The 112,114-nt window shown below is 70.9% G+C and carries 113 protein-coding genes and 1 pseudogene (2 of these 114 running past the window's edge); 98 read left to right on the top strand and 16 right to left on the bottom strand.

Annotated features, from left to right (window positions below):
* The 19 genes from NUH29_RS03525 to NUH29_RS03615 form a co-directional block, all read left to right on the top strand.
* Positions 1-47, top strand: the final stretch of a protein-coding gene (locus tag NUH29_RS03525; protein WP_258797595.1) for a hypothetical protein. The gene continues 760 nt to the left of window position 1, outside the view; 47 of the gene's 807 nt are visible here — the last part of the coding sequence; its start codon lies beyond the left edge, outside the window; its stop codon occupies positions 45-47.
* On the top strand, positions 22-429 hold the full coding sequence (locus tag NUH29_RS03530) for a hypothetical protein (protein WP_258797597.1): 408 nt from the start codon (positions 22-24) through the stop codon (positions 427-429). The genes NUH29_RS03525 and NUH29_RS03530 overlap by 26 nt, the downstream gene beginning before the upstream one ends.
* A gap of 139 nt (positions 430-568) precedes the next feature.
* The gene (locus tag NUH29_RS03535) at positions 569-2,224 is read left to right on the top strand and encodes a GspE/PulE family protein (protein WP_258797599.1); all 1,656 of its coding nucleotides are present in this window, start codon (positions 569-571) and stop codon (positions 2,222-2,224) included.
* A gap of 43 nt (positions 2,225-2,267) precedes the next feature.
* On the top strand, positions 2,268-3,788 hold the full coding sequence (locus NUH29_RS03540) for a type IV pilus twitching motility protein PilT (protein WP_258797602.1): 1,521 nt from the start codon (positions 2,268-2,270) through the stop codon (positions 3,786-3,788).
* Positions 3,788-5,041, top strand: coding sequence for a type II secretion system F family protein (locus NUH29_RS03545; protein WP_258797603.1), 1,254 nt, complete (start codon positions 3,788-3,790; stop codon positions 5,039-5,041). The genes NUH29_RS03540 and NUH29_RS03545 overlap by 1 nt, the downstream gene beginning before the upstream one ends.
* Positions 5,042-5,166: 125 nt before the next feature.
* Positions 5,167-5,580: a type II secretion system protein gene (locus NUH29_RS14555; protein WP_308445742.1), complete on the top strand. Its 414-nt coding sequence runs from the start codon at positions 5,167-5,169 to the stop codon at positions 5,578-5,580.
* A gap of 105 nt (positions 5,581-5,685) precedes the next feature.
* Positions 5,686-7,089 (top strand): type IV pilus modification PilV family protein, encoded by a 1,404-nt coding sequence (locus NUH29_RS03555; protein ID WP_258797605.1) that lies wholly within the window; start codon positions 5,686-5,688, stop codon positions 7,087-7,089.
* Positions 7,086-7,781, top strand: coding sequence for a prepilin-type N-terminal cleavage/methylation domain-containing protein (locus tag NUH29_RS03560; protein ID WP_258797607.1), 696 nt, complete (start codon positions 7,086-7,088; stop codon positions 7,779-7,781). The genes NUH29_RS03555 and NUH29_RS03560 overlap by 4 nt, the downstream gene beginning before the upstream one ends.
* Positions 7,782-7,784: 3 nt before the next feature.
* Positions 7,785-9,632: a hypothetical protein gene (locus tag NUH29_RS03565; protein WP_258797608.1), complete on the top strand. Its 1,848-nt coding sequence runs from the start codon at positions 7,785-7,787 to the stop codon at positions 9,630-9,632.
* Positions 9,632-10,456 (top strand): prepilin peptidase, encoded by an 825-nt coding sequence (locus NUH29_RS03570; protein WP_258797610.1) that lies wholly within the window; start codon positions 9,632-9,634, stop codon positions 10,454-10,456. The genes NUH29_RS03565 and NUH29_RS03570 overlap by 1 nt, the downstream gene beginning before the upstream one ends.
* Before the next feature lie 31 nt (positions 10,457-10,487).
* Positions 10,488-11,537, top strand: coding sequence for a type IV pilus assembly protein PilM (gene pilM, locus NUH29_RS03575; RefSeq protein ID WP_258797611.1), 1,050 nt, complete (start codon positions 10,488-10,490; stop codon positions 11,535-11,537).
* A complete protein-coding gene (locus tag NUH29_RS03580) occupies positions 11,534-12,250 on the top strand; it encodes a PilN domain-containing protein (RefSeq protein ID WP_258797612.1) in 717 nt (238 codons plus the stop codon). The genes pilM and NUH29_RS03580 overlap by 4 nt, the downstream gene beginning before the upstream one ends.
* Complete coding sequence (locus tag NUH29_RS03585; protein ID WP_258797613.1) at positions 12,247-12,909, top strand: type IV pilus inner membrane component PilO; 663 nt, start codon at positions 12,247-12,249, stop codon at positions 12,907-12,909. The genes NUH29_RS03580 and NUH29_RS03585 overlap by 4 nt, the downstream gene beginning before the upstream one ends.
* Before the next feature lie 56 nt (positions 12,910-12,965).
* Complete coding sequence (locus tag NUH29_RS03590) at positions 12,966-14,369, top strand: O-antigen ligase family protein (protein ID WP_258797614.1); 1,404 nt, start codon at positions 12,966-12,968, stop codon at positions 14,367-14,369.
* A gap of 271 nt (positions 14,370-14,640) precedes the next feature.
* The gene (gene rpsL / locus NUH29_RS03595) at positions 14,641-15,009 is read left to right on the top strand and encodes a 30S ribosomal protein S12 (RefSeq protein WP_147900665.1); all 369 of its coding nucleotides are present in this window, start codon (positions 14,641-14,643) and stop codon (positions 15,007-15,009) included.
* A gap of 5 nt (positions 15,010-15,014) precedes the next feature.
* Positions 15,015-15,485 carry a 30S ribosomal protein S7 gene (rpsG, locus tag NUH29_RS03600; protein WP_258797616.1) on the top strand — a complete coding sequence of 157 codons (471 nt, stop codon included), beginning with the start codon at positions 15,015-15,017 and terminating at the stop codon, positions 15,483-15,485.
* A gap of 84 nt (positions 15,486-15,569) precedes the next feature.
* Positions 15,570-17,684: an elongation factor G gene (gene fusA, locus NUH29_RS03605; RefSeq protein WP_258797617.1), complete on the top strand. Its 2,115-nt coding sequence runs from the start codon at positions 15,570-15,572 to the stop codon at positions 17,682-17,684.
* 129 nt (positions 17,685-17,813) lie between these two features.
* Entirely contained in the window at positions 17,814-19,007 is a 1,194-nt protein-coding gene (gene tuf / locus NUH29_RS03610) for an elongation factor Tu (RefSeq protein WP_258797619.1), read from the top strand.
* Between the two features lie 296 nt (positions 19,008-19,303).
* A complete protein-coding gene (locus NUH29_RS03615; RefSeq protein ID WP_258797621.1) occupies positions 19,304-22,633 on the top strand; it encodes an SdrD B-like domain-containing protein in 3,330 nt (1,109 codons plus the stop codon).
* Between the two features lie 18 nt (positions 22,634-22,651).
* Here the strand turns inward: NUH29_RS03615 and NUH29_RS03620 are convergent, their stop codons facing one another.
* From NUH29_RS03620 to NUH29_RS03630, 3 genes are read right to left on the bottom strand one after another with little or no spacing between them, the layout of a single operon-like run.
* Positions 22,652-23,827, bottom strand: coding sequence for a Dyp-type peroxidase (locus NUH29_RS03620; protein WP_258797623.1), 1,176 nt, complete (start codon positions 23,825-23,827; stop codon positions 22,652-22,654).
* The gene (locus tag NUH29_RS03625; protein WP_258797624.1) at positions 23,824-24,564 is read right to left on the bottom strand and encodes a hypothetical protein; all 741 of its coding nucleotides are present in this window, start codon (positions 24,562-24,564) and stop codon (positions 23,824-23,826) included. The genes NUH29_RS03620 and NUH29_RS03625 overlap by 4 nt, the downstream gene beginning before the upstream one ends.
* Positions 24,561-25,859: a right-handed parallel beta-helix repeat-containing protein gene (locus tag NUH29_RS03630; protein WP_258797625.1), complete on the bottom strand. Its 1,299-nt coding sequence runs from the start codon at positions 25,857-25,859 to the stop codon at positions 24,561-24,563. The genes NUH29_RS03625 and NUH29_RS03630 overlap by 4 nt, the downstream gene beginning before the upstream one ends.
* 367 nt (positions 25,860-26,226) lie before the next feature.
* Here NUH29_RS03630 and NUH29_RS03635 point away from each other — a divergent pair, with 367 nt between their 5' ends.
* The 25 genes from NUH29_RS03635 to NUH29_RS03755 all read left to right on the top strand — a co-directional run bounded on the left by NUH29_RS03635 (position 26,227) and on the right by NUH29_RS03755 (position 41,937).
* Positions 26,227-27,825: a SpaH/EbpB family LPXTG-anchored major pilin gene (locus tag NUH29_RS03635; protein WP_258797627.1), complete on the top strand. Its 1,599-nt coding sequence runs from the start codon at positions 26,227-26,229 to the stop codon at positions 27,823-27,825.
* Positions 27,826-27,887: 62 nt separating this feature from the next.
* Positions 27,888-28,841: a class C sortase gene (locus NUH29_RS03640; RefSeq protein WP_258797629.1), complete on the top strand. Its 954-nt coding sequence runs from the start codon at positions 27,888-27,890 to the stop codon at positions 28,839-28,841.
* 66 nt (positions 28,842-28,907) lie between these two features.
* Entirely contained in the window at positions 28,908-29,876 is a 969-nt protein-coding gene (locus NUH29_RS03645; protein ID WP_258797631.1) for a DNA topoisomerase IB, read from the top strand.
* 324 nt (positions 29,877-30,200) lie between these two features.
* Positions 30,201-30,509 carry a 30S ribosomal protein S10 gene (gene rpsJ, locus NUH29_RS03650; RefSeq protein WP_120761912.1) on the top strand — a complete coding sequence of 103 codons (309 nt, stop codon included), beginning with the start codon at positions 30,201-30,203 and terminating at the stop codon, positions 30,507-30,509.
* A 33-nt stretch (positions 30,510-30,542) separates the two neighbouring features.
* Positions 30,543-31,193 carry a 50S ribosomal protein L3 gene (rplC, locus tag NUH29_RS03655; protein ID WP_258797635.1) on the top strand — a complete coding sequence of 217 codons (651 nt, stop codon included), beginning with the start codon at positions 30,543-30,545 and terminating at the stop codon, positions 31,191-31,193.
* 2 nt (positions 31,194-31,195) lie between these two features.
* Entirely contained in the window at positions 31,196-31,849 is a 654-nt protein-coding gene (gene rplD / locus NUH29_RS03660; RefSeq protein WP_258797636.1) for a 50S ribosomal protein L4, read from the top strand.
* Complete coding sequence (gene rplW, locus NUH29_RS03665; RefSeq protein WP_258797637.1) at positions 31,846-32,145, top strand: 50S ribosomal protein L23; 300 nt, start codon at positions 31,846-31,848, stop codon at positions 32,143-32,145. Before rplD ends, rplW begins: the two co-directional genes overlap by 4 nt.
* An 18-nt stretch (positions 32,146-32,163) precedes the next feature.
* Positions 32,164-33,003 (top strand): 50S ribosomal protein L2, encoded by an 840-nt coding sequence (gene rplB / locus NUH29_RS03670; RefSeq protein ID WP_258797638.1) that lies wholly within the window; start codon positions 32,164-32,166, stop codon positions 33,001-33,003.
* A gap of 12 nt (positions 33,004-33,015) precedes the next feature.
* On the top strand, positions 33,016-33,297 hold the full coding sequence (rpsS, locus tag NUH29_RS03675; RefSeq protein WP_258797640.1) for a 30S ribosomal protein S19: 282 nt from the start codon (positions 33,016-33,018) through the stop codon (positions 33,295-33,297).
* Positions 33,298-33,321: 24 nt separating this feature from the next.
* Positions 33,322-33,717 (top strand): 50S ribosomal protein L22, encoded by a 396-nt coding sequence (gene rplV / locus NUH29_RS03680; protein WP_258797642.1) that lies wholly within the window; start codon positions 33,322-33,324, stop codon positions 33,715-33,717.
* Positions 33,717-34,463, top strand: coding sequence for a 30S ribosomal protein S3 (gene rpsC, locus NUH29_RS03685; RefSeq protein ID WP_258797644.1), 747 nt, complete (start codon positions 33,717-33,719; stop codon positions 34,461-34,463). The genes rplV and rpsC overlap by 1 nt, the downstream gene beginning before the upstream one ends.
* A 2-nt stretch (positions 34,464-34,465) precedes the next feature.
* The gene (gene rplP / locus NUH29_RS03690) at positions 34,466-34,885 is read left to right on the top strand and encodes a 50S ribosomal protein L16 (protein WP_187675417.1); all 420 of its coding nucleotides are present in this window, start codon (positions 34,466-34,468) and stop codon (positions 34,883-34,885) included.
* Positions 34,885-35,211, top strand: a complete 327-nt coding sequence (gene rpmC / locus NUH29_RS03695) for a 50S ribosomal protein L29 (protein WP_308445743.1) — start codon at positions 34,885-34,887, stop codon at positions 35,209-35,211. Before rplP ends, rpmC begins: the two co-directional genes overlap by 1 nt.
* Positions 35,211-35,540 carry a 30S ribosomal protein S17 gene (rpsQ, locus tag NUH29_RS03700; protein WP_258797647.1) on the top strand — a complete coding sequence of 110 codons (330 nt, stop codon included), beginning with the start codon at positions 35,211-35,213 and terminating at the stop codon, positions 35,538-35,540. Before rpmC ends, rpsQ begins: the two co-directional genes overlap by 1 nt.
* A 3-nt stretch (positions 35,541-35,543) precedes the next feature.
* A complete protein-coding gene (gene rplN, locus NUH29_RS03705) occupies positions 35,544-35,912 on the top strand; it encodes a 50S ribosomal protein L14 (RefSeq protein ID WP_187675420.1) in 369 nt (122 codons plus the stop codon).
* A gap of 2 nt (positions 35,913-35,914) precedes the next feature.
* Positions 35,915-36,274, top strand: a complete 360-nt coding sequence (gene rplX / locus NUH29_RS03710; protein WP_258797649.1) for a 50S ribosomal protein L24 — start codon at positions 35,915-35,917, stop codon at positions 36,272-36,274.
* Positions 36,274-36,852 carry a 50S ribosomal protein L5 gene (gene rplE / locus NUH29_RS03715; RefSeq protein ID WP_258797651.1) on the top strand — a complete coding sequence of 193 codons (579 nt, stop codon included), beginning with the start codon at positions 36,274-36,276 and terminating at the stop codon, positions 36,850-36,852. Before rplX ends, rplE begins: the two co-directional genes overlap by 1 nt.
* Positions 36,853-36,934: 82 nt before the next feature.
* On the top strand, positions 36,935-37,333 hold the full coding sequence (gene rpsH, locus NUH29_RS03720) for a 30S ribosomal protein S8 (protein ID WP_258797652.1): 399 nt from the start codon (positions 36,935-36,937) through the stop codon (positions 37,331-37,333).
* A gap of 6 nt (positions 37,334-37,339) precedes the next feature.
* Positions 37,340-37,876 carry a 50S ribosomal protein L6 gene (gene rplF / locus NUH29_RS03725; protein WP_258797654.1) on the top strand — a complete coding sequence of 179 codons (537 nt, stop codon included), beginning with the start codon at positions 37,340-37,342 and terminating at the stop codon, positions 37,874-37,876.
* 2 nt (positions 37,877-37,878) lie between these two features.
* The gene (rplR, locus tag NUH29_RS03730; protein ID WP_258797656.1) at positions 37,879-38,238 is read left to right on the top strand and encodes a 50S ribosomal protein L18; all 360 of its coding nucleotides are present in this window, start codon (positions 37,879-37,881) and stop codon (positions 38,236-38,238) included.
* A gap of 47 nt (positions 38,239-38,285) precedes the next feature.
* The gene (gene rpsE, locus NUH29_RS03735) at positions 38,286-38,951 is read left to right on the top strand and encodes a 30S ribosomal protein S5 (RefSeq protein WP_258797880.1); all 666 of its coding nucleotides are present in this window, start codon (positions 38,286-38,288) and stop codon (positions 38,949-38,951) included.
* On the top strand, positions 38,951-39,136 hold the full coding sequence (gene rpmD / locus NUH29_RS03740; protein ID WP_187675426.1) for a 50S ribosomal protein L30: 186 nt from the start codon (positions 38,951-38,953) through the stop codon (positions 39,134-39,136). The genes rpsE and rpmD overlap by 1 nt, the downstream gene beginning before the upstream one ends.
* Positions 39,136-39,924 carry a 50S ribosomal protein L15 gene (gene rplO, locus NUH29_RS03745; protein WP_258797658.1) on the top strand — a complete coding sequence of 263 codons (789 nt, stop codon included), beginning with the start codon at positions 39,136-39,138 and terminating at the stop codon, positions 39,922-39,924. Before rpmD ends, rplO begins: the two co-directional genes overlap by 1 nt.
* 88 nt (positions 39,925-40,012) lie before the next feature.
* Entirely contained in the window at positions 40,013-41,341 is a 1,329-nt protein-coding gene (gene secY, locus NUH29_RS03750) for a preprotein translocase subunit SecY (protein ID WP_258797660.1), read from the top strand.
* The gene (locus NUH29_RS03755; protein WP_258797662.1) at positions 41,338-41,937 is read left to right on the top strand and encodes an adenylate kinase; all 600 of its coding nucleotides are present in this window, start codon (positions 41,338-41,340) and stop codon (positions 41,935-41,937) included. Before secY ends, NUH29_RS03755 begins: the two co-directional genes overlap by 4 nt.
* Before the next feature lie 24 nt (positions 41,938-41,961).
* Here the strand turns inward: NUH29_RS03755 and NUH29_RS03760 are convergent, their stop codons facing one another.
* Positions 41,962-43,860 (bottom strand): BglG family transcription antiterminator, encoded by a 1,899-nt coding sequence (locus tag NUH29_RS03760; protein WP_258797663.1) that lies wholly within the window; start codon positions 43,858-43,860, stop codon positions 41,962-41,964.
* Between the two features lie 244 nt (positions 43,861-44,104).
* On the opposite strand from NUH29_RS03760, the gene NUH29_RS03765 reads away from it, so the two are divergent.
* The 11 genes from NUH29_RS03765 to rplQ all read left to right on the top strand — a co-directional run bounded on the left by NUH29_RS03765 (position 44,105) and on the right by rplQ (position 51,626).
* The gene (locus NUH29_RS03765) at positions 44,105-44,425 is read left to right on the top strand and encodes a PTS sugar transporter subunit IIB (RefSeq protein WP_258797664.1); all 321 of its coding nucleotides are present in this window, start codon (positions 44,105-44,107) and stop codon (positions 44,423-44,425) included.
* The gene (locus tag NUH29_RS03770; protein ID WP_373317431.1) at positions 44,425-44,697 is read left to right on the top strand and encodes an HPr family phosphocarrier protein; all 273 of its coding nucleotides are present in this window, start codon (positions 44,425-44,427) and stop codon (positions 44,695-44,697) included. The genes NUH29_RS03765 and NUH29_RS03770 overlap by 1 nt, the downstream gene beginning before the upstream one ends.
* Complete coding sequence (gene ptsP / locus NUH29_RS03775; RefSeq protein ID WP_258797666.1) at positions 44,694-46,379, top strand: phosphoenolpyruvate--protein phosphotransferase; 1,686 nt, start codon at positions 44,694-44,696, stop codon at positions 46,377-46,379. The genes NUH29_RS03770 and ptsP overlap by 4 nt, the downstream gene beginning before the upstream one ends.
* Positions 46,380-46,409: 30 nt before the next feature.
* Positions 46,410-47,966 (top strand): PTS mannitol transporter subunit IIBC, encoded by a 1,557-nt coding sequence (locus tag NUH29_RS03780; protein WP_258797667.1) that lies wholly within the window; start codon positions 46,410-46,412, stop codon positions 47,964-47,966.
* A 34-nt stretch (positions 47,967-48,000) separates the two neighbouring features.
* Positions 48,001-48,441, top strand: a complete 441-nt coding sequence (locus tag NUH29_RS03785) for a PTS mannitol transporter subunit IIA (RefSeq protein ID WP_258797669.1) — start codon at positions 48,001-48,003, stop codon at positions 48,439-48,441.
* A gap of 139 nt (positions 48,442-48,580) precedes the next feature.
* On the top strand, positions 48,581-48,802 hold the full coding sequence (gene infA, locus NUH29_RS03790; RefSeq protein ID WP_100365313.1) for a translation initiation factor IF-1: 222 nt from the start codon (positions 48,581-48,583) through the stop codon (positions 48,800-48,802).
* A gap of 58 nt (positions 48,803-48,860) precedes the next feature.
* Complete coding sequence (gene rpmJ / locus NUH29_RS03795; protein ID WP_055821300.1) at positions 48,861-48,977, top strand: 50S ribosomal protein L36; 117 nt, start codon at positions 48,861-48,863, stop codon at positions 48,975-48,977.
* Between the two features lie 142 nt (positions 48,978-49,119).
* A complete protein-coding gene (gene rpsM / locus NUH29_RS03800; protein WP_258797670.1) occupies positions 49,120-49,500 on the top strand; it encodes a 30S ribosomal protein S13 in 381 nt (126 codons plus the stop codon).
* Positions 49,500-49,898, top strand: a complete 399-nt coding sequence (gene rpsK / locus NUH29_RS03805) for a 30S ribosomal protein S11 (RefSeq protein WP_149324693.1) — start codon at positions 49,500-49,502, stop codon at positions 49,896-49,898. The genes rpsM and rpsK overlap by 1 nt, the downstream gene beginning before the upstream one ends.
* Before the next feature lie 147 nt (positions 49,899-50,045).
* On the top strand, positions 50,046-51,035 hold the full coding sequence (locus NUH29_RS03810; RefSeq protein ID WP_258797672.1) for a DNA-directed RNA polymerase subunit alpha: 990 nt from the start codon (positions 50,046-50,048) through the stop codon (positions 51,033-51,035).
* Between the two features lie 39 nt (positions 51,036-51,074).
* Entirely contained in the window at positions 51,075-51,626 is a 552-nt protein-coding gene (gene rplQ, locus NUH29_RS03815; protein WP_258797673.1) for a 50S ribosomal protein L17, read from the top strand.
* A gap of 141 nt (positions 51,627-51,767) precedes the next feature.
* On the opposite strand, the gene NUH29_RS03820 is transcribed toward rplQ, so the two are convergent.
* Complete coding sequence (locus NUH29_RS03820; protein WP_258797674.1) at positions 51,768-53,651, bottom strand: acyltransferase family protein; 1,884 nt, start codon at positions 53,649-53,651, stop codon at positions 51,768-51,770.
* Between the two features lie 28 nt (positions 53,652-53,679).
* Between NUH29_RS03820 and NUH29_RS03825 the strand changes: the two genes are divergently transcribed.
* From NUH29_RS03825 to NUH29_RS03845, 5 genes are all read left to right on the top strand, one after another.
* Entirely contained in the window at positions 53,680-54,579 is a 900-nt protein-coding gene (locus tag NUH29_RS03825; RefSeq protein ID WP_258797675.1) for a tRNA pseudouridine synthase A, read from the top strand.
* Between the two features lie 130 nt (positions 54,580-54,709).
* On the top strand, positions 54,710-55,156 hold the full coding sequence (gene rplM / locus NUH29_RS03830) for a 50S ribosomal protein L13 (protein ID WP_258797676.1): 447 nt from the start codon (positions 54,710-54,712) through the stop codon (positions 55,154-55,156).
* A 29-nt stretch (positions 55,157-55,185) separates the two neighbouring features.
* Positions 55,186-55,674 (top strand): 30S ribosomal protein S9, encoded by a 489-nt coding sequence (gene rpsI / locus NUH29_RS03835; RefSeq protein WP_258797677.1) that lies wholly within the window; start codon positions 55,186-55,188, stop codon positions 55,672-55,674.
* 21 nt (positions 55,675-55,695) lie between these two features.
* Positions 55,696-57,063, top strand: a complete 1,368-nt coding sequence (gene glmM, locus NUH29_RS03840) for a phosphoglucosamine mutase (protein WP_258797678.1) — start codon at positions 55,696-55,698, stop codon at positions 57,061-57,063.
* Between the two features lie 23 nt (positions 57,064-57,086).
* Complete coding sequence (locus tag NUH29_RS03845) at positions 57,087-57,524, top strand: nitroreductase family deazaflavin-dependent oxidoreductase (protein ID WP_258797679.1); 438 nt, start codon at positions 57,087-57,089, stop codon at positions 57,522-57,524.
* Between the two features lie 56 nt (positions 57,525-57,580).
* On the opposite strand, the gene coaA is transcribed toward NUH29_RS03845, so the two are convergent.
* Entirely contained in the window at positions 57,581-58,528 is a 948-nt protein-coding gene (gene coaA, locus NUH29_RS03850) for a type I pantothenate kinase (RefSeq protein WP_258797680.1), read from the bottom strand.
* A gap of 60 nt (positions 58,529-58,588) precedes the next feature.
* Here coaA and glmS point away from each other — a divergent pair, with 60 nt between their 5' ends.
* The 9 genes and pseudogenes from glmS (at position 58,589) to NUH29_RS03890 (ending at position 65,566) form a co-directional block, all read left to right on the top strand.
* A complete protein-coding gene (gene glmS, locus NUH29_RS03855) occupies positions 58,589-60,439 on the top strand; it encodes a glutamine--fructose-6-phosphate transaminase (isomerizing) (RefSeq protein WP_258797682.1) in 1,851 nt (616 codons plus the stop codon).
* A gap of 2 nt (positions 60,440-60,441) precedes the next feature.
* Positions 60,442-60,798 (top strand): holo-ACP synthase, encoded by a 357-nt coding sequence (locus tag NUH29_RS03860; RefSeq protein ID WP_258797683.1) that lies wholly within the window; start codon positions 60,442-60,444, stop codon positions 60,796-60,798.
* Complete coding sequence (gene alr / locus NUH29_RS03865) at positions 60,795-61,889, top strand: alanine racemase (protein ID WP_258797684.1); 1,095 nt, start codon at positions 60,795-60,797, stop codon at positions 61,887-61,889. The genes NUH29_RS03860 and alr overlap by 4 nt, the downstream gene beginning before the upstream one ends.
* Complete coding sequence (gene tsaE, locus NUH29_RS03870; RefSeq protein WP_258797686.1) at positions 61,886-62,356, top strand: tRNA (adenosine(37)-N6)-threonylcarbamoyltransferase complex ATPase subunit type 1 TsaE; 471 nt, start codon at positions 61,886-61,888, stop codon at positions 62,354-62,356. The genes alr and tsaE overlap by 4 nt, the downstream gene beginning before the upstream one ends.
* Before the next feature lie 9 nt (positions 62,357-62,365).
* Positions 62,366-62,977 carry a tRNA (adenosine(37)-N6)-threonylcarbamoyltransferase complex dimerization subunit type 1 TsaB gene (gene tsaB, locus NUH29_RS03875; protein WP_258797687.1) on the top strand — a complete coding sequence of 204 codons (612 nt, stop codon included), beginning with the start codon at positions 62,366-62,368 and terminating at the stop codon, positions 62,975-62,977.
* Positions 62,974-63,396 (top strand): annotated as a pseudogene (rimI, locus tag NUH29_RS14560) (ribosomal protein S18-alanine N-acetyltransferase); the annotation flags it as partial. The gene tsaB and the pseudogene rimI, both read left to right, overlap by 4 nt.
* Before the next feature lie 6 nt (positions 63,397-63,402).
* Positions 63,403-64,479 (top strand): tRNA (adenosine(37)-N6)-threonylcarbamoyltransferase complex transferase subunit TsaD, encoded by a 1,077-nt coding sequence (gene tsaD, locus NUH29_RS03880; RefSeq protein WP_308445745.1) that lies wholly within the window; start codon positions 63,403-63,405, stop codon positions 64,477-64,479.
* 67 nt (positions 64,480-64,546) lie between these two features.
* Positions 64,547-64,996: a DUF4190 domain-containing protein gene (locus NUH29_RS03885; RefSeq protein WP_258797689.1), complete on the top strand. Its 450-nt coding sequence runs from the start codon at positions 64,547-64,549 to the stop codon at positions 64,994-64,996.
* Positions 64,997-65,077: 81 nt separating this feature from the next.
* Positions 65,078-65,566 (top strand): DUF6264 family protein, encoded by a 489-nt coding sequence (locus NUH29_RS03890; protein WP_258797690.1) that lies wholly within the window; start codon positions 65,078-65,080, stop codon positions 65,564-65,566.
* On the opposite strand, the gene NUH29_RS03895 is transcribed toward NUH29_RS03890, so the two are convergent.
* Entirely contained in the window at positions 65,557-66,738 is a 1,182-nt protein-coding gene (locus NUH29_RS03895) for a class I SAM-dependent methyltransferase (RefSeq protein WP_258797691.1), read from the bottom strand. The genes NUH29_RS03890 and NUH29_RS03895 overlap by 10 nt on opposite strands.
* 132 nt (positions 66,739-66,870) lie before the next feature.
* On the opposite strand from NUH29_RS03895, the gene groES reads away from it, so the two are divergent.
* The 4 genes from groES (at position 66,871) to NUH29_RS03915 (ending at position 70,929) form a co-directional block, all read left to right on the top strand.
* The gene (groES, locus tag NUH29_RS03900; RefSeq protein WP_258797692.1) at positions 66,871-67,167 is read left to right on the top strand and encodes a co-chaperone GroES; all 297 of its coding nucleotides are present in this window, start codon (positions 66,871-66,873) and stop codon (positions 67,165-67,167) included.
* Positions 67,168-67,256: 89 nt separating this feature from the next.
* Complete coding sequence (rarD, locus tag NUH29_RS03905; RefSeq protein ID WP_258797693.1) at positions 67,257-68,195, top strand: EamA family transporter RarD; 939 nt, start codon at positions 67,257-67,259, stop codon at positions 68,193-68,195.
* Between the two features lie 56 nt (positions 68,196-68,251).
* Positions 68,252-69,520: an ABC transporter substrate-binding protein gene (locus tag NUH29_RS03910; protein ID WP_258797694.1), complete on the top strand. Its 1,269-nt coding sequence runs from the start codon at positions 68,252-68,254 to the stop codon at positions 69,518-69,520.
* Between the two features lie 143 nt (positions 69,521-69,663).
* Positions 69,664-70,929 (top strand): ABC transporter substrate-binding protein, encoded by a 1,266-nt coding sequence (locus NUH29_RS03915; protein WP_258797695.1) that lies wholly within the window; start codon positions 69,664-69,666, stop codon positions 70,927-70,929.
* A 69-nt stretch (positions 70,930-70,998) separates the two neighbouring features.
* Here NUH29_RS03915 and NUH29_RS03920 read toward each other — a convergent pair whose 3' ends face one another.
* The 5 genes from NUH29_RS03920 to NUH29_RS03940 are packed head-to-tail and all read right to left on the bottom strand — an operon-like array spanning position 70,999 to position 75,964.
* A complete protein-coding gene (locus NUH29_RS03920) occupies positions 70,999-71,805 on the bottom strand; it encodes a hypothetical protein (RefSeq protein ID WP_258797696.1) in 807 nt (268 codons plus the stop codon).
* Between the two features lie 29 nt (positions 71,806-71,834).
* Entirely contained in the window at positions 71,835-72,584 is a 750-nt protein-coding gene (locus NUH29_RS03925) for an ABC transporter ATP-binding protein (protein ID WP_258797697.1), read from the bottom strand.
* Positions 72,581-73,597 carry an ABC transporter ATP-binding protein gene (locus tag NUH29_RS03930; protein ID WP_258797698.1) on the bottom strand — a complete coding sequence of 339 codons (1,017 nt, stop codon included), beginning with the start codon at positions 73,595-73,597 and terminating at the stop codon, positions 72,581-72,583. Before NUH29_RS03930 ends, NUH29_RS03925 begins: the two co-directional genes overlap by 4 nt.
* Positions 73,590-74,567 carry a branched-chain amino acid ABC transporter permease gene (locus NUH29_RS03935; RefSeq protein WP_258797699.1) on the bottom strand — a complete coding sequence of 326 codons (978 nt, stop codon included), beginning with the start codon at positions 74,565-74,567 and terminating at the stop codon, positions 73,590-73,592. The genes NUH29_RS03930 and NUH29_RS03935 overlap by 8 nt, the downstream gene beginning before the upstream one ends.
* An 11-nt stretch (positions 74,568-74,578) precedes the next feature.
* On the bottom strand, positions 74,579-75,964 hold the full coding sequence (locus NUH29_RS03940; RefSeq protein ID WP_258797700.1) for a branched-chain amino acid ABC transporter permease: 1,386 nt from the start codon (positions 75,962-75,964) through the stop codon (positions 74,579-74,581).
* 241 nt (positions 75,965-76,205) lie between these two features.
* On the opposite strand from NUH29_RS03940, the gene guaB reads away from it, so the two are divergent.
* From guaB to NUH29_RS03990, 10 genes are all read left to right on the top strand, one after another.
* Complete coding sequence (gene guaB / locus NUH29_RS03945; protein WP_258797701.1) at positions 76,206-77,708, top strand: IMP dehydrogenase; 1,503 nt, start codon at positions 76,206-76,208, stop codon at positions 77,706-77,708.
* A 161-nt stretch (positions 77,709-77,869) separates the two neighbouring features.
* Positions 77,870-78,844: a hypothetical protein gene (locus NUH29_RS03950; RefSeq protein WP_258797702.1), complete on the top strand. Its 975-nt coding sequence runs from the start codon at positions 77,870-77,872 to the stop codon at positions 78,842-78,844.
* Positions 78,845-78,879: 35 nt separating this feature from the next.
* Positions 78,880-80,001: a GuaB3 family IMP dehydrogenase-related protein gene (locus tag NUH29_RS03955; RefSeq protein WP_258797703.1), complete on the top strand. Its 1,122-nt coding sequence runs from the start codon at positions 78,880-78,882 to the stop codon at positions 79,999-80,001.
* Positions 80,002-80,106: 105 nt separating this feature from the next.
* Positions 80,107-81,795 (top strand): glycerol-3-phosphate dehydrogenase/oxidase, encoded by a 1,689-nt coding sequence (locus tag NUH29_RS03960; RefSeq protein ID WP_258797704.1) that lies wholly within the window; start codon positions 80,107-80,109, stop codon positions 81,793-81,795.
* A 57-nt stretch (positions 81,796-81,852) separates the two neighbouring features.
* The gene (locus tag NUH29_RS03965; protein ID WP_258797705.1) at positions 81,853-82,377 is read left to right on the top strand and encodes a cation:proton antiporter regulatory subunit; all 525 of its coding nucleotides are present in this window, start codon (positions 81,853-81,855) and stop codon (positions 82,375-82,377) included.
* Between the two features lie 3 nt (positions 82,378-82,380).
* Positions 82,381-83,811 (top strand): cation:proton antiporter, encoded by a 1,431-nt coding sequence (locus NUH29_RS03970; RefSeq protein WP_258797706.1) that lies wholly within the window; start codon positions 82,381-82,383, stop codon positions 83,809-83,811.
* A 17-nt stretch (positions 83,812-83,828) separates the two neighbouring features.
* Positions 83,829-84,611 (top strand): SURF1 family protein, encoded by a 783-nt coding sequence (locus NUH29_RS03975; RefSeq protein ID WP_258797707.1) that lies wholly within the window; start codon positions 83,829-83,831, stop codon positions 84,609-84,611.
* Between the two features lie 9 nt (positions 84,612-84,620).
* Positions 84,621-85,070 (top strand): DUF3817 domain-containing protein, encoded by a 450-nt coding sequence (locus NUH29_RS03980; RefSeq protein ID WP_258797708.1) that lies wholly within the window; start codon positions 84,621-84,623, stop codon positions 85,068-85,070.
* Positions 85,067-86,647: a glutamine-hydrolyzing GMP synthase gene (gene guaA / locus NUH29_RS03985; RefSeq protein ID WP_258797709.1), complete on the top strand. Its 1,581-nt coding sequence runs from the start codon at positions 85,067-85,069 to the stop codon at positions 86,645-86,647. The genes NUH29_RS03980 and guaA overlap by 4 nt, the downstream gene beginning before the upstream one ends.
* 92 nt (positions 86,648-86,739) lie before the next feature.
* Positions 86,740-87,402 carry a hypothetical protein gene (locus NUH29_RS03990; RefSeq protein ID WP_258797710.1) on the top strand — a complete coding sequence of 221 codons (663 nt, stop codon included), beginning with the start codon at positions 86,740-86,742 and terminating at the stop codon, positions 87,400-87,402.
* 54 nt (positions 87,403-87,456) lie between these two features.
* Here the strand turns inward: NUH29_RS03990 and phoA are convergent, their stop codons facing one another.
* Both phoA and NUH29_RS04000 read right to left on the bottom strand, forming a co-directional pair.
* The gene (gene phoA / locus NUH29_RS03995; RefSeq protein WP_258797711.1) at positions 87,457-88,896 is read right to left on the bottom strand and encodes an alkaline phosphatase; all 1,440 of its coding nucleotides are present in this window, start codon (positions 88,894-88,896) and stop codon (positions 87,457-87,459) included.
* 121 nt (positions 88,897-89,017) lie between these two features.
* Positions 89,018-89,527, bottom strand: coding sequence for a hypothetical protein (locus NUH29_RS04000; RefSeq protein WP_258797712.1), 510 nt, complete (start codon positions 89,525-89,527; stop codon positions 89,018-89,020).
* A 30-nt stretch (positions 89,528-89,557) separates the two neighbouring features.
* Between NUH29_RS04000 and NUH29_RS04005 the strand changes: the two genes are divergently transcribed.
* The 8 genes from NUH29_RS04005 (at position 89,558) to NUH29_RS04040 (ending at position 101,339) form a co-directional block, all read left to right on the top strand.
* Complete coding sequence (locus NUH29_RS04005) at positions 89,558-90,547, top strand: glycerophosphodiester phosphodiesterase family protein (RefSeq protein ID WP_258797713.1); 990 nt, start codon at positions 89,558-89,560, stop codon at positions 90,545-90,547.
* A gap of 81 nt (positions 90,548-90,628) precedes the next feature.
* Complete coding sequence (locus tag NUH29_RS04010; RefSeq protein ID WP_258797714.1) at positions 90,629-92,656, top strand: sensor histidine kinase; 2,028 nt, start codon at positions 90,629-90,631, stop codon at positions 92,654-92,656.
* Positions 92,653-93,888, top strand: coding sequence for a sensor histidine kinase (locus tag NUH29_RS04015; protein ID WP_258797715.1), 1,236 nt, complete (start codon positions 92,653-92,655; stop codon positions 93,886-93,888). The genes NUH29_RS04010 and NUH29_RS04015 overlap by 4 nt, the downstream gene beginning before the upstream one ends.
* On the top strand, positions 93,885-94,547 hold the full coding sequence (locus tag NUH29_RS04020; protein ID WP_258797716.1) for a response regulator: 663 nt from the start codon (positions 93,885-93,887) through the stop codon (positions 94,545-94,547). The genes NUH29_RS04015 and NUH29_RS04020 overlap by 4 nt, the downstream gene beginning before the upstream one ends.
* A 117-nt stretch (positions 94,548-94,664) precedes the next feature.
* Positions 94,665-96,788 carry an Ig-like domain repeat protein gene (locus NUH29_RS04025; RefSeq protein WP_258797717.1) on the top strand — a complete coding sequence of 708 codons (2,124 nt, stop codon included), beginning with the start codon at positions 94,665-94,667 and terminating at the stop codon, positions 96,786-96,788.
* A 195-nt stretch (positions 96,789-96,983) separates the two neighbouring features.
* Positions 96,984-97,184, top strand: a complete 201-nt coding sequence (locus tag NUH29_RS04030) for a hypothetical protein (RefSeq protein ID WP_258797718.1) — start codon at positions 96,984-96,986, stop codon at positions 97,182-97,184.
* A 134-nt stretch (positions 97,185-97,318) separates the two neighbouring features.
* On the top strand, positions 97,319-98,851 hold the full coding sequence (locus NUH29_RS04035) for a S1C family serine protease (protein WP_258797719.1): 1,533 nt from the start codon (positions 97,319-97,321) through the stop codon (positions 98,849-98,851).
* Between the two features lie 100 nt (positions 98,852-98,951).
* The gene (locus NUH29_RS04040) at positions 98,952-101,339 is read left to right on the top strand and encodes an ATP-dependent helicase (RefSeq protein ID WP_258797720.1); all 2,388 of its coding nucleotides are present in this window, start codon (positions 98,952-98,954) and stop codon (positions 101,337-101,339) included.
* A gap of 6 nt (positions 101,340-101,345) precedes the next feature.
* On the opposite strand, the gene NUH29_RS04045 is transcribed toward NUH29_RS04040, so the two are convergent.
* The gene (locus NUH29_RS04045; RefSeq protein WP_258797721.1) at positions 101,346-102,617 is read right to left on the bottom strand and encodes an MFS transporter; all 1,272 of its coding nucleotides are present in this window, start codon (positions 102,615-102,617) and stop codon (positions 101,346-101,348) included.
* A gap of 179 nt (positions 102,618-102,796) precedes the next feature.
* On the opposite strand from NUH29_RS04045, the gene NUH29_RS04050 reads away from it, so the two are divergent.
* Positions 102,797-103,402: a TetR/AcrR family transcriptional regulator gene (locus tag NUH29_RS04050; RefSeq protein ID WP_258797722.1), complete on the top strand. Its 606-nt coding sequence runs from the start codon at positions 102,797-102,799 to the stop codon at positions 103,400-103,402.
* A gap of 52 nt (positions 103,403-103,454) precedes the next feature.
* Here the strand turns inward: NUH29_RS04050 and NUH29_RS04055 are convergent, their stop codons facing one another.
* Positions 103,455-104,180 (bottom strand): oxygenase MpaB family protein, encoded by a 726-nt coding sequence (locus NUH29_RS04055; RefSeq protein WP_258797723.1) that lies wholly within the window; start codon positions 104,178-104,180, stop codon positions 103,455-103,457.
* A gap of 126 nt (positions 104,181-104,306) precedes the next feature.
* Here NUH29_RS04055 and sucC point away from each other — a divergent pair, with 126 nt between their 5' ends.
* From sucC to NUH29_RS04085, 6 genes are all read left to right on the top strand, one after another.
* Positions 104,307-105,473 carry an ADP-forming succinate--CoA ligase subunit beta gene (sucC, locus tag NUH29_RS04060; RefSeq protein WP_258797724.1) on the top strand — a complete coding sequence of 389 codons (1,167 nt, stop codon included), beginning with the start codon at positions 104,307-104,309 and terminating at the stop codon, positions 105,471-105,473.
* An 11-nt stretch (positions 105,474-105,484) separates the two neighbouring features.
* Complete coding sequence (gene sucD, locus NUH29_RS04065) at positions 105,485-106,384, top strand: succinate--CoA ligase subunit alpha (protein WP_258797725.1); 900 nt, start codon at positions 105,485-105,487, stop codon at positions 106,382-106,384.
* A gap of 71 nt (positions 106,385-106,455) precedes the next feature.
* Positions 106,456-107,862 carry a serine hydrolase domain-containing protein gene (locus tag NUH29_RS04070; protein WP_258797726.1) on the top strand — a complete coding sequence of 469 codons (1,407 nt, stop codon included), beginning with the start codon at positions 106,456-106,458 and terminating at the stop codon, positions 107,860-107,862.
* A gap of 87 nt (positions 107,863-107,949) precedes the next feature.
* Complete coding sequence (locus NUH29_RS04075) at positions 107,950-109,344, top strand: hypothetical protein (protein WP_258797727.1); 1,395 nt, start codon at positions 107,950-107,952, stop codon at positions 109,342-109,344.
* A 4-nt stretch (positions 109,345-109,348) separates the two neighbouring features.
* Positions 109,349-110,908 (top strand): alpha/beta hydrolase, encoded by a 1,560-nt coding sequence (locus NUH29_RS04080; RefSeq protein WP_258797728.1) that lies wholly within the window; start codon positions 109,349-109,351, stop codon positions 110,906-110,908.
* Between the two features lie 19 nt (positions 110,909-110,927).
* Positions 110,928-112,114, top strand: partial view of a cell division protein PerM gene (locus tag NUH29_RS04085; RefSeq protein WP_258797729.1) — the 5' portion only. It continues 37 nt past the right edge of the window; 1,187 of the gene's 1,224 nt are visible here — the first part of the coding sequence; the start codon lies at positions 110,928-110,930; its stop codon lies off the right edge, out of view.

The following is a 112,114-nucleotide window of genomic DNA, read 5'->3' on the forward strand; positions in this document are numbered from 1 at the left end:
TGGCCGACCGCCGTGCCGAGTATGAGCGAGCCCACCCCTCCGCCTGAACGGCCCCGCCATCCGGAGCGCGTCGCCGGGATCTTCGTCGCCGTCAGCTGGGCGGCTCTCGTGTTCGCGGTGTTCGGTGCGATCGCCGTGCTGCTCGACCGGGATCCCGTCGAGCAGTCGGTGAGCCCGTACTTCGGCCCCGTCACGATCCTGCTCGGCATGGGGGTGGTCTACCTCGGCATCGTGTTGACGGTCCCCGCGCGGACCCCGTGGCTCGGCGCGCTCGCCACCGCGGCGGGCGTCTACCTGGTCACCCTCGCGGCGGCCGCGGTCGTCGACATCTCGCTCGCCCTCGCCGAGGCCGTCAGCCCGTTCCTGCTCGCGGCGGCGGCGCTCGCCGCGGCCCCGCCGATCGGATGCTGGGCGTACTTCCGTCGCTGAGTACCCCCCGCATGCGGGTATCGCCCGGGCGGCGCACTCCGCATAGCCTGACCATCTCAGGGATGTGGGGTCCCTGATCGAGATGCCCGTTCGGGGGGACGGCATCCCGGATCACCGTGCAGACACCTAGGGGGGTGGCATGGCCTCCCTGTCCGAGATCCTGATCATCCGCGGTCAGCTTCCGATCACGTCGATCGACGCCGCGGCGGGAGACGACGAGACCCAGATCCGCGAGCTCGTCGCGACCGGTCTGCTGAGCGAGAGCCAGGTGGCCTCCGCCCGCGCCGCCCAGCTGAACCTGCCGTTCGTCGATCTCACCGAGTACCCCGTCGACCACTCCGCCGTCGCCCTCGTGCCGATCGGTCTGCTGCGCCGCCACGAGGTGCTTCCGATCGGCCGCGACGGCGATCGGCTGCTCGTCGCGATGGCCGACCCGAACAACGTGGTGGCGCTCGACGACATCCGCGCCGCCGTGCGCTTCTCGGTGCGCGCCGTCGTCGCCGAGCGTCAGGACCTGCTCAACGCGATCGCCCGCTTCGTGCGCGCCGACAACGAGCTGAACGACCTCTCGAGCGAGATCGAGGGCGACACCGAGTCGGCGGGGAGCGAGCTCGAGCGCGCCGAGGTCGAGGACGACGCGCCCATCGTCCGCTTCGTGAACCTGCTGATCAGCCAGGCGATCCAGGACCACGCGTCCGACATCCACATCGAGCCGGCCGAGCACGACCTGCACGTGCGGTATCGCATCGACGGCGTGCTGCACGAGATGCAGCGCGCGCCCAAGACGATCCAGAACGGCGTCATCAGCCGCCTCAAGATCATGAGCGACATCGACATCGCCGAACGGCGCAAGCCGCAGGACGGTCGTCTCTCGGTCATGCACGGCGGCAAGAAGATCGACCTCCGCGTCGCGACCCTGCCGACGGTGTACGGCGAGAAGGTCGTCATGCGTATCCTCGACAACTCGTCGACGCAGCTCGGCATCCAGCAGATGGCGATGCTCGACCACAACCTCGAGCGCTTCAAGAAGTCGTACTCGAAGCCGTACGGCATGATCCTCGTGACCGGTCCGACGGGTTCCGGTAAGTCGACGACGCTGTACACGACCCTCAACGAGGTCGCGAAGCCCGAGATCAACGTGATCACGGTCGAGGACCCGGTCGAGTACCGGCTCCCCGGCATCAACCAGGTGCAGGTGAACGTCAAGGCGGGCCTCACCTTCGCGAGCGCCCTGCGCAGCATCCTGCGATCGGACCCCGACGTCGTGCTGATCGGTGAGATCCGCGACCAGGAGACCGCGCAGATCGCCATCGAGGCCTCGCTCACCGGCCACCTCGTGCTCTCGACGCTGCACACCAACGACGCGCCGAGCGCCGTCACGCGTCTCATCGAGATGGACATCGAGCCGTTCCTGGTGGGGTCCGCGCTCGACTGCGTGGTCGCCCAGCGACTCGCGCGGCGCCTGTGCGACAAGTGCAAGCAGCCGTACCACCACCCGCCCGAGGAGCTGCAGGCGCTCGGGTTCGCCTTCGACCCGCGGATGGGGATCCCGACCCTGTTCCGCCCGATCGGCTGCCAGCACTGCTCGAACACGGGCTACCGCGGCCGGATGGCGCTGCACGAGGTCATGACGGTCACCGAGGACATCGAGCGCCTCGCCGTGTCGCGGTCCTCGAGCGCCGAGATCGGGCGCGTGGCCGTGCAGCAGGGCATGTACACGCTCCGTCAGGACGGCTGGGGCAAGGCTCTGCTCGGCATGACGAGCATCGAGGAGATCCTCCGCGTCGTCGCCTGACGACGCGATCGGGAGGTTCCGCATGGAGGGGGAGGACCAGCGCGTGACCAACAACAACAACATCTACGAGATCCCGTTGACGGATCCGGGGGCTCCGCCGTTCGGCGCGCCCGGCGCGAGCGGCACGCTGCCGCCCCCGCACGGCGTGCTGCCGCCCGACGCGATGCCGTCGGTCGACTTCTCGCAGCTGCCACCGCCCGGGGCGAGCGCCCCGCCCGTGCTCGACACCGCCGCCGCGCCGGTCGCGCCGGTCGCGTCGGCCGAGCCCGCCGCCTTCCCCGCCGCTCCGGCGTCGATGCCCGGGCTCACGCCGCCGCCCGCGGTCGACCTGCAGGTGCCGAGCTTCGATGCCGGCGCGGCCATGGGTCCCGGATTCGGCGCACCCGTCGCCCCGGCCGCCCCGATGGCGACCCCGGAATCGGTGCTCGACGACGACTTCGCCCGCGCCGCGCGCGCGAACGCGGACCCCGACCTGCTGCACTGCCTGCAGGAGGTGCTGCTGGCCGGCGCATCCGACCTCCACATCTCGACCGGCACCTCGCCGCTGCTGCGCATCGACGGCACGCTGACGCCCGTGCACGAGCAGCCCATCTGGGACCGCGAGAAGACCGCCACGGCCCTGTACAGCATCCTGTCGCCGACCCAGCGGGCGAAGTTCGACGAGGTGCTCGAGCTCGACTTCGCGTTCACGCTCTCGGCCAACGCCCGCTTCCGTGTGAACTTCTACCAGCAGCGCGGGGCCATCGGCGGGGCGTTCCGCATCATCCCGACCGAGATCAAGAACCTCGGCCAGCTGGGTGTGCCGGGGCAGGTGGGGGAGTTCGCCAAGCTGCCGCGTGGTCTCGTGCTCGTGACCGGCCCGACCGGTTCCGGAAAGTCGACGACGCTCGCCGCGCTCATCGACCTCGTGAACACGACGCGCCGCGACCACGTCGTGACGGTCGAGGACCCGATCGAGTTCCTGCACCAGAACAAGAAGGCGCTCATCAACCAGCGCGAGGTCGGCGCCGATACGCACTCCTTCGGCAACGCCCTCAAGCACGTCCTCCGCCAGGACCCCGACGTGATCCTCATCGGCGAGCTCCGCGACCTCGAGACGATCTCGGTCGCGCTGACCGCGGCCGAGACCGGTCACCTCGTGTTCGCGACGCTGCACACGCAGAGCGCCGGCTCGACGATCGACCGTGTCATCGACGTGTTCCCGCCGCACCAGCAGGATCAGATCCGGGTGCAGCTGGCGGCGACCCTGCAGGGCGTGGTCTGTCAGACCCTCGTCAAGCGCGCCAACGGCCGCGGGCGCGCCGTGGCCACCGAGATCATGTTCATCACCCCGGCCATCGCCAACCTCATCCGCGAGGGCAAGACCTACCAGGTCACCTCGGCGCTGCAGTCGGGTGCCGCTCAGGGCATGCACACGATGGACCAGCACCTCGCCGAGCTCGTCAACGGCGGCGAGGCCGCCTACGACGCGGCGATGGAGAAGGTCCAGGATCCCGAGACCTTCAACCGGCTCGTGACCCGCCGCGACCTCAACAACAACGGCCAGACTGCGAGGAACATCTGATGGCAGCAGGAGCAGCGGTCGCATCGCCGACCCGGAACTGGGCGTACCAGGGCCGAGACGGCGGCGGCAAGCTCGTCAAGGGCAAGCTCGAGGCGCCGACCGAGAGCGCGGCCGTCGACCGGATGCGCGCGATGGGGCTCAGTCCCGTCAAGGTCAACGAGTCGGCGGCCGGCACCGGCCTCAACCGAGAGATCGAGATCGGCAGCGGATCGCGCGTGGGTCTCAAGGACCTCGCGGTGCTCTCGCGTCAGGCCGCCACGATGGTGAGCGCCGGCCTCTCGCTGCTGAAGGCGCTCGCGATCCTGGCCGAGCAGACCGAGAACAAGAAGCTCAAGTCGACGCTCGCCACCGTCGCGCGCGACGTCGAGGTGGGCTGGTCGTTCTCCGACGCCCTCGGCAAGCATCCGCGGGTCTTCCCGCCGCTCATGGTCAACATGGTGCGCGCGGGTGAGACCGGTGGCTTCCTCGACGGCGCCCTCGACACGATCGCCGTGAACTACGAGAAGGAAGCCAAGCTGCGCGAGCAGATCAAGTCGGCGATGACGTACCCCGTGATGGTCTTCATCATGTCGATCGTCGCCGTCGTGATCATGCTGCTGTTCATCGTGCCGATCTTCAAGGACATGTTCGCCGGGTTCGACGCGGAACTCCCGCTGCCGACGCTCATGCTCGTCTGGCTCAGCCAGGCGATGGTCTACGTGGTGCCCGTGCTGATCGTGGGCGGTATCGCGTTCTCGATCTGGTGGAACGGGAACAAGAACACCGAGCGGGTCCGCAAGACGGTCGACCCGCTGAAGCTCAAACTGCCGATCTTCGGCAAGCTGATGTCGAAGATCGCCATCACCCGGTTCTGCCGCAACCTCGCCGACATGGTCAAGGCGGGTGTGCCGATCCTGCAGGCCCTCAACATCGTGGGCGAGGCGTCGGGCAACTGGGTGATCGAGCAGGCGTCGATCAACATCGCCAACTCGGTGCGCGTCGGCAAGTCGATCTCCGGGCCGCTCTCGGAGGAGAAGGTGTTCCCGCCGATGGCGGCGCAGATGATCGCGGTCGGCGAGGACGCCGGTGCTCTCGACACCATGCTGTCGAAGGTGGCCGACTTCTACGACGACGAGGTCAAGGCCACCACCGAGGCGCTCACCTCGATCATCGAGCCGCTGCTGATCGCCTTCCTGGGCGTCGTGGTCGGCGGCATGGTGATCGCGCTCTACATGCCGATCTTCAGCATGATCAACGTCGTCGGAGGCGCCTGATCCTGTCCCCCCATCGCGGGATACCGCCTGGGGGATGCGCACGAGAGCATCAAGACGTCGAGTCACCACCGTTGGGGGGGACGGCTCGCGAACCCAAATCAAAACAAGAGGAAATGGAATTGCACATGACTCGCATCATCGAGGCCTTCCAGGCCAAGCGTGCGGAGCTCGCCAAGAAGGACGAGGGCTTCACCCTCATCGAGCTCCTCGTCGTCGTCATCATCATCGGCATCCTGGCCGCGATCGCGATCCCGGTGTACATCGGGGTCCAGAACTCGGCCAAGGACTCGGCCACCCAGTCGGACATCCAGAACGCGAAGACCGCCGTCGTGGCGTACTTCACCGCCGAGGGTTCCTACCCGGCTGACCTGACCGGCCTCGACAGCTACGGCTACCCGGGTGTCAGCCAGGACGGCGAGACCATCACCTTCACGCCGGCGACCACCGGTTCGTCCTTCACCATCGACGGAACCAGCCCGACCGGCAAGAAGTTCCAGGCGACCGACTCGTCGGGCGTCGAAGAGGTCACCAGCCCGTAAGGGTTCGGACGTCGGCTCCGGCCGGCGGCCAGGGTGGGGCGTCGCGTTCGCGGCGCCCCACCCTCCTAGTCGGAATCATCGACGACATCGCTCGGGGGGGCGTAGATGAAGTCACGAAGCAGTCGGAGCCTGATCCGTCGGGCCGCCGATGCCGCACGCTCCGACTCGGGCGTCTCGATCATCGAGGTGCTCGCCGCCACCCTCATCTTCCTCGTCATCTCGATCGGCGTCGCCCAGGCCACCGTCACGGCCGTCCGCCTCTCGGGCGACCAGCGCCACCGCGTCACGGCCTTGAGCCTGGCGGCCGGCGAGATCGACCTCGTCCGCTCCATCGGGGATCCCTTCAACGTCTTCGATCGCACGATCACGCAGAACGTGGACGGGATCGACTACAAGATCTACCGTGACACCTCGTGGGTGTCGGGCACCGGTCTCGACATCCCGTGCGGCGCCGGCGGGTCGGGCAACCTGCAGTACAAGCGCGTCAACGTGCGCGTCACCTGGGGCGGGCAGATCGTTCCGATCGCCCCCGTGTCCTCCGACACCATCCTCGCGCCGGACGGCCGGCTCAACGACCCCACCCGCGGCACCATCCTCGTCTCGGTCGTGAAGGCCGACGGCACGGGCGCATCCGGTGTCGCCGTCGCGGTCACCCCGAACGGATCGGGCGCGGCCACGCTCGACACGCCGCCCGACAACACGAACGCCGAGGGCTGCACCTACGCCCTGCAGGTGACCCCGGGCGACTACATCGTGGGGCTGTCCAAGTCGGGCTACATCAGCTCCGGCCAGCTCACCTCGCCGACATCGAGCATCTCGGTCACGGCCGGCGCCACCGTCAACGCGTCGTTCACCTACGACAGCGCCGCCACCTTCGCCCTCACCTACGCGGGCGGTTCGACCGCCGCGCGGGCCACCAACTTCGAGACGAGCTTCGTCAACACCTACGGCGTCTACTACAAGAGCGGATCCGCGGCCACCGCGCAGCTGTTCCCGTGGAGCTCGGGGTACCGGGCGATCGCCGGTCACTACGTCGCGCCGGACGCGACGGGGGCCGGGGGATGCTCGGCCGTCGATCCCGCCGAGTGGCAGGCGGGCACGGTGTCGGGCACCTCGCTCGCCGCCGGCGTCGCGCCGGATCCGGTGGCCGCGGCCCCCGGTGGCGGTGCGGCGATGAACGTCGCGCTGGCGACCCTCCAGCTCAAGAGCATCCCGGTGAAGAACTACATCACCGCGGTGAGCGTCGACACCTCCGCCGTACCGGGGGAGCCGGGGTGCGCGGTCAGCATGACCTACAACTTCGACCGCGTGGGCACGAACAACAGCAACTCGGACCGTACGATCATGCTCCCCTACGGCACCTGGAAGCTCTACTCCTCGACGACGAGCGGCAGCACCTCCAGCAGCGCGGCGATCGGTCAGTCGGCGATCATCCCGCTCAACAACGTCGTCACCTCCGGCATGGTCTCCGGCAACCAGGTGACCCTCGACCCGCGGGTGGCGGGATGATCGCCCTGCAGCGGCGCCTGCGCCGGGAGGAGGCCGGGGTCACGCTCGTCGAGACCCTCGTCGTGATGATCCTGAGCGCCCTGCTCATGTCGATCACGGTCGGCTTCTTCGTCTCGGTCACCAAGCAGACGCTGCAGTCCGAGAGCATCCGCCGCTCGACCTCCGACGCGAGCAACATCATGAACGTCGTCTCGACCGCGATCCGCGCCTCGGTCAACAACGCCGTGCAGAGCTCGACCACCCCCGACCCGGCGGTCGTCGCCGCGTCCGCGACGTCGCTGACCGTGATGACCTACACGGATGCCGGGGTGAGCGGATCCGTGGGGAACGTCTTCGAGACCCCGCTGCGCGTGCGCTACCGGGTGGACGCCCAGGGCCGGATGCTCGAGGACCGCTGGACCGCGACCAAGAACGCCCAGGGGTACGCGGTGTTCCCCAGCATGTCGACCGCACCCAGCTCGACCCGCATCCTCGGGAACGTCGTCGTCAACGCGTCGAGCGACGCGCTGTTCCGGTACTACAACGCGAGCGGCGCCCAGCTCGGAACCTCGGGCGACCTCACGCTCGCCCAGCGCACCGCCGTGACCTCGGTGCGGTTCGTCGTCAAGGTGCAGGCCGACAACTCGACGGATGTCGTCGAGCTCGACAACACCATCGGCATGCCCAACATGGACCTCGCGGCAGGGAGCTGACAGATGCTACGTCGACTGATCCGCCAAGAAGAGGGCTACGTGCTGCCCATGGTCATCGGCCTGGGACTCGTGCTGGTGCTCATCACGGCGGTCGCCCTCACCTCGACCTCGAGCGGCACCGTCAAGGCCGACACCGAGACCGACTGGAACGCCGCGCTGTCCGCCGCCTACGCGGGCATCGAGGACTACTCCAGCCGGGTCGAGAACGACAGCTCGTACGTGAAGTACGGGAATCCCGCCTCCGCCTTCAGCGCGGGGAGCCCGGGGCTCAGCCTGCCGACCGGCACGAACGCCAACAACGCGTTCGCCGTGACCGCAGGCGGAGCATGGGCGACCGTGCCGGGATCCGACGGCAAGGCCCAGTTCCGCTACGAGGTCAACACCGCCAAGTACGCCTCGACGGGCGTCATCCGGGTGCGCGCGACGGGCAAGGTGGGCGACCAGACCCGTTCGCTCATCGCCGACCTGCGCCAGGACGGCTTCAGCGACTTCGTGTACTTCACGGACTTCGAGACGCAGGACCCGCTGATCACCTCGGGCAACGACCCCTACTGCGAGAACTACTGGTGGAACCGTCCGCCGCAGAAGACCTCGGGGGTCACCGGCTACAGCTCGGGGTCGCCGAACTGCGGCGACATCCAGTTCGCCGCGAGCGACACCATCAACGGCAAGGTGCACAGCAACGACCGCATCCTGATGTGCGGCGCGACCTTCAACGGCGCTGTGACGACCGCGAGCACGACGAACCCGCTCTACGGCACCGGGTCGGGGTGCTCGGCGGCGACCTTCAACTCCGGCAACCCGCAGAAGGTCGGCGCCATCACCATGCCCGACACCAATGCGGCCATGAAGACCGAGACCCGCAGCGATCTGCCGAGCCAGGTGCCCGACCCCGGGTGCCTGTACACGGGCCCGACCGTCGTCAAGTTCAACGGCGACGGCAACATGACGATCTGGTCGCCGTTCACCAAGAAGACCCAGACCACGGGGTCCAACACGGGCAGCACGCCGTCGAAGTGCGGCGCGGTCGGCACGAGCGGCAACGCGCTCGGCAGCACCTCGGGGGCCACGATCCCGGTGCTCGACCTGAACCTCATCTACGTGCAGAACGTGCCCACCACCTCGTCGGATCCGAACTACACCTCGACCTCGACCACCTCGTTCGGCAACTACTACTGCAGCGGCAGCGGGTCGAGCCAGGGCTGGCGCATCGCGTCGAGCAGCAGCACGACGACGTACGCCCAGAAGTTCCCGGCCACGATCGGCTCGTACACCGAGAACATCCCCTCCAGCTCCACCTCGACGACCCCCGCGTACGGTTGCCGCAACGGCGACCTCTACATCAGCGGTCAGATCAAGGGGCGGATGACGGCGGCCGCCGAGAACTTCGTCTACATCACGGGCGACCTGACCTACAAGGACAACACGCAGGACCTGCTCGGCCTCGTCGGGCAGAACGCGGTGTGGGTGTGGAACCCGATGCGCACCGAGACCGTCAGCTGCGGCTGGTACTGCACGACGACCACCACGACGGCGATGCTCGGCACCAACCGCAACATCTACGCCTCGCTGCTCTCGGTCGCGCACACCATCCAGGTGCAGAACTACGCGCAGGGCTCCGACCGGGGCATCCTCAAGATCGTGGGGAGCATGGCGCAGAAGTTCCGTGGTCCGGTGGGTACCGGTGGCTCGAGCGGGGTCTCGACCGGTTACGCCAAGAGCTACAACTACGACCCCCGGCTCACCTACTCGGCACCGCCGAAGTACCTCGTGCCGACCTCGACCACCTACCAGGCGACCCAGGTCGCCGGCGCGCCGTCGGCGTTCGCCGCGAACGGAGCAGCGAATTGATGCCGCTGCTCGCGACCGTCGCGGGGGTGACGGGCCTGTCGATCGGCTCGTTCCTCAACGTGGTCGTGTGGCGCGTGCCGCGCGGCGTCTCCATCGTGCGGCCGGCGTCCGCCTGCCCGGGGTGCGGCGCCGAGATCCGTGCCCGCGACAACGTGCCGGTGCTGTCCTGGCTGATGCTCGGCCGCCGCTGCCGCGACTGCCGGACCCCGATCTCGGCGCGCTACCCGATGGTGGAGGCCCTCACGGCGCTCGCCTTCGTGCTCGTGGCGCTGTTCTTCGCTCCGGCGATCGTGCAGGCCGAGACGGCGGCCGGGGTGGTCGGCGCCAGCCTCGAACTCGTGGCGTTCCTCGTGCTCGCCGCCGTCAGCATCGCCCTCTCGGCGATCGACGTCGAGCTGCGGCGGCTGCCCAACTCGATCGTGCTGACCGCGTTCATCGCGGGCGTCGTGCTGCTGGTGCCCGCGGTCATCCTGCTCGGTCGACCCGAACTGCTGATCTCCGCCGTCGTCGGCGGAGCCGGATCCTTCGCCTTCTACCTGCTGCTGGCCCTCATCGGCCGCGGCGGCATGGGGATGGGCGATGTCAAGCTCGCGGGCGTGCTCGGCTTCTACCTCGGTGCGCTCGGGTGGGCGCAACTCGCGGTCGGAGTCGGTGCGGCGTTCGCAGTGGGTGCGATCGCGGGGGCGATCACGCTCATCGTGCGGCGGTCCCTCGCGGACCGATCGCTGCCGTTCGGACCCTGGATGTTCCTCGGGGCCTGGATCGGCATCGTCGGCGGCGAGTCGATCGCCGCCGCATATCTCCGTTTCGTCGGCCTCGGCTGACGACGGGGGCAAACGGGAGAAGGAGAAAGTCATGGCATCGACCATCGTTGGTCTCGACTTCGGTCGGGGGGTGATCAGAGCCGCAGAGGTATCCGGCGCGGCCTCGGCGAGGCCCACCCTGGTGAGGTACCACCAGATCGCGGTTCCGACCACGGCCGTCAATCGCGGCGAGGTGACCGATCAGGAAACCGTCGTGGGGGCGCTCAAGCAGCTCTGGGCACAGGGCGGGTTCAAGACCCGCAAGGTGATCGTCGGCGTCGGCAACGCCCGGGTGCTCGTGCGCGAGCTCTCGGTGCCGCGGATGCCGATGAACCGCATCCGCGAGACCCTGCCCTTCCAGGTGCAGGACGTGCTGCCGGTGCCGGTGGCCGAGGCTCTGCTCGACTTCTATCCGATCGCCGAAGCGGACGAGGACGGCAAGCCCGTCATCCAGGGTCTGCTCGTCGCGGCGGTGAAGGAGAGCGTGCTGGGCATCGTGGAAGCGGTCGAGAAGGCCAAGCTCGTGCCCGTCGACGTCGACCTGATCCCCTTCGCGCTCAGCCGCTCGCTGCTCACCGGGCCGATGGCCCAGGGCTCGGTGGCGCTCGTGCACATCGGGGCGGAGACCACGATGGTCACGGTCGCCGTGAACGGCGTGCCGCACTTCGTGCGCATCGTGCAGAACGGCAGCGACGACATCAACCGCGCGCTCGTCTCGCGCCTCGGCATGGACGAGTACCAGGCGGAGCAGATCAAGCGCCGCTTCGGTCTCGCCACCCAGGGTGCCGGCCCCGAGCTGCGTCCGGCGTTCGAGGTGATCTACGAAGCCACCGGCGACCTCGTCGTGTCGATCCGCAACACGCTGAGCTTCTACCTTTCGAGCCGACCCGGCTCGACGGTGGAGCGCGTCGTGCTGTCGGGCGGCGGCGCAGAGCTGAACGGCTTCGCCACGGCGCTCGCGGATGCGACGCGTCTTCCGGTGCGCGCGCCGGCCCCGGTCGACCGCCTCGCCGTCGCGCGCTCGGTCGACACCGGTCAGATGTCCGCCGGAATCGCCGGGGTGCCCGTCGCCGCCGGCCTGACCCTCGGGAGCAAGGCATGACCGCCACCGTCACGGCGCCTCCGCGCACCGCGGGCGCCGCCGCAGGCCGCAAGGCAGTGCCCCTCGGCGCGGCACCCCGCGTCTCGCTCATGCCGCCGGAGCTCGGCGAGCGCAACCGCCAGCTCGGCGTGCAGCGCGGCCTTCGGCTCCTCATGTTCGCCGTCGTGGTGCTCACCATCGCCGCCGTCGGCGGCGCCTGGTACCTGGCGTTCAGCGCGACGCTCGCCGCGCAGGCCGAGCAGGCGCGGACCACCGATCTGCTCGCCGAGCAGGCGAAGTACGCCGACGTGCAGTACGCGATCACCCAGGTCGAGGTCGGCGACGCCGCCCTCAAGGTGGGTGGATCGACCGAGATCGACTGGCAGGACTACCTCGGCCGGGTGCAGGCGTCGCTCCCCGCGGGCGTCGCGCTCGACAGCTTCACCGTCGACGCGTCCACGGTGACGGAGCAGTACCCGCAGTCGTCGACACCGCTGCAGGGCGCGCGGATCGCGACGCTGCAGTTCTCGGCGATCAGCCCGAGCCTCCCGGAGATCCCGGACTGGCTCAACCGGCTGAAGGAGCTCCCGGGCTACGTCGACGCGACGCCGGGAAGCGTCTCGCGGAGCGACGACGGCAGCTACACGGCGAGCATCGAGATGCACATCGACTCGCAGGCGTACAGCAACCGGCTCACCGCGGAGGACGCCACGACCGAGGGGACGGGACAGTGAAGCTCAGCACCCAGGTCTGGGGACTCATCACCTTCGTGGTCGTCGTCGGCGTGCTCGCGGCCGGCTGGTTCCTCGGCGTGTCGCCCCAGCTCTCCGCGCAGGCCCTGGCCGACGGCCAGCGGAAGGCGGCGATCGCTCAGAACACGTCGATCCAGACCGCCATCGACGACCTGAAGAAGGAGGAGGCCAACCTCCCCGAGTATCAGGCGCGGGCGGCGGAGATCGAGAAGGTCATCCCGAGCGGGCTCGAGAGCGCCGCGTTCATCACGACGCTCAACAACCTCGCCACCGCCACGGCGGTCACCATCGAGCAGATCTCGATCGGCGAGGTCGTGAAGTACGCGCCGCCGACCGGAGACGAGAACCCCGACGGGGCTCCGAAGCCCGTCACGGACAGCCGCATCTCGGGAGACAACTTCCTCCTGGTGCCGGTCACCCTCTCGGTGAGCGGCGGCTGGAACGAGGTGCTCGCCTTCACCCACGGGGTGCAGACCGGCGACCGCCTGATGCTCGTGACCAAGGTGACCACCTCGGGCGACGGCACGACCTTCACCACCACGCTCAACGGCACGATGTACGTGCTGCTCCGGCAGGCGCCCCCGGCGTCCGCGTCCGCCGACTCGACGGACGCGGCGACCGACACGGCCGCCGCCGGATAACCCGACCGCCGGCGGCCGCGCCCCTCCCGTCGCGGCCGCCGGCACCTTCTTCGCAGATGAACGTACGCATCCTGCGCGTCGTCGAGATCGGCGCGCTGCTGCTCGCCCTGCTCGGCGTCGCGCTCGTCGCGCGGAACAGCGCCGGACTCGCCGGCCCCTGGTTGCTCGTCGCCCTGCTCGCGACGGTCCCGCTCTACGTGGCGGGCCGCGGTTGGCGGCTGCCGTGGTGGCTGCATGCCGTCGCCGCCGCCCTGCCCGCCTCGCTCGTGCTGGTCGCGCTCGCGCACGGGCACGGCGACGGGGCCGCGCGGGCGACCCGCTACGGCTACGGCGCCCTGCTGGCGCTCGCGGTCATCGGATGGGCGCGCACTCCGCGTCGAAGGCTGGCGGCCGGCCTCGGCGTCGTGGCGCTGACCGCCGATCAGTACGTCACCGCCTGGTTCCCGTGGTGGGGCGGGCAGGATCCCACCAAGCTCATGTGGGGCTCCTTCTACTGGCACAACCAGTTCGCCATCTACCTGGTGATCGGGGCCGCGGTCGCGGCCGTGCTCGCGGTCGCCGGCAGACGGGTCTTCGCACTGCTCGGCTTCCTCGTGACCTTCCTCGCCGGGGCGGGCGTGGTCGCATCCGGATCCCGTGCCTCCTTCGCGCTGTTCGCGCTCGTGCTGCTGCTGGCGGCGCTCGTCGGCGTCGCCGCGAACCGCTGGGGCGGGCTCCTCCGGGGGCTCGCGCTCCCCGTCGGGGTCGCGCTCACCGCGATGTTCATGACGAGCGCCGTGTTCTTCCCGGATCCCGGTGCCGCCTCCGGCGACGAGTACTCGGGCGTCGACCGTCTCGGGAACGGCGTCTCGGCGGAGAGCTCGATCTCCGATCGGCTCACCTGGTGGGGTGACGCGCTGCGGCTCGGAGCGAGCTCCCCCCTGGTCGGGGTGGGTCTTCAGGCGTTCGGGCGCGCGCTGCAGTGCGAGCGCGACGTCACCCTCGCCTCGCACCCGCACAACGAGTACCTGCTCGCCTGGGCGGAGGGCGGCGCGCTGGCCGCGGTGCCGTTGCTCGCGATGCTCGTCGGGGTGGTCTGGCTCGTGGTCCGGTCGATGCGCCGACCGCGGGGGATCGATGTCGAGCGCCGCGTGCCGTGGGTGCCGAGCGGTGCGGAGCTGCGTGCGGATCCCGTGCGCTGGGGTGCGCTCATCGGACTCGTCGTGGCGGCCGGGCACGCCGCCTTCGACTTCGACTGGGCCTACCCGGCGCTCCTCGCGATGGCCGGGCTCGTCGGCGGCATCGCGGCCGCACCGGTGTTCGCGAGCGGCCCCGCATCGAGCCCGGTCCGCCGCGTCGTCAACCTGGTCCTCGTCGCCCTGCTGCTCGCGGCCGCCGTCACCGGCTACCTCGTCGACCCGCTGCCGAACGAGGTCCTGCGGCCGCTCATCCCCGGCATGTACACCTGCCCCACGGGCTGACGCCCTCACATTGCGGCAGATTACGTGCGCGGGTACACTTGACCGCGTGTGTGCATTCGCGCACGTCTCCCATGCCCTGAGAACCGCTCCCGTGGAGCGGGCCGCAGCATGGAGGCGGGGCGGACGCCCCACTGGGCCAGGCCCCGGCACCCGCCGCGGCTGACCCCCACGGCATACCCGTCCGCAGTCCTGCCGGGGTTCCCCGGAAGGGGACGGGTACCGATGGATCCACCATCAAGCTGTCACCGTGCAGCGCGAGCAAGGAGCACTTTTGCCCACCATTCAGCAGCTGGTCCGCAAGGGCCGCACGCCGAAGGTCACCAAGACCAAGGCACCGGCCCTCAAGGCCAACCCGCAGCAGCGCGGCGTGTGCACCCGTGTGTACACGACCACCCCGAAGAAGCCGAACTCGGCCCTCCGCAAGGTCGCCCGTGTGAAGCTCTCCAACGGCACCGAGGTCACCGCCTACATCCCCGGCGAGGGCCACAACCTGCAGGAGCACTCGATGGTGCTCGTGCGCGGTGGTCGTGTGAAGGACCTCCCCGGCGTGCGCTACAAGATCGTCCGCGGCGCCCTGGACACTCAGGCCGTCAAGAACCGCAAGCAGGCCCGTAGCCGCTACGGCGCGAAGAAGGGTTAAGGAACATGCCTCGCAAGGGACCCGCCCCGAAGCGCCCCGTTGTGGCCGACCCGGTCTACAACGCGCAGATCGTCAGCCAGCTCGTCAACAAGATCCTCCTCGACGGCAAGAAGGACCTCGCCCAGCGCATCGTCTACGGCGCGCTCGACGGCGTGGCCACCAAGTCGGGCCAGGACGCGGTCGTCGTGCTCAAGAAGGCGCTCGACAACGTGCGCCCCACCCTCGAGGTCAAGAGCCGCCGCGTCGGCGGCTCGACCTACCAGGTGCCCGTCGAGGTCAAGCCGCACCGTGCGAACACCCTCGCGCTGCGCTGGCTCGTCAGCTACTCGAAGTCGCGTCGTGAGAAGACCATGACCGAGCGTCTGCAGAACGAGATCCTCGACGCCTCGAACGGCCTGGGTGCCGCGGTCAAGCGCCGCGAGGACACCCACAAGATGGCCGAGTCGAACAAGGCTTTCGCGCACTACCGCTGGTAAACCTCCCGGACATCCGGATGCCGTAGCCTCCCGGCCGCGGCATCCGGATCCCCGGATCACACTCCCCGAAAGAAGGAACACCCCGTGGCACAAGACGTGCTCACCGACCTCACGAAGGTCCGCAACATCGGCATCATGGCCCACATCGACGCCGGCAAGACGACGACGACCGAGCGCATCCTCTTCTACACGGGCGTGAACCACAAGATCGGCGAGACGCACGACGGCGCCTCGACGACCGACTGGATGGAGCAGGAGAAGGAGCGCGGCATCACGATCACGTCGGCCGCCGTCACCTGCTTCTGGAACAAGAACCAGATCAACATCATCGACACCCCCGGTCACGTGGACTTCACCGTCGAGGTGGAGCGCTCGCTGCGCATCCTCGACGGCGCGGTCGCCGTGTTCGACGGCAAGGAGGGCGTGGAGCCCCAGTCCGAGACCGTGTGGCGTCAGGCCGACAAGTACAACGTGCCGCGTATCTGCTTCGTCAACAAGATGGACAAGCTCGGCGCCGACTTCTACTTCACGGTCGACACGATCATCAGCCGCCTGGGTGCCAAGCCGCTCGTGCTGCAGCTCCCGATCGGCGCGGAGTCCGACTTCGTCGGCGTCGTCGACCTGATCGAGATGCGCGCCCTCGTGTGGCCCGGCGACGCCAAGGGCGACGTGACCATGGGCGCCAAGTACGAGGTGCAGGAGATCCCCGCCGACCTCCAGGCCAAGGCCGAGGAGTACCGCGCGATCCTGCTCGAGACCGTCGCCGAGACCGACGACGCGCTGCTCGAGAAGTTCTTCGGCGGCGAGGAGCTCACGGTCGCCGAGATCAAGGGCGCGATCCGCAAGCTCACCATCGCGAGCGAGATCTACCCGGTGCTCTGCGGTTCGGCGTTCAAGAACCGCGGCGTGCAGCCGATGCTCGACGCGGTCATCGACTACCTGCCGTCGCCGCTCGACGTGCCGCCGGTGCAGGGCCACGACGTCAAGGACGCCGAGCTCGTGCTCGAGCGCCACGCCGACGCCACCGAGCCGTTCTCGGCGCTCGTGTCGAAGATCGCGGTGCACCCGTTCTTCGGTCGTCTCACCTACATCCGCGTCTACTCGGGTGCGCTCGAGTCGGGCGCCGCGGTGATCAACTCGACCAAGGGCAAGAAGGAGCGCATCGGGAAGATCTTCCAGATGCACGCCAACAAGGAGATCCCGGTCCCCTCGGTGACCGCCGGCCACATCTACGCGGTCATCGGCCTCAAGGACACCACCACCGGTGACACCCTGAGCGACGCGGCGCACCCGATCATCCTCGAGTCGATGACGTTCCCCGAGCCCGTCATCGAGGTCGCGATCGAGCCGAAGACCAAGGCCGACCAGGAGAAGCTGGGCACCGCGATCCAGAAGCTCGCCGAAGAGGACCCGACGTTCCGCACCGAGCAGAACCAGGAGACCGGTCAGACGGTCATCAAGGGCATGGGCGAGCTGCACCTCGACATCCTCGTGGACCGCATGAAGCGCGAGTTCAACGTCGAGGCGAACGTCGGCAAGCCGCAGGTGGCCTACCGCGAGACCATCCGCAAGACCATCGAGAAGTACGACTACACCCACAAGAAGCAGACCGGTGGTTCCGGTCAGTTCGCGAAGGTGCAGATCTCGCTCGAGCCGCTCGAGGTGACCCCGGAGACCTCGTACGAGTTCGTGAACGCCGTCACCGGCGGTCGCGTGCCCCGCGAGTACATCCCCTCGGTCGACGCGGGCATCCAGGACGCGATGCAGGTCGGCGTGCTCGCCGGCTTCCCGACGGTGGGTGTCAAGGCGACGCTCGTCGACGGCGCCTCGCACGACGTCGACTCCTCGGAGATGGCGTTCAAGATCGCCGGATCGATGGCCTACAAGGAGGCCGCGCGCAAGGCGAGCCCCGTTCTGCTCGAGCCGCTGATGGCGGTCGAGGTGCGTACGCCCGAGGAGTACATGGGCGACGTCATCGGCGACATCAACTCGCGGCGCGGACAGATCCAGGCGATGGAGGACGCGACCGGGGTGAAGGTCATCCGTGCCCTGGTGCCGCTGTCGGAGATGTTCGGCTACGTCGGCGACCTGCGGTCGAAGACCTCGGGCCGTGCGGTCTACTCCATGCAGTTCGACTCCTACGCCGAGGTCCCCAAGGCCGTGGCCGACGAGATCGTCCAGAAGAGCAAGGGCGAGTAGCCTCGCCCGTCGGTCGAGCAGTGCCGTAGGCGCGACGCCTCGACCACCCACTAAAGTAAATCGAAACCCCGCATCCGCATCCGGAAAGCCATCCGGATGCCTGCAACCGAGTCCTGAGGAGGACACCAAGTGGCTAAGGCCAAGTTCGAGCGGACCAAGCCGCACGTCAACATCGGAACGATCGGTCACGTCGACCACGGCAAGACCACGCTCACCGCGGCGATCTCGAAGGTGCTCGCCGACAAGTACCCGTCGTCGGTCAACGTCATCCGTGACTTCGCCTCGATCGACTCGGCTCCGGAGGAGCGTCAGCGCGGCATCACGATCAACATCTCGCACGTCGAGTACGAGACCCCGAAGCGCCACTACGCGCACGTCGACGCCCCCGGTCACGCCGACTACATCAAGAACATGATCACCGGTGCTGCCCAGATGGACGGCGCGATCCTCGTGGTCGCGGCGACCGACGGCCCGATGGCCCAGACCCGCGAGCACGTGCTGCTCGCCAAGCAGGTCGGCGTGCCCTACCTGCTCGTGGCCCTCAACAAGTCGGACATGGTCGACGACGAGGAGATCCTGGAGCTCGTCGAGCTCGAGGTGCGCGAGCTGCTCTCCTCGCAGGACTTCGACGGCGACAACGCCCCCGTCGTGCGCGTCTCGGGCCTCAAGGCCCTCGAGGGCGACCCGACGTGGACCCAGTCGGTGCTCGACCTCATGGAGGCCGTCGACGAGAACATCCCCGACCCGGTGCGTGACAAGGACAAGCCGTTCCTCATGCCCATCGAGGACGTCTTCACCATCACCGGTCGCGGCACCGTCGTGACGGGTCGCGCCGAGCGCGGCACCCTCGCGATCAACTCCGAGGTCGAGATCGTCGGCATCCGCCCGACGCAGAAGACCACGGTCACCGGTATCGAGATGTTCCACAAGCAGCTCGACGAGGCCTGGGCCGGCGAGAACTGCGGTCTGCTCCTCCGCGGCACCAAGCGCGAGGACGTCGAGCGCGGTCAGGTCGTCGTCAAGCCGGGTTCGGTCACGCCGCACACCCAGTTCGAGGGCACCGCGTACATCCTCTCCAAGGACGAGGGTGGCCGTCACAACCCGTTCTACGCGAACTACCGTCCGCAGTTCTACTTCCGCACCACCGACGTCACCGGCGTCATCACGCTGCCCGAGGGCACCGAGATGGTCATGCCCGGCGACACCACCGACATGACGGTCGAGCTCATCCAGCCGATCGCCATGGAGGAGGGCCTCGGCTTCGCCATCCGTGAGGGTGGCCGCACCGTGGGCGCCGGCAAGGTCACCAAGATCATCAAGTAAGTCTCCGACTTACCGATCGGGAAGGGCCCGGATCCGAGAGGATCCGGGCCCTTTCGTATGCCCGTACCCCGGTAGACAGGGGTGTCTACGGTCCTTTCGGGGGCTCTGTACCCTCCCCGCCGGATCCCTAGGCTGGGGGAGTCCGCCCGGATCGGCTCTACCCAAGCCTCGCTCTTACCCGGCGAATCCGTGCGGCATCCCGAACCCGAAACCCGTGGAGACGCATGCCTCGCGCGCGCGCAAACACGCCTGCGAACCCGAACCGCAGGCTGCTTCGGCGCGCCACCGCACTGGCGGTGGCCGCCGTGGCGGCGAGCGCGCTGCTTACCGTGGGCGGCACCGCCGAGTCGGCGTCGGCGCTCAGCGGGCACGTGCAGGGAACCGTCTTCCGCGACTACAACCAGAACGGCGTGTACGACTCGACCGTCGGCAGCGACGGGCTCACCGACGCTCCGCTCAAGGGTGTGACGGCCACGGTGTACAACACGGCGGGCACCGCGGTCGGCACCGCCGTCACGAACGCGGCGGGCGCGTACGACATCACGGTCAGCCCCGCGCTGCCCGACAGCACGCGGCTGCGCATCCAGTTCTCGGGGTATCCGGCGACCTTCACCGACTCCTTCGCCGGCACCGGCAACGGCACGAGCGTGCAGTTCACGACCGTGGGGGCGACCGGGGTGAACTTCGCGCTGCACAAGACCACGGACTACTCGCGCGGCACCACCGGCACGCCGCTCATCACCGCGATCCAGGGCAACGGCTCACCCGCGCTGAACTACACGACGACGGGCCTCAATACGGCGGTGCGGAACGTGACGGCGCTCACGGCGATCATGCCGTCCGCCGCCGTGCACACGGCGGCCCCCACGGCAGCCACCTCGCTCGCGACCTTCCAGGAGATCGGCGCCACCTGGGGCGTCGCGATGCAATCCCTCGGTCACACGACCGCCGGCGACCGCTACTACATCTACGCCTCCGCGGTGACCAAACGGCACTCCGACTGGGGACCGCGGGGGATCGACGGCCTCTACCGCATCGAGGTGACCGTCGCGAGCAACGGCACCATCACCCGGAACGGGCTCACGTCCTACGACCTCACCGCGACGGGCGTGAACTACGGCGTCGTGAACATCAACGGGACGACGACCACCGCCGCCCAGGGCGCTCGAGATCTGGCGGACCGGAACACCGGACTCTCCGGCGTGCAGTCGCTCGACACGGGCGCGTACGCGGCTGCCGGCAAGGTGGGCATCGGCGGGATCGCCTATGACGACGGCTACCTCTACGTCGTCAACCTCAACGACAAGCAGGTCTGGCGCTACAACGTCGCGAACTTCGGCCAGGCTCCAACGCTCGTGAGCAACGCACCCGCGCTGACCGCCGCCGAGCGCCCGTGGGCGATCACGGTCAACGGCGGCTCCCTCTACCTCGGCGTCACGAACTCGACCAACCTGGCCACGGGCGCCAAGGTCGTGCAGATCCCGCTGTCCGGTGCCGCGGCCAGCACCGCGCTCACCGTGCCCCTGAACTACACCCGCGGTATCGGCTGGGTCGACGATGATCCGGTCTCCACGACCGTGCTCACCCAGGAAGCAGCCCAGTGGCACACCTGGACCGACAACTACAACACGATCTGGAACGACTCGGACTCGGTCGTCACCTACTTCCGTGCCTGGGCGCAGCCGTTGCTGTCCGGGCTCTCCTTCGACGACGGAGGCAACCTCTCCCTCGGGTTCATCGACCGCTTCAGCTATCAGACCGGCGTCGACGCCCTCTGGCCGACCAGCTACACCGGGTACCAGAGCGGCACCATCAACGCCCTGCCCATCGGCGACGTGCTCTACGCCGGCCGCAACTCCGCCGGCACCCTGTCGATCGAGAACCTCGGCAGCTCGGGCACCAGCACCATCACGACGACGAGCGCCGGCCTCGACACCGTGACCCGCTCGCCGGGCTACGGCGCGGAGGGCGCCGTCTGGGGACAGCCCGTCCGGCAGAACTACCAGCACGGGGGCCGCGAGTTCTTCGAGGACAGCGTCGCCTACAACGGCGCCGGTCGGATCGTGAACTACGAGGGTGTCGTGCACGACGAGACCGCCCTCGGCGCCGTGGCGACCCTCGCCGGCAGCACGCAGCTGACGACGACATCGTTCGACCCGGCCGTCACCTACAACGGCGCCGGGAGCCGCTTCCTGAGCCTCACCGACGGCCACAGCATCGAGGGGTTCAACCAGTACCTGCCCGGAACCGGGTACTTCGGCAAGAACGGCGGCATCGGCGGGGTCGCGTACCTGCTGGCCGACGCCCCCGTCGAGATCGGCAACCGGGTCTGGTACGACGCGGATGCGGACGGCATCCAGGACGCCGACGAACCCGCCATCAACGGCGCCCCCGTGCAGCTGTGGACCGCGGATACGAGCGGCAACCCGGTGACGCAGCTCGCGGCCACCACCACCTCGACCGTCAGCGGCCAGGCGGGCACCTACTACTTCCGCACCGAGGACGCCTCGAGCGGCGGTACCACCGGGTTCGTGAAGAACGCGGACTACGTGGTGGTGTTCCCGAGCGGCACCGCGGCGAGCACCGTCAATCTCCAATGGCCGACCGGCACCTCCGCGACCGTCCAGAGCGCCTTCACGGGTCTCACCTGGGCGCAGATGGTCCGCACGACGGCGACGGCCGGATCCGACACGCTCATCGACTCCAACCCGAACGTCACGACCGGGCGGGCGCCGGTCACGGTCGGCGGCATGGGGGAGAACGATCACTCGATCGACGCCGGCTGGGTGGGCTACAGCACGTTCCGCATCGCGAAGGTCGTGAACGGCACCGGGCCGCCGGGCGCGAGCTACACCTTCACCATCGGGTCGGCGGTGAACTTCCGCGGCGACGACCGGCTCGCGACCTCGGGGCCCGCGACCGCGCCGTACGTCGACACCGTGAGCTACACGGTGGGCGCCGGGCAGACGGTGACGACCACCGAGTCGATCCCCTACGGCTACACGCTCACCGTGACCGAGAACGGGATGCCGGGTGCCGCGATCTCGTTCTCTCCGAACACCGGCGGGGCGGACGACGACACGGGCCGGATCGTGATCTCGCCCACCGGCACCGCCGGCGGCCAACTGCTGACGGCGACCAACAGCTACGCCTCGTTCGCGGTGACCAAGACGCTCTCGCCCACCGCGACGTTGCCGGCCGGCACGAGCTTCCCGATCGAGTACACGATCGGCGGCGGCGCCGTGCAGACCGCGACGGTCGCGGTGGGCACCCCGCTCACGATCACGGGCGCCCCCTACGGGTCGACGGTCCGCATCCGCGAACCCCTCACCGGTCCCTTCACCTGGGGCGGGCTCGTGTGGACCAGCGGCACCTGGACCCAGGGCGCCGCCACGCTGTCGCGGGATGCGGACGGCTGGATCACGCTGACCGCACCGTCGAGCGCGACGCCTCTCGCGCTGACCCTCACCAACCACCCGTACACGCCCCCCGCGCTGCCGTTCACCGGCGGTCTGGGCTCCGACCTGTTCACGATCGGGGGCGCGCTCGTGATCCTCGTCGCCGGCGGTCTCGCGGTGTGGCAGTTCGCGGTGCGTCGCCGGCGTCCCGGAGCCACCCGGGCCTGAGCGGGGCGGGTAGCCGCCTCAGAACAGCGAGGCGCCGAGGTCCGCGTCGCCGCTGATCCCCGGGAGGATCGCGAACGCCGCGGTCGCCGTGGGCGTCGAGAAGCGCATGAGCGCGTCGACCTCGTCGAGGCGCAGCTGGGTGCGGGCGAAGGTCTGCACGTCGTTCTGGTACGAGATGAACACGTGACCGTGGTCGGCCTCGTCGACGCGGTAGCTGTAGCTGCGCCGCAGCATGAGCGGGCTGCCGGTGAACGACGGATGCGCCGCGCGCGCGTGCGCGTGCGGGGGGATCAGCAGCGTACCGTCGGCCGCCTTGGCGCCGAGGTTCACCTGGTCGTCGCGCGCGCCGCCCGAGAGCGGGGCCCCGGTCGACTGGACGCGCCCGATCGTCGCGTCGCGGTCGGCGGGAGCCAGCGCGCGGAAGCCGTCGACGTCGAGCCGGAAGCGGCGCATCACGCAGACGGTGCCCCCGGCGAGTGGACCGTCGGCGATCCAGACGTCGTCCCGGAGCTCCTGCTCGGTGCGCGGCCCGATGATGCCGTCGAGATAGCCGAACGGGTTGCGGGCGACGCCGTCGACCGGGGCGCCGCGGTATCCGAACTCGGACCAGCGGATGCGGGCGCCCTGCACGTGCTCGAGCAGCCACGACGACACCGGTTCGAGCACCGAGGGGTCGGATGCGTTGACGCTCACCAGCAGGTCGCCGCCGCGTCGCGTCGCGGGCAGCTGCGCGTCTCCCGCGAAGTCGGGCAGGGTCACGAGGTCCGCGAGCTCGGGGTGCGCCGTCGCGGCCAGCGCGGTGGCGCCGAGGCCGACGGTGACGGTGAGGTCGCCCGGGCCGTCGGGGGTGAGGTCGGCGAGTCCGGCGGGGTGCGATGTCACCTCGGCGACGCGCGCGCCGAGCGAGGCGAGCGAGGCGCGCAGGGCCCCGGTGTCGACGTCGGCGATCACGAGCAGGCAGTGCTGCTGGGGGAGCGCGGGGCGATCGATGCCGGCCTGATGCGGGCCGGCGGCGGCGACGGCCGACCCCGTCGCGTCCGCGCCGGTGCCCGCGCGGCTCGCCGCGAGCACCCCGGCGGTGCCGAGCGCGACGATCCCCGTCGCACCGGCGCCGGACAGCAGTGCCCGCCGGGTGATCCCCGGTGCGGCAGGCTCGTCCGTCTCCGCGATCTCGTCGTCGGCGCCCCGGGTCATCCGCCCGCTCCCGGGAGTGCGAGCGAGGGAGCTTCGGCGTCGGGGAAGTCGACACCCACCCATCCGTCGTCGAGGTGGAACTCGGCGCGCAGCATCAGGCCGTCGGCCGCCACCCAGATCCGCAGCGGGGAGTCCGAGGTGGCGACGTCGCTGGAACCGGTCTCGAGCGGGGCGTCGCTGGGGGGCGCCGCGAACACCGTCACCGGGGTGCCGTCGACCTCGTCGTCGCGCAGCCAGAGCGCCCCCGACTGCTGCAGCAGCAGCGGGTTGTCGGGTCGGTCCTGCCCGAGCGCGCTGATCGCCGCCAGCAGCGCGTGGAAGGCCGACACGGTCGGGTCGAGCTCCTGGATCTGCCAGCCGGGGTCGTCGGCGGCGGGGATGGGGAGGGCGGGGTAGCCGTCGGCCTCCGGGTCGCGCGGGATCGCCCCGACCGCGGCGTCCGTCCAGAGCAGGGCCTCCGCGCCGAACGAGCCGGTGACGGAGGCGTACCCGACCGCGGAGTCGTAGTCGACCCAGCCGACTACCCGGGTGTCGACGCCCGAGACCGCGAGCTCGGTCGAGAACGGGCGGGTCCCGCGGTCGTAGTTGGTGAAGCGCGCGATGGCCAGCAGCTGCGCCTCATCGCTCGACACGGCGCGCGCGGTGGGCGTCGGATCGGCCTCCGGCACCGCCGTGCAGCCGACCAGCAGCACGGCGAGCAGGCCGAGGCCGAGCAGGCCGGGAGCGCGCCCCGTCATCGCGTTCCCGAGTTGTCGGCGAGCAGACCGGCATCGGGCACGGTCACGGCGTCGAGGTCCGGCATCCGCACCTCGGCGGGCAGCGGTCCGTCGTCGTCTCCTCGCTCCAGCTGCGGCTGATCCCGCGGCGGCGGGACCTTGCGGAAGCTCATCCCCGGCGGCACGTCCGGCCCCGCGAGCTGCGAGGTCGTCGCCTGGTCGCCGTCGTCGCCGTCGCACGCGGCGGTCAGCTGGGCCGCCAGCTCAGCGGGCGCGGTGGTCGCCGTTCCGCTCCAGCAGTTCCCGGATGCGGGGGTGCGCGCCGCCGAGAGGTTGGCGATCGCGACCGGGCCGTCGACGACGTTGCCGGAGAAGCGGTTGCCGGTCGCCGGGATGTCCTCGGTGTTCGTCAGGATGACGTCGGCGCGCGGATTGCCGACCAGCAGGTTCCGTTCGACCACGTTGTCCTGCCCGCCCGAGATGCCGATCCCGGTGGCGAAGCCGCCGTCCGCCTGCTTGGGCGAATCGGAGGAGACGTTGTCGGAGATCACGTTGCCGACGACGGTGTTGCCGCGCTGCGGGGTGAAGGCCTCCTGGTAGCTCGACAGCAGGGTCATGCCCACCCGGTTCCCGGAGAAGCGGTTGCCGGTGATGACGACGGAGTCGCTCGCGTTGGCGTTCTCGAACCCGACGGCGTTCCGCTCGGCGACGTTGCCGGTCACGAGGATGTCGCACTGCTCGCACTGGCCCACGTAGAAGCCGCTGTCGGCCGAGCCGGAGGCGTAGGAGTCGCGGATGACGCCGTGCTGCGAGTTGAACGCGTAGATGCCGTAGAGGCCGTTGTTGTAGGCCGTGACGTGGTCGACGAGGAAGCGCTGCAGCGGGGGGAACTTCTCGGGATCCCAGCCCGTGTAGCCGTCCTCTCCCGGCGTCGCGGGGCCGTCGCCGTCGTGCAGCCCCGAGACGAGCACCCCGTAGAAGGTGGCCCCGGTGACGGTGAGGTTCTCGATCCGCACGCCGTCGGCGATCGCGACGATGCCGTAGGGCCGGATGCCGCCCCCGTCGACCACGGTCGCGTTGCGGTCCTCGCCGCGGATCGTCACATCCGCCTTGTCGATCACGAGCTGCTCGTCGTAGCTGCCCGCGGCGACGAGGATGGTGCCGCCCGGGCTGACGAGCTCGACCGCCGCGGCGAGGGTCGCCGCATCCGCCGGCACGTGCACGAGCTCCTTCGTGGCCGCCCCGGAGGCGCACCCCGCCAGTCCCGCGGCGACCAGTGCGGCCGCGAGCAGGGCGGCGGGCAGGCGTCGGGACACGGGGCCAGTGTAGACAGCGCGACCTCGGCAACCGCCGCACGGTCGGGGCCCGCTCGGCATTGCGACCACAACGGGGGGGCGTGCCCGGCGGAAGCGCCGCCATAGACTCGCAGACGTCGTGAGGGTTTTACCCGACCCGTCGCCGCTTACCCCGGTGCACGACACCCGACCCGAAATCTGGAGACGCATGCGTCGCACCACCGTGGTCGCGCGCGCCTGCGCGCGACCGTCCACCCCTGCCCGCCGGGCGCGCGTGGACGATCCGCCAACCTGGCCCCTGCTCCGGGGGCCCTTCGTCGTGCCCGCGTCCTCGCTGGTCTGACATCGCACCACCCGTCCTGTTGAACCCGAACACAGAGAGATGGACATGACCACCATCAGCACGCACAGCCGCACCCGACGCGCTGTCGCCGCCGCGGCCGCGCTCGCCGTCGGCCTCCTCGGCGCCGCCGGCCTCGCCGGCTCGGCATCGGCAGCCCCGATCGGCGGCGTCGGCAACATCGACGCCGCGCAGGACGGGCACGGCTCGCTCGTCATCACGAAGTACGAGAAGTCGGCCACCAACGGCGCCACCGCCGGCGACGGCACCCCGACCACCGTCTCGGGCACCACGATCGACGGCGTCACCTTCTCGCTGACCCCGGTCGTCACCGACCCGGCCGGCACCCGCCTCGACCTGCTCACGGATGCCGGATGGCAAGCCGCCGGCGCCATCGAGGCCGCCTGGTCCGCCAGCGCGCCGACCACCTTCATCGCGGGCTACACCACCGGCACCGCGACGACCCAGACGACCGCCGGCGGCGGTATTGCGACCTTCGCGAACCTCCCGTTCGGTCTCTACCTCGTCCAGGAGACGACGCCGCTCGCCGAGGGCATCACCGACCCGGCCCAGCCGTTCCTCGTCACCATCCCGTTCCCGACGGCCACCCTCGCCGGCAACACCAACGAGTGGCTGTACACGGTCAACGTCTACCCGAAGAACGCGGTCACCGACCTGACCAAGCAGGTCATCACGACCGACGCGGCCTTCTACACCGAGGCGAGCTACGTGAGCTGGACGGTCGCCGCGGCCGTGCCGCAGCTGCCCGCCGGTCAGGACCTGACCCAGTTCCGACTCGAGGACACCATCGACACCGCCGACCTCGCGTTCGTGCCGGTCGCCACGGCCACGCCGACCGGCGTCTCGGGTTACGCGGTGCGCGCCTACGCGGCCGGCAGCTCGACCCCGCTCGCCGGGCTCACGAGCTCGATGTACTCGATCGACGAGTCCGCCGCCGCGACCGGTACCGTCCAGCTCGTCTTCAACGCGACCGGTCTCGCCTACCTCCAGGCGAACGCCCAGGGCGGAAGCGTGCAGTTCGACGTGCCGACCGAGGTCGTCACGCCCGGCATCAAGACCCTCGTCAACGACGTGACCTCGTACATCAACTCGTCGACGCTCGACGCCGACGCGGAGCAGCCGTTCGGCGAGCTGCTGATCTTCAAGTACGCGACCACGTCCGGCGCCACCCCGACGCAGACCCCGCTGAGCGGTGCGAAGTTCCGCCTGTACTCCGACACCAGCGGCGACGGCGTCGCCGACGCGGGCGAGCTGGTCACCATCGACGGCGAGACCGAGTGGGAGGTCACGAACGTCGACGGCGAGCTGACCATCCAGGGCATCAAGCCGGGCGACTACCTGCTCGTCGAGTCCGCCGCCCCGGCCGGGTACCGCACGCCGAGCGGCGCCTCGCTCGGCAGCGTCGACAACCCCTACGACGTCACCGTCGTCGAGGGCGCCGCGGACTCCGCGACGGCCGTCAACTACCAGGCGGTCGAGAACTACCAGGTCGCGCCGTGGGAGCTCCCCTTCACCGGTGGCAACGGCGTGGTGACGTTCAGCCTCGTGGGTGCCGGCCTCATGGCCCTGGCCCTCGGATTCGCCTTCGTGGCGTTCCGTCGCCGGAAGCAGGCCGAGCAGCACTGATCCCGTGCTGAGACGATGGCGGGGGCGTCCACGGATGCCCCCGCCATCGCCATGAGGAGAACATGACCGCCGTCGCGGACGTACGCCACCGCCGCCGAGCCCCACGGGGCTGGCGGATGCCGTGGCTCGCGTTCGCCACGGCGGTCGTCTTCTTCGCGGGCACCACGGTGTTCCTCGCCCCGACGATCGCGAACTGGTTCTCCCAGGTCGAGCAGGCCCAGCAGATCATCGATCTCGACCACGGTGTGGAGGACCTCGGCACCCAGGCCCGCCACCACGCGATCGAGCAGGCGAAGCTGTACAACACCACGCTCGTCGGCGGCGCGATCGTCGCGGCGAACGAGCGCATCCCGGTCTCCTCGGATGCGGTGGACCCCGCCGCCCACCTGGACTACGACCAGCTGCTCCGCGCCGACTCGCACGGGCTCATGGCGCGGGTCAAGATCCCGGTGATTGGCGTCGACCTGCCGGTCTACCACGGCACCGCCGACGAGACCCTCGCGGAGGGCGTCGGCCACCTCGAGGGCACCGCCCTCCCGGTGGGCGGCATCGGCACCCGCGCCGTCCTGACGGGGCATCGCGGCCTCGCGACCTCGGAGCTGTTCACCAACCTCGACAAGGTGCAGATCGGCGACACCTTCACGATCGAGGTCTTCGGCGAGGTGCTCACCTACCAGGTCGTCACGACCGAGGTCGTCGAGCCCGAGGACTCCAAGGCGCTCTACCCGGACCCGGACCGCGATCTCGTGACCCTCGTCACCTGCACCCCGCTCGGCATCAACAGCCACCGCATCCTCGTGACGGGACAGCGGATCCTGCCGACGCCCGCCGAGGACCTCGCGAAGGCGGGGGCGGTGCCGACCATCCCCGGCTTCCCCTGGTGGGCGGTCATCCTCGGCGCCGTCCTCGTGCTCGGCGCTCTCTACGTCTGGCTGTCGGGCCGGGCGCCGCGCCGCACGCGCCGAGCGGCCGCCCGCCCGGCCCCCTCCGACGAGGACGCCGCACCCGCTCCGTAGCGGTGCCGATCGCGCCCGCTGTCAAGGGGCTGGTCGCCCACGGCCCGGTCGGCGAGAGTCGCACGCATGGTGAGGCTGCGGCGCACGCGGATCGGGGAGCCCGGGATCCGCCGGGTGCGATCGGGCCGCGGTTTCCGCTATCTCCACGCGGACGGCACGGCCGTCGATGCGGAGCTGCGCGACCGCATCGAGGCGCTCGCCGTGCCGCCCGCGTGGACGCAAGTGTGGATCAGCACCTTCCCGAACGGCCACATCCAGGCCACCGGCACGGACGCGGCGGGACGCAGGCAGTACCTCTACCACCCGAGCTGGCGCGCGCAGCGCGACCGGCAGAAGTTCGACCGCGCGCTCGCCCTCGCCGAGTCGCTGCCCGCTGCCCGCCGCGGGGTCACGGTCGACCTGCGGCGCGAGGGGCTGCCGCGCGAGCGGGCGCTCGCTGCGGCGTTCCGCATGCTCGACACGGGTCATCTGCGCGTCGGCTCCGAGCGCTACGCGCTCGAGCACGGCTCGGTCGGGCTGTCGACCCTCCTCGGCGCGCACGTCACGGTCGCCGGCGGTGAGACGGTCCGGCTCGACTTCCCCGGGAAGAGCGGACAGGAGTGGGCGTCCGAGATCCGCGACCCGGACCTGGCGTCCGCGGTCGCCGACCTCAAGCGTCGCGGGCCGCGCGCGCATCTGCTCGCCTGGCGCGACGACCGCGGCGTCCACCTGGTCCGCGCCGACGACATCAACGCCGACATCCGGGTGCGGACGGGAGGCGATTTCACGGCGAAGGACTTCCGCACCCTGCACGGCACCTCGGCCGCGGCCATCGCGCTCGCGAAGACCGGTGCGACGACGAGCGAGGCGGCCCAGGACCGGGCGATCGCGGCGGCGGTGCGCGCCGCGGCGGAGCTCCTCGGGAACACGCCCGCCGTCGCCCGCGCGAGCTACGTCGACCCGCGTCTGATCGACCTCTACCGCGACGGGGTCACGATCGACCCGGACCGCACCGGATCCGTCGAATCGGAGCTCCGGATGCTGCTGTTCGACTGAGCTCCCGCGCGCGACACGCCCGGGTTGCAGCAAATGCGGTGATGTGGCAGACTTTCATGGTTCAACACGCCGCGCATCCGTGTGCGGCTCACTCCTCTGGCAGTGCACAGCCCCCGATCCTCAGGATCGGAAGCGGCTGGGCCGCGAGGAGAAGAACGAAGCTTCAATCGAATCCCGGATCCCGAAGGGGAGACGCGTGCGCCTGTGCGCCGCGGAACCGCTCGAGAGCCGGAGATTGACAGAAGAACAGCGGTGCGCATCGAAGGATGCGCGGATGTGCGGGCCGGGATCGGTGCCGTACGGGAACAAGGAAGAGAGCTGACCATGGCGGGACAGAAGATCCGCATCCGGCTGAAGTCGTACGACCACGCCGGCCTCGATGCATCGGCGCGCAAGATCGTCGACACCGTGACCCGTGCGGGCGCGACCGTCGTCGGCCCCGTGCCCCTCCCGACGGAGAAGAACGTGGTCGTCGTGATCCGTTCGCCGCACAAGTACAAGGACAGCCGCGAGCACTTCGAGAAGCGCACCCACAAGCGCCTCATCGACATCATCGACCCGACGCCCAAGGCCGTCGACTCGCTCATGCGCCTCGACCTGCCCGCCGACGTCAACATCGAGATCAAGCTCTAGCCCGAGCTGAACCCGGAAGCCAGAAGGAAACCCATGTCTGCTGTGAAGACGACCAAGGGTCTGCTGGGCACCAAGCTCGGCATGACCCAGGTCTGGGACGACAACAACAAGCTCGTGCCCGTGACCGTGGTCCAGATCACCCCCAACGTCGTGACCCAGCTCCGCTCGGTCGAGAAGGACGGCTACGAGGCCGTCCAGATCGCCTACGGCGCCATCGACCCGCGCAAGGTCAACAAGCCCGCGGCCGGTCACTTCGACAAGGCGGGCGTCACGCCCCGCCGCCACCTCACCGAGGTCCGCACCGCCGACGCCGCCGAGTACTCGCTCGGCCAGGAGATCGCGGTCGACATCTTCGAGGCCGGCCAGCTCGTCGACGTCGTCGGCACGAGCAAGGGCAAGGGCTTCGCGGGTGTCATGAAGCGCCACAACTTCAAGGGCGTGTCGGCCTCGCACGGTGCGCACCGCAACCACCGCAAGCCCGGTTCGATCGGCGCCTCCTCCACCCCCAGCCGCGTGTTCAAGGGCATGCGCATGGCGGGCCGGATGGGCGGCGAGCGCGTCACCGTGCAGGGCCTCAAGGTCCACTCGGTCGACGTCGAGAAGGGCCTCCTGCTGGTCAAGGGCGCCGTTCCCGGTGCCCGCGGCCGCATCGTCTTCGTCCGCAACGCCGTGAAGGGTGCCTGATCATGGCCGCTACCACTCTCGATGTCGTGGATCCCAAGGGTAAGAAGGCCGGTTCGGTCGAGCTCCCCGGTGCGATCTTCGACGTGCAGACCAACGTCCCCCTCATCCACCAGGTCGTGACGGCCCAGCTCGCCGCGGCGCGCCAGGGCACCCACAAGACCAAGGGTCGCGGTGAGGTCTCCGGCGCCGGCCGCAAGCCGTTCAAGCAGAAGGGAACCGGTCGCAGCCGTCAGGGCTCGATCCGCGCCCCCGAGCACACCGGCGGTGGCGTCGTGCACGGACCGGTGCCGCGCGACTACTCGCAGCGCACCCCCAAGAAGATGATCGCCGCGGCTCTGCTCGGCGTCATCTCGGACCGCGCCCGCGGCGAGCGCCTGCACGTCGTGTCGAGCTTCGGCGTCGACGCGCCGTCGACCAAGGCGGCCGTCGAGGTCCTCGCGGGCCTCGGTGCGACCAAGAACGTGCTCGTGGTCCTCAACCGCGACGACGAGAACGGCGCCCTGAGCGTCCGCAACCTCTCGTACGTGCACGTGCTCTACGTCGACCAGCTCAACGCGTACGACGTGGTCGTCTCGGACGACATCGTCTTCACCCGCGCCGCCTTCGACGCCTTCGTGGCGGCGAAGAGCGCCAAGACCGAGGAGGCTGCCCAGTGAGCGGCTACAACAAGGACCCGCGCGACATCATCATCGCGCCGGTCGTGAGCGAGAAGAGCTACGGGCTCATCGACGAGGGCAAGTACACCTTCATCGTCGACCCGCGCTCGAACAAGACCGAGATCAAGCTGGCGATCGAGAAGATCTTCGGCGTCAAGGTCGCCTCGGTGAACACCATCAACCGCGTCGGCAAGACCCGCCGTACCCGGTTCGGCATCGGCAAGCGCAAGGACACCAAGCGCGCCATCGTCACGCTCAAGTCCGGCTCGATCGACATCTTCACGGCTGTCGGCTAAGGACCAGGGAAAGAAATCATGGCCATTCGCAAGTACAAGCCGACGACCCCCGGTCGTCGCGGCTCGTCGGTCGCCGACTTCGCGGAGATCACGCGCTCGACGCCCGAGAAGTCGCTGCTGAAGCCGCTGCCCAAGACGGGTGGACGCAACAACACCGGTCGCATCACGACCCGCCACATCGGTGGTGGGCACAAGCGCCAGTACCGCGTCATCGACTTCCGTCGCAACGACAAGGACGGCGTCAACGCCAAGGTCGCGCACATCGAGTACGACCCGAACCGCACGGCGCGCATCGCTCTGCTGCACTTCGTGGACGGCACGAAGCGCTACATCCTCGCGCCGAACAAGCTGAACCAGGGCGACATCGTCGAGAGCGGTGCCGGCGCCGACATCAAGCCCGGCAACAACCTGCCCCTCAAGAACATCCCGGTGGGTACCGTCATCCACGCGATCGAGCTCAAGCCCGGTGGGGGCGCCAAGCTCGCCCGCTCGGCCGGCGCCTCGGTGCGTCTCGTCGCCAAGGACGGCCCCTACGCCCAGCTGCGTCTGCCCTCGGGCGAGATCCGCAACGTCGACCTGCGCTGCCGCGCGACGATCGGCGAGGTCGGCAACGCCGAGCAGTCGAACATCAACTGGGGCAAGGCCGGCCGCAAGCGCTGGAAGGGCGTGCGCCCGACCGTCCGCGGTGTCGCGATGAACCCGATCGACCACCCGCACGGTGGTGGTGAGGGCAAGACCTCCGGTGGTCGCCACCCGGTCAGCCCGTGGGGTCAGCCCGAGGGACGCACCCGTCGTCCCAACAAGGAAAGCGACAAGCTCATCGTCCGTCGTCGCACCGTCGGCAAGAAGCGCAAGTAGAGGTAGTAGAAGATGCCGCGCAGTCTCAAGAAGGGCCCCTTCGTCGACGAGCACCTGTACCGCAAGGTCCAGACTCAGAACGAGGCCGGTTCCAAGAACGTCATCAAGACGTGGTCGCGTCGCTCGATGATCGTCCCGGCCATGCTGGGCCACACGATCGCCGTGCACGACGGTCGCAAGCACATCCCGGTCTTCGTGACCGAGACCATGGTGGGTCACAAGCTCGGCGAGTTCGCGCCGACGCGCACCTTCCGTGGACACGAGAAGGACGACAAGAAGGGTCGTCGCCGCTGACGCGGTGACTGAGGAGGAAGAGAAATGGTGGAGTCGATCGCCCGCGTGCGACACATCCGCGTGACGCCTCAGAAGGCCCGTCGCGTCGTGGACCTCATCCGCGGCAAGCAGGCCCAGGAGGCGCTCGCCATCCTGAAGTTCGCCCCGCAGGGCGCGAGCGAGCCGGTCTACAAGCTCGTGGCGTCCGCGATCGCGAACGCCCGCGTGAAGGCGGACGCCAGCAACACGTTCCTCGACGAGGCCGACCTCGTCGTGGCGCGCGCGTTCGTCGACGAGGGCACCACGCTCAAGCGGTTCCAGCCGCGTGCCCAGGGCCGCGCGTTCCGCATCAACAAGCGCACCAGCCACATCACCGTCGTGCTCGCCACGCCGGACGAGCTGGTCACCGGCGCTTCCGCTGCGAAGAAGGCAGGTAAGTAATGGGCCAGAAGGTCAACCCCTACGGCTTCCGTCTGGGCATCACCACCGACCACGTGTCGCGGTGGTTCTCCGACTCGACCAAGGCCGGTCAGCGCTACGCCGACTTCGTGGCCGAGGACGTCAAGATCCGCAACCTGCTGAAGTCGAAGCTCGACCGCGCCGGCGTCGCGAAGATCGAGATCGAGCGCACCCGCGACCGCGTCCGCGTGGACATCCACACGGCGCGCCCGGGCATCGTCATCGGCCGCCGCGGCGCCGAGGCCGAGCGCATCCGCGCCGACCTCGAGAAGCTCACCGGCAAGCAGATCCAGCTCAACATCCTCGAGGTGAAGAACCCCGAGGCCGAGGCCCAGCTCGTCGCCCAGGGCATCGCGGAGCAGCTCAGCGCCCGTGTCGCGTTCCGTCGCGCCATGCGCAAGGGCCTCCAGGGTGCCCAGCGCGCCGGCGCCAAGGGCGTCCGGATCCAGGTCTCGGGCCGCCTCGGCGGCGCGGAGATGAGCCGCTCGGAGTTCTACCGCGAGGGCCGCGTGCCCCTGCACACCCTCCGCGCGAACATCGACTACGGCTTCTACGAGGCCAAGACCACCTTCGGCCGCATCGGCGTGAAGGTCTGGATCTACAAGGGCGACATCACCAACAAGGAACTCGCTCGCGAGCAGGCGGCTCAGAAGTCGTCGCGCCCCGAGCGTCGTGACGGCGCGCGTCGTGGCCCCCGGGCCGAGGCCGCCGCAGGAGTCGAGGCGTAATCATGCTCATCCCCCGTAAGGTCAAGCACCGCAAGCAGCACCACCCGGGTCGTTCCGGGCAGGCCACCGGCGGCACGAAGGTCACCTTCGGCGAGTACGGCATCCAAGCCCTCACTCCCGCCTACGTGACCAACCGTCAGATCGAGTCCGCTCGTATCGCCATGACCCGTCACATCAAGCGCGGCGGCAAGGTGTGGATCAACATCTACCCCGACCGTCCGCTCACCAAGAAGCCCGCCGAGACCCGCATGGGTTCGGGTAAGGGCTCGCCGGAGTGGTGGGTCGCCAACGTCAAGCCCGGCCGGGTCCTCTTCGAGGTCTCCGGCGTCAGCGAGGAGCTCGCCCGCGGCGCGCTCACCCGGGCCATCCACAAGCTGCCCCTGAAGGCACGCATCATCAAGCGCGAGGAGGGCGACGCATAATGGCCGTCGGATCCAAGGAGCTCGCCCCTGTCGAGCTCGACACCTTCGAGGACGAGCGTCTCGTCGACGAGCTGAAGAAGGCCAAGGAGGAGCTGTTCAACCTGCGCTTCCAGGCCGCCACCGGTCAGCTCGAGAGCCACGGTCGCCTGCGCGCCGTGAAGCGCGACATCGCCCGCATCTACACCGTCATCCGCGAGCGCGAGCTCGGCATCCGTGCCACGCCCGCCCCCGTCGAGGTGCCGGCGAAGAGCGCCGCGAAGAAGACCACCAAGAAGTCGGAGGCCGCCGAGGCCCCCGCTGACACCGCCGAGGAGGCGAGCGAGTAATGGCAGAGACCAAGAAGGCCGCCGTGAAGGCGGCGCCCGGTCACGAGTCCGCCGCGCACGACGTGAAGGACGCGGACGCCCGCGGCTACCGCAAGGTGCGTCGTGGCTACGTCACGAGCGACAAGATGGACAAGACCATCGTCGTCGAGGTCGAGGACCGCGTGAAGCACCCGCTGTACGGCAAGGTCATCCGCCGCAGCTCGAAGATCAAGGCCCACGACGAGCAGAACACCGCCGGCATCGGCGACCTCGTCGTCATCTCGGAGACCCGTCCGCTCTCGGCGACGAAGCGCTGGCGTCTCGTCGAGATCGTGGAGAAGGCGAAGTAACCCATGATCCAGCAGGAATCCCGCCTCAAGGTCGCCGACAACACCGGCGCCAAGGAGCTGCTCACCATCCGCGTGCTCGGCGGCTCCGGCCGTCGCTACGCGGGCCTCGGTGACGTCATCGTCGCCACGGTCAAGGACGCGATCCCCGGCGGCAACGTGAAGAAGGGCGACGTCGTCAAGGCGGTCGTCGTCCGCACCAAGAAGCAGACGCGCCGTCCCGACGGCTCGTACATCAAGTTCGACGAGAACGCCGCCGTCATCCTGAAGAACGACGGGGACCCCCGCGGGACCCGCATCTTCGGACCGGTCGGCCGTGAGCTCCGTGACAAGAAGTTCATGAAGATCATCTCGCTGGCCCCGGAGGTCATTTAGTCATGGCGAACATCAAGAAGGGCGACCTGGTCCAGGTCATCGCCGGCCCCACGCAGGAGCGCGGCGGAGACCGCGGCAAGCAGGGTCGCGTGATCGAGGTCCTGACGGGCCAGGACCGCATCGTCGTCGAGGGCGTCAACTACGTCACGAAGCACGTGCGCGTCGGCCAGACCCAGCGCGGCACCAAGACCGGCGGCATCGAGACCCACGAGGCCCCGATCCACGTCTCGAACGTGGCGCTCGTCGACCCCAAGACCAAGAAGCCCACCCGCGTCGGTTTCCGCGAGGAGACCGTCGAGAAGGACGGCGTGAAGAAGACCGTTCGCGTGCGCTACGCGAAGAAGTCCGGAGAGAAGATCTGATGGCGAACGCGACTGCCGCGGTGGCTGGCAAGAACCAGCCCCGCCTGAAGCAGAAGTACCGTGACGAGATCACCAAGACCCTGACCGAGGAGTTCGGCTACGCGAACCCCATGCAGGTCCCGGGTCTCGTGAAGATCGTCGTCAACACCGGTGTCGGAGAGGCCGCCCGCGACTCCAAGGTGATCGACGGGGCCGTCAAGGACCTCACGCTGATCACCGGCCAGAAGCCGCAGGTCACCAAGGCCCGCAAGTCGATCGCCCAGTTCAAGCTGCGCGAGGGCATGCCGATCGGCGCCCACGTGACGCTCCGCGGCGACCGCGCGTGGGAGTTCCTCGACCGACTGCTGTCGCTCGCGCTTCCCCGCATCCGCGACTTCCGCGGCCTCTCGCCGAAGCAGTTCGACGGCAACGGCAACTACACCTTCGGTGTGACCGAGCAGTCGATCTTCCACGAGATCAACCAGGACCAGATCGACCGCGTGCGCGGCTTCGACATCACGGTCGTGACCACCGCCAAGACGGACGACGAGGGTCGGGCTCTGCTCCGCGCGCTCGGCTTCCCGTTCAAGGCCGAATAAGCCCCGCATCCCGCGGGATTCAAGAAGGTCGGCTCCGGGTGAACCCGGCGTCGAAACCGATTGAGATAAGGAAACCAACGAAATGACGATGACAGACCCGGTCGCTGACATGCTGACCCGTCTGCGCAACGCGAACCGCGCCTACCACGACACGGTCTCGCTCCCCAGCAGCAAGCTCAAGACCCACATCGCCGAGATCCTCCAGCGCGAGGGCTACATCTCCGGCTGGAAGGTCGAGGACGCGCGCGTCGGCCAGACGCTCACGATCGACCTCAAGTACGGCCCGAACCGCGAGCGGTCGATCGCCGGCATCAAGCGCGTCTCGAAGCCGGGTCTGCGCGTCTACGCGAAGTCGACCGAGATCCCCCACGTGCTGGGCGGTCTGGGCGTCGCCATCCTGTCCACCTCCTCGGGCCTCCTCACGGACCGCGAGGCGAGCAAGAAGGGCGTCGGCGGGGAAGTCCTCGCCTACGTGTGGTGATCTGACATGTCTCGTATCGGACGCCTCCCCATCGCCGTGCCCGCGAACGTCACCGTGACGATCGAGGGCCAGGACGTCACCGTCAAGGGCCCCAAGGGCGAGCTCGCGCTCACCGTCAAGAGCCCCATCGAGGTCAAGCTCGAAGACGGCCAGGTGCTCGTCACCCGTCCCGACGACGAGCGCGAGTCGCGCTCGCTGCACGGCCTCACCCGCACCCTCATCGCGAACCAGATCATCGGCGTGACCGACGGCTACTCCAAGAGCCTCGAGGTCGTCGGCACCGGTTACCGCGTGGCGGCGAAGGGCAGCTCGGTCGAGTTCGCGCTCGGCTACTCGCACCCCATCACCGTCGACCCGCCCGCCGGCATCACCTTCGAGGTCGAGGGCAACAACAAGCTCCACGTCCGCGGCATCGACAAGCAGGCCGTGGGCGAGGTGGCCGCCAACATCCGGAAGCTGCGCAAGCCCGAGCCCTACAAGGGCAAGGGTGTCCGCTACTCCGGTGAGGTCGTCCGCCGCAAGGCCGGAAAGGCTGGTAAGTGATCATGGCTGCCATCAGCAAGTCGGCGCAGCGCAACCGTCGCCACGCACGTCTGCGCAAGCGCATCGCCGGGACCGCGGATCGTCCGCGTCTCGTCGTCACCCGTTCGGCCCGCCACGTCTTCGTGCAGGTCGTCGACGACAGCAAGGGCCACACCGTGGCGTCGGCTTCGACGCTCGAGGCGGACCTGCGCACCTTCGACGGTGACAAGACCGCCAAGGCGAAGAAGGTCGGCGAGCTCGTCGCCGAGCGCGCCAAGAAGGCCGGCATCGACGCGGTCGTGTTCGACCGCGGCGGCAACAAGTACGCCGGACGCGTCGCGGCCATCGCCGAGGGCGCCCGCGAGGGAGGGCTGGAGCTGTGAGCGACGCCACCGAGAACAAGGAGAACCAGGACGTGCAGTCCGAGGAGATCACCGAGGGGCAGGTCGTGGAGACCGCCGCGGGGACGCAGTCGCAGGGTGAGCCCCGCGAGCAGCGCCGCGGCAGCCGCGAGCGCAGCCCCCGCAACGACCGCGGTGCCCGCGGCGGCCGAGAGGACAGCCAGTTCCTCGAGCGCGTCGTGACCATCAACCGAGTGTCGAAGGTCGTCAAGGGCGGACGCCGCTTCAGCTTCACGGCGCTCGTCGTCGTGGGCGACGGCAACGGTCTCGTGGGCGTCGGCTACGGCAAGGCCCGCGAGGTCCCGCTCGCGATCTCGAAGGGCGTCGAGGAGGCGAAGAAGAACTTCTTCCGCGTCCCGCGTGCCGGAGCGACCATCCCCCACCCCGTCCAGGGTGAGGCGGCCGCCGGTGTCGTCCTGCTGCGTCCGGCCGCCGCGGGTACCGGTGTCATCGCCGGTGGTCCCGTGCGCGCCGTGCTCGAGTGCGCCGGCATCCACGACGTGCTGTCGAAGTCGCTCGGCTCGTCGAACACGATCAACATCGTCCACGCGACCGTGACCGCCCTCAAGCAGCTCGAGGAGCCCCGTGCCGTCGCCGCTCGCCGCGGCCTCGAGTTCGAGGACGTCGCGCCGGAGCGCCTCATCCGCGCCGAGGCCGACGCACGCGCCGCCGCTACCGCGAAGGTTGGTGCCTGATGGCCGCGCGTCTCAAGGTGACCCAGATCAAGTCCGTTATCAGCGAGAAGCAGAACCAGCGCGACACCCTGCGCAGCCTGGGCCTCAAGCGCATCGGCGACGTCGTCGTGCGCGAGGACACCCCGGCCAACCGCGGGTACGTCCGCACGGTCGCTCATCTCGTGAAGGTCGAGGAGATTGACTAATGGCTGACGAGAAGAAGCCGGCCGAGAAGAAGGCCGCTGCTCCGAAGGCCGCCGCCGAGAAGGCGACGACCGAGAAGAAGGCCCCCGCCAAGGCCGCGACGACCAAGGCCGCCGCGCCGAAGGCCGCTGCAGCCGAGAAGAAGCCCGCCGCCGCGAAGGCCGCCCCCCAGGCGACCGCCGCGAAGGCCGCGGCCGACAAGCCGGCCGCCGAGAAGGCTCCGGCCAAGGCTCCGGCCAAGGCCGCCGCCCCGAAGGCTGCCGCCGCCAAGGCCGAGGCCGACGCGCCGAAGACGGAGGCCAAGGCCCCCGCCAAGAAGCCGGCTGCCAAGAAGGCCGACGTCGCGTCGCGCCCGCAGGTGCTCAAGGCCCACCACCTCCGCCCCGCCGAGGGTGCGAAGAAGGCCAAGACCCGCGTCGGACGCGGTGAGGGCTCCAAGGGAAAGACCGCGGGTCGCGGCACCAAGGGCACCAAGGCCCGCTACCAGGTGCGCGTCGGCCTCGAGGGCGGCAACCTGAACCAGGTCATGCGCGCCCCGAAGCTCCGCGGTTTCAAGAACCCGTTCCGGGTGGAGTACCAGGTCGTCAACCTCGACCGCCTGGCCGAGCTCTACCCCAAGGGCGGCGACGTGACCATCAGCGACCTCGTCGCGAAGGGCGCCGTCCGCAAGAACGAGAAGGTCAAGGTGCTCGGCACCGGCGAGATTGCGGTTAAGCTGAACGTTGCGGTCGACAAGGTCTCGAGCTCTGCGGAGCAGAAGATCGTCGCCGCCGGCGGCTCCGTCAAGTAGCCATCGGGAAGGTGGCCCCACCCGGGGCCACCTCCTCGCCGCACCGACCCGTGTGCGGCACGCTCCAGAATCTCACCCGGGAGGCGTCGTGTTCAGTGCCGTCGCGCGGATCCTCCGCACGCCGGACCTCCGCCGCAAGATCGCGTTCACGCTGGGCATCATCGCCCTGTTCCGGCTCGGGTCCTTCGTACCCGCGCCCTTCGTCGACTTCGGCAACGTCCAGGCATGTCTCGCGGGCAACGCGGGCGCCTCAGGTCTCTACGACCTCGTCAACCTGTTCAGCGGCGGTGCGCTGCTGCAGCTCTCGATCTTCGCGCTCGGCATCATGCCGTACATCACCGCGTCGATCATCGTGCAGCTGCTGCGCGTGGTCATCCCCCACTTCGACACCCTCTACAAGGAGGGGCAGGCGGGTCAGGCCAAGCTCACGCAGTACACCCGCTACCTGACGATCGCGCTCGGCGTCCTGCAGTCGACGACCCTCATCACGGTCGCCCGCTCGGGTGCGCTGTTCGGCACCTCGACCACCGCCGAGTGCTCGCAGCTGATCGTGCCGGGCGGCGACACCTGGTACGGCATCCTGCTCATGGTCATCACGATGACCGCCGGCACCGGCGTCATCATGTGGATGGGCGAGCTCATCACCGAGCGCGGCATCGGCAACGGCATGTCGCTGCTGATCTTCACCTCGATCGTGGCGCGCTTCCCCGACTCGCTCGGCACCATCGCGCAGCAGCACAACATCGAGACCCTGCTGCTGGTGATCGCCATCGGCGTCGTCATCATGTTCGCGGTGATCTTCGTCGAGCAGTCGCAGCGCCGCATCCCGGTGCAGTACGCGAAGCGCATGGTGGGGCGTCGCACCTACGGCGGCAACAACACCTACATCCCGATCAAGGTCAACATGGCCGGCGTCGTGCCCGTCATCTTCGCCTCGTCGCTGCTGTACCTGCCGGCGCTCATCGCGCAGTTCAACCAGCCGAAGGCCGGCGAGACGGCGCAGCCGTGGGTGCAGTGGATCTCCACGTACCTGACGCGCGGCGACCACCCGCTGTACATGATCCTGTACTTCCTGCTCATCGTCGGGTTCACCTACTTCTACGTCGCGATCACGTTCAACCCGGACGAGGTCGCCGACAACATGAAGAAGTACGGCGGCTTCATCCCGGGCATCCGGGCGGGTCGACCCACCGCCGAGTACCTCGACTACGTGCTCACCCGCGTGACGCTCCCCGGGTCGCTGTACCTCGGGATCATCGCGCTCGTGCCGCTCATCGCGCTCGTGCTCGTCGGCGCCAACCAGAACTTCCCGTTCGGCGGCACCTCGATCCTGATCATGGTCGGGGTCGGCCTCGAGACGGTGAAGCAGATCGACTCGCAGCTCCAGCAGCGCCACTACGAAGGCCTGCTCCGGTGACGGTCCGGTTGCTCATCGTCGGCCCCCCCGGGGCCGGCAAGGGAACCCAGGCGGCCCGCATCGCGGAGCGGTTCGGCATCCCGACGATCTCGACGGGCGACATCTTCCGCGCCAACATCGCGAACGAGACCGAGCTGGGCAAGCGCGTCAAGGCGATCGTCGACTCCGGCGACTACGTGCCCGACTCGCTCACCAACGAGCTCGTGACCGACCGTCTCTCGGAGGCCGACGCGACGACCGGGTTCCTGCTCGACGGCTACCCGCGCACGCCCGACCAGGTGCACTACCTCGACGGGCTGCTCGCCTCGCACGGGCACAAGCTCGACGCCGTGCTGCGCCTCGTCGCCGACCAGGACGAGATCGTGCGCCGGCTGCGGCTGCGCGCGGTCGAGCAGGGTCGCGCCGACGACTCGGAGGACGCCATCCGGCACCGCCAGGAGGTCTACCAGCGCGAGACGGCTCCGCTGCTCGAGATGTTCCGCGAGCAGGGCCTGCTGATCGAGGTCGACGGCCTCGGATCGGTCGACGAGGTGACCGACCGCATCTGGGCGGCCTTCGCCGAGGCCGGCATCGGTTCCGTCGAGGCCTCGGCCTAGTCTCGAGCGGCTCCCCGGGCCGCGTCAGGCGTCGATCAGGCGCGTGAGCTCGGCGACCAGGGTCGGCACGTCGATGGCGCGGTTCACGAGGCCGCGCACGTTGTCGCGGTCGGCGAAGACCTCGACGAGCTGGTCGAAGACCTCCTGGAACGAGGCACGGCCCGACTCGCTGAAGGCGATGAACGCCACCACCTCGACGCGCGCCTCGCCCCACGACATCGAGGTGGAGTTCAGCACGAGGGCGATCGCCGTGCGCTCTGCGGTCATCGCCATCGCGTGCGGCATCGCGAGCCCGTCGGTGAAGGCGGTGGACGAGAGCCTCTCGCGCTCGATCGCGGCGGTGACGTAGGCGTCGTCGACGACGCCCGCGTCCACCATCCGGGAACCCAGCGTGCGGATCATGGACTCGGCGTCGGGGGCGTAGAGCTCGCGGAAGAACAGCCGCTCGTCGAAGTACGACGCCAGGCGCTCCGCGAGGCGTGCCCGGCGCCGCTGCCGTCGCACGCGCGCGATCGCCTGATGGATGGCCTGCGCGTCCGCCTCGCCGAGGAACGGGTGCACCACGATGATGCGCGCATCCGGCGTCGGCGGGTCGATCACCGAGATGACGAGGTCGCCGGGGAGCGCCTCCCAGTCGACGTCCGATCGGGTGTCGAGCTGCTCGATCCGCAGCTCGGCGCCGACGGACGCCTCCACCCGCCGCAGCAGCTCGAGGTGGAGACGGTGGTAGGCGGGCGCGACGATCGTGGCGGTGACCGCCTGATCGGTCTGGCGCTGCTCCTCGAGACGCGAACCGAGGTGCATCGCGAGGTAGGCGATCTCGTCCTCGGGCACCGAGATCCCCGAATCGAGCTGCAGTTCGTGGGCGAGGTAGACCGCGAGCTCGTAGATCATCGGGTAGCCCGACTTGATGGAGCGGGTGAGGGGGTTGCGCGAGAACGAACCCTCCTGGGCGCGGCGCACGAGCTGACGGATGTGCATCGCCAGGCGCAGCAGGAAGTCGTCGTCGCCCTCCAGGTCGACGAGGTATTCGCGCGCCGCCTTCTCGACGATCGCCCGCACGCGCGCGAGCTCGTCGTCGTCCAGGGGCGGCGGACCCGCGTCGATCGGGTCGACCGCGACGCGCGTGCCCAGCAGGAACCCGAGGTAGTCGAGGTCGCCCGGGGGCAGCTGCACGTCGAAGTGGGCGCGCACCAGCTCGTCGATGATCGCGGCGAAGACGCCCTCGTCGGCGACCTCGCGGTCGGGCAGGGCGTGACGCGCCTGGGTGCGGTCGACCGCGATGGCGAGGTGCAGCAGCACGGTGCCCAGCCCGTAGTCGTTGATCTCGTAGCCGTCGGCGACCAGTCGCGCGATCAGCTCGGTCTTGAACGCGGTGAGGTCGCCCGCCGCGAACCAGCTCTCGATCCGGTCGACCTCGCGCATGCCGCGCGTCGCCTCGTCGCGGAACAGGGCGCCGATCAGGCGCCGGCGCGCGGATTCGGCGCCCTCGAGCTGCACGTGCTCCCGGGTGCGCACGATCGTGAGCCCCACGGCTCCGGCGCGGGAACGCGCCCGTGCGAGATCGGATTCGAGGGTCGAGTCGCTCACGTGCAGGTCCTCGGCGAGCGCGTAGACGTCCACCCCCTCCGACTCCGGCGCCGCATCCAGCAGTGCGCGGAGGATGGCCGACACCCGCGCCGCCGGGGTGGAGGAATCGTCGGCGCTCCCCTCGCGCAACCGCCGCGCCCACTCCTCGCGATCGAGGCGGTAGCCGGAGGGGCCGGACTCGATGAGCGGGGTCTCGGCGGCGGCGTTGAGCCCGGACACGTATCCGCGGATGCTGCGGTCCGTGACCCCGAGGCGCGCCGCGAGGTCGGCCGCCGTCACCCAGCCACCGTGCTGGGCGAGCGCATCCGTGAGCTGCTCGCGCCGATCGGCCATCAGTCTCCCGTTCCGCGATCGTCCGCGTGCTCCCAGTCAAGCAAAGTCGCGGGTGCCGCGGGGTTCCTCCGCGCGAGATTTCCGGGGGAGCGGAAGCGCCCGGGCTGGCGCGCCTCCGCAGCCCCGGAGCACACTGGCTCTCGCCCGCCGGAAGAGGGAACCGGCGGGCCCTGGACTCATCCGGGGACGGCAGCGCCGCCGACGCGGAAACCCCGTCGGCGGCCGAGACGCGGAGACGGACGGCATGCGGGTGCTCATCGTGTGCGGCGCGGGAGCGTCGAGCACCTTCGTCGCTCAGCGCCTGCGTCGCGCTGCGACGGCACGCGGTCTCGAGTTGACCGCGACGCCCAGCTCCGCCGCTGCCGCCCCGGATCTCCTCGCCGCCGCGGACGTCGTGCTCGCGGGTGCGCACCTCGGCGACGAGGTCGCCCGACTGGGCGCCGCGGCCGCCTCCGCCGCCGTGCCGTTCGTGGTGCTCGCGGACGCGGCGCGGCAGGATGGCGACGAACTGCTCGACACGACACTGGCGGCCGTCGGCGCCGCCTCCCACGGAAGGACCTCCTGATGGAACGCACGGTGACGATCGCCTCCGGCCACGGACTGCACGCCCGCCCCGCGAAGCTCTTCACGCAGGCCGTCGCGGCATCCGGTCACAAGGTCACCATCGGGCGGCCCGGTGGCTCGCCGGTGAACGCGGCGAGCATCCTCGGGATCATCGCCGCCGGCTTCGAGAACGGCGACGAGGTCGTGCTGGACGTGGAGGGCGACGAGTCGGAGCGCGTGCTCGGCGAGCTCTCGGAGTTCCTGACGACCGATCACGACGAGGCGGCCGGATGATCGAGGTGCGCGAACTGGTCGGCGTCGGCATCGGATCCGGTGTCGTCGTCGGCCCGGTGCTGCACGTCTCGCGGCAGGCGGCGTCCGCCCCCGCCGACACCCCGAGCACGATCGGCGCCGACGCCGAGCTCGCGCGCGCGCGGGAGGCGCTCGCGAGCGTGTCGGCGCAGTTGCGGGAGCGCGCGGCGGGGGCGGACGAGTCCACGCGCGACGTGCTCGAGGCGCAGGCGCTCATGACCGACGACCCGGCGCTGCTCGACAGCGTCACCGTCAAGCTCGGGGCCGGCGTGACCGCCGAGAAGGCCGTCTCCGACGCGTTCGCCGAGTTCGCCGCCATGCTCGCCGATGCCGGGGAGTACTTCGCCGAGCGCGCCGCCGACCTCCACGACCTGGCCGACCGCGCGGTCGCCGCACTCCAGGGGCGCTCGACCGAGCTCGTGATCGACCCCGGTCACCCCTACGTCCTGGTCGCCCGCGACCTCGCACCCGCCGACACGGCGGTGCTCGACCTCGACCGCGTGCTCGCGTTCGTGACGAGCGAGGGCGGGCCGACCTCGCACACCGCCATCCTGGCGCGGCAGCGCGGCATCGTCGCGATCGTGGGCGCGCCGGGTGTCGAGGGCCTGGCCGACGGTACCCAGGTGATCGTGGACGCCGAACGGGGACGGGTCTTCGCCGACCCGGATGCCGCGGAGCTCGCCGACGCCGAATCGCGGATCGCGGCACGCGCCGCCGCCGCCGACGTGCCGGCGGGGCCGGGTGCGCTCGCCGACGGCACCCCGGTGAAGCTCCTCGCCAACCTCGGCAAGCCGGGTGAGGCCGCGGAGGCGGTGCGCCTCGGCGCGGAGGGGGTCGGGCTGTTCCGCACCGAGTTCCTCTTCCTCGACCGCCTCACCACCGCGCCGACGGTCGCCGACCAGCAGGAGAGCTACCGCGAGGTGCTGGCGGCGTTCCCCGGCAAGCGCGTCGTCGTGCGCCTGCTCGACGCGGGGGCGGACAAGCCCCTCGCCTTCCTCAACCCCGGCGAGGAGGAGAACCCGGCGCTCGGCCGCCGCGGGCTCCGCGCCCTTCGGGCGACGGCATCCGTGCTGGCGGACCAGCTGACGGCGCTCGCCGCCGCCCAGGCGCAGACCGAGGCCGAGCTCTGGGTGATGGCGCCGATGGTGGCGACCGTCGAGGAGACCGCGTTCGTGACGCGGGCGATCCACGACGTCGGCATCCGCACCGCGGGGGTCATGGTCGAGATCCCGTCGGTGGCGCTCATCGCCGACCGGGTGCTCTCGCGCACCGACTTCGCGTCGATCGGCACGAACGATCTGACGCAGTACACGATGGCCGCCGACCGCCAGCTCGGCTCGGTGGCGGCCCTCCAGGACCCGTGGCATCCGGCGGTGCTGCGGCTCGTGAAGGAGGTCGGCGCCGCGGGCGCCGCCCTCGGCAAGCCGGTCGGCGTGTGCGGCGAGGCCGCCGCCGACCCGCTCCTCGCCGTGGTGCTCGCCGGGCTCGGTGTCACGAGCCTGTCGATGTCGCCCACGGCACTCGCAGATGTCCGCGTCTCCCTCGCGCGGTACAGCCTCGACGACGCAGCCGCGATCGCCGAGGCAGCCCTGGCGGCCGATGAGGCCGCCGATGCCCGACAGGCGGCACGGGCTGCCGCCGACACCATCACCGCCGGACGCTAGTCCGGCATCCGAGCCAGGAGGCACAACACCATGACGACGACGTCACCGACGACGGCTGCACCGCGGGGCGGGGGAGCCCGCGTCGCCGTCCAGAGATTCGGCACCTTCCTCTCGGGCATGATCATGCCCAACATCGCGGCCTTCATCGCCTGGGGTCTCGTGACCGCGATGTTCATCGACAACGGCTGGGTCGGCAACAACAGCCCGGTCGAGGCCTGGCGCTGGGCCGACTCGGCCATGCTGGGCGGCGGAACGACGCCCGACGGCACCGAGTGGGTCGGCCTCGTCGGCCCGATGATCACCTACCTGCTGCCGTTGCTCATCGGCTACACCGGAGGCCGCATGGTCTACGGCGTCCGTGGAGCGGTCATCGGCACGGTCGTGACCATGGGCGTCGTGATCGGCGCCGCCGGAACGGTCATGTTCCTCGGCGCGATGATCTGCGGTCCGCTCTCGGCGTGGCTGCTGAAGCAGGTCGACAAGATCTGGGCCGGCAAGATCAAGCCCGGGTTCGAGATGCTGGTCGACAACTTCTCGTCCGGCATCCTCGGCTTCCTGCTGGCGCTCGCCGCGTTCTTCGGTCTCGCTCCGCTGATCAAGATCTTCAGCGATGCGCTGGGCGCGGCCGTCAACTGGCTGATCGCGACCCACCTGATCCCGCTCGCGTCGATCATCGTCGAGCCGGCGAAGGTGCTGTTCCTCAACAACGCCATCAACCACGGCGTGTTCACCCCGCTCGGCACCGAGCAGGTCACCGAGCAGGGCAAGAGCCTGCTGTTCCTCGTCGAGGCGAACCCCGGCCCCGGCGCCGGACTGCTGCTCGCGATCACGCTGTTCGGTGTGGGCGCGGCGCGCGCGACCGCCCCCGGTGCGTTCGTGATCCAGTTCCTCGGCGGCATCCACGAGGTGTACTTCCCGTACGTGCTCGCCAAGCCGCTGCTCATCGTCGCGATGATCGGCGGAGGCGCGACCGGCGTTCTCACCAACGTGATCTTCAACTCGGGTCTGCGCGCTCCGGCGGCGCCGGGGTCGATCTTCGCGGTCATCATCCAGACGGCGCCCGACAGCTACGTCGGCGTGATCCTGTCGGTGGTGCTCGCGGCGGCGGTGACGTTCCTCATCTCGATGCCGATCCTGCTCGCGAGCCGCAAGCGCGACCTGGCGTCGGAGGCCGAGGCGGATGCGCGTCTCGCCGCGTCGATCGCGCAGACCGAGAAGAACAAGGGCAAGGAGAGCTCGGTGCTCTCGGGTCTCGCCTCGAGCATCGCCGTGGGCGAGGTCGCCGGCGCCCCCATCCACAACGTGGTGTTCGCCTGCGACGCCGGCATGGGGTCGAGTGCGATGGGCGCTTCGGTGCTGCGCAACAAGTTCAAGAAGGCCGGCGTCGACGTCAACGTCACCAACGCCGCCATCGCGAACCTGACGGGCGACGAGGATCTCGTCATCACCCAGAACGAGCTGACGGAGCGCGCCCGGCTGAAGGCGCCGAACGCGATCCACGTCTCGGTCGACAACTTCATGAACAGCCCCAAGTACGACGAGGTCGTGCAGCTGGTCGCGGAGCAGAAGGAAGGGGCCGCCAAGTAGGCCACTGGGTCCGGCGGCGAGAGGAGAGCACACCATGAGCGACGACATCCTGACGCCCGAGCGCGTGGTGCTCGCCGACCGGACCCCCAGCCGCGAGGAGGCGATCCGCGACGTCGGACGCCTCCTCGTGGAGGCCGGCGCCGTACGGCCCGGCTACGTCGACTCCATGCTCGCCCGCGAGGCGACGGTGTCGACCTCGATGGGCAACTACCTCGCCATCCCGCACGGCACGAACGAGGGGCGCGAGTTCATCGACGCGACGGCGCTCGCCGTCATCCGCTACCCCGAGGCGATCTCGTGGGACGGCGACGAGGTGCGCTTCGTGATCGGCATCGCCGGTCGCGAGAACGAGCACCTCGAGATCCTGGGACGGATCGCGGTGCTCTTCTCCGACGACGACGACGTGCAGGCGCTGCTCGCCGCGCCCACCGCCGAGGCGCTCTACGGCATCATCTCGGCCGTCAACGAGGACTGACAGCCCGCGACACGCCCGGCTGGCGCGACCGCGGTTAATCGGCTAAGCTCGATCTTTGGTGCTTTGTGCCTGTCGGCCAATCTGCACCAGCAATCAATCACCCGCATGACCGAGCGTCACCGATAGCGATTTAGAGGGTATGGCCAAGAAAGACGGCGTCATCGAGATCGAGGGATCTGTCCTCGAGGCTCTGCCGAACGCGATGTTCCGCGTCGAGCTGAGCAACGGGCACAAGGTTCTCGCCCACATTTCGGGCAAGATGCGTCAGCACTACATCCGGATCCTCCCCGAGGATCGCGTGATCGTGGAGCTGAGCCCCTACGACCTGACCCGCGGCCGGATCGTCTACCGCTACAAGTGACACCCGGAAAGTAACGGCCCGCGCCCCGGCGCGAGTACGAGGACAGCGAGAAGGAAACATGAAGGTCAACCCGAGCGTCAAGCCCATCTGCGACCACTGCAAGGTCATCCGCCGCAACGGCCGCGTGATGGTCATCTGCAAGTCGAACCCCCGCCACAAGCAGCGTCAGGGCTGAAGCCCTGCCGCCGCCGAGCGGATTCACAACTCAATAGACACCTGCACCACCAGAACCTCCTCGGAGGGGACACCTCGGGCTCGGAGGCCCGGGCACCGGTGGCGCTCCACACCTCCGAACGACTCCACAAGGAGAAGCCGCCATGGCACGTATCGCCGGCGTCGACATCCCGCGCGAGAAGCGCGTCGAGGTCGCCCTGACGTACATCTACGGAGTGGGACGCACGCGCGCCCTCGCCACCCTCAAGGACACCGGGATCTCCGGTGACATCCGCGTGAAGGATCTGACCGACGACCAGCTCGTCGCCCTTCGCGACTTCATCGAAGGCAACTACAAGGTCGAGGGCGACCTGCGCCGCGAGGTGCAGGCCGACATCCGCCGCAAGGTCGAGATCGGCTCGTACGAGGGCCTTCGCCACCGCCGCGGCCTGCCGGTGCGCGGTCAGCGCACCAAGACCAACGCACGTACTCGCAAGGGCCCGAAGCGCACCGTGGCCGGCAAGAAGAAGGCAGGTAAGAAGTAATGGCTGCTCCCAAGGCCGCCGCGCGCAAGCCGCGCCGCAAGGAGAAGAAGAACATCGCCGTGGGCCAGGCCCACATCAAGTCGACGTTCAACAACACGATCGTCTCCATCACCGACCCCTCGGGTGCCGTCATCAGCTGGGCCTCGTCCGGCGGTGTGGGCTTCAAGGGCTCGCGCAAGTCGACCCCCTACGCCGCGCAGCTCGCCGCCGAGTCGGCCGCGCGCCAGGCGCAGGAGCACGGCATGAAGAAGGTCGACGTCTTCGTCAAGGGCCCGGGCTCGGGTCGTGAGACCGCGATCCGCTCGCTCCAGGCCGCGGGTCTCGAGGTCGGCACGATCAACGATGTGACGCCGCAGGCGCACAACGGCTGCCGTCCCCCGAAGCGCCGCCGCGTGTGATCTCAGCATCCGGATGACCGTCCGCGTGAGCGGTGCGGTCGTCCGGATGCGTCACGTCTTTCACAACTCAACACCACGGCGGCCCAGCCACCCGCCGCATCTGTCGTGGGCGTCATATGGCGGACGCCCTCGCCGAAAGGAAACCACGTGCTCATCGCACAGCGTCCCACCCTCTCCGAAGAGGTCATCTCGGAGTTCCGCTCCGCGTTCGTCATCGAGCCCCTCGAGCCCGGCTTCGGCTACACGCTCGGCAACTCGATGCGTCGCACCCTGCTCTCGTCGATCCCGGGTGCGGCGGTCACGAGCATCCGTCTCGACGGCATCCAGCACGAGTTCGACACCATCCCCGGTGTCAAGGAGGACGTCGTCGAGATCGTCCTGAACATCAAGAACCTGGTCGTCTCGAGCGAGCACGACGAGCCCATCACCGCCTACCTGCGCAAGACCGGCGCGGGCGAGGTGACCGCCGCCGACATCTCGGCGCCGGCCGGTGTGGAGATCCACAACCCGGACCTCGTCATCGCGACCCTCAACGACAAGGCGAAGTTCGACCTCGAGCTGACCATCGAGCGCGGCCGCGGCTACGTCTCGGCGACCCAGAACCGCAGCGAGTTCAGCGAGGCCGGCCAGATCCCGGTCGACTCGATCTACTCGCCGGTGCTGAAGGTCACCTACCGCGTCGAGGCCACCCGTGCGGGCGAGCGCACCGACTTCGACCGCCTCGTGGTCGACGTCGAGACCAAGCCCGCCATCACGCCGCGTGACGCGATCGCCTCCGCCGGCCGCACCCTCGTCGAGCTGTTCGGTCTCGCCCGCGAGCTCAACACCGCGGCCGAGGGCATCGAGATCGGGCCCGCCCCGGTCGACGCGGTGCTCTCGAGCGAGCTGTCGATGCCCATCGAGGATCTCGACCTCTCGGTGCGCAGCTACAACTGCCTCAAGCGCGAGGGCATCAACACCGTCAGCGAGCTCGTCGCCCTCTCGGAGACGCAGCTCATGAACATCCGCAACTTCGGTCAGAAGTCCGTCGACGAGGTGAAGGACAAGCTCGTCGAGCTCGGCCTCTCGCTCAAGGACAGCGTGCCCGGCTTCGACGGTGCGCACTTCTACGGCGGATACGACGACGAGACCGTCTGAGCCCGCTTTTCTGAACTGAACCTCCTGGAGAACTAGATCATGCCCCAGCCCACCAAGGGTCCCCGTCTCGGCGGCGGTCCGGCGCACGAGCGCCTGCTGCTCGCGAACCTCGCCGCGGCCCTCTTCACCCACAAGAGCATCACGACCACCGAGACCAAGGCCAAGCGCCTGCGTCCGCTGGCCGAGCGCCTCATCACCTTCGCCAAGCGCGGCGACCTGCACTCGCGTCGCCGCGTGCTGGCCGTCATCCACGACAAGACGGTCGTGCACGAGCTCTTCACCGAGATCGCGCCGCTCGTCGCCGAGCGCGAGGGCGGCTACACCCGCATCACGAAGATCGGCAACCGCAAGGGCGACAACGCGCCCATGGCGGTCATCGAGCTCGTGCTCGAGCCGGTCGTGAAGAAGCCGGCGTCGTCGAAGAAGTCGGCCGCCCGTGTCGAGACCCCGAAGGCCGCTCCGGTCGAGGAGGCCCCGGCCGAGGAGACCGAGGTCGTCGAGGAGGAGGCCGCCGCGGAGGCGCCCGCCGCCGAGGAGACCGAGGTCGAGGCGCCCGCCGAGGACGCAGCCGAGGAGTCGGAGGAGAAGTAGCTCCCCGCATCCGTACCGCCGAGAGGCCCCGCTCACGCCGAGCGGGGCCTCTCGTCATTCGGGCGCAGACATGTCTGAGACCCTCTGGACACCCGCGCGCGGGTGTCCACGGCGCCGGAGACATGTCTATGGGCGATGAGGTCAGACCGGGCGGGGGAGCGACTCGTCGGCCGCGTCGTCGCGCAGCGGGGGGAGGGCGGCGAGGCGCTGCAGCGCCTCACGCACCGCGTTCGTGAAGATCGAGGCGCCGATGTGCCCGAAGTGCACCTGATCGCGCGCCAGCTCGCCGAGATGGGGCTGGATGGCGGTGTACCAGTCCGCCAACTCGACGTTGCGGTACTGCCACGCATACGACGTCAGCTCGGCGTTCACCCCCGGGATCCATCCACGCGGCGCCTGGGCGGTGACGAGCACGAGCTCGCGGTCCGGGCCGATGACGTCGCGGATGTCGTCGAGCGTCGCCTGGCCGACCGAGCCGTTCGTGCCGAGGGCGACGATCACGACGTCGCGCAGCGAGCCCGCGTCGCGCATCGCGCGCAGGATGTCCGGAGCGGTCCGCATCTGCCGGGAGACCACGGCGTCGATCTGGATGCCGGGGAGCGCCGCCTGCAGCTCCGGCGCGGCGGCGAGCATGACCGAGTCGCCGATCGCGGTGATCCGATCGCCCTGCAGCTCGGCCGGCGGGCCCTCGGGAGTCGGGCTCGGCTCCGGGGAGCGCGGCGGCGCGGTGTCGATCGCCTGCCGACCCGCACGGATGCGCTGCTCGACCTCGCTGCCGTCGGGCTGCAGCACGACCGCGGCGGCCGTTCCGGCGACCCCGCCCACCACCAGCAGCGCCGCGACGGCGCTGGCGACCGCCGCCATCCGGGATCGCCGCCATCCGTCCGCCCAGGCGCGCCAGCTCGCTCGGAACCCGTCGCGGCGGATGGGCGTCTCGACGAATCGGTGGCTGACCGCGGCCGCCCCGACGGTGATCGCCGCGGCGATGCCTCCGAGTCCCCACGCGAGAGCCGGATCTGTCGACCAGGCCGGGGGCAGCGCGGCCGCGAGCAGCACGAACACCGGCCAGTGCCAGAGGTAGATGCCGTAGCTGCGCACCCCGATCCAGCGCAGCGGTGCCGCGTCGACCGCTCGGGAGAGGGAGGAGCCGGGGACGAGGAACGCGGCGATGACGACGCAGCTGAGCACGGCGACCGCGAGCAGCCCGCCGCGGTAGGTCCAGTCGGCGTCGCCCGGCATCAGCAGCGACAGCGCGAGGAGCCCGGCGAGGGCCGCCGCACCGGCGACCCCGAGTCCGCGGCGTGCACCCCGCGACCACTCGAGCGCACGCGGAGACCACCAGCGGCTGACCAGGGCGAGCAGGGCGCCGAGCGTGAGACCGAAGGCGTGGGTGCCGGTGCCGTAGTAGACCGACGTCGGGTTGGCCGGCGACAGCAGCAGCGCCATGGCCATGGCCGACGCGACCGTGCCCGCGGAGAGCAGGGCGATCCGTCCGCCGCGCGGCAGGCGCAGCACCACGAGCAGCAGCACGAGCGGCCACAGCAGATAGAACTGCTCCTCGACCGCGAGCGACCAGAGGTTGCGGAACAACTCGGGCGCGGTGCCGGCGAAGTAGTCGGAGCCGGTCTGGATGAAGTACCAGTTGCTGGAGAAGGTGAGCGCCGTCACCAGCTGGCCGCCGAGCCCGACGAGCACGTCGCCGCCGACGGCGAGGGCCGCGGTCGAGCAGACGAGCAGCAGCACCACGAGAGCGGGGAGCAGTCGACGCGCCCGGCGCGCCCAGAACGAGCGCAACCCGATGCGACCGGTGCCGACGTGCTCGAGCAGCAGCAGCCGCGTGATGATGAACCCCGACACCACGAAGAAGATGTCGACGCCCAGGTAGCCGCCGACGACCGCGCCGGGCGTGAGGTGGAAGAGCACCACGACGATCACGGCGACCGCGCGCAGGCCGTCGAGTCCCCGCACGCGGGCGACGGCGGTTGTCGCGGGCGCGTCGGCGGGTGCGTTCGGACGGCGGCTCATGAAACGGCTTCCACTCTAAACTCGCCTCGTGGACTCCCCGGACGGCATCACCCGCATCCGGCTCGATCTCGCCTACGACGGCACCGCGTTCACGGGGTGGGCGACCCAGCCCGGGCTGCGCACGGTGCAGGGGGTGCTGGAGGACGCGCTCGCGACGCTGTTCGGCCGGTCGGAGGCCGCGCCTCCGCGCCTCACCGTCGCCGGACGCACGGACGTCGGGGTGCACGCGATCGGCCAGGTCGCGCACCTCGACCTCGCGCCCGACCAGCTCGACCAGCTCGAGCGGCGCCCGCGCGGGCGCGGGGCGGGTGCCGCCGGCGTCGACTCGCTCGCCCGCCGCATCAACGGCATCGTGGGCCAGTCGGCCGACGTGCAGGTGCTGACCGCCCGGCACGCACCGGACGGGTTCGACGCGCGCTTCTCGGCGAGCTGGCGACGCTACGAGTACCGGATCGCGGATGCGCAGGCGCTGCGCGATCCCCGCACGCGCGCCTTCACCCTGTGGCATCCGGCCGCCCTCGACGTCGCCGCGATGGACGCCGCCGCGCGCGGGCTGCTCGGCCTGCACGACTTCGCGGCCTACTGCCGTCCGCGCGAGGGGGCCACCACCATCCGCACCCTCCAGGAGTTCGGCTGGCGTCGCGACGCCGACGGTGTGCTGATCGCCCACGTGCGGGCCGACGCGTTCTGCCACTCGATGGTCCGGGCGCTCGTCGGCGCCTGCGTGGCAGCCGGGGAGGGCCGGTTCGCGCCGGAGCGCGCGGTCGGCATCCGCGAGGAGGCGCGGCGCACGAGCGAGTTCATCGTGGTACCGGCGCGCGGCCTGACGCTCGTCGAGGTGGGCTACCCCGCCGACGCGGAGCTCGCGGCGCGGGCCGAGCAGACCCGCGCCAAGCGCGGTTTGCCGGATGCGGGTCCGATCGACTAGTCTGTACAGGTTGTCTGCGCGCCGCGCGGGCGACCAGTTGGGCCCTCCACCGTCGGGTTCCGTCTCCTTCCGAGCGGAACGCACACCGGAGCGGGATTCACGAACATCACCGACCAGAAACGAGTCTTCCATGACGCGTACGTTCAGCCCCACCCCGGCGGATGTGAAGCGCGAGTGGGTCGTCATCGACGCCACCGACGTCGTGCTCGGCCGCCTCGCGAGCCACGCCGCCGCCATCCTCCGCGGCAAGCACAAGCCGACCTTCGCCCCCCACATGGACATGGGCGACTTCGTCATCATCGTGAACGCCGACAAGGTGGCGCTCACCGGTGCGAAGCTCGAGCAGAAGAAGGCCTACCGCCACTCGGGCTACCCGGGCGGCCTGTCGGCCACCAGCTACTCGGAGCTCCTCGAGAAGCACCCGACCCGTGCGGTCGAGAAGGCCATCCGCGGCATGCTGCCGAAGAACTCGCTGGGTCGCGCCCAGATCAAGAAGCTGAAGGTGTACGCCGGCGCCGAGCACCCGCACGCCGCGCAGCAGCCCAAGCCCTACACCCTCACCCAGGTCGCGCAGTAAGCGCCGAGAGACTTCCAAGGACATCACTGATGGCGAAGATCGAAGACACCGTGTCGGACGAGGTTCTCACCAACTTCTCGACCGAGACCCCGGCTGACGAGGCGCCCCGCGCGCCCCGCGCCGTCCTCAACGTTCCCGGTGCGGCCGTCGGCCGCCGCAAGGAGGCCATCGCCCGCGTGCGCCTCGTGCCGGGCGGCGGCGAGTTCACCGTGAACGGCCGCACCCTCGAGGACTACTTCCCGAACAAGCTGCACCAGCAGCTCATCAACGACCCGTTCAAGGTGCTCGACCTGCTGGGCTCCTACGACGTGAAGGCCAAGATCACGGGCGGCGGCCCCTCGGGCCAGGCGGGCGCGCTGCGTCTCGCGATCGCCCGCGCGCTCAACGAGATCGACCGCGAGAACAACCGCCCGGCCCTCAAGAAGGCCGGCTTCCTCTCGCGCGACGCCCGCGTCATCGAGCGCAAGAAGGCCGGTCTCAAGAAGGCCCGCAAGGCGTCGCAGTTCTCGAAGCGCTAAGGCGCGACGCGGAACACGCGCATGCCGCGTCTCTTCGGCACCGACGGGGTCCGAGGGCTGGCGAACGGTGAACTGATCACCGCCGACCTGGCCCTCGGCCTCGCCCAGGCTGCCGCGAATGTGCTGACCAAGGGTCGGCACGCCGAGCACGTCCGCGGCGAGGGCCGGCGCCCCCGCGCGGTGCTCGCCCGCGACCCCCGCGTGTCCGGCGAGTTCATCTCGGCGGCGGTCGCCGCGGGCCTCGCGAGTTCGGGTATCGACGTACTCGACGCCGGGGTCATCCCGACCCCCGCCGCCGCGTTCCTGGTGGCGGATGTCGGCGCCGACTTCGGCGTCATGGTCTCGGCCTCGCACAACCCGGCGCCCGACAACGGCATCAAGTTCTTCGCCATCGGCGGGGTCAAGCTGCCCGACGAGGTCGAGGACCGCATCGAGGCCGCTCTCGTGCAGCCCAAGCTCGCGCCGACGGGCGACGGGGTGGGCCGCATCCGCCGCTTCGCCGACGCCGAGGACCGCTACCTGCTGCATCTGCTCGGCACCCTCGACGTGCGGCTCGACGGCATCAAGGTCGTCATCGACGCGGCCAACGGCGCGGCGGCGGGCGTCTCGCCGCAGGTGTTCGCCGACGCCGGAGCGCACGTGACCGTGATCGGCGCCGATCCCGACGGTCTCAACATCAACGACGGCGTCGGGTCCACGCACCTCGAGAAGCTCCAGGCGACGGTGCGTCTCACCGGCGCCCACCTCGGCATCGCCCACGACGGCGACGCCGACCGCTGCCTCGCCGTCGACGCCGACGGCAACATGATCGACGGCGACCAGATCATGGCGGTGCTCGCGATCGCGCTGCAGCGCCGGGGCAAGCTGGCGCACGACACGCTCGCGGTGACCACCATGAGCAACCTCGGGCTGCGGGTCGCGATGGCCGAGCACGGTATCGAGATCGTGCAGACCGCGGTCGGCGACCGCTACGTGCTCGAGGCGATGAACGAGCGCGGCCTCTCGCTCGGCGGCGAGCAGTCGGGTCACATCATCTTCAGCGAGCACGCCACAACCGGCGACGGCATCCTGACCGGCCTGCAGCTCGCCGCCGAGATGGCGCGCACGGGACGCAGCCTCGCGGAGCTGGCCTCGGTGATGACGGTCTACCCGCAGGTGCTCGTGAACGTGCGCGGCGTCGACCACCACGCGCTCGCCGGAGACGAGGTGATCGCGGACGCCGTGCGCGGCCACGAGGCGGCGCTCGGCGACGACGGGCGCGTGCTCCTGCGACCGTCGGGCACCGAGCCGCTCGTGCGCGTCATGGTGGAGGCGCGGGACGCCGAACTCGCGCAGAGCATCGCCGACGACCTCGCGGGAATCGTGGGAGAGCGTCTGTCGTTGTCCTGACATCGAGGAGAGAGGACGATGTCATGCCACTGACCGGAGAATACGCACCGAGCACCTCGGACTGGGCCCGCACGCAGGCGGAGGCCTTCGAGGCGTCGGATGGCGCGGAGGCCAACGAGCTGCGGGGCAAGCCGATCATCGTGCTCACCTCCCGCGGGGCCCGGAGCGGCAAGCTCCGCAAGAACGCCCTCATGCGGGTGGAGCACGATGGCTCCTACGCCGTCGTGGCGTCGAAGGGCGGGGCGCCGCAGCATCCCGCCTGGTACCACAACCTGGTCGCCGACCCGCATGTCGAGCTGCAGGACGGCCCGGTGAAGCGCGACTACCGCGCCCGCGAGCTGACCGGCGAGGAGCGCGAGCTCTGGTGGGCCCGCGCGAACGAGGTGTGGCCCGACTACGCCGGCTATCAGACCAGGACCGAGCGCCTCATCCCGGTGTTCCTGCTGGAGCCGGTCTCCTAGGTCTCGGCACGCCCGCCGGGCGGGCTACTCGACCTGTGACGGCGTCTTCGACGTCGTCACACCTTCCTGATGAGCACGTTCGACACCGTGTGATCGGACGCCTTGCGCAGCACGAGCGAGGCCCGCGCGCGGGTCGGGGCGATGTTGTGCTCGAGGTTGGGTCCGTTGATGTCGTGCCAGATCGCCCGCGCGCGCGCGATCGCCTCCTGCTCGCCGAGCGCCGCGTAGCGGTGGAAGTAGGAGCGCGGATCGGCGAAGGCGCCGCGCTGCAGCCGGAGGAAGCGCTCCACGTACCAGCGCTCGATGTCGACCGTGCGCGCGTCGACGTAGACCGTGAAGTCGAACAGGTCGCTCACCGCGAGCCGCGCGCCGGGAGCAGGCGGCTGGAGCACGTTGAGCCCCTCGACGATGAGGATGTCGGGGCGGCGCACCACGATCTCGGCGTCGGGGACGATGTCGTAGAACAGGTGCGAGTACACCGGCGCCCGCACCTCCTCGACGCCGCTCTTGACTCGGCTCACGAACCGCAGCAGCGCGCGTCGGTCGTAGCTCTCGGGGAAGCCCTTGCGCTCCATGAGCCCCCGCCGTTCGAGTTCCGCGTTCGGCAGCAGGAAGCCGTCGGTGGTGACGAGCTCGACCCGCGGGGTGTCCTCCCAGCGCGCCAGCAGTTCGCGCAGGAGTCGTGCCGTGGTCGACTTGCCGACCGCGACCGAGCCCGCGACCCCGATCACGAACGGGGTCGGCGGCTCGTCCTGCCCGAGGAAGGAGCGGGTGGAGGCGTGCAGGCGTTTCGCGCCGACCGCGTAGAGGTTCAGCAGGCGGCTGAGCGGCACGTACACCTCGGCGACCTCGCGCAGGTCGAGAGCCTCGCCGAGCCCGCGCAGACGCACGAGCTCCTCCTCGGTCAGCGGATGCGCGGCGGCCGGCGCGAGTGCGGCCCAATCGGCGCGGTCGAGCTCGAGGAACGGCGTCGCCGCGGCGCCCCGCTCACCGTTGTCACTCATCCGTTCGAGCGTAGCGCCGTCACAGCTTCGCCCCCGACCCCGGTCACTAGGATCGACACCATGTGCGGAATCGTGGGCTACGTCGGGTCGGGCAGCAGTCTCGAGGTGCTCGTCGGGGGCCTCAAGCGGCTCGAGTACCGCGGATACGACTCCGCGGGGATCGCGGTGCTCTCGCCCGAGGGCGATCTGGGTGCGCGCAAGCGCGCCGGCAAGCTCGGGGTGCTCGTCGAGGAGCTCGCCGAGAACCCGCTGCCGGACGGCGGCACGGGGATCGGGCACACCCGCTGGGCGACCCACGGCGGCCCGACCGACGTGAACGCGCATCCGCACTTCGGCGACGGCGGGCGACTGGCCCTCATCCACAACGGCATCATCGAGAACTTCGCGGAGCTCAAGGCCGAGCTGGTCGCCGCCGGCGAGAGCTTCGAGAGCGAGACCGACACCGAGGTGGCGGCGCTGCTCGTCGGCCGCGCGTTCCACGACACGGGCGATCTCACCGAGGCGATGCGTCGCACGGTCGAGCGCCTCGACGGCGCGTTCACGCTGCTCGCGGTCCACCGCTCGGCGCCCGGCGTCGTCGTCGGCGCGCGCCGCAGCTCGCCGCTCGTGATCGGTCTCGGCGAGGGCGAGAACTTCCTCGGCTCGGATGTGGCGGCGTTCGTCGAGCACACCCGTCGCGCGATGGAGATCGGCGAGGACCAGATCGTCACGATCCGTCCCGACTCGGTCGAGGTGATCGACTTCTCGGGCGCCCCCGCGGCGGCCAAGGAGTTCGAGGTCGCCTGGGACGCCTCGGCCGCGGAGAAGGGCGGCTGGCCGAGCTTCATGAAGAAGGAGATCGCCGAGGAGCCCGACGCGGTCGCGAACACCCTGCGCGGGCGCACCCACGACGGTGCCGTCGCACTCCCCGAGCTCGACGGCGTCGCCGAGGCGCTCAGCGGGATCAACCGGGTGCTCGTGCTGGGCTGCGGCACCGCGGCCTACGCGGGAATGGTCGGCAAGTACGCGATCGAGGCGTGGGCGCGCATCCCGGTCGACGTGGAGCTCTCGCACGAGTTCCGCTACCGCGACCCGGTGCTCGACGAGCACACCCTCGTGGTCTCGGTGAGCCAGTCGGGCGAGACCATGGACACCCTGATGGCGGTGCGGTACGCGCGCGAGCAGGGTGCACGCACGCTCTCGATCTGCAACACCCAGGGCGCCACGATCCCGCGCGAGTCGGATGCGGTGCTGTACACGCACGCCGGCCCGGAGGTCGCGGTCGCCTCCACGAAGGCGTTCGTGGCGCAGGTCACCGCCCTGTATCTGCTCGGCTTGCACCTCGCGACCCTGCGCGGCACGCTCGACGCGGACGCGGTCGCCGCCCAGCTGACCGAGCTCGAGGCGGTTCCGACGAAGATCCAGCGCGTGGTCGAGGCCTCCTCGGCGCGCATCGCCGAGCTCGCGCACTGGATGAGCGACACCCAGTCGGTGCTGTTCCTCGGCCGCCACGTCGGCTTCCCGGTCGCGTTGGAGGGTGCCCTCAAGCTCAAGGAGCTCGCGTACATCCACGCCGAGGGTTTCGCGGCGGGCGAGCTGAAGCACGGACCGATCGCGCTCATCGAACCCGGGCAGATCGTGTTCGTGGTCGTGCCGAGCCCGCGCGACCCCTCGTCGCTGCACAAGAAGGTCGTGTCGAACATCCAGGAGATCCGCGCCCGCGGTGCGCGCGTCATCGCGATCGCCGAGCTCGGCGACGTCGCGGTCGTGCCGTTCGCCGACGAGGTGATCCGCATCCCGCTCGCCGCCCCGTTCTTCGAGCCGCTGCTCTCGGTGGTGCCGCTGCACGTCTTCGGCATGGAGCTCGCGACCGCGAAGGGTCTCGACGTCGATCAGCCGCGCAACCTGGCGAAGTCCGTCACGGTGGAGTGAGCGTGATCGTCGGGCTCGGCGTCGACGTCGTCGATCAGGCGCGCTTCGAACGCGCCGTGACCCGGACCCCTCGACTGCGCGAGCGCCTGTTCGCCGAGAGCGAACGCGGCCTGCCGGTGCGTTCGCTCGCCGCGCGCTTCGCCGCCAAGGAGGCGCTCGTTAAGGCTCTCGGGGATGCCGAGGACGTGAACTGGGTCGACATGGCGATCGCGTCCGACGTCACCGGCAACCCGTCGTTCGTCGTCGCCGGCCCCCTCGCCGCCCTGCTCGAGCGCCGCGGCATCGCCGCCGTGCACGTCTCGATGAGCCACGACGCGGGCGTCGCGGTGGCGACGGTCGTCGCCGAGGCGCACGGATGACGTCCCCCCGGCGCGAGGCCCGCATCCGACTCGACGCGCTCGCGGGGAACGTCGAGCTGCTGCGCCGCACCGTCGCACCCTCGCGCCTCATGGCGGTCGTGAAGGCCGACGCCTACGGACACGGTGCCGTGCCGGTCGCCCGCGCAGCGGTCGACGCGGGCGCCGACTGGCTGGGCGTGGCCGACCTCGACGAGGCGCTCGCCCTGCGGGAGGCGGGGATCGCGGCGCCCATCCTCGCCTGGCTGCATGCCGGCTCGCCCGACTTCGGGGTCGCCGTCGCGCGCGGCGTCGATGTGGGGGTGTCGACGGCCGCCCAGCTCGAGGCTGCCGCTGCGGCGGGCGCGACCGTGCATCTCAAGCTCGACACCGGCCTCAGCCGCAACGGCATCGCCCCCGAGGATGCGCCCCGGCTGTTCGCACGCGCCGCGGAGCTCGAGCGCGCGGGGCGCCTACGGGTGCGGGGGCTCATGAGCCACCTCTCGGGAACCTCGCCGCAGGAGGATGCCGCCCAGCTCGACCGCTTCGCCTCGGCCGTCGCTGCGGCGCGCGCCGCCGGGCTCGACCCCGAGCTGCGGCATCTCGCGGCGAGTCTCGCCGCCCTGACCGAGCCCGACGCCCGTCTCGACCTCGTCCGGGTGGGGATCGCCCTGTACGGCGTCGCACCCGACGCGGCGGTCGACGCGGCGGCGCTCGGGCTGCGCCCGGTCATGGAGCTCGTGACCGAGGTCGCCGCCGTGCGCAGGGTTCCGGCAGGGGCGGGCGTGTCCTACGGCTTCACCCACCGCACCGCGGGCGACACGACCCTCGCGCTCGTGCCGCTCGGCTATGCCGACGGCATCCCCCGCCACGCCTCCGGGCGCGCGGAGGTCGCGATCGACGGCGTGCGGTACCCGCAGGTGGGCCGCATCGCGATGGACCAGTTCGTCGTCGACGTCGGAGACGCCGAGGTGCGGGTCGGCGACGAGGTGATCGTGTGGGGCGACCCCGCCGAGGGCGTGCCGGGCGCGGTCGACTGGGCGGATGCCGCGGGCACGATCGGCTACGAGATCGTCACCCGGGTGGGGCGCCGCGTCGAGCGGGTGCCGGTGTGACCGAGGCGATCGACCTGGTCGTGCCGGATGCGGAGGCCATGGAGGCGCTCGGCGCCCGGATCGCGGCGCAGCTGCGGGCGGGCGACGTGGTGCTGCTGAACGGCGAGCTGGGTGCGGGCAAGACGACGCTCACCCGCGGGATCGGCAGCGCCCTCGGCGCCCGCGGCGCCGTCACGAGCCCGACCTTCGTGCTCGCCCGCACGCATCCGACGGCATCCGGGGTGCCGCTCGTGCACGTCGACGCGTACCGGCTGGGTTCGGCCGCCGAGCTCGACGACCTCGACCTCGACCTGGCCGGCTCGATCACGGTCGTCGAGTGGGCGGCCGACAAGCTCGACGGCGAGCTCGAGTCGTGGCTCGTGCTCGATCTCGTGCGCCCCCTCGGCGGCGACCCGGCGGACGACGACGCCCCGCGCCACGTGCGTCTCGCCGCCCACGGCCCGCGGTGGGAGGGCGTCGCGATCTAGGCTGGTGCGGTGCTGCTGGCGATCGACACCTCGACGGGGACGAGCGTCGCCGTCGTCGATCGCGCCGGCACACGTGCGGAGCGCACGAGCGCCGACACCCGGGGCCACGCCGAGCTGATCGGAGGCTTCATCTCCGAGGTGCTCGCCGAGGCGGGGGTCGCCCCCGACGGGCTCGAGGGTGTCGCGGTCGGCATGGGCCCCGGCCCGTTCACCGGGCTGCGGGTGGGCATCGCGGCGGCGCGGGCCTTCGCCCTCGGCATCGGCCGTCCCGTGCTGCCCGTCGTCTCGCACGACGCCGTCGCGTACGGACGCAGCGAAGCGGTGCTCGTCGTGACGGACGCGCGTCGCCGCGAGCTGGCGTGGTCGAGGTACGCGGCTCCCGGTGCCGATGGCCTCCCGGTGCGCCTCGAGGGACCGTCGCTCGTGCCCGTCGCGGACCTCGACGTTGTCACCTCCGTCGCCGGTTACGTGCGCGTCGACGCCGCGACGATCGACGCGGGTCTGCTCGGGCTGCTGGCGCTCGCCCGGCTCGACGCGGGAGCGCAGCCCGGGCCGAGCGAGCCCGTGTACCTGCGTGCGCCCGACGTGACCCTCTCGACGCCGAAGAAGGTGACCCCGTGATCCGCCTCCGCGCCGCGACCCCGGACGACCTCGACGCGATCGACGCCCTCGAGCAGGTCACCTTCCCGAGCGACGCGTGGTCGCGCGAGATGCTGGCGGCCGAGATCGTGGGCGCGCACGGCTACTACCTCGTGGCGGTCGACGCGGACGCCGTGGTCGGCTACGCCGGACTCCTCGCCCCGCGCGGCAGCGGCCAGGCAGACGTGCAGACGATCGCCGTCGCCGAGGCGTCGCGTCGCGGGGGGATCGGGGCCGCGCTTCTCGACGCGCTGCTCGCCGAGGCACGCGCACGGGCCGCCGAGGAGGTCTTCCTCGAGGTGCGCGCCGACAACCCCGGCGCCGAGGCGCTCTACGCGAGCCGCGGCTTCGAGCGCATCGCCATCCGCCCCGCCTACTACCAGCCCGATGGGGTGGATGCGGTGGTGATGCGCACTCGGAACCTCCAGCGCGCCCTCGTGCTCGGCATCGAGACGAGCTGCGACGAGACCGGGATCGGCATCGTGCGGGGCACCGAGCTGCTCGCGAACGTCATCGCCAGCTCGATGGACGAGCACGCGCGCTACGGCGGCGTGGTGCCCGAGATCGCCGCCCGTGCCCACCTCGAGGCGCTCACGCCGACGATCGAGGAGGCGCTGCGGGTGGCGGGCGTCCGGCTCGCCGACCTCGACGCGGTCGCCGTCACGAGCGGCCCGGGCCTCGCCGGCGCGCTCATGGTCGGCGTCGGCGCGGCCAAGGCGCTCGCGGTCGCCACCGGGAAGCCCTTCTACGCCGTCAACCACCTCGTCGGGCACGTCGGCGCCGACCTGCTGAACCACGAGCCGCTCGTCGGCGAGGGCGAGCTCGAGCTTCCGACGATCGCGCTGCTCGTGTCCGGCGGCCACACCTCGCTGCTGCTCGTGCGGGACCTCGTCTCGGATGTCGAACTGCTCGGCGAGACGATCGACGACGCCGCGGGCGAGGCGTTCGACAAGGTGGCCCGGCTGCTCGGGCTCCCGTATCCGGGAGGTCCCGAGATCGACCGGGCGGCCGCCGCCGGCGATCCGACGGCCATCCGCTTCCCGCGGGGGCTCACGGCCCCCAAGGATCTCGAGCGGCACCGCTACGACTTCTCGTTCTCGGGGCTCAAGACCGCCGTCGCCCGGCATGTCGAGGCGGCGGTCGCGGCAGGAGAGCCGGTGCCGGTTGCCGACGTCGCCGCGAGCTTCCGCGAGGCGGTCGTCGACGTGCTGCTCACCAAGGCGCTCGCCGCCTGCCGCGACCTCGGCGTCCCGCGGCTCCTGCTCGGCGGCGGCGTGGTGGCGAACCGCCGCCTGCGCGAGGCGGCGGTCGAGCGCTGCGCGGATGCCGGGGTCGCCCTGCGCATCCCGCCCCTGTCGCTGTGCACCGACAACGGCGCCATGATCGCCTCGCTCGCCGCGCAGCTGATCGCGGCGGGGCATCCGCCGTCGAGTCTCGGCGTCGGCGCCGACTCCACGCTGCCGGTGACCGAGATCCAGGCCTGACGCACCCGAACGGGTGGTTGCCCCGCGGCGGCGCCGCTGCGACGATGGCCGGGACCCGAGGGAGATCATGTCCGAGCCCACCGCGCCCGCACCGTTCGAGCCCGCGCCGAACCCGTATGCCGCGCCCGCGAATCCGTACGCTGCGCCCGCGAACCCGTACGCCGTCGGGGCGGTCCCGTCGAGCTACCAGCCGGTGCCGACGGGGCCTGCTCCGGGGCTCGCGCCCTACTCGACGTCCGGCGCGGCCTACGCGTACGCGCCGCGCACCAACGGCGTGGCGATCGCCTCGTTGGTCTGCTCGCTCGCCGGACTGCTCGTGGGCGCGCTCGCGTGCATCGCCGGCGTGATCCTGGGCCACATCGCGCTCTCGCAGATCCGCGCTCGCGGCGAGGGCGGGCGCGGGATGGCGCTCGGCGGCCTCATCACGGGCTACGTGCTCGGCGGCCTGCAGCTGATCTTCATCGCGCTCTACATCGGCTTCATCGTGCTCGCGGTGAGCCAGAGCAGCTACTACTGATCCGTCGGGGGAGCCCGCGTTGACAGTCCGGAGGCGCGCTGGGAGCATGGGCGAGGTCCACCACATCGAAGGAGCCCGTCCATGACCGACCCCACCACCCCGGCTGCGCCCGAGGAGCCCACGACCCCCGCCGCGGCCGAGCCGGCCGCCGCACCGGTCCCGCCGGTCGCCGAGCCCGCAGCCCCGGCCGCCCCCGTGCCGCCGGTCGCCGAGCCCGCCGCGGCTCCCGCGAACCCCTACGCGGCTCCCGCCGCCGCGCCGGCCGCCGGCGCCGCCCCCGCCGCCCCGGTGAAGCAGACGCTCAGCCTCGTCTCGTTCATCCTCGGCATCGTGGGCTTCCTGCTCGCCTGGTTCGGCGGCTTCGGCCTGCTGCCCGGCATCGCCGCCGTCATCCTCGGCTTCATGGGCAAGAAGCGCGAGCCGCAGGCCCCCAAGTGGATGTGGCTCATCGGCATCATCGGCGGTTTCGTGTCGATCGCCCTCGGCCTCATCGTGTTCCTGGTGAGCGTGATCCTGCCGATCATCCTGTTCGCCAGCTTCGGCAGCTACTACGGCGGCTACTACAACTGAACGCGGTCGACGAGGATCGCCGAGCGCGAGCCGGCGATCCTCGTCAGCACCAGGGTCGCGGACTGCGACCCGCGCAGCCCGAGCCGGGCGCGCAGTGACGCGGGGTCGACATCGACCCCGCGTTTCTTGATCTCGAGGGTTCCGATTCCGCGCTCGCGCAGGGCCGACTTGAGCTTGCGCTCGTCGAAGGGCAGCACCTCGCGCACCCGGAACGCCTGGCCGAACGGCGTCGCGGGCGACGCGTCGCTCGTGATCCACGCGATCGTCGGATCGATCATCCGACCGTCGACCCGGCGGGCGAGCTCGCCGATGAGCCGGGCGCGGATGACGGCGCCGTCCGGCTCGAGCAGGTACTCGCCGAGCGGGCCGGGTTCGGCATCCGGTGCCGGGCCGGCCGCGGTGAGCTCTGCCGCGCCGCCCGCGCCGAGCAGCAACGCGGAGCGCCCGACGCCGTTCCGCGCCAGCGCGCCGCTCCACACGACGAGCTCGACGACCTCCCGGTCGACCGACACCCACTGCGCCTCGACCCCCTCGGGGAGGAGCTCGTGGTCGAGGCCCGGGCCGAGCTTGACCCCGGAGGGGCGCTCGGCGGCGCGGGCGAATACGGCGTCGAGTGCGGGCGACCAGTCCGCCGGGTCCAGGCTGCGCTTCCCGCCGCCGCGCCGCGCCGGGTCGAACCAGAGGGCGTCCACCTCGCCGGGCTCCTCCTCGAGCGCGTCGCCGTGCACGACGCGGGCCTGGGGGAACGGGGCCAGGTTGTAGGACGCGAGCGCCGCCGTCACCTCGTCGCGCTCGACGGCGACGACCCGCAGACCGAGGCCGGCGAACGCCAGGGCGTCCGCGCCGATCCCGCATCCCAGATCGGCCACCGAGGTCATGCCCGCCCGCGCCAGGCGGCCCGCGTGCACCGCCGCGACGGGGAGGCGGGTCGCCTGCTCGAGCCCGTCCGGCGTGAACAGCATCCGATCGGCGAACTCGCCGAAGCGCGCCCGGGCGCGCGTGCGCAACCGTGCCTGGGTGAGCACCGCCGACACGAGCTCCGGCGGATGCCCGGCGGCGCGCAGGCGCGACACGATCCGCACCACGTCGGCGTCGGCGGAGATGCCGCCGACCTCGTCGAGCAGCCGCAGGCCCTCGGGGGTCAGCAGCGCGCGCAGCTCCTCGGGCGTCATGCCCTCACGCTACTGCCGTGGGGACCGGCCCGTTGGCAGTCGGATTGAATGAGTGCTAATCCGGGCCTATAGTTGTCCTGGCACTCTCGAAGGGAGTGTGCCAAACCCTGAGTCTTCAGAAAGAGGTCACACGTGTCGGTCTCCATCAAGCCGCTCGAGGATCGCATCGTCATCAAGCAGGTCGAAGCCGAGCAGGTCACCGCGTCGGGTCTGGTCATCCCGGACACCGCCAAGGAGAAGCCGCAGGAGGGCGAGGTCGTCGCCGTAGGCCCCGGCCGCATCGACGACAACGGCAACCGCGTGCCCCTCGACGTCAACGTCGGCGACAAGGTGCTCTACTCCAAGTACGGCGGCACCGAGGTCAAGTTCGGCGGCGAGGAGTTCCTCGTGCTCTCGGCCCGCGACGTGCTCGCGGTCGTCGTCCGCTGAGCGACGACATCCTGCCGAAAGGCCCCGTGGCCCTGCCATCGGGGCCTTTCGCGTCTCCGGGGTCCGGATGCGGCGGCTAGCCTGACGAGGTGAGTGCGAACCCCCCTGCCCCGACCCGAGTCGGGGGGCAGGGTGCGGGCCTGCTCTACGCGGTCGCCGCCTACGGGCTGTGGGGTTTCCTGCCCGGTTTCTTCCTGCTGCTGGATCCCGCGAGCCCGTGGGAGATCGTGGCCTTCCGCATCCTCATGTCCCTCGGGTTCTGCGCGATCCTGCTCACCGTGACCCGCGGCTGGCGGACGCTCGCCGGCCTCGCCCGGCAGCCGCGCGTGCTGTTCACGATGGCGCTGGCCGGGGCGTTCATCTACGTCAACTGGCAGGTCTTCGTGCTGGCGACGCTGAGCGGTCACGTCGTCGAGGGCTCGCTCGGGTACTTCATCAACCCGGTGATCACGGTCGCGCTCGGCGTGATCGTGCTGCGGGAGCGGCTGCGGCCGCTGCAGTGGGCCGCGGTCGGCATCTCGCTCGTCGCGATCCTCGTGATCGCCGTCGGCTACGGCGCCTTCCCGTGGATCGCCCTCGCGCTGGCGTTCTCGTTCGGCTTCTACGGCTTCATCAAGAAGCGCGTGGGCGCGCAGGTCGACGCCGTCTCCGGGCTGACGCTCGAGACCGTGTGGCTCGCGCCCGTCGCCGTCGTGCAGCTGATCATCACCCAGGCGACGCTCGGGCTCACCTTCGGCAGCTCCGGGCCCGTGCACCTGCTGCTCATGATCGCCACGGGCGTGATCACGGCGACCCCGCTGCTCCTGTTCGCCTCCGCCGCGCGCCGGCTCCCCCTCGTCGCGCTCGGGCTGACCCAGTACCTCGCACCGGTGCTGCAGTTCCTCACCGGCGTGTTCCTGCTGCACGAACCGATGCCGGTGGGGCGGTGGATCGGCTTCTGCCTGGTCTGGGCGGCCCTCGTGCTGCTCACCGTCGACATGATCCGGGCGGCTCGGGCGGGTCGTCGCGCCTCCCTCCCCACCGCGTGACGGCGCGGTAGGGTCGCGGCGTGGCCGGCCCCGCCGGCCCGAGGAGGAGGAACCGGATGCCGCGCGCGATCACGCCCCGACGCCGTCCTCTCGCCTCGGCGGCCGCGGCGCTCGCGCTCGCGATCTCGCTCGCGGCGTGCACCGCAGCCCCGATGCCGACCCCGACCCCGACCCCCACCGAGACCCCGGTCGCGCCGAGCGGCGACGGCGTGCTGCGCATCGGCACCCTGTTCCCCACGACGGGCGCGACCGCCTTCCTCGGCGCCGCGCAGGTCGCCGGGGTCAACGCCGCCATCCGCGAGATCAACGCGGCGGGCGGTGTGCTGGGCGCGCCCGTCGAGGTCGTCAACCGCGACTCCGGCGACGCGTCGACCCAGACCGCTGAGGCGTCCTTCGCCGCTCTCGTCGACAAGGGCGTCGACGTCGTCATCGGCCCGAGCTCCTCCGTGCTCGCCACGCGCCTGCTGCCTCTGGCCGTCGAGGCCGGCATCCCGCTCGTCTCGCCCGCGGCCACGTATCCGGGTGTCGGGTCCACGGCCGAGGGCTTCTTCGCGCGCACGATCCCCGCGTACCCGCACCAGGGCGTGGTGCTCGGGCAGCTGCTCGCCGAGAAGGGCGCGGATGCCGTCGCGCTGATCGTCGGCTCCGACGACGTGAGCTCCTCGATCGCCTCCCCGCTCGAGTCGTCGCTGGCCGACCACGGGGATGAGCTGGTCGCCACGGCGACCGTCGACGCTGCCGCAGGTGTCGCGGCGGCGGTCGCGAAGGCGACCAAGGTCAAGCCCGACGCGGTCGTGCTCGCGACACCCGACAACGGCGACGTCACCAAGGCGCTCATCACGGCCCTCGTCGCTGCAGGGTACGGCGGCGGCAAGCTCTGGCTCACCACGCAGAACCTGGCCGACTACTCGCAGGCCCTGCCGGCCGGCACCCTGAACGGCGCGAACGGCATCCTCGAGGGCATCCAGCCCGACGCCGCGTTCGTCGCGAAGCTCAAGGTCGAGGATCCGGGACTCACCGACGCGCGCTACGGCGCGGAGGCCTACGAGGCGACGATCATGGCCGCGCTCGCTGCGCTCGTCGCCGGCGACGACGGCGGTCCGTCGATCGCGAACCGGCTCGTCGGGGTCACCCGCGAGGGCATCCGCTGCACGAGCTTCGGCGAGTGCGCGGATGTGCTCGAGACCGAGCCCGACATCGCCTACGAGGGTCTCGTCGGACCGCTGCGCCTCGACGGTGCGGGCGACCCGACGATCGCCACCTACACCGTCTTCTCCTACAACGGCGAGAACAAGTACGCGGCCACGGGCCCGGTCACGGGCTGATCCCGGGGCGCCCCGGATAACGTTTTGGTCGCGTTACACCCCTGTAACACCTTCGTATTGTGAACGCATCGGGCGGCCCGTACCGTGACATTCACGCGCGCGCAAACTGGCGCGCGCGACCTGTTCACACTCCAAGGAGCATCATGGGTGCATTTTCCCGGAGCGCATCGGCGCCCCGCGCGAAGCGTCTGGTCGTCAGCGGCCTCGCGCTCGCCGGCGCCGCCGCGCTCATCCTGAGCGGCTGCGCAACCGACAACGGCGGCGACGACAGCGGCTCGAGCGACAGCCTCGCGCTGAAGATCGGCACGATCCTGCCGCAGACCGGAACCCTGGCCGTCCTCGGACCGCCCGAGTTCGCGGGTGTCGACCTCGCCGTCAAGGAGATCAACGACGCCGACAAGGGCATCTCGATCAGCGTCGAGCACAAGGACTCCGGCGACACCACCACCGACATCGCGACCCAGTCGGCCACCGCGCTCCTCGCGGACGGCGTCTCGGCGATCATCGGTGCCGCTTCGTCCGGTGTGTCGAAGACCTTCATCGACCAGGTGACCCAGGCCGGTGTCGTGCAGCTGTCGCCGGCGAACACCTCGCCCGACTTCACGGACTACCCGGACGACGGCTACTACTGGCGCACCGCTCCGTCGGACGTGCTGCAGGGCCGCATCCTCGGCAACAAGATCGCCGCCGACGGCAAGACCAACGTCGCGATCCTGTACATGAACGACGCCTACGGCACCGGCCTCGAGTCGAACCTCAAGGAGTCGCTCGAGTCGAACGGCGTCACCATCTCGGGTGAGCAGATCTTCGAGCCGGCCTCGACCGACTTCACGTCGGCCATCCAGACGCTCCTCTCGGGCAGCCCCGACGCTCTCGTCGTGATCTCGTTCGACGAGCTCAAGACGATCGCCGAGCAGCTCGCCGGTCAGGGCTTCGACTTCGCCAACCTGTACGGCGTCGACGGCAACTACGGTGTCATCACCCCTGACGACACCAACGTCGACATCGCGGGCGCGCAGTTCACCAACCCGGGCGTGCTGGCTCCGACCGACTTCCAGGACAAGCTCAACAGCGTCGCTTCCGAGCCGCTGACGGTCTTCTCCTACGGTGCGGAGTCGTACGACGGCACGATCCTGATCGCCCTCGCGGCGCTCCAGGGCGGTGCCACCGACGGTGCCACCATCCGTGACAACCTGCAGTCGGTCTCGGAGGACGGCACCAAGTGCACGACCTTCGCGGAGTGCGCCGACCTGATCGCCTCCGGCGAGGACATCGACTACGACGGTGTCTCCGGCCCGATCACGTGGGACGAGAACGGCGACCCGACCGAGGCCTACGTGTCGATCTTCCAGTACTCGACCGGCAACGCGTCGGAGGGCATCGACCAGGTCTACGGCAAGCTCGAGTAAGAGTCACGCCAACCGCTTCGGGGGCTCGGTCCGCAGGGACCGGGCCCCCGTCGCGTGCGCCCGGTGCGATCAGAAGCCGCAGTACTCCTGGAAGAAGGAGTAGAGCTCGGCGCGGAGCGCATCGTCGGAGGCGAGGTAGACGATCCCGGAGTCGCCGTCCGCCAGCTCCACCTCGAGCGGCCAGAACGTGCCGCGCTTGTCCTCCGCGAGGATGTGGGGGTTGCAGTTGCTCGGCACGAGCGCGAGCTCGGCGCTCTGCTCCGCATCGTCGGAGTCGAAGGCCCAGTCGACCGGCCACCCCGGCTGCGCGTCGGCAGGGCGGAACAGGATCGTGCGGTCGATCGTCGGCACGCTCGCCGGCGGGCCGCCGTCGACGGCTCTTCCCGAGATCGTCAGGTACCCGGTCGGGCGCTCCGTCGCGCGGTCGACCCGGAACGGGCCCACCGTGAACGTCGCGGATGCGGCGAGCGCGGCGGAGCGGCAGTCGTCGGCGTGGATGCGGTCCAGCCAGCCGAGCGGATCCGTCGGCACGACGACGCCCTCGGCCGCGCGCCCGTCGACGATCGCGGTGACCGCGACCTCGGCGGTGACCGCCGCATCCGCGTCGCACACGGGTGCCGCGAGCAGCACCGGCAGATCCCGGGTGCTGCCGATCGGCACGTCCTGGCCGCGGTCGTACGCGACCGGCTCCGCGAAGACGGGGGAGCGCAGCTCCACCCGCGTCACGCGCACCTCGTGCGTCGAATCGTTGCCGACCGCCAGCTGCAGCCGTCGCGGACCGTAGTCGAAGCGGTACTGCACGAGCTCGACCGTGACGCCCTCGGGCAGCTCGTCCGGGGCGGGTGCGCACGCGGAGAACGTCCCGACGGCGACCACGATGGCGGTCGCGCCGGCCGACGCCCGCCTCAGGCGCCGGTGCGTGCCTTCTCCTGGTCCGCGGCGAGCGTGCCGAGGTACAGCTCGATGACCTTCGGGTCGTGCATGAGCTCGCGACCGGTGCCGGTGTAGGCGTCGCGCCCGAGGTCGAGCACGTAACCGCGGTCGCAGATCTGCAGGCAGCGTCGGGCGTTCTGCTCGACGATCATCACCGAGACGCCCGCGCGGTTGATCTGCGAGACGTTGATGAAGGTCTCGTCCTGTCGGACGGGCGAGAGCCCCGCGCTCGGCTCGTCGAGCAGCAGCACGCTCGGGTTCATCATGAGCGCCCGCGACATCGCGACCATCTGGCGCTCGCCGCCCGAGAGCGATCCGGCGCGCTGCTTGAGCCGCTTGCCGAGCTCCGGGAACAGGCTCGTCACGAAGTCGAGTCGCTCCTTGTACGCCTTCGGGTTCTGGTAGATCCCCATCTGGAGGTTCTCCTCGATGGTGAGCGTCGCGAACACGTTGTTGGTCTGCGGCACGAATCCGACGCCGCGCGACACGAGCTTGTCGGTGCCGAGCCCGGTGATGTCCGTGCCCTCGAGCTCGATCGAGCCGCCGCGCACGTTGACGAGCCCGAAGATCGCCTTCAGCAGCGTGGATTTGCCGGCGCCGTTCGGCCCGATGATGCCGACCAGCTCGCCCTTCTCGACGTAGACGTTGCATCCGTTCAGGATGTTGACGCCCGGGATGTAGCCGGCCACCAGGTCGGTGGTCTTGAGCACTGTCTCGGTCACGGGGTCACCTCGTCCTTCGCGGCGGGCTTCTTCCTGGGGGTCTTCGCCGGCGTCGCCTCGGCGTCGGGGGTGGCGTGCTCGACGGGGATGCCGGCCGCTTCGGCCTCCTCCTCCGCCTCCTCGCGCACGGCCTCCGAGTCCATCTCCTCGGCGACCTCGAGTCGACCCTCGATCGTGCCGAGGTCGACGTCGTGGTGCGCACCCAGATAGGCGTCGATGACCGCCTGGTCGTTCATGACGGTGCTGGGCGGCCCCTCGGCCACCACCTTGCCCTCCGCCATCACGATCACCCAGTCGGCGATCTCGTTGACCATGTGCATGTCGTGCTCGACGAACAGCACCGTCGTGCCGTCGTCCTTGAGGCTCAGGATGTGCTCCAGCAGCGACTGGGTGAGCGCCGGGTTCACGCCCGCCATCGGCTCGTCGAGCATGATCATCTTCGGGCGGGTCATCAGCGCACGGGCCATCTCGAGCAGCTTCCGCTGGCCGCCCGAGAGCGAGCCGGCGTAGTCGTCGCGCTTCGTGTCGAGCTTGAAGCGGGCCAGGAGCCCCTCCGCCTGCTCGGTGATCTCCGCCTCGCGCCCGCGCCAGAGCGGCCGGATCACGCTAGCGAACACGTTCTCGCCGCCCTGCCCGGTCGCGCCGAGGCGCATGTTCTCGATGACCGTCATGGCCGACAGGGCCTTCGTGAGCTGGAAGGTGCGCACCATGCCGCGGCGTGCGACCTTGAACGCCGGCACGCCGCCGAGCGACTGGCCGTCGAACGTCCACGTGCCGGTGTTCGGCTTGTCGAAGCCGGTGAGCAGGTTGAACAGCGTCGTCTTGCCGGCGCCGTTCGGTCCGATGAGGGCGGTGATCGATCCGCGCGGGATCTCGACGTGCGCGACGTCGACCGCCGTCAGGCCGCCGAAGTGGCGGGAGACGTGATCGGCGACGAGGATCGGATCCTTCTTGGCGCAGCCGGGGGCCGCCTCGCCCGCGAGGATGTCGGAGACGGGGGTCTTCTCAGGCACTGAACAGCGCCTCCTTCTTCTTGCCGAGGATGCCTTGCGGCCGGAAGATCACGAGCAGCATGAGCGCGACGCCGACGATGATGAAGCGGATCGGACCCTGCTGGGTGGTCGCGATCGGCAACCAGCCGTTCGACACCAGCAGCGACAGGACCCCGTCCGAGAGCGAGAGCACGACCCAGAAGATGATCGATCCGAGCACCGGCCCGAAGACCGTCGCGGCGCCGCCGAGCAGCAGGATCGTGTAGAGGAAGAACGTCATCTGGGTGCCGTAGTTGTCGGGCTGCAGCGACCTCGGGAGGATGAACAGGAACCCGCCGAAGCCGCCGATGACGCCGCCGATGATGAGCGCCTGCATCTTGTACTGGTAGACGTTCTTGCCGAGGCTGCGCACCGCGTCCTCGTCCTCGCGGATGCCGCGCAGCACGCGTCCCCACGGGCTCCGGGTCAGCAGCCAGACCAGCAGGCACGCGATCGCGACCATCGCCCAGCCGACGATGATGAGCCACCACTGGGCCGAGGAGTAGGTGAGCACGCCCACGCCCCAGCGGCCGTCGGGCAGCGGGTTGGTGGCCTCGTTGAAGACCCGGCCCGCGCCGTTGATGCCCTCGGAACCGCCCGTGACATCCGAGAACTCGGGCGTCTTGACCGACAGGCGCACGATCTCGGCGGCCGCGATGGTGACGATCGACAGGTAGTCGGCCCGCAGCCGGAGGGTCGGGATGCCGAGGATGAGCGCGAAGACCACCGACACCGCGATGACCATCAGGAAGCCCATCCACACCGGCAGGCCGAAGATCACGGTCGTGACCGCGAACGCGTACCCTCCGAGCGCCATGAAGCCGGCCTGGCCGAAGTTGAGCAGCCCCGCGAAGCCGAAGTGCACGGCGAGGCCGATCGCGGCGAGCGCGTACGCGGCCGTGGTGGGCGAGAAGACCTCGCCGAACGCCAGGGGGATGAAGTTGAAGTCCATGTCCGTCTCCCTTAGCCGATCCGCTCGCGTCGACCGAGGATGCCCTGCGGTCGGAACAGGAGGATGAGGATCATCACGACGAGCGCGCCGACGATCTTGAGGTTCTCGGGGATCCACAGCGTCGACAGGTTCATGAAGACGCTCAGCACGAGCGAGCCGACGAGGGCGCCGAACGCGGTGCCGAGGCCGCCGAGCGTGACCGCCGCGAAGATGAGCAGCAGGATCGCGGCTCCGGTGTCCCACCGCAGGCCCTGGTAGTAGGCGACGTAGACGCCGGCGAGGGCGGCGAGCGCCCCGCCGCCGACCCACACGACCCGGATGACGCGCTCGACGTTGATGCCGGATGCGGCGGCGAGGGCGCGGTTGTCGGAGACGGCGCGCATCGCCTTGCCGATCTTGGTGCGCATGAGCACGAACGCGACGACCAGGAGCACGACGATCGCGAGGCCGGCGCCGAAGACATCCGTGAAGCGCAGGCTCACCGGGCCGAGCACGAGGAACGGCTTCGGGTCGTTCGCGAGCGTCATCCGGTCGGCGCCCCAGATGAACGCGAAGAGGTAGCGCAGCACCAAGGACAGGCCGATCGTGACGATCATGAGCGGGATGAGCTTGAGGCCGCGCCTGCGCAGCGGCTTCCAGAGCACCGCGTCCTGGGTCCAGCCGAAGGCGCCGCCGAGGATCACCGCGATGGGGATGGCGAGCACCGCCGGGAGCCCCAGCAGGTTGCCGAAGGTGAACGCCATGAGCCCGCCGAAGGTGACGAGCTCGCCGTGCGCGAAGTTGTTGAGGCTCGTCGTGCCGTAGATGAGCGAGAGGCCGATCGCGGCGAGCGCGAGCAGCAGACCGAAGATCAGGCCCGTCACGATCTTCTGGATCACGAGACCCGCGATGTCCTGCGAGCTGCCGGTGGATGCACCCGGCGTCTCGGTGGGCGACTCGCTCGCCCCGTCTCCCGTGCCCGAGCCCGTCGCGTCCGGCGCGAAGCTCGGGTCGATGAGGAAGTTCGCGGGCTGGTTCTTGTTGCCGGAGAACACCTGCACGTCGCGGCTGATCGCGTTGGGGCGACCCATGCCCGCCGGGATCGTCGACTCGTCGAGGGTCACGGTGTAGGTGCCGGCGTCCTCGAGGCCGACGATGACCTTGCCGTCGTCGCCGGTCGTGAACGACTCGTCGAAACCGTCACCGGTCACCGAGACGCCCACGCCCGCCACCCCCGCCTTGTCGGCGTTGTTGCGCACCCACACCTGGATGGTCTGGTCCGCGGTGGCCGGATCGACCGGATCGGCGTGCGCGGGCGCGGCGGCGGCGAACAGCGCGAACGCCGTCGCTGCGAAGACGAAGGCCGCGACGAGTGCGCGGCCCAGCCGTGGGACGGCCGCTGTTCGAGCGAGAGCCACGGAACCTCCAAGACTTCGGGGCATGACGAGACCGGGCTGTCCTCGTCGACCTTGACGCTACTTACGCAATGTTGCCTTCGTGTTTCGAACGCATACCGCGTTCGAACAGTATGTTCACCTCTCCGGCATCCGTCCACCGGGGTCGCGTCGGGAATGCGCTTCGGGATCGAACCGTTAAGATGGACTACCGGTCTCCAGCGACGCAGCCGGGCTCCCCTCATCGCGACCCACAGAGGACACCATGGACCAGCCCGATCCGTTCGGATTCGTCGGACTCACGTACGACGACGTCATGCTCCTTCCGGCGCACACCGACGTGATCCCGAGCGAGGCCGACACCTCCTCGCGTCTCACCCGCCGCATCCGCGTGAACGCGCCGCTGCTCTCGAGCGCCATGGACACCGTGACCGAGTCGCGCATGGCCGTGGCGATGGCGCGGCAGGGCGGCATCGGCATCCTGCACCGCAACCTCTCGATCGCCGACCAGGCCACCCACGTCGACAAGGTGAAGCGCTCCGAGTCGGGCATGATCACCAACCCCGTCACCACGACGCCGGATGCGACGGTCGCCGAGGTCGACGAGCTGTGCGGCACGTTCCGCGTCTCGGGCCTGCCGGTGGTCGAGGGCGACGGCAAGCTCGTGGGCATCATCACGAACCGCGACATGCGCTTCGTGTCGCCGTTCGAGAAGGCGTCGACGCTCGTGCGCGACGTCATGACGAAGGCGCCGCTTATCACGGCACCCGAGGGCATCGACCCGGACGACGCGGTCGCGATCTTCGCGCAGCACAAGATCGAGAAGCTGCCGCTCGTCGACGGCGAGGGCCGGCTGCGCGGGCTCATCACCGTGAAGGACTTCGAGAAGACCGAGAAGTACCCGAACGCCACGAAGGACGACGAGGGCCGCCTGCGGGTCGGCGCAGCGATCGGCTTCTTCGGCGACGCGTGGGACCGCGCCGGGGCGCTCCGCGATGCGGGGGTCGACGTGATCGTCGTCGACACCGCGAACGGCGACTCCGCGGGCGTGATCGACATCATCCGCCGCCTCAAGGCCGACCCGGCGTTCGCGCACATCGACGTCATCGGCGGCAACGTGGCCACCCGCTCGGGCGCGCAGGCGCTCGTCGACGCGGGCGCGGACGCCGTCAAGGTCGGCGTCGGGCCCGGCTCGATCTGCACCACGCGCGTCGTCGCGGGTGTCGGCGTGCCCCAGGTGACCGCCGTCTACGAGGCGTCGCTCGCGGCGCGCGAGCACGGCATCCCGGTGATCGCCGACGGCGGCCTGCAGTACTCGGGCGACATCGCCAAGGCGCTCGTGGCGGGTGCCGACACCGTGATGCTCGGCTCGCTGCTCGCCGGCACCGACGAGTCGCCCGGCGACCTGGTCTACGTCGGCGGCAAGCAGTTCAAGAACTACCGCGGCATGGGCTCGCTCGGCGCGATGAGCGACCGGGGCAAGAAGACCTCGTACTCCCGCGACCGCTACTTCCAGGCCGACGTGCCCTCGGATGCGCAGCTGATCCCCGAAGGCATCGAGGGCCGGGTGGCTTACCGCGGTTCGCTCGGCGCCGTGATGTACCAGCTGGTCGGCGGCCTCCGCCAGTCGATGTTCTACGTCGGCGCCCGCACCGTCGACGAGCTGAAGCAGCGCGGCAAGTTCGTGCGCATCACCCCGGCCGGCCTCAAGGAGTCGCACCCCCACGACATCCAGATGGTGGTCGAGGCCCCCAACTACTCCCGCTGAGTCTCTGCTGGCCATAGACATGTCTATGGCCGGGTGGATACCCGCGCGCGGGTGTCCAGGTGTTCGGAATCTTGTCCTTCACCGGCGTCGCGGGCGGGAGTACGTCCACCGTGGTGCGGCGCGGTCCGGAGCGCGCGGACGCAGCCGGGCATCCTCCCGGCATGGTCGATCTCAGCCCGGCTCTCATCTACATCGACGAACTGGTCGCCGCAGGGGAGGATGCGCGAGCGTTCCGGCGCGCTGCCCGCGCGGGTCACTTCATCCGCATCCGCCGGGGCGTCTACGTCGCGCGCGCGGAGTGGGACGCTGCGAGCGAGCGCGAACGCCACATCGCCCGGACCCGCGCGGTCTTCTCCCAGCTCCGGACGGGGTCGCCTGCGCTGGCGGCCGGATACTCCGCCGCCGCGCTCCACGGTGTTCCGGTGCGACGCCGATGGCCGGAGCACGTCACCCTTCTGATGCCGTATCGCGGAGGCGGCACCGCCGAACCCGGCGTGGTCCGGACGTCGGCGCGATGGGATGAACGTCACAGCGCGCTCGTGCGGGGCGTGCCGAGCACCTGCCTCGAGCGGACCCTGTTCGATGTCGTCCTGCTGGACGGCTTCGCGAACGGCGTCGCGACGCTCGATGCCGCGCTTCGGAGCGGTGCGACGGCGAAGGATGCGCTCCGCGACTTCCTCGAGGAGTGGTCTCCCGCCTCCGGCGCCGCGCGGTGCGCGGCCGCGCTCGGGTTCGCGGATGCCGCATCCGAATCGTTCGGGGAGTCTCTCGCCCGCGCGATCATGCACGCACTCGGATTCGTCGCGCCGGTTCTGCAGCACGAGTTCCGCGATGGCGACGGATCGATGCTGGTCGACTTCTGCTGGCCGCAGCTCGGGATCGCGGCGGAGTTCGACGGGAAGATGAAGTACACGCGCGACGAGTTCTCCCGCGGCGACCCAGCCGAGGTCGTCTGGCGTGAGAAGCGGCGCGAGGACCGGTTGCGCCGCCACGTGCGGACGGTCGTGCGGATCGTCTGGGACGATCTCCTCGATCCTCGGCGGCTCGCGCGGCTCCTCGAAGAAGCGGGAGTTCCGAGGAGCAGACAGCGATACGTGCACCTGGATACCGCCTCGCGGGTGTCTTTCGGGGCGTAGACATGTCTAGAACGCCCAACAACTAGGGTGGAGCGGTGAGCGACATCGAGATCGGCCGGGCCAAGCGCGCGCGGCGTGCATACGCCTTCGACGACATCGCGATCGTGCCGAGCCGCCGCACGCGCGACCCGAAGGACGTCAGCGTCAGCTGGACGATCGACGCGTTCACGTTCGACATCCCCGTGCTCGCGGCCCCCATGGACTCGGTCGTGAGCCCCGCGACGGCCATCGCGATCGGCCGGCTCGGCGGTCTCGGCGTGCTCGACCTCGAGGGCGTCTGGACGCGCTACGAGAACCCGGAGCCCGTGCTCGCCGAGATCCGTTCGCTCGCGGCCGACGGCGCCACCGCGCGCATGCAGGAGCTCTACGCCGAGCCGATCAAGCCCGAGCTGATCAAGCAGCGCCTCGCCGAGATCCGCGCCGCCGGCGTGCCGGTCGCCGGCGCCCTCAGCCCCCAGCGCACCCAGGAGCACTCCCAGGCGGTGCTGGACGCCGGCGTCGACCTCTTCGTCATCCGCGGTACCACGGTGTCGGCCGAGCACGTCAGCAAGACGGTCGAGCCCCTCAACCTCAAGAAGTTCATCTACGAGCTCGACGTGCCGGTGATCGTCGGCGGCGCCGCCACCTACACCGCCGCGCTCCACCTCATGCGCACCGGTGCGGCGGGCGTGCTGGTGGGCTTCGGCGGCGGGGCGGCGAGCACGACGCGCACGGGCCTCGGCATCCACGCGCCCATGGCGACCGCGGTCGCGGATGTGGCGGGTGCGCGTCGCGACTACCTCGACGAGTCGGGCGGCCGCTACGTGCACGTCATCGCCGACGGCGGGCTCGGCACCAGCGGCGACATCGTGAAGGCCGTGTCGATGGGCGCGGATGCGGTGATGCTGGGCTCGACGCTGGCCCGCGCCGAGGAGGCACCCGGCGGCGGCTGGCACTGGGGCGCCGAGGCGCACCACCCCGAGCTGCCGCGCGGCAACCGCGTCGCGGTGGGCACGATCGCCCCGCTCGAGCAGGTGCTGTTCGGACCGTCGTCGCACCCCGACGGCCAGGTGAACCTCATCGGCGCGCTGCGTCGGTCCATGGCGACCACCGGGTACTCCGACCTCAAGGAGTTCCAGCGGGTGGAGGTCGTCGTCGCGCCCTACCTGCAGAGCTGAGCGCCCGGACACCCGCCGCGACGGCCGGACACCCGCGCGCGGGTGTCCGGGGTGGCGCAGACATGTCTCCGGCGAACCACCTCGTGCCGACCTAGGGTGGGGAACATGGGTGAGCTGAGTCCTGCGGGGCGGGAGCAGGCGATCGCGGCGATGCGGGAGCGGGAGCTCGACGTGCTCGTCGTGGGCGGCGGGATCGTCGGGGCCGGCACGGCCCTCGACGCCGTCACGCGCGGACTCGGCACCGGGATCGTCGAGGCCCGTGACTGGGGATCGGGCACCTCGAGCCGCAGCTCCAAGCTCGTGCACGGCGGCATCCGCTACCTCGAGCAGCTCGACTTCCGGCTGGTGCGGGAGGCGCTCATCGAGCGCGGCCTGCTGCTGCAGCGGATCGCGCCCCACCTCGTCAAGCCGGTCAAGTTCCTCTACCCGGTCACCACGCCGCTCGTCGAACGGGCCTACATCGGCGCCGGCATGACGCTCTACGACCTGTTCTCGTGGACGGGCGGACGCGAGCCGGGGGTGCCCCACCACCGGCACCTGACCAAGCGGCAGCTGGCGAAGGCGGCGCCCGACCTGCATCCGGATGCCTTCCGCGGGGGTCTCGTCTACTTCGACGCCCAGGTCGACGACGCGCGCTACGTGGCGAGTCTCGTGCGCACCGCGGCCGAGTACGGCGCCCACGCCGCGAGCCGCGTGCAGGTCGAGGGCCTGCTGCGCGAGGGCGCCCGAGTCGTCGGCGTCGAGGCACTCGACCGCCAGTCGGGGGAGCGCTTCGAGATCCGCGCCCGGCAGGTGGTGTCGGCGACCGGGGTCTGGACGGACGAGCTGCAGGAGATGGCGGGCGTGCGGCCGTTCCGCGTGCGGGCCTCCAAGGGCGTGCACCTCGTGGTGCCGCGCGACCGCATCCGCGGCACGATCGGCCTGCTGCTGCGCACGGAGAAGAGCGTGCTGTTCCTCATCCCGTGGGGGCGGCACTGGCTCATCGGCACGACCGACACCGACTGGCACCAGGGGCTCGCGCATCCCGCGGCGACGGCGGCCGACATCGACTACATCCTCGAGCACATCAACACGGTGCTCGCCACCCCGCTCACCCGCGACGACGTGGAGGGGGTCTACGCGGGCCTGCGACCGCTGCTCGCGGGCGAGAGCGACGAGACCTCGAAGCTCAGCCGCGAGCACATCGTGGCCTCACCGGTGCCCGGCTTCGTGGTGGTGGCGGGCGGGAAGCTCACGACCTACCGGGTGATGGCGAAGGACACGGTGGATGCGGTGGCGCGCGGGCTCGATCGCCCGGCCCCCGAGTCGGTGACCGAGCAGCTCGGCCTGACGGGCGCGGAGGGCTACCCCGCCGCCTGGAACCGCCGCGGCCGGATCGCGCGGAAGCACGGGCTCACGGCGGGCGCCGTCGGCCACCTGCTGAACCGCTACGGAACCCACGCCCGCGAGGTGCTCGCCCTCATCCGGGAGCGTCCCGAGCTCGGGCAGCTGCTGCCGGGATCCGAGGACTACCTGGCCGCCGAGGCCGTCTACGCGGCGAGCCACGAGGGCGCTCTGCACCTCGACGACGTGCTCGCCCGACGCACCCGGATGTCGATCGAGGCCTGGGACCGCGGCGTCTCGGCCGCGCCCGTCGCTGCCCGCCTGATCGCCGAGGTGCTCGGCTGGGATGAGGAGCGCATCGCCTACGAGGTCGAGCGCTACCTGGAGCGGGTCGCCGCCGAGCGCGCGAGTCAACTCGAACCCGACGACGCATCCGCCGAACGGGTGCGCCTCGAGGCCCGCGAGGTCTGAATCGGCGCAGCCCGCCCGGATAGGGTGGAGTCGTCCGCGCGCGTGTGAGGAGTTGCCATGGTCGACGTCCGACGGGTCAAGCTCCCCGGCGTGGGGGTGCTGCACACCTTCGTCACGGAGGACGGCGGCAAGGTGGGTGTGATCACGCACCGCTCCGGCGCATCCGACCTCATCTCGTTCGCGGATGCCGAGGACGGCGACGCGCGCAAGGTCTCGCTGCGGCTCGACGACGACGAGGCGCACACCCTCGCGGAGCTGCTCGGCGGCACGCGCATCACCGAGTCGCTGAGCGGGCTCGACCAGATCCCCGGACTCTCGATCGACTGGTTCCACGTCGACTACGACCACCACATCGCCGGCCAGCCGCTCGGGTCGATGACCGAGCGCGGGCTGCCGGGGGTGACGGTTGTGGCCGTCGTGCGCGGCGACTCGGCGAACCCCGGCCCCGACGCCGACTTCAAGGTCTTCCCCGGCGACACCCTGGTGGTGGCGGGGGCACCCGAGAAGGTGGCCAAGGCGTTCCAGTTCTACCGCACGGGCGACTTCAAGGCGCGCTCGGGCGACGCTCCCCCCGGGGAGTAGACGATGGAGCACGGCGGAGATCTGCTTGTCCTGGGCGTCCTGTTCGTCATCGCCTACGTGCTCGGCCGACTCGGCAAGCTGATCGGCCTGCCGTCGATCCCGATCTACATGATCATCGGGCTGCTCGCGAGCCCGCACGTCACCTGGTTCCCGTTGAGCTTCGACTCCCTCGACGTCGAGCTCGTGGCGATCTTCGGCCTCATCTTCCTGCTGTTCACGCTCGGCCTCGAGTTCGACCAGGACGAGTTCTTCGGCAACGCCCGGGCCCTGCTGATCTCGGGCGGCACCCGTCTGCTCATCAACTTCGGCGTCGGGTTCGCGTTCGGGATGATGGTCGGCTGGGGCGGCCGCGAGGCGCTCATCATCGCGGGCATGACGGCCACCTCGTCGAGCGCGATCGTCACGAAGCTCCTCATCGAGCTGCGCCGCCTCGCCAACCGCGAGACGCCCGTGATCCTGGGCATCGCCGTGGTGGAGGACGTCTTCATCGCGATCTACCTCGCGATCGTCTCGGTCGTGATCAGCGGCGAGACGGATGTCGGGTCGATCGTGCTGGAGCTCGCGATCTCGTTCACGTTCCTGGTGGCGATGTTCGCTCTCGCCCGCTGGGGCGGCTCGCTCGTGTCGCGCCTCATCCAGACCCGCGACGACGAGCTGTTCACGATCCTGTTCTTCGGCCTCGCCGTCGCCTTCGGCGGCATCGGCGAGCTGCTGGGGGTCTCGGATGCGATCGGGGCGTTCCTGATCGGGCTCGTGCTCGGCGCCACCCGGTTCCGGGCGCGCATCGAGCAGTTCACGCTCCCGCTGCGCGACGTCTTCGGCGCCTTCTTCTTCCTGAGCTTCGGCCTCTCGCTCGACCCGGCCGACTTCGGCTCGGTCGTGGTGCCCGTGACGGCGGCGGTGGTGCTGACCCTGGTGCTCAACACGGCGGGCGGCCAGCTCATCGCCTGGATCAACAAGCTCACCCCAGCCGAGGGGCTCAACGTCTCGGCGATGCTGCAGAACCGGGGCGAGTTCGCCCTCATCCTCGCGACCCTCGCGTCGGCGGCGGGCCTCGACCCCCGGCTCGTGCCGTTCGCGGGACTCTACGTGCTGAGCATGGCCGTGATCGGACCGGTGCTCGCCGTGAACTCGGAGCGCGCCGGGGCGTGGCTCTTCGGTCGTCGGGGCCGGTCGGCCGTGGCGCCGGACGCCGAACGCGACCGCGCGCTCGCGCTCGCGGAGGCGGCGATGGCGGGCGACCCGCTCGCGGAGGAGGTGGCGGCGGGCGAGCGCCTCGACACCGTGCCGGTGCCGGTGATCGAGGACACGGTTCCGGACGTCGACTCGGCCCTCGAACGCGAGGCGCGTCGCGCCGAGCAGGCGCGCGCGCAGTCGGACGGCCTCACCGAGGACGAGCTGCGCCGCGCACGTGAGGTGGATCCCGAGTATTGACCTGGCAGAGTACTGAGGTGACCGAGCCGCACGCCCCCGACGCGGAGACGCCCCCGCCGCCGACGCTCGCGCAGTTCCTGCGCATCGCGCGGCGCCCGCGCTGGATCGGCGCGCTCGTGCTCGCGATCGCGATCGCGAGCGGCTTCGCCGCGCTCGGCCAGTGGCAGCTCGAGCGCAGCGTCGAGAACGCGACGGTGCCGGAGGTCGCGACCGAGACGCCGGTGCCGCTCAGCGAGGTGGCCGAACCGCAGACGCCGATGACCGACGCGGCGATCGGGCAGCGGGTCACCGCATCCGGAACCGTCGTGGCGGGCGACTTCTCGGTGCTGACGGGCCGCGAGAACGACGGGGTCGCGGGCGCCTGGCTCGTCGCGCACGTCGTCACGGCGGACGGCGACTCGCTCGCCGTCGGCCTCGGGTGGGCACCGGATGCGGACGCGGCGCTCGCCGCCGAGGCGCAGGTGCCGGAGACCCTCGAGGTCGCGGGGCGCTACCTGCCGACCGAGTCGCCGCAGCTCAACGAGGTGGAGAAGGGCGAGCGGAAGGCCATGTCGATCGGCGAGCTCGTGAACCTGTGGGCGGAGCCGGGGCCGGTCTACGCGGGATACGTGGTGCTCGCCGACCCGACGCCCGGGCTCGCCGCGATCCATCAACCCGCGCCCTACCGCGACACGAGCCTCAACTGGCTCAACATCTTCTACGCGGTCGAATGGGTGCTGTTCGCGGGGTTCGCCGTCTTCCTCTGGTACCGCCTGGTGCGCGACGTGTGGGAGCAGGAAGGGCCCGGGCCCCGCGCCTAGACTGGGTGCATGCCCGAAGGCCCCCGCTCCGCCGACATCCCCCGCCTCCGGACGGCGCTCAAGGTCTACCGCGTCTCGGCGGCGATCACCGGCACCTTCCTGCTGCTGCTCGTCGTGATGATGGTGCTGCGCTACGGCTTCGGCGTCGACATCGAGCTCGGCGGTCCCTTCGGATTCCTGGCGCTCACCCCGAAGGACAGCCTCACCGCGATCAACCTGTCGATCGCGATCCTGACCGTGCACGGCTGGCTGTACGTGCTCTACCTCGGCTGCGACTTCGTCATGTGGCGCCTGGCGCGCTACAGCTTCGGACGCTTCCTGTTCATCGCGCTCGGCGGCATCGTGCCCTTCCTCAGCTACTACTTCGAGTTCCAGGTGCCCGCCTACATCGAGGCGCGCATCCGCACCACCGAACAGCCCACGGATGCGGCGGAGGCCGCGGAGGAGGTGAGCGCGTGAGCGAGACCGCTCAGCGCGCCGTGCTCGTCGTCGACTTCGGCGCCCAGTACGCCCAGCTCATCGCGCGCCGCGTGCGCGAGGCCGGCGTCTACAGCGAGATCGTCCCGCACACCATCACCGCCGCCGAGCTGGCCGAGAAGAACCCGGTGGGCATCGTGCTCTCGGGCGGCCCCTCGAGCGTCTACGAGGAGGGCTCGCCGGATCTCGACCCGGGCGTGCTGGAGCTCGGCGTGCCGACGCTCGGCATCTGCTACGGATTCCAGGTGATGGCCCAGCAGCTCGGCGGGGAGGTCGCCAGGACCGGCGCCCGCGAGTACGGGTCGACCGAGGTGCGCCTCGTCTCCGGCACCGACGGCGGCACCCTGCTGGCCGAGCAGCCGATCGAGCAGACCGCGTGGATGAGTCACGGCGACTCGGTCGTGAAGGCGCCCGCGGGCTTCGACGTGCTGGCCGCATCCGAGTCGACCCCGGTCGCCGCGTTCGCGAACGACGACCGCAAGCTCTACGGCGTGCAGTGGCACCCCGAGGTGAAGCACTCCCCGTTCGGGCAGCGGGTGCTCGAGAACTTCCTGCACCGTGCGGCCGGCATCCCCGCCGACTGGAACAGCGGCAACGTGATCGCCGAGCAGGTGGAGCGCATCCGCGCTCAGGTCGGCACGGGTCGCGTGCTGTGCGCGCTCTCGGGCGGGGTCGACTCGGCCGTCGCGGCCGCCCTCGTGCACGAGGCCGTCGGCGACCAGCTGGTCTGCGTGTTCGTCGACCACGGTCTGCTGCGCGCCGGCGAGCGCGAGCAGGTCGAGCAGGACTACGTCGCCTCGACCGGCGTGCGCCTCGTGACCGTCGACGCGCGCGAGCGCTTCCTCACGGCGCTCGCCGGGGTCTCCGACCCGGAGCAGAAGCGCAAGATCATCGGGCGCGAGTTCATCCGCACCTTCGAGGCCGCTCAAGCCGACCTGGTCGCCGAGTTCGCGGCGGAGGGCGACCCCATCCGCTTCCTCGTGCAGGGCACGCTCTACCCGGATGTGGTGGAGTCGGGCGGCGGAACGGGAACCGCGAACATCAAGTCGCACCACAACGTGGGCGGACTCCCCGAGGACCTGCAGTTCGAGCTCGTCGAGCCGCTGCGCACCCTCTTCAAGGACGAGGTGCGCGCGATCGGACGCGAGCTGGGGCTCCCGGAGGCGATCGTGTCGCGGCACCCGTTCCCGGGCCCCGGTCTCGGCATCCGCATCGTCGGCGAGGTCACCGAGGAGCGCCTCGAGACGCTGCGCGCCGCCGACCTCATCGTGCGCACCGAGCTCACCGCCGCGGGCCTCGACGCCGAGATCTGGCAGTGCCCGGTCGTGCTGCTCGCCGACGTGCGCTCGGTGGGCGTGCAGGGCGACGGCCGCACCTACGGGCACCCGATCGTGCTGCGGCCGGTGTCGAGCGAGGACGCCATGACCGCCGACTGGACGCGGCTGCCGTACGAATGGCTCGCACGAGTCTCGAACCGCATCACCAACGAGGTCGCCGGTGTGAACCGCGTCGTGCTCGACGTCACGTCGAAGCCGCCGGGCACCATCGAGTGGGAGTGATCGCGGGGCGGTAACGTCCTGTCTCTCCCCGTTGGGGGGAGACCCCTTCAGGGGACTGCCGCACCTCCGCGCGGGCTCCTACGCTTCCAGGCATGCAGCGGCACGACGACGAAGCGGCGCGCCCCGCGCTCGTCGACGAGACCGGCGCCTGGGCGCCGAGTCCGCTGTTCAGCGCCTTCCTCGGGGCGCTGGGGCTGTCGGGCGCGCTGGCCGTGCATTCGGGTGCCGATGCCTCGGCCCTCGCCGACTTCTTGCTGCTCGCCTCTCTCGTCGCGGGCTCGACGCTCGTGCTGTTCGCGGGCCTCATGATCTGGGCCGCCCGTGCGGGCCAACGGGTCGCGGAGCTCGCGGCCCTCCGGCCCGGAGCCGTCGTGCTCCGCGGTGCGCGGGTGCGGGGCCTCGGCGCCGCGATGCGGCGGCTGCATCCGGATGTCGCGTTCCTCCCGGTCGGGATCACGCTGCTCGCCGACGAGACCGGCTTCGAGCTGTGGAGCGGTTCCCCCGAGCACCCGATCCGCCTGGGCCGCGAGCCCTGGGAGCGGGTCGACGTCATCCGCGTGAGCCGCGTGACCCGTTGGGGGCGGGCCGTCGGCGGCGTCACGCTCGAGGTCCGCACCTGCGCGGGCGACTCGGTCGAGCTGCCTCTCGGGGTGCTGGGTGCGGGGCTCGGCGGTCTCGCCGTGCCGAGCGGCCTGGAGCTCGAGACGATCGTGGCCCGGCTCCGCGACCGCCGCGACGAGTCGGTGCGCGTCTGAGCCCAGACGCGCACGACGGGGACAGCCGGTCGGCCGTCCCCGTCGCGATCGCCCTCAGCGGCTGAGCGCCCGCGGATCCAACCGCATGGCCTTCGCGATGGTGAAGAAGGTGTCGGTCTGATCGCTCAGGCCCACCACCTGGTACGCCCACGGGCCGTAGGCGGCGATGCGCAGCTGCGACCCGGTGTGCTGCTGCGATCCGCCGGCGGCCGCGGTGCCGTACGAGATCCGCAGCGGCGAGCCCTCGACGGTCAGCAGCGTGGTGCCGAGTCCGGGGGTGGCGCCGTCGACGATCTGGCTCGAGTGCGCGTGGTCGGCGGTGACGATCACGAGGGTGTGGCCGTCCTTCTTCGCGAAGTCGAGCGCCACCTTCACGGCCTCGTCGAGGTCCTGGGTCTCGCCGATCTGGCCGCAGGCGTCGGCGGCGTGGTCGCGCTTGTCGATCGAGGCGCCCTCGACCTGCAGGAAGAAGCCCTTCGACTGCTTCGCGTCGAGCAGCGAGATCGCCTTCGACGTCAGGTCGGCGAGCGTCAGGCCGGCGCCCAGATAGTCGGGGTTGGCCTGGCAGGTCTCGGGCGCACCGCCGGACCCGCCGACGGTCGCGACCGAGGGGGCGAAGCGGGTGGGCAGGTTGCCGGGCGCGAAGAGCCCCAGCACGGGCTGATCCTGGTCGGCCACCGTCACCGCCGCGAGGCTCGCGGCGTCGGTCGGCAGCTGGTAGCCGCGTTCCTCGGCCTGCTCGAGCAGGGTCATGCCCTCCCAGTCGCCGGCCTTCGCGGTCTGCGCGAAGGTCGCGGCGCCACCGCCCAGGGTCACGTCGGGGCGGGTGTCGAGCAGCTGCTCGCTGATGGATCCGGCGCCGCCGTTCACGAGCGCGTCGGGGCCGCAGCTGGCCGAGTCGGGGCCGAAGCAGGACCGCTGGGCGACGTGTGCGACCTGCACGGCCGGGGTCGCATCCTGGATCTCGGCGGTCGACACGTCGCCGGTCTTGTAGCCGTTGGCCTTCGCGAGCTCGAGCAGGGTCGCGTGCGGATCCCCGTGGATGTCGACCGAGATCGCGTTGTCGTAGGTCTTGGTGCCGGTCGCCCAGGCGGTACCGGTGGCGGCCGAGTCGGGCACGTAGTCGGGCTTGCCCGCGTAGGGGACGTCCTTGTAGAGGGAGTAGGTCGTGTACTGGCCCGTCGCGGGCAGCGCGTCGATGCCGGCGAGCGTGCCGCCCGCACCGACCAGGTAGTCGCGGGCGATGGTGATCTCGCTGTCGCCCATCCCGTCGCCGATGAGCAGGATGACGTTGTCGACCTTGCCGTCCCGCAGCGACGAGGTGAGGTCGGAGCTGATGCGGGTCTGCGCGGCGTGGCGGGCGGCGCCGCCGAACTGGTCGGGGCTGGGCGAGGGGAGGGCGCCGGCGGTTCCGGCGGCGGTCGCGACGAGCAGCGCCGTGAGCGCGAGCGCGCCGAGGGCGGCACCCGTACGGCGGGCACGGACGGTGGGCATGGTGACTCCTGTCGATGGTGGTGGATGCGGTGGCGTCGACCAGGTCACCAGCGGTGCGCAGCGTCCGGATGAACGGATCGCCCCGCCGAGGTGAACACCCCCCGAACGAGGGGTGGAACGCTCAGTCGGCCCGGATCGTCCGACGGGCGATCAGGCGGGCCACCCAGGCGCCGCCCACCATGGTGGCGCCCACCACGGCCAGGGCGGGCAGCATCCGCGAGTAGTCCTGGCCGACCGCGTCGCCCACCAGCAGGGCGACCGCCGCGACCCCGATCCCGGTGAGGGAGGCGAGCCGCGGCCGGTGCCGCACGAGCAGCCAGAGCAGGTAGGGCAACGCGAGCACGACGAGGAAACGCGGGCCCGCGAGCAGCAGCCACATCGTGAGCGTCGCGGGCGCGACGGCCACGACCCGCCGCCACCCCGCCGACGGGAGGATGCACCACCCGACCACGTGTGCCGCGGTGCCCATCGCGAGCACCCAGAGGGCCTCCGTGTTGGAACCCGCGATCGAGACGCCCCCTCCGACCACGAGCCAGCTGCCCGCCCAGAGCCGGGTCGCATGGTCGCCCCAGCGCAACGGCAGCAGCGATGTCGGCTCGCGCCACGGCGTGCGCGGCGGGCTCGGGCTCATCCTCGGAGCGTAGCTGGATAGGGTGTGCGGGTGAGCGAGCAGCGGCGCCCGTGGGTCATCGGGCACCGCGGGGCGAGCGGGTACCGTCCCGAGCACACCCGGGCGGCCTACGAGCTCGCCTTCGCCCTGGGCGCGGACGCGGTCGAGCCCGACATCGTCGCGACGCGCGACGGGGTGCTCGTGCTGCGGCACGAGAACGAGATCTCCGGCACCACGGACGTCGCCGGCCGCCCCGAGTTCGCCGACCGTCGCACGACGAAGAACTTCGGCCCCGTGACGGTGACGGGCTGGTTCACCGAGGACTTCACCTGGGAGGAGCTCTCGACCCTCCGCGCCGTCGAGCGGCTGCCCGAGCTGCGCCCGCACTCCGCGACCTTCGACGGCCGCTCCCCGATCATGCGGCTCGACGAGCTGCTGCGGCTGATCGCCGACGCCTCGGAGCGGCAGGGCCGCGCGCTCGGGCTCGTGGCCGAGATCAAGCACGCCGTGTACTTCGACGCGATCGGGATCCCGCTCGGCGAGCTCGTCGCGGAGGCGCTCGCCCGCTTCCCCGGTCCGCTCGTGGTGGAGAGCTTCGAGGAGACGGTGCTCGGCGAGGTGCGTGCGCGGGGCGTCGACGCGCGCTACGTGTACCTGCTCGAGGCGAGCGGCACCGCACCCGATCTGCTCATGCGGCTCGGCGCATCCGCTCCCGACTACTCGACCCAGCTCGGTGAGGAGGGCCTCGCCGAGCTCGCGACCCGCGTCGACGGCATCAGCGTCGACAAGGCGCGGCTGCTGAAGCCGGATGCGCGCGCCGGGGTGGAGCTCGTGGATCGCGCCCACCGCCTCGGCCTCGACGTCTTCACCTGGACGCTGCGACCCGAGAACGCCTACCTCACGAAGCCCTTCCGCGCGGGCGACGGCCGCGCGGCGTGGGGCGACTGGCGGGGCGAGTTCGCATCCGTGCTCGCCACCGGGGTCGACGGCGTGTTCGCGGACCATCCGGATCTCGCCGTCGCGGCGCTCGACGGCGACTGAGGGACAACCGCCCCTGGATTCCGGGACGGCGGACGCGGCATCCTGGCCTGCAGAGACCGCGCGACGCGGAAGGATGCAGGAATGAGCGCCCCGGGCGACGCCGCGCGGTTCGACCCGCGATGGGCCCCCGTGCGCCCTCGCCGAACCGCACTCGCGGTGGGGGTCGCGGTCACGGCCGCGTCGTGGGCGCTCGCTCTCGCGGGCGTCGTCGCGGCGACGCTCATCGGGCCCCCGTATCTCGTCGAGGGCGACCTCGCGGTCGTCTACCTCGGATACGCCGTCGTGTGGGGTGCGGTCGCGGGCATCATCGTCGCGCGGGGCGCGCGCCTCGTCGGAGCCATCCTGGCCGTGCAGGGGGTGGGCGCCGGGCTCTCGCTCCTGCTGACCGTGTCGGCGCGGCACGGCGCCGGCGACCCCGCCGTCGACGGGCTCCTCGCTCACCTCGCCGATCGGGCGTGGATACCGGGTGCCCTCGCGAGCTTCTCGATCCTCCCCCTCCTGCTCACGTCGCGGCCGCTCGGCCGCGGGGTGCGCGGCCTCGTCGCGGCGGGGCTCGTGATCGCCGTCGTGCCCGTCGTGCTCGCCCCGTTCCGCCAGCGCGAGGGCGTCGCCGACAACCCGCTCGCGATCGCCGACCCCGTCGCCCAGGAGGTGCTGCGGGCGGTGATCGTCGCGGCCTTCACGGCCGCGGTCGCCCTCGGCGCCGTCAGCCTGGGTGTGGCCGTCTGGCGCCGGTGGGTCGGGCCGCCATCCGATCGACCGGGCCAGGGATGGATCGTCGTGGGCCAGGCGCTGCTCGTCGGGCTCGGATCGCCGATCTTCCTGCCCATCTGGCCCGAGCTGGCGCAGTCCTTCACGCGCGTCTCGCCGCTGGCCCCCCTCGTGGCGCTGCTCTTCATGCCGGCCGCCGTCATCGTCTTCGCCCTCGGCCGCCGCGTCGGAGGCATCGAGGTCGCCGTCAACCGCGCGGTCGTCAACGTGCTGCTGGTCGCCGTGCTCGTGCTCGCCTATTCGGCGATCGCGACGACGATCGCGATCGCCTTTCCCGTCGCGCCGCTGGTCGCGGGGGCGTTCGGGGTGGCGGTGCTGGCGCTCGGCATCGACCCGCTGCGCACCTGGATCCAGAGCCGGGTCGACGAGCTCGTCTACGGAGACGCCGCCGATCCGGCGCAGCTGATGCGCACGCTCGGCGACCGTGTGCCGGACGACGTCGACGTCGACGACCTGCGGGCCCTCGCCGAGGAGCTCCGCTCGGCGCTGCGCCTCGCACGACTGGAGCTGAGCTCGGCGGAATCGAACGGGGTGCGCGTGGTCGCCGGATCGCCCGGCGGCCCTCCGGCGCGCGTCGCATTGCGCGGCTCGTCGGGAGAGGTCGGTTGGATCGAGGCGGCGGCCCCGGGGCGGCAGCGGGTCGATCGCCGCATCGTCCACGTGCTCGACCAGGTCTCCGGAGTGCTCGCGGTCGCGGTGCGGCTCGCCGACATCAACCGGGGCATCCTCGACGCGGGCGAGCGCGCTCGCGAGGTCGGCGCAGAGGAGCGGCGGATGGTGGCCCGCGAACTGGAGACGGGGCTCGGACCGGGACTCGCACGGAGCGCGGATCGGCTGGACGGGGTGCCGGGCCTCGTCGCCGTCGGGGATCCCGCCGCCGCTGCAGAGCTCGCCGGGATCCGCGGGGAGCTGGCCGAGCGGACGACGGAGGTGCGCGACCTGGCCCGCACGCTCCTGCCGGGCGCCCTGGATTCCGGCGACGTCGACCAGGCCCTGCGGGAGCTCGCGGCCCGCTTTTCGAGCGCGCGACTCGAGATCGCGGTCGAGGGTCGTCTCGGCGACGCCGTCCCCGAAGGCCGGGAGGCGGCGGTGCATCACCTGGTCGCCGAGCTCGTGCTGCTGGCGCGGCGGACGCCGGATGCGCGCCTCGCCCGGATCGCGATCGAGGTCGGTCCGCGCGAGGTCCGCGTCGCGCTCACGGTCGACGGTCGTGGGCGGGCGGCCGACGAGGAGCCGATCCTGGGATCCGTGCGCGATCGTGCGGTCGAGCTGGGGGGCAGCCTCGACGACCGGGCGACGGGAGCGCGTCGCGAACTCGTCGTGGAGGTGCCGCGATGAGCCGCCGTCGTGTCGCCGCAGCGGTGTCCCGGATGCTCCTCTGGGCGATCCTGGTGAGCACGGCGATCGCCGCGTACCTCGCCGTCGCGGAGTTGCTCGCGGTCGTCACCGCCTTCGACGAGGTCGTGATCGGCGTCGTGTCGGCGGCGCTCGTCGCACTCCTGCTCCAACGGGTCCGCGGAGGGATCGCGTCGGGCGTCGACCGCCTGGTCCACGGCCCGGGAGGCGATCCGGCGCGACTGCTCGGAAGGCTCGGCGAAAGGGTGGGGGAGTTCGACTCCGGCGCCGAGGGTCTCGCCGGTCTCGCCGCGGCTTTGCGGGCGGCGCTCGGGGTCGCCGCCATCGAGATCGTGCCCGACGAGCACGGCTCGGACGCGATCGTCGTGGGTGAACCCGGCGAGGACCCGACCGTGCTCGAGCTGCGCACCGCAGGCGTCCGGATCGGGGAGCTCCGGGTGAGTCCGCGGCACGGCGAGCGCCTGTCGCGCAGCGCGCTGCGCCAGCTGGAGGAACTCGTCGGCGTCGTCGCGACGGCGCTCCGGTTGGCGCTCGCGAGCGCACGGCTCGGCGATGCCCGGGACGGTCTCGTGGCCGCGCGCCAGGCGGAGCGTCGCACACTGCGACGCGAACTGCACGACGGCATCGGCCCCGCGCTCGCGGGTGTGGGGTTCGGTCTCGCGGCCGTCGACAACCTCCGTGCCACGGATCCGGTCGCGGCCGCCGGACTCGCCACCCGGCTCGCGCAGGACCTGCGAGCGCAACTCGGGGAGGTGCGGCGCGTGGCGCGCAGCGTGCGCGTGGTGGGCACCGGGTTCGAGCTGCCGGTCGAGCTCGTGGAGCTCGGCGCCGACTTCGCCGGGTCCGGCGTCGAGATCGCGGTGGACGCGCCGCCGGCCGTGCGGCTGCCGCCGCACGCGATCCGGCCCCTCTATCTGGTGGCGGCGGAGGCGGTCCACAACGCCGTGCGCCACGCGGCCGCGAGGTCCGTCGCGATCCGGCTCGTCGAGCACTCCGGCGACGTCACCCTGTCCGTCGCCGACGACGGGCACGGCTTCGACCCGGCCGCCGTCGCCGACGGCGTCGGTCTCGCGACCATGCGCGAGCACGCGGTCGAGGCGGGCGCCGAGCTCGCCCTCGACTCCGGTCCGGGGGGCACCCGCATGGTGCTCCGCGTGCCGGGCGGCGCGATCGTCCCCGCATCCACCTCCGCATCCCGGGAGCACACGGAATGAGCACCGCATCCGACCCCATCCGGGTCGTCGTCGTCGACGACCACCCGCTGTTCCGCATCGGCATCATCTCGCTGCTCGAGACCCTCGACGGCGTGCAGGTGGTCGGATCGGCCGAGACGGCCGACGAGGCCGTCGGGGTGGTGCTCGCCGCATCGCCCGCGGTCGTGTTGATGGACCTCGACCTCGCGGCGGGATCGTCGGGTATCGATGCGACCCGGCGGATCACCCGCGAGCGACCGGACATCGGCGTGCTGGTGCTGACGATGCTCGGCGACGACGAGTCGCTCTTCGCCGCGGTGCGGTCGGGCGCGCGCGGGTATCTGCTCAAGACCGCCGCCCCCGACGAGGTGCAGCGCGCCATCCATGCCGTGGCGGCGGGCGACATGCTGCTGGGTGCGGATGTGGCGCGTCGGGCTCTCTCCTACCTCACGGATGCGAAGCGGGCGGGTGGGCGCCCGTTCCCCGAGCTGACCGAGCGCGAGCGCGAGGTGCTCGATCTGGTCGCCCGTGGACAGGACAACCCCACGATCGCGCGCACCCTCGTGCTCACCAACAAGACGGTGCGCAACTACGTGTACGGCATCGCGACGAAGCTCGGCGCACCCGACCGCTCCGCGCTCATCGTGATGGCGCGCGAGGCGGGGGTGGGCGTCGACTAATCCGCTACCCTGGTGTGGTGGTGAATTGAGGACATCCGTCCCTGGGAGTCGGGACATCGGGTCGGGAAGTCTCGGTCGTCGGCGCAGTCCCGCGCCGACACGAGAGGACCACCCGACATGTTGCACACCCCCCTGCGCCGGCTCGCCGCCGGTGCGACCGCCACCGCGCTCCTCGCGGGCGCCTTCCTGATCCCGGCGGCGATCGCCGCGGCCGATGAGCTCCCCCCGGGCGAGGCGACGGAGTCCGTCGTCGGCGAGCCGAGCCCCGAGGCGGCGGCACCCGACGACGCGGAGGCGTCCGAGCTCGACGCGGCCCCGGATGAGGCGGACGAGCAGACCGCCCTCGCACCCGAGCAGGCGGCCGAGGCGGTCGACCTCCCGACCCCGGACGCCGCGACCCCGGAGACCCCGGTCGCCGCCGAGCAGCTCGTCCCCACGGCCGCCTCGACGGACGACCCGCAGGACCCGTCCGGCGAGATCGCGCCCGGCGACACCCTCGAGATCCCCTACACCGTCACGGGCGCCAAGATGGTGTTCGTCTACGCGATCGGCGCGAGCATCGACGCCGCGGTCGTCCGCGGCGACGGCTTCCGCGTGCCGCTGAACGCCAACGGCGTCGTCCACTCGGGCGAGTACTACTGGCTCGGCCAGCCCGACGGCGTCTGGACCCTGCAGATCAGCAACATCGGCACGCGCCCCATCACCCCCGAGTACGAGCTGAGCTACTCGACCTCCTCGGGCACCCTCGAACTCTTCAGCAGCGCCAACGCACCCGCGCTCTCGCTCACGGCCGACCCGATCGTCGACGGTTCCCGGCGCAGCGGCCTGACCGTGCTGTCGGAGCTCACCGGCCCGGACGGAACCACCTACAGCAAGCCCGTGCCCCCGATCTTCCCCGGTTCGACCCAGTACTCGGTGAACTACACCGGGCTGCCGGACGGCCGGTACTTCGCGCGGGTGTGGACCGTCGTCGACGGTGTCACGTACCAGTCCTCCCGCACGGTCGGGGTGCACGCCGCCGAGACCGACCCGCCGACCGTGACCCTCTCGACGACACCCGACGCCCCGAACGCGAACGGCTGGTTCCGCAGCGTGTCGCTCGCCTTCTCCGGCACCGACGCCGGCTCCGGATACCTCGACGCCGCGTTCGCCATCGACGGCGGTGCCGAGCAGATCGGCTACCTGGGCGTTCGCTACCCCCTCGCGGGAGACGGCGAGCACACCGTCCGCTACCGCGGACGCGACTATCAGCACAACTACAGCGCCTGGGAGGAGGCCACCGTCCGCGTCGACGCCACGGCGCCGCAGATCGCCCTGTACGGCATCGCCGAGGGGGCCCGCTACGCGGTGGGCGAGGAGCTGTTCGTCGAGTACCAGTGCGGCGACGCGACCTCCGGTCTCGTCGGCGGCGACTGCACGGCCGATCTGCCCGACGGCGCCCGCGTCGACACGACGACCCCGGGCGAGTACCGCTTCACGATCGAGGCGACCGATCTCGCCGGCAACACGAACCGCGTCGTGCGTCAGTACAGCGTGATCGCGCCGGACACGACCGACCCCGTCGTCGACGTCGAGCAGCCCGCGGTGCCGGCGAGCGGCTGGTACCTCGACGAGGTCACGGTGCGCTTCACCGCGAGCGACGAGAGCGGCATCCGTCTCATCCACTACGAGTACGAGACCAACCAGGGCACCGTGCGCCGCGACATCGAGGCGGATACCGCCGAGGTGACGTTCGACCGCAGCCAGTACTACCGGCTGAGCTACTGGGCCGAGGACGCCGCGGGCAACCGCAGCGAGTCGCGCGACCTCGACCTCTACGTCGACGCGACCGCGCCGTGGGTCGACATGACCACGCCGGCCGATGAGCCCTCGATCCTGCCGAACGGGCACTACGCACAGCACGAGAGCGTCGTGGTCGACTTCAGCTGCGACGACGACGCCTCGGGCATCGCGAGCTGCGAGGGGTCGACGCCGGACGGCGAGCTGCTGCCCACCGGCACCCCCGGCACCCACGAGCTGCGCATCGTGGCCACGGATGTCGCGGGCCACCGCACCGAGCGCGTCGTCAGCTACACGGTCGACGCGGCGCCCGCTCAGGGCGGCACCGGCACCGGATCGAGCGGCACCGGGGGGCTCGCCTCGACGGGTGCGGAGAACGTCGTCGCGGCGCTCGGGCTCGCCGCGCTCCTCCTCGGAGCGGGGGCTGCCCTGACCATCCGGCGACGCGTGCGCACGCGGTAGGAGGACACCGCCGCGCACGGGGACGGCCCGCCCTTTCGGGAGAGCGGGCCGTCCCGACCTCCGCGACCGGGACGCGGGTCCCGGTCGGATCCGGGCCCCATCCGGGCGCGATCGAGGGCTCCCGACCCTGGGGCTCGGGACACCGCGCGCGCGAAGGTCGGACGTCGGCACCCGCCGCCCGCAGGAAGGACCCCCATGACCACCACCGACGGGATCGAGTCGGCCGCTGAGGATCAGACCACCACGATCCTCACCGTCCCCGCCTCGCCCCTGCCCACCGACCCCCGACTGGGACAGACCGGCGGCGAGCTCGCGATCCTCGGGATCGTGCTCGTCGCAGCTCTCCTCGCGGCAGGAGCCCTGCTCCTGACCACGCGGAGACTCGGCGGCCGCTAGTCGGGTTGCGGCCGCCGCGCGTCCGGGCGGGGACCGGGGGTTCGCCGCCCGGACGCACCCGCGGCCCATGCACCACCCGCACCACCACCCCATCACCCCCGACTCCCAATCCGACACACGAAAGAAGAAGAACGATGTCCCGAACCACCACACGCGCCCTCGCGGGCGTGATCACGGCGGGCGGCCTGACCGCCGCCCTCGCCGGCTGCAGCCTGCTCCCGGGCCAGGGCGGCGGCTCCGCCGAACCCGGCGCGCCGGTCGGCTTCGAGCAGGTGCAGCAGGCCGTCATCCAGCTCGAGGCGCGCGGCACCTTCGTCGACCCCGAGTACGGCGGCTACGAGGGCGCCGGCCGCGGATCCGGCTTCATCATCAGCGAGGACGGCCTCGCCATCACCAACAACCATGTCGTCGTCGGCGCGGGCACGATCGACGTGTGGCGCGGCGGCGACCAGAGCGACACCCTCGACGCCCGGGTGCTCGGCGCATCCGAGTGCCTCGACATCGCCGTGGTGCAGCTCGAGAAGGGCGACTACCCCTACCTCGCCTGGCACACGGGCGAGATCACGACCGGCATCGACGTGTACGCGGCGGGCTTCCCGCTCGGCGACCCGACGTTCACCATGACGCGCGGCATCGTGTCCAAGGCCGACATCGAAGGCGACACCGCGTGGGCCTCGATCGACTCGATCATCGAGCACGACGCGCGCATCCGCCCCGGCAACTCGGGCGGTCCCCTGGTGGACTCGAGCGGTCGGGTCGTCGGGGTCAACTACGCGGGCGAGGACACGTACGACTACAACTTCGCGATCCACCGCGACGAGGTGCAGGGCGTCATCGACCAGCTCGCGGCCGGCGAGTCGGTGCTGAGCCTCGGCATCAACGGCCAAGGCATCGCGGGCGAGGACGGCGGGCTCGGGGTCTGGGTCGCCTCGGTCGCCGCCGGGTCTGCGGCCGACAAGGCGGGCATCGAGCCCGGCGACCTGATCACCCGCCTCGGCGGCGTGAGCGTCGGCACCGACGGTTCGATGCGCGAGTACTGCGACGTGCTGCGCACCCACGGTCCGGAGGCGACGCTCGACATCGAGCTGTTCCGGCCCTCCGACCAGTCCTACTACCGCGGACAGGTCAACTCCGACCGCGTGGTCGCTGCGGTCGCCAACGTCGGCGGCGGGGGCGGCGGCGAGCCGTCGGGCGACTTCGTCGACATCTCCGACGACTCGGGACGCATCGGCGTCTCGGTGCCCGTCGAGTGGGACGAGGTCGACGGCTCCGGCTTCACCGACGACTCCGGCAACGCGTGGGCGACGGTGAGCGCCAGCCCCAGCCTGTCGAAGTACCAGAACGGCTGGACCGCGCCGGGTGTCACCGTCGCCGCGACGCAGTCGAACGTGAGCGCCGCGTCGATCGATGCGCTGCTCGGCTCCACCCGCGCGAGCGTCACCCCCGACGGGTGCGTGTCGCAGGGCGTGCAGAGCTACGCCGACGGCTATCACACCGGCAGCTACGAGTACTACACGGGATGCGGCTCCACCTCCGCCGACTACGTCGCCATCGCGGCGATCGCGGACGACGGCAGCTACCTCGTCTACGTGCTGGTGCAGGCGCTCGACGATGACGACGTCGCCGCCCTGGACCGCATCGTCAGCAGCTTCATCGCGGGCTTCTGATCGTCGGGCGGGTGCCGCGCTCCTTCCTGGCGCGGCACCCGTCCCCTCACCGCGCCGGGCGCCGGACGCTGTGGGCGGTGACGCCTAGACTCGTCACGCCATGACGTTCCTCCTCGACGGATTCGACAGCGATCCGGGTGATTCCGGGCTGCCCTCCTCGGGTGCGCCCGCGGTCGACGAGGCGCTGCTCGCGGGGCTGAACCCGCAGCAGCGCGAGGCGGTGCTGCACCGCGGGAAGGCGCTGCTGATCGTCGCGGGCGCGGGGTCGGGCAAGACGAGCGTGCTCACCCGCCGCATCGCGAGCCTGCTGCAGACCCGGGAGGCGTGGCCGAGCCAGATCCTCGCGATCACCTTCACCAACAAGGCCGCCAACGAGATGCGCGAGCGCGTCGAGCAGTTGGTGGGCGGTGCGGCGGAGGGCATGTGGATCTCCACCTTCCACTCGGCGTGCGTGCGCATCCTGCGGCGCCAGGCCGAGGCGATGGGGCTGAAGACGGCGTTCACCATCTACGACTCGGCCGATTCGCGCGCCCTCCTCAAGCGCATCATCAAGGAGCTCGAGGTCGACACCCTCGGGCTCACGGTGCCGAGCGTCGCCGGGAAGATCTCGAAGCTCAAGAACGAGCTGTCGGACGTCGACTCCTACGCGCGCAGCGTCAACGCCGACGACCCCGCCGACGCGGCCTTCCTCGAGGTGTTCCGCCGCTACACCGAGAGCCTGCGACGGGCCAACGCGCTCGACTTCGACGACCTCATCGCCGAGACCGTGCACCTGTTCCGGGCGTTCCCCGAGGTGGCCGCGCTCTACCAGCGTCGGTTCCGGCACATCCTCGTCGACGAGTACCAGGACACCAACCACGCCCAGTACGCGCTCATCCGCGAGCTCACCCGTCCGGTCGAGCCGCAGCACGTGCCCGCCGACACGCGGATGCGGCTGGATGCGAACGGCGGCATCCCGGGGGCGTCGCTCACCGTCGTGGGCGACTCCGACCAGTCGATCTATGCGTTCCGCGGAGCCGACATCCGCAACATCGTCGAGTTCGAGCGCGACTACCCCGAGGCGCGTGTGATCCTGCTCGAGCAGAACTACCGCTCGACGCAGAACATCCTCGACGCCGCCAACTCCGTCATCGCCTCGAACTTCGACCGCCAGGAGAAGAACCTCTTCACCACCGCAGGGGCGGGCGACAAGATCACCGGCTTCACCGGATACAGCGCCTACGACGAGGCGCAGTTCGTGGCCGACGAGATCCAGAAGCTGCGCGAGGCGGGCGCCGCCTACTCCGACATGGCGGTCTTCTTCCGGGTCAACTCGCAGACCCGGGCACTGGAGGACATCCTGATCCGCTCGGCGATCCCGTACCGGATCGCGGGCGGCACCAAGTTCTACGAGCGCGCCGAGATCAAGGACGCGATGGCCTACCTCGTGCAGGTCGCGAACCCCGCCGACGACCTGGCCCTGCGGCGCATCATGAACACCCCGAAGCGCGGGATCGGTCCGGCCACCGAGGCGGCGCTGCAGGCGCACGCCGACCGCCTGGGCGTGCCGCTGCGGGAGACGCTGCGCGATGCCGACCAGCTGGGCCTCGGCCCGAAGGTCACGAAGGCGATCATCGACCTCGGCACGACCCTCGACGAGGTCGAGGCGATGGTGCCGACCGCGCCACCGGCCGACGTGCTCACCGAGCTCATCGTGCGCACCGGCTACGTCGACGCCCTGCGGGCGACGCGCGACCCGCAGGACGAGGTGCGCGCCGAGAACGTCGAGGAGCTGCTCTCGTTCACGAAGGAGTTCGCGCGTCGCAACCCCGAGGGCCGGCTGATCGACTTCCTCACCGAGGTGGCCCTCGTCGCGGCCGCCGACGAGATCGACGACGCGTCCGGATCGGTGACGCTCATGACCCTGCACACCGCGAAGGGCCTCGAGTACGACACCGTGTTCCTCACGGGCATCGAGGAGGACCTGCTGCCGCACCGGATGTCGGCGGGGGAGCCGGGCGGCATCGCCGAGGAGCGGCGACTGTTCTACGTCGGCATCACGCGCGCGAAGAAGCGGCTGTTCCTCTCGCTCGCGATGACCCGCGCGCAGTTCGGCGACACGGCGGTCGCGATGCCGAGCCGCTTCCTCCAGGACGTGCCCGGCCACCTCATCGAGTGGCGCCAGTCGCCCGGCCAGGCGAACTCGCGCGGCGGCACCCGCTCGCGGGCGCTCAACGCCCCGACCCGGCAGCGCTTCAGCTACAGCACCTCGCTCCCGCCCGCGCCGAATCGCGAGAAGCGCGAGTGGACGAGCGCCGTCACGGGCGCCGTGCGCGACAACGGCGACCTGACGCTCGCCCCGGGCGACCGCATCCGGCACACCGACTTCGGCGAGGGTCGCGTGGTCGACGTCACGGGCACCGCCCCGAAGGCCGTGGCCGAGGTGCAGTTCGACACCGCCGGTCGCAAGCGCCTGCTCATCAAGATCGCGCCCATCGAGAAGCTGTAGCCGCGGTCAGCTCTCGCCGATCGCCTCCGGCTCGCTCGGCTCGACGCGTCCGGCCGCGGCGAGCTCCATCCGCCGCCGCCGTGCGAGCACCACGAGCAGCAGCGCCGTCGCCGCCGCGAGCAGCAGCGCCGCGTCGATGCCGATCGCCCAGGTCACGCCGAGCCAGGCGCCGAGGGCCGCGACGAGGATGCCGGCGCCCACCCGCGATCCGTTGCTCGCCATCGCGAAGGCGCCGATGAAGCGCCCGCGTCGGTCGGCGGGCGCCTCGAGCTGCACGACCGCCTGCGAGGTGGAGCTCGACACCAGGTTGGCCGTGCCCGCGATCACCAGGGCGACGAGGCTCAGCGCGAAGCTGCGCGAGAGGGCGAAGATCACGAGAGCCGTCGCGAACACGACCGTCGCCGTGGTGGCGAGCCGCACGCTCACCCGGACCCGGCCGATCGCCTCCAGGCCGATGCCGCCCGCGACGGCGCCGGTGGCCATGGCGATGAGCAGCATGCCGTAGGCGAACCCCGACTCGTCGAGCCCGAGCAGCTCGCCGAACTCCGGTAGCAGGGTGACGACGGCCGACCCGATGAAGAGCCCCGCGCACGCCTGCAACACCATGACGGCGAGGATCGGCGGATGCGCCGGCACCTCCCGCAGCACCCCGAGCACGTCGCGGATGCGTGCGGCGGCGGGGCGGTCGCCCGCACGGCTGTGGCCGTCGTAGGGGACGACCAGCAGGTAGCCGACGAACGGCAGGTACAGCAGCACGTTGATCGCCATGCCCCACGCCGGTCCGACGGTGAACAGCAGGGCGGCGCCGATCGCCGGGCCCACCAGCATGCCGAGGTTGAGCCCGGTGGCCATCAGGCGCACCGCGCTCGGGAGGTCCGCAGGTCCGACGATGTCGTAGAGCATGAGCTGATCCGCCGGACCCCAGAAGGTGCCCGCGAGCCCGTGCAGCACGAGCAGGATGACGCAGTGCCACGGCTGCAGCGTGCCGGTGGCGATGAGCACCGCCCACCCCGCGGAGGCGAGCATGAAACAGGCCGCCCCGAGCTGGATCAGCCGTCGGCAGTCGAAGCGGTCGGCGAGCGCCCCGAAGGGGATCGCGAACAGCAGCTGGGGGAGCCAGTGGCTGATCACGGCGAAGCCGGCCAGCACGGGCGAGTGGAACAGCTGCCACATCACGAAGTACGTGATGGCGTGCTCGACGTGGTCGGCGCCCATCATGAGCGAACCGCCGGCGAGGTATCCCTTGTACCAGGGGGCGCGGAGGGCGGCGAATCGCATCGCCCGACTCTATCCTCGCCGCGAGCGGCCCGACTGCGCTCGGGAGCGGCGCGTCTGCCCCCGGACTGGTGCCAGGGCGGCACGCCGGTCGCCCTTGCGCGGCCGCGTCGGCGTCGGCCACGATGTCAGGCAATCTTGGACGAGCGTCCAACCGCCGCACGACCCGACGACGAGGTGCGATGTCCCGCCGCATGAGCCCCGACGACCGACGCGACGCCCTGATCCAGGCCGCCATCCGGGTGATCGCCCGCGGGGGTGTGGCCGCGGCCACCGCCCGCGCGATCACCGCCGAGGCGCGGATGCCTCCCACCTCGTTCCGCTTCGTGTTCTCCTCCCGCGAGGATCTGCTCTCGCAGGTGATCCGCGCCGTGACGGACGGCGAGCGGATGGCGGCGGAGCTGTCGATCCCGTACGGCGTCGCGGCCACCCTCGAGCAGGTGATCGTCGCGGCGTTCGACGCCTACCTCGACCTGCTCGTGCAGGACCCGGATCGCGAGCTCGCCCTCGTCGAGCTGGCGCTGTACGGGGTGCGGTACGAGCCCGCACTGGCCGATCGCCAGTACGGCTTCTACTACCGCGAGGCCGAGGGGATGCTGACGCAGCTCGCGCAGGTCTGCGGCATCACGTGGCGCGAGCCCGGCCCGGTGCTCGCCCGGCGGCTCGTGGTGGTGATGGACGGCATCACGACCACCTGGCTCGCCGACCGCGACACCCAGGCGGCGCGCGCCTTCATCCGCGGCATCGCCCCGTGGTTCGCCGCCTCGGCGCTGCGCGTCGCCGCCTGAGGCGCCAGGTCGTGTCGCGCCGGCCGCGCGCGACGCGACGCACGATGACGCCTCACCTCGGGAGGAGCAGGCGCGAGGGGAGGCGGCGGATGCGGCGAGGGGTCAGCCGCACGAGCACGCGCACCACCGCGAGAGCCGCGCGCTCGCGGCCGGGGTGCCGGGGGAGGCCGTAGGCGTCCCGGATCGGGTCGGGCAGCAGCCGCGCCGTCATGAGCCGACCGACCGGGAGCGCCGCGCGCACCCACCACGGCACGGTGCCCCGCGCGGGTCGCAGGATGCCGGCCGCCACCGCGCGGGCGTCGTCGCCGACCGCCAACGTCGGCAGCACGCCATCCCAGTACGCATCGAACGCCGCGCGCGAGGCGGGCCAGAGCTCGGGCGGCACCTGCAGGCTCGTGCCGAAACGGCCGGAGACGGCGTAGACCTCGTCGGCCACGGCATCCGGCAGCGGGCGGAACAGCGACGCGTGCACCTGCACGCCGAGCGCGTAGAGCGTCGCCGCGACCCAGAGCTGCGTCTCGGGGTCGCGCGCACCCGGGATGCCGCTGTGCGCCCGATCCACCCGCCCCGCCGCGGCCGCCGCCACTTCGGGTTCCCCGAGCCCGATCGCGTACACGTAGCCGAGCGTGTGGCGCAGCCGCCGCATCGGGTCGCGGGCGAACCCGGAGTGGCGCGCGACCGCGCGGGCGACCGCCGGATGCGCCAACTGCAGCAGCAGCGCGGCCCCGCCGCCGAGCACGAGCGACCCCTCGGCGAGGTAGTCGTCCGCGGTCGTCACGCGGTCAATCCTCTCCGAATCAGCGGGTAGCATGGCAGGCGGTCATTTATCTCGACATCGAACTATCTCGGCGTCGAGACAGTTCGGCCGCCATTCCATCCCCGACGCATTGGAAGAAGCGACAGCGTGGATCTCTACGAGTACCAGGCCCGCGACATGTTCGAGAAGTACGGGGTCCCCGTGCTCGCCGGCATCGTCGCCGACACCCCCGCCGAGGCGCGCGCCGCGGCCGAGAAGCTCGGCGGCGTGACCGTCGTCAAGGCCCAGGTGAAGACCGGGGGCCGCGGCAAGGCGGGCGGCGTCAAGGTCGCCAAGACCCCGGACGACGCGGAGGCCGCGGCCGAGGCGATCCTCGGTCTCGACATCAAGGGCCACGTCGTGAAGCGCCTCATGGTCGCCGCGGGCGCCGACATCCAGCAGGAGTACTACTTCTCGGTGCTGCTCGACCGGTCCAACCGCTCCTACCTCTCGCTCTCCTCCTACGAGGGCGGCATGGAGATCGAGCAGCTGGCCGAGGAGCGCCCGGACGCGCTCGCCCGCGTCGAGGTCGACCCGATCGAGGGCATCACGCTCGAGAAGGCGACCGAGATCGCCGTCGCCGCGAAGTTCCCGGCCGAGCTCGTCGACAAGGTCGCCCCCGTCTTCGTGAAGCTCTACGAGGTCTACACGGGCGAGGACGCCACCCTCGTCGAGGTCAACCCGCTCGTGCTGACGGGCTCCGGCGAGATCGTCGCCCTCGACGGCAAGGTGTCGCTCGACGACAACGCGAGCGAGGTGCGCCACCACGACCACGAGGCCCTCGAGGACAAGGACGCCGCCGACCCGCTCGAGGCGAAGGCGAAGGCCGCGGGCCTCAACTACGTGAAGCTCGACGGCGAGGTCGGCATCATCGGCAACGGCGCGGGACTGGTCATGTCGACTCTCGACGTGGTCGCCTACGCCGGCGAGAACCACTCCGGCGTGAAGCCCGCCAACTTCCTCGACATCGGCGGCGGCGCCTCCGCGGAGATCATGGCCGCCGGCCTCGACGTGATCCTCGGCGACCCGCAGGTCAAGAGCGTGTTCGTCAACGTCTTCGGCGGCATCACCTCCTGCGTCGCGGTCGCGAACGGCATCGTGAAGGCGCTCGAGATCCTCGGCGACTCGGCCACCAAGCCCCTCGTCGTGCGCCTCGACGGCAACCAGGTCGAGGAGGGTCGCGCGATCCTCGCCGCGGCCGCCCACCCGCTCGTCACCATCGCCACCGGCATGGACGAGGGCGCCGACAAGGCTGCCGAGCTGGCTTCGAAGTAAGGGACAGAGAAATGTCGATCTTCCTCACCAAGGACTCCAAGGTCATCGTCCAGGGCATCACCGGCGGCGAGGGCACCAAGCACACCGCCCTCATGCTGAAGGCGGGCACCCAGGTCGTGGGCGGCGTCAACGCGCGCAAGGCCGGCACCACGGTGTCGCACACCGACCGGGATGGCGCCGCGGTCGAGCTGCCGGTGTTCGCGTCCGTCGCCGAGGCCATGGCCGCGACCGGCGCCGACGTGTCGATCGCCTTCGTGCCGCCGGCGTTCACGAAGGACGCGATGATCGAGGCCATCGACGCCGAGATCCCGCTGCTCGTCGTGATCACCGAGGGCGTGCCCGTGCAGGACACCGCCGAGGCGTGGGCCTACGCGAAGGCGAAGGGCACCACCCGCATCATCGGGCCGAACTGCCCCGGGATCATCACGCCGGGCGAATCGCTCGTCGGCATCACGCCCGCCAACATCACCGGCAAGGGTCCGGTCGGCCTCGTCTCGAAGTCGGGCACGCTGACCTACCAGATGATGTACGAGCTGCGCGATCTCGGCTTCTCGACCGCCATCGGCATCGGCGGCGACCCGATCATCGGCACCACCCACATCGACGCCCTCGCCGCGTTCGAGGCCGACCCCGAGACGAAGGCGATCGTGATGATCGGCGAGATCGGCGGCGACGCCGAGGAGCGCGCGGCCGCGTTCATCGCCGAGAACGTCACGAAGCCCGTCGTCGGCTACGTCGCCGGCTTCACGGCCCCCGAGGGCAAGACCATGGGTCACGCGGGTGCCATCGTCTCCGGCTCGGCCGGCACCGCCCAGGCCAAGAAGGAGGCTCTCGAGGCCGCCGGCGTCAAGGTGGGCAAGACCCCGTCCGAGACGGCCGCGCTGCTGCGCGAGGTGCTCGCCTCGGCCTGATCCGATCCGACACGATGCGCCCCGTCCGGTCCGCCGGGCGGGGCGCATCCGTTCCTGCGTAGGGTCGTCCCATGGGCACCGACGACCTTCCCCACTCGACCCCCGGTGCCGAGGAGGTCGACGCCCGCGGCATCTCGGCGCTCCTCGACGCCCTCGAGGCCGACCCGGCGATCCGCCCGCACGGCCTCGTGCTGATGCGGCACGGGTCCGTGATCGCCGAGGGCTGGTGGGCTCCCTACCGCGCCGACCGGGTGCAGCTGCTCTACTCGCTGAGCAAGAGCTTCACGTCGGCGGCCGCCGGTCTCGCGCGCGCGGACGGCCTGCTCGACCTCGACACCCCGGTGCTCGACTACCTGCCCGAGTACGCGTCCGACCTGGCCGACCCGAGGATGCAGCGGATGACGGTGCGCCACCTCGCGTCGATGGCGAGCGGGCACCGCGAGGAGACCCTCGACCGTGCGATCGCCGCGGGCGACGGCGACCTCATCCGCGGATTCCTCCGCACCCCGCTCGACGCCGAGCCGGGCACCGTCTTCGCCTACAACCAGCCGTGCACCTACACCCTCGCCGCCATCGTGCAGCGCGCGGTGGGGCGGTCGCTCGTCGACTACCTGCGACCGCGCCTGCTCGATCCCCTCGGCATCCGCGAGGCGTACTGGATCGAGCAGCCCCCGGGTCGGGACCTCGGCTTCAGCGGCCTGCACGCGACGACGGATGCCGTGGCGCGCCTCGGACTGCTCTTCCTGCGGGGCGGCCGGTGGGGCGAGGCGCAGCTGCTCGACGCCGACTGGGTCGCCGAGGCGAGCCGGGTGCAGGTGGCCAACCCCGGCGACTGGGGTGCCGACTGGAGCCAGGGCTACGGCCTGCAGTTCTGGATGTCGCGGCACGGCTACCGGGGGGACGGCGCCTACGGGCAGTTCTGCGTGATCCTGCCCGAGCAGGACGCCGTGCTGGCGATCACCTCCGAGACCCACGAGATGCAGCGGGTGCTCGACCACGTCTGGAACCTGCTGCTGCCGGCCTTCGACGGGCCGCCCGACCCGGTCGCGGACGCGGCGCTCGCCGCGCGACTCGGGTCGGCCTCCTTCCCCGCGTCGACCGCGGATGCGCACCCCGCCGACGCCGCACCCTGGGAGGGCGCCGTCTTCCGCGTCGCCGCCGCGGGTGCGCCCGCCGGCGGTATCCGCGAGATCCGACTGCGCCGGCCGGCGCCCGAGCAGTGGGAGCTCGCCCTCGTCGACGACCACGGAGAGCTCGTCCTGCCCGTCGGCGCCGGAGGCTGGGCGGAGTCGGAGCCCGACGGTCTGCCGGCGGCGGTCTCGGGCGGCTGGGACGCGCACGGCTTCGTCGCCGAGGTGCTGCTGCTCGAGACGCCGCACACGCTCCGCATCCGCTGTCGGGCCGACGGTTCGGCCACCACGCGCTGGGTGACCGATCCGATGCACTCACCGCTCGCGCGGGCGCAGCGGCATCCGTGATCCGGCCCCCCCGCGCCTCACCCCGTCGGGGTGGGGCGCGCGGTGGTTTCAGGAGGATGATGAGCCCAGTGGAGGAGAGGATCCGTCATGCCCCGTGAGACGCAGGCTCAGAAGATCGCCCGCATGGAGGAGGAGAACTCCCGGCTCCGCGAGGAGCTCGACGCCGCACGGGGAGCCCTCGAGGCACGCGCAGCCGCCGACGCCGAGGCCGCAGCCGCACCGCCCGCGGAGGTCGCCGCATCCCCGGCGAAGCGCGGTCGCGGAACCGGGCGCGCCGTCGCCTCCGTCGTGCTCATCGTGATCGCCGCGATCCTCGCGCCCATCGCGCTCGTCGCGAACACGGCCGACCGCCTGCTGACCGACACCGACTACTTCGTCGACACCCTCGAGCCGATCATCGAGGACCCGGCGGTGCAGCAGCTCATCATCGACGAGGTGACCGATGTCATCCGCACCCAGGCGAAGCTCGACGATGTCGTGTCGAACCTGTTCGACGGGCTCGACGGCCTCGACCTGCCGCCGGCCGCGATCCGCGCGCTCCAACTGCTGGAGCAGCCGGCGATCAACGGCCTCGACACCCTCATCGACCGCCTCGTCACCCAGGTCGTCACCTCGGACGCCTTCCGCGACGTCATCACCCAGTCGCTGCGCATCACCCATGCGCAGGTCATCGCCGCGCTCTCCGGGCACGGCGACGTGCTGCAGATCAGCGCCACAGGCGAGATCGGCATCGCGCTCGGGCCGATCGTGGAGCAGGTGAAGACCTCCCTCGCCGACGCGGGATTCCCGTTCGCCGACCTCATCCCCGCGGTCGACAGCGTGATCGTCGTCGCCGAGTCCTCGCAGGCCGCACAGCTCGTCTGGCTGTACCAGCTGGCCGTCGCCGTCGGTCCGTGGCTCCAGTGGGTCGTCATCGCCCTGTTCGTGGTCGCGGTGCTCGTGGCGCGCCGCTGGGCGGTCGCGATCTTCGGCGCGGGCCTCGCGCTCGCCATCTCCGCGTCGGTGCTCGCGGCGGGGATCGGCGTGGGACGGGTCTTCGCCCTCACCGCGACGGCCGGCACCATCCCGGGGAACGCACTCGGGGCCATCTACGACACGGTGGTCGCGTCGATCGTCGCCTCCGCGGTCGCCGCCATCATCGTCGGGCTCGCGCTCGCCGTCGTCGCCGCGCTCGCCGGACCGTGGGGGTGGGCGGTCGCGCTGCGCGGACTCGCCGACACCGGCGCCGACACCCTCCGCACCCGCGGCGAGGAGCACGGGCTGAGCACCGGCCGCTTCGGGGAGCTCGTGTACCGGGGGAGGATCGTCATCCGGGTCGTGGTCGCGTTCGTGGCCGCCGCCATCATCCTCTTCGTGCGCCCGTTGACGCCGGCCATCATCATCTGGACGCTCGTGCTCTCGCTGCTCGTGGTGGCGATCGCGCGCATCCTCGAGCGCCCCGTCGCGGCACCCGAGGAGGCGGAGCCTCTGCCCGTAGGCTGAGCGCATGACGACCTCCCGCCGAGTCGGCGACCTCGCCGTCGTGTTCGCAGCCGCCCTCGCCCTCAGCGGATGCGGCATCCTGCCCCTGTTCCCGGTCGGCGGCGGCACCGCCACCAGCAGCCCCGCCCCCGCCGACGACGTGCCCGCCGAGCTCCAGCCGTTCTACACGCAGCAGCTCGACTGGTCGGGATGCGGGGCGAGCGGCATCGACTGCACCGAGGTCACCGTGCCGCTCGACTGGAGCGACCCGACGGGCGACACCATGCAGCTCGCCGTCGCGCGGCACCGGGCGACGGGCGCCTCGCTCGGGTCGCTGCTCATCAACCCGGGCGGTCCCGGCGGCTCGGGCTACGACTTCGTGCACGACTCGGTCGACTACATCGTCACCCAGGACGTGCTCGCGAACTACGACGTGATCGGCTTCGACCCCCGCGGGGTCAACCACTCCGACCCGATCGCCTGCTACACCGACGCGGCCGACCAGGACGAGTGGCTCTACGGCACCTACTCCTCGGCCTACGGCACGCAGGGCTGGCTCGACGAGCTCACCGGCCGCGCCGAGGACTGGGCGTCCGCGTGCGAGGAGAACACCGGGGCGCTGCTCGGCCACCTCGACGCCGCATCGGTCGCCCGCGACATGGACGTCATGCGGGCGGTGCTGGGCGACACCGAGCTGCACTACCTCGGCTACTCCTACGGCACCTACCTCGGCACGGTGTACGCCGAGCTGTTCCCGGAGAAGGTCGGTCGGATGGTGCTCGACGGCGCCGTCGACCCGCAGGTCGGCGACCTCGACGCGCTCGCCGTGCAGATGGCCGGCTTCGACTCGGCCCTGCGCGCCTACATGCAGTGGTGCCTGCCGCAGTCGGACTGCCCGTTCTCCGGAAGCGCCGACACCGCGCTGAAATCGGTGCGGCAGATGCTCGACACCGTCGACGCACGCCACTTCGTCGCCTCCGACGGGCGCGAGCTCGACTCGGCGACCACGGCGACGGGCATCATCTTCACGCTGTACTCGGAGAGCTACTGGCCCTATCTCTCGGAGCTCTTCACCGACCTGCGCAAGGGGGACGCCGACACGGTGTTCACCTACGCCGACGCCTACAACGGCCGACAGGCCGACGGCAGCTACTCCGACAACTCCATGGACATCTACACGGCCGTGACCTGCGACGAGGGCACCCTCGGCTCCGACGGGGTCGACGTGTTCGACGGGCTGGCGAAGATCGACGCCGCGGCGCCCATCCTGGGGCGCTACGCGGCGTACGACGACTACGCGGTGCTCAAGGTGGTGTGCGCGAACTGGCCGGTGCCGACCGCGACCCTGCCCGACGCCTTCACGGCCGACGGGGCCGCCCCGATCATGGTCGTCGGCACCACCAACGACCCCGCCACCCCGTACGCGAACGCGAAGTCCCTGGCGAACCAGCTCTCGAGCGGGTTCCTCGTGACCTATCAGGGCGAGGGGCACACGATCTACGCCCAGGGCGTGGCCTGCGTCGACGACACGGTCGACGCCTACCTGATCTCGGGCACCGTCCCCGCGGCGGACCCGCAGTGCTGAGGGTGCGGGGCCGCCTGCGGTGAGCCGCCGTCTCACCATCCTGTTCGCGGGGGCCGAGGCGCTCCTGGTCGCCGCGATCGGCGTCGCGATCCCGCTGCTGCTCGCGACCCTGCTGTGGGCGATCCAGTTCGGCTTCGGACCCGACTGGGCGGGGTTCTGGCGGGCCGCCGTCGACGTGTGGCTGATCGGTCACGGCGTCGACGTCACCTTCGTGCTCGACGAGGTGACGGCCGTCACCATCGGCGCGCCCGAGGGGACCGTCGTGCTCGTCTCGATCGCCGCGCTCGGCTTCGCGCTGCTGACCCTGCTGCTCGGGGTGCGCGCGGGGGCGCGGGTGGCGGAGACCGGGCACCGGATGCTGGGGGAGCTCGCCGCGTTCCTCGCGTTCGGCGGCGTCTCGCTGCTGCTGACGCTCTCGGCCGTGCACCCGGCGGCGCGCCCGTCGATCTGGCAGGGCGCCCTGCTGCCCGCGCTGGTGTTCGGCCTCGGGCTGCTGCTCGGCGTGCTGCGCGCCGACGCCGACCGCGGTGCCGGCACCTGGGACCGGCTGGGACGCGTCACCGCATCCTGGGGCGCCCCCCTCCGCGGCGGTATCGTGGCCGCGCTCAAGGCGGGCGCCGCATCCGTGATGCTCGTGCTCGCGGCGAGCGCCGTGGCCGCCACCGTCGTGCTCGTGCTCGGGTACGCCCAGGTGATCCGCATGTACGAGACCCTGCACACCGAGGTGCTCGGCGGCGTCGTGCTGACCGCCGCCCAGTTCGCGTTCGTGCCGAACATCGTCGTCTGGGTCGCCTCCTGGTTCGCGGGCCCCGGATTCGCGCTCGGGGTCGGTTCGCAGGTGTCGCCGCTCGGCACCTCCGTCGGGCCGCTCCCGACGATCCCCGTGCTCGGCGCCCTGCCCGCCGGCGAGCTGACGTTCGGCTTCGTCGGCCTCGCGGTGCCGGTCGTCGCCGCCTTCCTCGCGGCCACCGCGGTGCGCCCGGCGCTCCTGCGCGCCGTCGGCGAGGGATCCCGTCTCGGATGGTCGGCGTTCGCGGCGCTCGCGGGCGGCGTGACGGGCGGACTGCTCTTCGCCCTGCTCGCCGCGGCATCCGCCGGCGGACTCGGTCCGGGGCGCTTCAGCCAGGTGGGCCCCGACCCGCTCGCCGTGGGACTGGCCTCCGGGCTGGAGTTCGCCGTGGGCCTCGCACTCGGCTTCGCCGCCGC

This window comes from Protaetiibacter mangrovi (assembly GCF_024752305.1).
Lineage (GTDB): Bacteria > Actinomycetota > Actinomycetes > Actinomycetales > Microbacteriaceae > Homoserinibacter > Homoserinibacter mangrovi.

What these genes read in the sequence shown, in the direction of transcription:
- NUH29_RS03530 (WP_258797597.1), top strand. Translation starts at nt 22, where the DNA reads ATGAGCGAGCCCACCCCTCCGCCTGAACGGCCCCGCCATCCGGAGCGC.
- NUH29_RS03535 (WP_258797599.1), top strand. Translation starts at nt 569, where the DNA reads ATGGCCTCCCTGTCCGAGATCCTGATCATCCGCGGTCAGCTTCCGATC.
- NUH29_RS03545 (WP_258797603.1), top strand. Translation starts at nt 3,788, where the DNA reads ATGGCAGCAGGAGCAGCGGTCGCATCGCCGACCCGGAACTGGGCGTAC.
- NUH29_RS14555 (WP_308445742.1), top strand. Translation starts at nt 5,167, where the DNA reads ATGACTCGCATCATCGAGGCCTTCCAGGCCAAGCGTGCGGAGCTCGCC.
- NUH29_RS03555 (WP_258797605.1), top strand. Translation starts at nt 5,686, where the DNA reads ATGAAGTCACGAAGCAGTCGGAGCCTGATCCGTCGGGCCGCCGATGCC.
- NUH29_RS03560 (WP_258797607.1), top strand. Translation starts at nt 7,086, where the DNA reads ATGATCGCCCTGCAGCGGCGCCTGCGCCGGGAGGAGGCCGGGGTCACG.
- NUH29_RS03565 (WP_258797608.1), top strand. Translation starts at nt 7,785, where the DNA reads ATGCTACGTCGACTGATCCGCCAAGAAGAGGGCTACGTGCTGCCCATG.
- NUH29_RS03570 (WP_258797610.1), top strand. Translation starts at nt 9,632, where the DNA reads ATGCCGCTGCTCGCGACCGTCGCGGGGGTGACGGGCCTGTCGATCGGC.
- pilM (WP_258797611.1), top strand. Translation starts at nt 10,488, where the DNA reads ATGGCATCGACCATCGTTGGTCTCGACTTCGGTCGGGGGGTGATCAGA.
- NUH29_RS03580 (WP_258797612.1), top strand. Translation starts at nt 11,534, where the DNA reads ATGACCGCCACCGTCACGGCGCCTCCGCGCACCGCGGGCGCCGCCGCA.
- NUH29_RS03590 (WP_258797614.1), top strand. Translation starts at nt 12,966, where the DNA reads ATGAACGTACGCATCCTGCGCGTCGTCGAGATCGGCGCGCTGCTGCTC.
- rpsG (WP_258797616.1), top strand. Translation starts at nt 15,015, where the DNA reads ATGCCTCGCAAGGGACCCGCCCCGAAGCGCCCCGTTGTGGCCGACCCG.
- NUH29_RS03620 (WP_258797623.1), bottom strand. Translation starts at nt 23,827, where the DNA reads ATGACCCGGGGCGCCGACGACGAGATCGCGGAGACGGACGAGCCTGCC.
- NUH29_RS03625 (WP_258797624.1), bottom strand. Translation starts at nt 24,564, where the DNA reads ATGACGGGGCGCGCTCCCGGCCTGCTCGGCCTCGGCCTGCTCGCCGTG.
- NUH29_RS03635 (WP_258797627.1), top strand. Translation starts at nt 26,227, where the DNA reads ATGACCACCATCAGCACGCACAGCCGCACCCGACGCGCTGTCGCCGCC.
- NUH29_RS03640 (WP_258797629.1), top strand. Translation starts at nt 27,888, where the DNA reads ATGACCGCCGTCGCGGACGTACGCCACCGCCGCCGAGCCCCACGGGGC.
- NUH29_RS03645 (WP_258797631.1), top strand. Translation starts at nt 28,908, where the DNA reads ATGGTGAGGCTGCGGCGCACGCGGATCGGGGAGCCCGGGATCCGCCGG.
- rpsJ (WP_120761912.1), top strand. Translation starts at nt 30,201, where the DNA reads ATGGCGGGACAGAAGATCCGCATCCGGCTGAAGTCGTACGACCACGCC.
- rplC (WP_258797635.1), top strand. Translation starts at nt 30,543, where the DNA reads ATGTCTGCTGTGAAGACGACCAAGGGTCTGCTGGGCACCAAGCTCGGC.
- rplD (WP_258797636.1), top strand. Translation starts at nt 31,196, where the DNA reads ATGGCCGCTACCACTCTCGATGTCGTGGATCCCAAGGGTAAGAAGGCC.
- rplB (WP_258797638.1), top strand. Translation starts at nt 32,164, where the DNA reads ATGGCCATTCGCAAGTACAAGCCGACGACCCCCGGTCGTCGCGGCTCG.
- rpsS (WP_258797640.1), top strand. Translation starts at nt 33,016, where the DNA reads ATGCCGCGCAGTCTCAAGAAGGGCCCCTTCGTCGACGAGCACCTGTAC.
- rplV (WP_258797642.1), top strand. Translation starts at nt 33,322, where the DNA reads ATGGTGGAGTCGATCGCCCGCGTGCGACACATCCGCGTGACGCCTCAG.
- rpsC (WP_258797644.1), top strand. Translation starts at nt 33,717, where the DNA reads ATGGGCCAGAAGGTCAACCCCTACGGCTTCCGTCTGGGCATCACCACC.
- rplP (WP_187675417.1), top strand. Translation starts at nt 34,466, where the DNA reads ATGCTCATCCCCCGTAAGGTCAAGCACCGCAAGCAGCACCACCCGGGT.
- rpmC (WP_308445743.1), top strand. Translation starts at nt 34,885, where the DNA reads ATGGCCGTCGGATCCAAGGAGCTCGCCCCTGTCGAGCTCGACACCTTC.
- rpsQ (WP_258797647.1), top strand. Translation starts at nt 35,211, where the DNA reads ATGGCAGAGACCAAGAAGGCCGCCGTGAAGGCGGCGCCCGGTCACGAG.
- rplN (WP_187675420.1), top strand. Translation starts at nt 35,544, where the DNA reads ATGATCCAGCAGGAATCCCGCCTCAAGGTCGCCGACAACACCGGCGCC.
- rplX (WP_258797649.1), top strand. Translation starts at nt 35,915, where the DNA reads ATGGCGAACATCAAGAAGGGCGACCTGGTCCAGGTCATCGCCGGCCCC.
- rplE (WP_258797651.1), top strand. Translation starts at nt 36,274, where the DNA reads ATGGCGAACGCGACTGCCGCGGTGGCTGGCAAGAACCAGCCCCGCCTG.
- rpsH (WP_258797652.1), top strand. Translation starts at nt 36,935, where the DNA reads ATGACGATGACAGACCCGGTCGCTGACATGCTGACCCGTCTGCGCAAC.
- rplF (WP_258797654.1), top strand. Translation starts at nt 37,340, where the DNA reads ATGTCTCGTATCGGACGCCTCCCCATCGCCGTGCCCGCGAACGTCACC.
- rplR (WP_258797656.1), top strand. Translation starts at nt 37,879, where the DNA reads ATGGCTGCCATCAGCAAGTCGGCGCAGCGCAACCGTCGCCACGCACGT.
- rpmD (WP_187675426.1), top strand. Translation starts at nt 38,951, where the DNA reads ATGGCCGCGCGTCTCAAGGTGACCCAGATCAAGTCCGTTATCAGCGAG.
- rplO (WP_258797658.1), top strand. Translation starts at nt 39,136, where the DNA reads ATGGCTGACGAGAAGAAGCCGGCCGAGAAGAAGGCCGCTGCTCCGAAG.
- NUH29_RS03760 (WP_258797663.1), bottom strand. Translation starts at nt 43,860, where the DNA reads ATGGCCGATCGGCGCGAGCAGCTCACGGATGCGCTCGCCCAGCACGGT.
- NUH29_RS03765 (WP_258797664.1), top strand. Translation starts at nt 44,105, where the DNA reads ATGCGGGTGCTCATCGTGTGCGGCGCGGGAGCGTCGAGCACCTTCGTC.
- NUH29_RS03770 (WP_373317431.1), top strand. Translation starts at nt 44,425, where the DNA reads ATGGAACGCACGGTGACGATCGCCTCCGGCCACGGACTGCACGCCCGC.
- ptsP (WP_258797666.1), top strand. Translation starts at nt 44,694, where the DNA reads ATGATCGAGGTGCGCGAACTGGTCGGCGTCGGCATCGGATCCGGTGTC.
- NUH29_RS03780 (WP_258797667.1), top strand. Translation starts at nt 46,410, where the DNA reads ATGACGACGACGTCACCGACGACGGCTGCACCGCGGGGCGGGGGAGCC.
- NUH29_RS03785 (WP_258797669.1), top strand. Translation starts at nt 48,001, where the DNA reads ATGAGCGACGACATCCTGACGCCCGAGCGCGTGGTGCTCGCCGACCGG.
- infA (WP_100365313.1), top strand. Translation starts at nt 48,581, where the DNA reads ATGGCCAAGAAAGACGGCGTCATCGAGATCGAGGGATCTGTCCTCGAG.
- rpmJ (WP_055821300.1), top strand. Translation starts at nt 48,861, where the DNA reads ATGAAGGTCAACCCGAGCGTCAAGCCCATCTGCGACCACTGCAAGGTC.
- rpsM (WP_258797670.1), top strand. Translation starts at nt 49,120, where the DNA reads ATGGCACGTATCGCCGGCGTCGACATCCCGCGCGAGAAGCGCGTCGAG.
- rpsK (WP_149324693.1), top strand. Translation starts at nt 49,500, where the DNA reads ATGGCTGCTCCCAAGGCCGCCGCGCGCAAGCCGCGCCGCAAGGAGAAG.
- rplQ (WP_258797673.1), top strand. Translation starts at nt 51,075, where the DNA reads ATGCCCCAGCCCACCAAGGGTCCCCGTCTCGGCGGCGGTCCGGCGCAC.
- NUH29_RS03820 (WP_258797674.1), bottom strand. Translation starts at nt 53,651, where the DNA reads ATGAGCCGCCGTCCGAACGCACCCGCCGACGCGCCCGCGACAACCGCC.
- rplM (WP_258797676.1), top strand. Translation starts at nt 54,710, where the DNA reads ATGACGCGTACGTTCAGCCCCACCCCGGCGGATGTGAAGCGCGAGTGG.
- rpsI (WP_258797677.1), top strand. Translation starts at nt 55,186, where the DNA reads ATGGCGAAGATCGAAGACACCGTGTCGGACGAGGTTCTCACCAACTTC.
- glmM (WP_258797678.1), top strand. Translation starts at nt 55,696, where the DNA reads ATGCCGCGTCTCTTCGGCACCGACGGGGTCCGAGGGCTGGCGAACGGT.
- NUH29_RS03845 (WP_258797679.1), top strand. Translation starts at nt 57,087, where the DNA reads ATGCCACTGACCGGAGAATACGCACCGAGCACCTCGGACTGGGCCCGC.
- coaA (WP_258797680.1), bottom strand. Translation starts at nt 58,528, where the DNA reads ATGAGTGACAACGGTGAGCGGGGCGCCGCGGCGACGCCGTTCCTCGAG.
- glmS (WP_258797682.1), top strand. Translation starts at nt 58,589, where the DNA reads ATGTGCGGAATCGTGGGCTACGTCGGGTCGGGCAGCAGTCTCGAGGTG.
- alr (WP_258797684.1), top strand. Translation starts at nt 60,795, where the DNA reads ATGACGTCCCCCCGGCGCGAGGCCCGCATCCGACTCGACGCGCTCGCG.
- tsaD (WP_308445745.1), top strand. Translation starts at nt 63,403, where the DNA reads ATGCGCACTCGGAACCTCCAGCGCGCCCTCGTGCTCGGCATCGAGACG.
- NUH29_RS03885 (WP_258797689.1), top strand. Translation starts at nt 64,547, where the DNA reads ATGTCCGAGCCCACCGCGCCCGCACCGTTCGAGCCCGCGCCGAACCCG.
- NUH29_RS03890 (WP_258797690.1), top strand. Translation starts at nt 65,078, where the DNA reads ATGACCGACCCCACCACCCCGGCTGCGCCCGAGGAGCCCACGACCCCC.
- NUH29_RS03895 (WP_258797691.1), bottom strand. Translation starts at nt 66,738, where the DNA reads ATGACGCCCGAGGAGCTGCGCGCGCTGCTGACCCCCGAGGGCCTGCGG.
- NUH29_RS03910 (WP_258797694.1), top strand. Translation starts at nt 68,252, where the DNA reads ATGCCGCGCGCGATCACGCCCCGACGCCGTCCTCTCGCCTCGGCGGCC.
- NUH29_RS03915 (WP_258797695.1), top strand. Translation starts at nt 69,664, where the DNA reads ATGGGTGCATTTTCCCGGAGCGCATCGGCGCCCCGCGCGAAGCGTCTG.
- NUH29_RS03935 (WP_258797699.1), bottom strand. Translation starts at nt 74,567, where the DNA reads ATGGACTTCAACTTCATCCCCCTGGCGTTCGGCGAGGTCTTCTCGCCC.
- guaB (WP_258797701.1), top strand. Translation starts at nt 76,206, where the DNA reads ATGGACCAGCCCGATCCGTTCGGATTCGTCGGACTCACGTACGACGAC.
- NUH29_RS03950 (WP_258797702.1), top strand. Translation starts at nt 77,870, where the DNA reads ATGGTCGATCTCAGCCCGGCTCTCATCTACATCGACGAACTGGTCGCC.
- NUH29_RS03960 (WP_258797704.1), top strand. Translation starts at nt 80,107, where the DNA reads ATGGGTGAGCTGAGTCCTGCGGGGCGGGAGCAGGCGATCGCGGCGATG.
- NUH29_RS03965 (WP_258797705.1), top strand. Translation starts at nt 81,853, where the DNA reads ATGGTCGACGTCCGACGGGTCAAGCTCCCCGGCGTGGGGGTGCTGCAC.
- NUH29_RS03970 (WP_258797706.1), top strand. Translation starts at nt 82,381, where the DNA reads ATGGAGCACGGCGGAGATCTGCTTGTCCTGGGCGTCCTGTTCGTCATC.
- NUH29_RS03980 (WP_258797708.1), top strand. Translation starts at nt 84,621, where the DNA reads ATGCCCGAAGGCCCCCGCTCCGCCGACATCCCCCGCCTCCGGACGGCG.
- NUH29_RS03990 (WP_258797710.1), top strand. Translation starts at nt 86,740, where the DNA reads ATGCAGCGGCACGACGACGAAGCGGCGCGCCCCGCGCTCGTCGACGAG.
- phoA (WP_258797711.1), bottom strand. Translation starts at nt 88,896, where the DNA reads ATGCCCACCGTCCGTGCCCGCCGTACGGGTGCCGCCCTCGGCGCGCTC.
- NUH29_RS04000 (WP_258797712.1), bottom strand. Translation starts at nt 89,527, where the DNA reads ATGAGCCCGAGCCCGCCGCGCACGCCGTGGCGCGAGCCGACATCGCTG.
- NUH29_RS04010 (WP_258797714.1), top strand. Translation starts at nt 90,629, where the DNA reads ATGAGCGCCCCGGGCGACGCCGCGCGGTTCGACCCGCGATGGGCCCCC.
- NUH29_RS04015 (WP_258797715.1), top strand. Translation starts at nt 92,653, where the DNA reads ATGAGCCGCCGTCGTGTCGCCGCAGCGGTGTCCCGGATGCTCCTCTGG.
- NUH29_RS04020 (WP_258797716.1), top strand. Translation starts at nt 93,885, where the DNA reads ATGAGCACCGCATCCGACCCCATCCGGGTCGTCGTCGTCGACGACCAC.
- NUH29_RS04025 (WP_258797717.1), top strand. Translation starts at nt 94,665, where the DNA reads ATGTTGCACACCCCCCTGCGCCGGCTCGCCGCCGGTGCGACCGCCACC.
- NUH29_RS04030 (WP_258797718.1), top strand. Translation starts at nt 96,984, where the DNA reads ATGACCACCACCGACGGGATCGAGTCGGCCGCTGAGGATCAGACCACC.
- NUH29_RS04035 (WP_258797719.1), top strand. Translation starts at nt 97,319, where the DNA reads ATGTCCCGAACCACCACACGCGCCCTCGCGGGCGTGATCACGGCGGGC.
- NUH29_RS04040 (WP_258797720.1), top strand. Translation starts at nt 98,952, where the DNA reads ATGACGTTCCTCCTCGACGGATTCGACAGCGATCCGGGTGATTCCGGG.
- NUH29_RS04045 (WP_258797721.1), bottom strand. Translation starts at nt 102,617, where the DNA reads ATGCGATTCGCCGCCCTCCGCGCCCCCTGGTACAAGGGATACCTCGCC.
- NUH29_RS04050 (WP_258797722.1), top strand. Translation starts at nt 102,797, where the DNA reads ATGTCCCGCCGCATGAGCCCCGACGACCGACGCGACGCCCTGATCCAG.
- sucD (WP_258797725.1), top strand. Translation starts at nt 105,485, where the DNA reads ATGTCGATCTTCCTCACCAAGGACTCCAAGGTCATCGTCCAGGGCATC.
- NUH29_RS04070 (WP_258797726.1), top strand. Translation starts at nt 106,456, where the DNA reads ATGGGCACCGACGACCTTCCCCACTCGACCCCCGGTGCCGAGGAGGTC.
- NUH29_RS04075 (WP_258797727.1), top strand. Translation starts at nt 107,950, where the DNA reads ATGCCCCGTGAGACGCAGGCTCAGAAGATCGCCCGCATGGAGGAGGAG.
- NUH29_RS04080 (WP_258797728.1), top strand. Translation starts at nt 109,349, where the DNA reads ATGACGACCTCCCGCCGAGTCGGCGACCTCGCCGTCGTGTTCGCAGCC.